We start from the raw sequence: 113,502 nt of genomic DNA on the forward strand, positions 1-113,502 counted from the left end.
GACTGGTTTAGATCAGACTACTTTTTCGTCTAATCATAAAGGATGGAGTTTACTTCGTTCTCGTCGAGGTAATCTTCGTATTTTTCGTGTGCGGGGTTCACACCGCTGAATTTCCCATCGATATCGGCCGTCAAGAAGTTTTCAATTTCTTCCGCAGCACTTACTAATTCATCGGAATTGAAAAACATATCCTCATAATCCTTTTCTGTGTCATAAAAGTCTGACGGACTTTCGGAGGATCCATATTTAGCAACGCGCTGCCAGGAATCCTCCGCATCAAAAATGGTGGATTCTTCTTCCTCCACTTCTGTCTCCATCTCATTGACACTTGGATGGAAAACATCTTCTTCTGCCGGCCGGTCGTTGGAAATGTCATCCTCGGCGTGTTTCAGGCACCTTGTGGTGGTCGGCATCGCTTCCAGTCGTTCAAACGGAATGTCATTGCTGCACACTTCACAAACACCATACTGCCCACTTTGTATCACGTTCAAGGCATGGTTGATATCTTTCATTTCCTGTTCTGCATGATCATTCAAGGCTATATCCTTTTCCCGTTCATAAAGCTCTGATCCATGGTCGCCGGGATGGTTATCATAATTCGATAACTCTCCCATTGATTCCTTGATCAATTCATACTGCGTTCCATAATGATCTTCAAGATGATCGGCCAGGTGACGCTTGCGTTCTGTTAACATCTTTTCACACTTTTGCAGCTGTTGTTGCGTTAGCACATTATCGCCTCCTGCTATGAAAGACCATGCAGAACATTCTTAGTATATCCGAAAACAATCCGCCAACCAGTTAAGATTTTGGAAATTCAGTGGGGACTGTCCCCCACTGCGCTACCGTTTTACTTTGGTAAAGTGGTGAACAGCATATCGACATGAGGGATATCGTCATCGAGATAGACATCGGATATCTCTTTGAAGCCAAAGGAGGCATAAAAGTGCCGTAGGTATTCCTGTCCTTGGATTTTTATTGTTGTTTCCTGCCACTGTTCAGTTATTTGGAAAATTGCTTTTTGTAAGAGCTCTCTGGCTAAACCTTGCCCGCGGTATTGCTTATGTACCAGCACCCTTCCGATGGAAGCTTGTTCATACACTGTTCCTTTCGGAAGCAAGCGTGCGTATGCCACTATCTTTTTTCCATCCTTGCAGAATAAATGAACAGCACGATAATCATGCCCGTCGAGCTCATGGTAGGGACATTGCTGTTCAACGACAAAAACATCGATTCTTGTTTGAATGATGGTATATAGTTCTTTTGTATCCAACTCATCAAATGACTTGCAAATCCAGTCCATCAAAAAACCTCCTTGTTTAACATGTTGCAAGATAGCAAAGTATATGTGTACAGTTATTACTTTCCTCAATGCAGAGAACTTTGTAAAGCACGAGGATCGAAAAAAAATCCCTCACTGATGTTCAGCAAGGGATTTTCCTCCTATTACAAATCGTCAAAACCGTTGTCGGTGTAATTTACTTTGGTGTACTGGCGGGATTTCTGTTCAAAGAAATCCGACTTGCCCAAATCCACTTCTTCATATGCTTTAATCCAGCGCAGCGGATTTTTGGTAATTTCCGGATACGGTTTTTCATAGCCAAGCTGTTTACAGCGTGTATTGGCATAGAATTTAATATAATTCTCCACATCATCCAACAGAATACCATCGATTTTGTTGCCGATTATGTGGCGGGCCCATTCTGTCTCCAAGTGTACCGCTTGCTTAAATGTGTCCTGTACAAATGATTCCAGTTCTTTTGTATTATATTCCGGATGCTCCGTTAACACTTCTTTGAAAATCCGTACAAACAAATCGACATGCAGCTGTTCATCACGGTTGATGTAATTGATCATCGTAGAGGTGGCGACCATCTTTTGATTCCTTGCCAAGTGATAGAAAAAGGCAAAACCTGAATAAAAGAACAGCCCCTCTAATATTACATCGTAGACAACAGATTTCAGCAAGTTATCTACCGTCGGTTCTTCGGCAAATGCCCGATAACCATCTGTAATGAAATCATTACGCTTTTCCAAAATGGGTTCCGTCCGCCAAAATTCGAATACCTCATCCTGCTCCTGTTTGGATACAAGACTGGATAAGACATAGGAATAAGAGTGATTGTGAATGACTTCCTGCTGGGCAAGAATGATCATGAGCGCATTCAGACTCGAATCGGTTAAGTAATCGGCAACCTTCCCAGCATAATCGGTTTGGATGCTATCGAGCAAAGCCAATAACCCGATGATTTTCAAAAAGGCGTCCCTTTCCTCGTCAGATAACCCCGGAAACTGACGCATATCCTGCGACATGTTGATTTCAAAAGGTGTCCAAAAGTTCGAAAGCATCTTTTTATATTTGGGATATGCCCAGGCGAAGCGGACATCATCCCAATTGAGTATATTGGAGCTTTTTCCGTTGATAATACTGGTAGAATTGTTCGGTGCAGTCTTGTCCATTATATTCCGTTTATTCAGTGATACAACCATCGTCGATCTCCTCTCCTTAGCTGGAACATGATTCACAGTCGATCAATTCTGATGAGGTCGACCGCAAATAATAGGTGGTTTTAAGCCCTGATTCCCATGCATCCAGGTGAAGGCTCAGCAATTCTTTGGCCTGGATGGTGTTAGGTACATATATGTTGAAGGAAACACTCTGGTCGATATGCTTCTGTCTGGCTGCATTCTGTTTGATACTCCAGTGCTGATCAATAAAATAAGCCGATTTGTAATACCAGGTGGTATCCGTGTTCAAATCAGGAGCAGTCACCGGAATCTTGTAATCCTTTTTCTCCTCGGCGTAAAACTTTTGGAAAATCGGATCTATACTGGCAGTACTACCTGCAATCAAAGATGTCGAGGAATTCGGCGCAACTGCCATTAAATAGCTGTTGCGAATTCCGTGTTCCTGAACATGCCACTGCAAATCGGACCAATCATAGTCCGAATCCGTTTCAGCAGTATAACCCTTATTCTCGAAGTATTTGCCGGTTTGCCAGTCTGAACCTTGAAATGCGGCACAAGCACCTTTCTCTTTAGCCAGTTCCATGCTGGACTGGATTGTCAGAAAAGCGATTTTTTCGTACAGCTTGTCCGCATAGGCCACCGCTTCTTCGCTTTCCCAGCGGATTCCTTTCAATGCCAGAAGATGGTGCCATCCAAACGTACCAAGACCGACTGCACGGTATTTTTGATTGGTAAGCTGTGCTTGTAAAACCGGAATCGTGTACAAATCGATTACGTTATCCAGCATTCTCATCTGGATAGGAACCAATCGTTCCAAAACGCCTTCTGTCACTGCCCTGCCCAAATGGATAGAGGACAAGTTACAGACAACAAAGTCACCAGGTTGTTTATTCACGACGATTTTTCCATCTACGGTCTGCTGTTCTTCTACCACAGTCGGGCTTTGATTTTGCGTGATTTCCGTGCAAAGATTGCTTGAGTAAATCATGCCGAGGTGGCTGTTCGGATTATGCCGATTGACTTCATCCCGATAAAACATGAAAGGGCCGCCAGTTTCGAGCTGGCTTTTCAGAATCCGTTTCATCAGATCAATAGCAGGGATTTCTTGTTTACTAAGATTGGGGTTTTGAACACATTCCCAATACTTTTCCCGGAAGCTTCCATTGCCCTTCGATTCGTCAAAATAATCTTCAAGCGAATACCCCATTACCGTCCGGACCTCATGAGGATCGAACAAGTACCAGTTCTCTCTAGCTTCTACCTGCTCCATGAAAAGATCCGGAAGAGATACTCCTGTAAACAAATCGTGTGTCCGGAGCCGCTCATCCCCATTGTTCAATTTCGCATCCAGAAAAGAAGATATATCTTTATGCCAAATATCCAGATAAACACAGATAGCGCCTTTGCGCTGGCCAAGTTGATCGACACTAACTGCTGTGTTGTTCAACTGTTTCATCCATGGCAACACACCGGATGATGCACCGCTAAATCCTTTGATCGCACTGCCGCGGCTGCGGATTTTTCCCAAATAAACGCCGATTCCTCCGCCGTTCTTAGACAGATTGGCGATATCGGTATTGCTGTCGAAAATCCCCTGCAAACTGTCGTCTACTGTATCGATAAAGCAGCTGGATAACTGACCATAGCTTTTTCCTGCATTGGAAAGCGTCGGAGTAGCCACAGTCATGTACAGGTTACTCAACGCCCAATATGCCTCTTTAATCAACTCAATTCTTTTTTCTGCTGGCTCATTTTTCATCAACGTCATACAAATGATCATAAATCGTTCCTGTGGCAGTTCATAAACCTTGCCTTGGTAATCCTTGGCAATGTAACGGTCTGCCAATGTCCGGAGACCGATGTATGTGAACATGTTGTCTTTGTCTGGATCGATCGCCTGTTCCAGTTCCTGTATTTCCTGCTCACTATAAGTATCAAGTAAGAAGCGGTCATAGATGCCGATTTCCGTAAGATGACGGATGACGTGCCCAAACGGACCATATTTCCTGCCTGGATCATAGCCCCTGTTCTCGGCTGCTTCTTGATAGAGCTGTTGTAAGTATAAAGCCGCTGCTGCATAGGTCCAATCTGGTGCATTTTCGTCCAGGTTGGCCAGAGCCTCCAAGATTAACTGGTGAATCCACTCATCATCTTGGAGCCATGGTTTTTGCTCCAATACTTTTTCACCGTGCTCAAATAATGCTTGAATATCCAAATCCGGAAAACGACCGGTCAAAACCTTCGGCATTTCGCTCTTCCAATCATTTCGTTTAACTTCTGTTTCGATCATTATTTTACTCCTCCTTTTGTCCAAGTGAACACAGGTTTAAGGACTGGGCACCTGAAACGGAATAATGGCTATCCAGATGATGTGTTTTTATCTAACGATGTTATGTATCCCATTCATCTGACAAGGCACTTTTAAGTGCAACAAAAAATCCGCCCATGAGACATGGACGGATTGAAAACGACAGACAGCAAACATGGCACAAACGACCACTTTTCCCCTATCGTTTTCACTCCCCAGTCCCCGAAGAAATGAAACGCTACAAGAAAAGGCAGGTCTCCTGACTCGTGCTTCTGCCTACTAGAGACCTTCCCAAACCGGTGCCGTGAAGCAAAGCGGTTTAGTGGAACTTCTCGTTCGTCCACACTTACAGTTGCGGGGACAGTTCCGGTTTTTCACCGGATTCCCTTTTAAGACAAAGGTGTCACCTTTCCTTGCATAGAATCAATATATAGTATTCACTTCAAACAATTAAACAATATATTGTGTTAATTATGACTTTATCACAATCATTTTTTTCTTGCAATCCAAATAATCCCCTGATTTTTCTTTCACTGGGAGTAAAGCCTGACGCCGCGCGGCAAATGCCGGATTAAAAAATTTTTTGTCGAACTATCGCGATTTTACAGAAAGGAATTTTTGCTTTTTTATCGAACTATGTTTAAGCATAGAGAGACAGAAAGGAAGGATGAATGATGTCCCTGGCAAAAGATACAGTCATAGGCTTTATCGGCAGTGGTGTTATGGGAAAAAGCATGGCTGCCAACCTGATGGAAGCCGGATTCCCCTTGAATGTATATACAAGAACCAAAACAAAGGCAGATGAACTCTTGGAGGCTGGAGCTGTCTGGAAGGAAAGCGCAGCTGATCTTGCAGCAGAATCAGATGTGATCATTACTATCGTCGGTTACCCCTCTGATGTAGAAGAAGTATACTTCGGTGACAACGGTATCCTGGCTCACGCAAGGTCCGGAAGCTTCGTCATCGATATGACCACTTCCAAACCCAAGCTTGCCGAAAGAATCAGTAAAGAAGCGTCAAAGAAAGGAATCGAAGCAATGGATGCACCAGTCTCGGGTGGCGACATCGGGGCAAAAAACGGAACGCTTGCCATAATGGCCGGCGGGTCTGAAACTGCTTTTCACGAGCTAAGACCGATATTCGATGTAATGGGCAGCAATATTGTCCATCAAGGGCCTGCCGGCTCCGGACAGCACACAAAGATGAGTAACCAGATTGCGATTGCTTCGAATATGATCGGGGTCTGTGAAGCAATAACGTATGCAGAAAAGGCAGGTCTTGATCCCGATCGTGTGTTAAGCAGCATCTCTACCGGAGCTGCAGGTAGCTGGTCGCTTAGTAATTTGGCCCCCAGGATGATTGCTGGCGACTATGATCCAGGATTTTATGTCAAACACTTTATTAAAGACATGAAGATTGCTCTGGAATCTGCCCAGGAAATGGAACTTCTCACTCCAGGACTGGAGCTTTCCTTGTCGCTGTATCAAAGACTGGCTGAATCTGGTGGAGAAGATTATGGAACCCATGCCTTATTTAAAATGTTCAGAGCTTAATTTATATGAAATGCACAAACACCTTGGTCACCACCTATCAGCATAAAACCAATTTCAGGGTGGTGTTTTTGCCACAAGGTGGACCTAAGAACTCGAGGGGGTAGGACTCCACCCTATCTAGAGAAAAAAACGTCCGCCGCTTGTGCGGTGGACAGTTTTTAATCTTTTTCCTGCTTGTTCCGATTTTCTACTTCCCGATTGACGATGAAAGCCAGGTCATCATTCTCGAACAACTGCAACACATTCAGTACGGTAGTATCCGGAATAGGTTCAGATTCCTCCTTCGACACGGTCAATTCCAGCGTTTTTTCCAGCTCTTTATTACTCCCCTGATCAGGATAGGCTTCATGATAGAGTTCTTCCGGCTTAAGGCCATTATTTACACACCATTGGGCAAAAACAAGAATCATCATGTTTTCGTCCTGACGATACTGTTCGATAATTTTTTCTTCCATCTCTTTTTTATCCATACCCGTCACCTCATTCCTTTTGAAACAAAAACAGCCACATAAAGCTCACTGCCTGTTTCAATTCTTCCGGTAAAGCGGCTATCTCTTTTTCCGTAACATCCTTTTTGTAGACAGCTTTTCCACCGATCGTCTTCCAGCCGATCTCCTCTTCAACCAGCCTTTTTAACTCCCAGGGCATCATCGTGTTACAGATCACCTTTTCACCGTATAGCCTTGGAAAACTGTTGTTCCGCGGCCCTGCTGTCGGTCCCAATAGCCCGATACATGCGCTTCCTTCCGACTTCAAAACCCTGTCCAGCTCCTGCAGCGCCTTCAGTGGATCCTCTGTCCATTCCAAAACGTTGATTCCCATGATGGCATCAAAGCTTTCTTCCGCAAACGAGAGATGAATGATATCTTCCCTTCGGAAGGTTATGACTTCTCCGGCCAAGCGCTTTGCCTTCGCGATCATTTCTTCTGATAAATCCATACCTGTCACTTTATAGCCTGCCTGGCTCAGCTTGTACGAACCATAACCATCTCCGCAGCCGACGTCCAACACGGTAGCACCCGGATACAAATAGTGATTCAGAAACGGGATAATCTCTTTTCTGCTGCCGGTATCCCACATACTTTTGCTGTTTTGATTCCAAAATGATGCCCTTTCGTCCCACTGTTTCCCAGCCTCTTGATGCCAGTCAAACGTTTTGTCATCCACTGTGCTTCCTCCTCCGTGTTTTAGCGCTCATACTGACCTATCGAATGTAGTCAGTTACTATTTTATCGTTTTTCATTCAACAAAAAAAGCGCATCAAGCAGATGCGCTTTTTTGTAATGGGCAATTATAGTGGTTGCACATTAGACGCCTGCGGACCACGATCCCCTTCGACAATATCGAATTCGACATCCTGTCCTTCTTCAAGCGTTTTAAAACCTTCAGTCTGGATAGCTGAGAAGTGAACAAATACATCGTCGCCATCTTCTCTTTCAATAAACCCAAACCCTTTATCGGCGTTAAACCATTTGACTTTCCCTGTCATGAAAAAACCTCCTTCTTACAAAAAATACGGGTAACGGATTAAGGCTATTCCCTTACATCCCTTTATTGTGAAAGAAATGGGAACGAAATATTCAACTCCCATTTTCTTTCCTTTATTTTCATTTCCACTTTGGCCATCATCTAAACCGGATAATCATGATGATTACCTTTAAATACAAGTTGATTTTTTTCTTTCAACTCTGTTAAAATATATGCTTGCAAGAGACAATGTTATATTGATCCCACCCTACATTTATATCTTGCAAATATGAATTGATAGGTGGTAATAAAATGGAAAATAAAGAAAAGTATCAAGTGTTGTTGTATTATAATTATGTTCCGATCGAGGATCCGGAGACTTATGCAGCCGAGCATCTTAAGTATTGTAAAGAACTTGGCTTGAAGGGTCGCATTCTGGTTGCCGAAGAAGGTATCAACGGCACCGTCTCTGGAACAGTGGAACAAACCAATAAATATATGGACGACATGCACGCTGATCCACGTTTTGCCGACATGGTGTTCAAAGTGGATGAGGCTGACGGCCACGCATTCAAAAAGATGCATGTACGTCCACGGCCCGAGCTTGTTACACTCCGCCTGGAGGATGACATTGATCCGAATGAAACAACCGGCCAATATCTAAGTCCCCAAGAATTTTATGAAGCTATGCGGGATGAAAATACGGTTGTTTTGGATGCACGGAATGATTATGAGTATGATCTTGGCCACTTCCGCGGCGCCATTCGTCCCGACATTGAAACATTCCGGGAACTTCCTGAATGGGTCGAAGAAAACAAAGACAAATTGGAAGGTAAAAAGGTCCTTACCTACTGTACTGGCGGTATCCGTTGTGAGAAATTTTCGGGATGGCTGGTAAAGGAAGGATTTGAAGATGTCGGCCAATTACATGGTGGAATCGTCACCTACGGAAAAGATCCGGAAGTACAAGGCGAGTTATGGGATGGACAGCTTTACGTATTTGATGAACGTATCTCTGTACCGGTCAATCGCAAAGAACATGTAGTAGTAGGAAAAGACTTCTTTGATGGGAAGCCTTGTGAACGTTATGTAAACTGTGCAAACCCTGAATGTAACCGCCAGTTCCTTTGCTCAGAAGAGAATGAGCATAAGTACATGCGCGGATGTACGCATGAATGCCGTGTCTCGCCACGCAACATGTATGTGGAAGAGCACAATTTATCTGAGGAAGAAATCCAAGCAAGATTGGAAAGAATCGAACGGGAAGATGGGGTAGCCCATCAATAAGCCTGCTCCCTTTTTTTGGTGCTGATCGAGCACTAGAGGAGGTTCCTCCTATGTAAAAGACGGCCGTTTGGTCGTCTTTTTTTTATGCGAAATTCTGATTACATACTGAATGTGGTGGTGCCTCGTCGTTTATAAAGGTACTGAGCATCCTTTGTATAATCTGTTGCTTGTTTATGCTATCCTGCAATAAAGGAGGCGTTTTGCATGAACATATACGATTTTTCTGCCACTTCGATTTCAGGCGAAGAGGTTCCGCTTCAGAAGTATAAAGGAAAAGCGATGTTGATCGTCAATACGGCCAGCAAATGTGGATTTACACCTCAGTATCAAGGCTTGCAGCAGTTGTATGATAAATTTCACGATGAAGGGTTAGTGGTGCTGGGCTTTCCTAGCAATCAGTTTATGAATCAGGAGCCTGGTTCAGAAGAAACAATCCAGACCTTCTGCCAAACAAATTATGGGGTAACCTTTCCATTGTTCAGCAAAATCGACGTCAAAGGAAAAAACGCCCATCCGCTTTTTGCTTATTTAAGCGAGCAAGCCCCCGGCGTCCTTTCCGGACAGATCAAGTGGAATTTCACCAAGTTTTTAGTCGATAAGAACGGACATGTCGTTAAACGATATGCTCCATCGACCAAACCAGAAAGCATGGAAGCGGACATCCAACAGCTTCTTTCCTCATAAAAAGCTGCGGCCTCCCCCGAAGGGAGAAGCCGCAGCTTTTGAATTATTGGTCTTTTTCCTTTTCTTCATCGGTTTCAATATCTTTATAAGAAGTCGTTTTCTTTCTGTCCGCTTTTTCATCTTTTTCTACTTGATCAATCGGGAAATCCTCCTGTGGTTCAGCAAACGTATCACGTTTGTCCTGTTTTTCTTTGGACTCCTTGAATTTGATTTCATCCTTTTGATCAGGGAGCAAGCTGCCGCGCTCGCGTTCTGACTTGTCCATACTACCACCCTCCACTGTGTTAGAAGTATTTCAATACTGTTCCCTTCATGGGCAGGAGGACAAACCTGTTTTCTGTGACTTCTTCGTTCACTGGCCACAGACACCAGCAGCAAATGTGATTTCCTTTGTCTCCGTAAGTCGCTTTATATTAATATGCCTTGGCCCAGTAAACTAGTTCTTTTGCTTGTTTTTGGCAGCAGACACAAGTATCGGCGACTTTTTCCTGTTCAAAGGGAATGCAGCGGGAGGTTGCGGTGGTTTCTTCTTTTATTTGATCCTCGCATTGTTGATCTCCGCACCACATTGCTTTGATAAAGCCGGGATTTTGCTCCAAACTATTTTTAAATTCCTCCATGGTTGTCGCAACACTGGTTTTTTCTTCGCGATGCTTCATGGCTTTTTCAAACAAGCTTCGCTGGATATCCTCCAACAACTCCGGAATGGCCGTTTCCAGTTCATCGATCGGTGTGAACAATTTCTCGCCGGTATCTCTGCGGACCAATACAGCTTGCCCTTTTTCTATATCCTTCGGCCCGATCTCCAATCGGATCGGAACACCTTTCATCTCATATTCATTGAATTTCCAACCAGGCATTTTGTCACTTGCATCGATATCGACCCGGGCGATGCTGCCAAGCTGTTCTTTCAATTGATACGCCTTGTCGAGCACCCCTTCTTTATGCTGGGCGACCGGTACAATCATTACTTGCTTGGCAGCGATTTTCGGAGGGACTACCAGGCCGCAGTTATCCCCGTGAACCATAATCATGGCTCCGATCGATCTTGTTGTGAACCCCCAGGACGTTTGATGAACGGGCTGTAATTCACCGGCTTCATTGCTAAAGCGAATATCGAATGCTTCGGCAAACCCGGTCCCCAAATGGTGTGACGTTCCTGCCTGCAGTGCTTTTCCATCATGCATCAAGCTCTCGATCGTCAAGGTATAGGAGGCACCGGCAAACTTTTCTTTTTCTGTTTTCTTTCCTTTGAGAACCGGTATCGCCATGTAATCCTCGAATACACTCGCATACACATCGAGCATTTGCCGTGTTTCCTTCGCTGCATCCTCTTCAGTTGCATGGCATGTGTGGCCTTCCTGCCACAGGAACTCAAGGGAGCGTAGGAATGGTCTGGTCGTTTTTTCCCAGCGCACAACGTTGCTCCACTGATTGTAGAGCTTTGGAAGGTCACGATAGGAGTGAATGATCTTTGCATAATGCTCGGCAAAAAGCACCTCGGAAGTCGGACGGACAACCAGTCGCTCCTGTAACGCTTCATCCCCGCCATGGGTCACCCAGGCAACCTCCGGGGCAAATCCCTCGATATGATCTTTTTCTTTCTGCAGCATACTTTCCGGGATGAACAGTGGAAAATACATGTTTTCATGGCCGGTTTCTTTGATCTTTGCATCGAGAATGTCCCGGATGTTCTCCCAAATCGCGTATCCTTCTGGCCGAATGATCATCGACCCTCTTACAGGACCATAGTCGACCAAATCAGCCTGTTTTACGACGTCCGTGTACCATTGAGCAAAATCGTCTTCCATTGCGGTGACCTTTTCTACGAATTGCTTGTTCTTTTTGGCCATTTTCAACCACCTTTTCTTTTCCTATTTTCCGTTAATATTACGATAAGCAAAAAACCCCGATCCCTAAAAAAGGGACCGAGGTCTGGTGGTACCACCCTTGTTCACAGTTACCTGCGCACTCTTTTGATAACGGATATCTCCGCTTGTATCTTATCGATACTGAGCTCCAAGGCAGGTTCCTGAATAGCTGTACGGAAATTTTCACCAACCATTTCCTCTCTGCGGCACTGCTACTTCCAGTACTAATCCTTGTCATTGCTTTTCGTAAATTCAAATGTATAAATACTATATGAATTAACCGGCTCCTTGTCAAGTTGTCCAGACCACACGGTAAAGGTCAGGCTCCTTGTGGCATATTCAGCACAACGACACCAATGACAATAGCGGCCACTCCAACAAATGTTTGAATTGAAAATTGTTCCTTCCAAAAAACAATACCAATCATCACGGTCATCACGGTGCCGATGCCGGCCCACAACGCATAGGTGAGCCCCATTGGCAGTTCCTTCAATGCTAATGCCAGGAAATAAAAGGATGCACCATAACTCATGATCGCCATTACGCCCGGAATCAGCTTTGTGAACCCTGCAGACATCTTCAGCATGGAACTCCCGACAATCTCGCTTATAATTGCTCCTGCCAATAGTAAATATGCCATCTTGAATACCTCCCTGCTTCCATTTTCTGATTTTCCCTTTCCCGTATTTCCGGTTAAAAAACCAATAAACTATAAACGTTTTTATCGTTTATCTATACAAAAACCAAAGAATAAAAGTGTCTTATCTTTTATTCTCTGGTATCAATCCATACAAAAGGATATCGACAATTTGGGACAAAGCTTCTGCTACAGTTATGTTGTTTTTATTGAAAAAGTGCTGGTCTAACGTCGTATTGATTGCCTCAATCAGTACCTTCATGATGACAGGAATCGAGTAGTTGGAAACAATTTCACCCGTTTCGATACCCTGTTCGATCAATTGCTGTAAATCATCCCAATCCTCTTCTAGTGCATCTTCCATCTTCACCCATTGATCGGGATAATACCGTTTCATTTCATCAAGTATCGGGCGATCATAGATTTGGTGATATTCCGGAAGCACTTGCATCAATTGCTTGATTTTGTCGATAAATGAAATAGAATCATCGGCCATCAATTGATTCGTCTTCTGATCTGTCTCTTCTAAAATATTATCTACGATGGTTTCGATTATCTCTTCCTTCGAGGAAAAATGCTCATAAACGGTTTTTTTACTAATCCCTAGTTGGTTGGTAATATCATCTACCGTGAAACGCATCCCGCTTTGCTGGATTTCCTCGACAACCTGCTTGATAATTCTTTCTTTCACGCTATGACCCCTTCTAGATCATCTCCATGAATAAAATAAATCACGGAAACTCATTCAGTTTTTCTAGTTCCCATTCTATATGGAATCCTTCTATTTGTCAATTCCTTCGGTTTTTTGGAATACTGCTGCTACCCTACCCGGCCACCATATCTCTCGGTAAGCTCATCGGCAAACTCGGCTATTAGCTTTGTGTTCCATTCTGCCTTTCGGTTATCCGCTATTTCCAGCCACAGCCTTCCCTGTTTTGGCCAATAGGTGACTTCGAGTACCCCCTTTTGTCTTTCTTTTTTTGTGTGCCAATGGTAACAGCCCTTTTTTGTACTTAAAGTGGTTCTCTGGGTGATGGTCAAACCAAATTGTCCGATTAGTTCTTCGATCTCATCCAAAATGAACTGTTCGTCCATAGGTTTTACATTGCCTAAATTACTGTCAAAAATCTCATACGTAATCACCGAATCCCTCCTATTACGGTTATCTTACCATAACAGCCAATTTTCATTGAATAAAATCTGTGTTTCCTTAACGTAAACACAACGTTTTTGGAAATTTTCCAATACTGCCGTAAAAAAACCGCACAACCCCTCCATTTAGGGCTGCCCGGTTTTCTTCATCTATAATGCTTCAAGAGATATTTTTTAACAAGTTGGCCATTTCAATGGCTGAAACGGCAGCTTCTGCTCCTTTATTGCCGGCTTTTGTTCCGGCCCTTTCAATCGCTTGTTCAATCGTATCTGTCGTCAACACTCCAAATATAACCGGCAGATCCTCCTGCATAGATACATTGGCTACTCCTTTTGAAACTTCACTGCTTACATAATCAAAATGTGGAGTAGACCCTCTGATAACTGTACCTAGTGCAATCACTGCATCATATTTTTTAGAAGCAGCCATCTTTTTCGTAACCAACGGGATTTCGAACGCGCCAGGAACCCAGGCAACTGATACATCGTCTTCCGACACTCCATGCCGCCTCAATGCATCCTGGGCACCGCTTAGTAATTTGTTGGTTATGAACTCATTGAATCTTCCAACTACGATTCCGATCTTTAAATCTGTACCTACCAAGTTTCCTTCATAAACATTTGTCATTTTTGTCATCCTCCTTAAAATCTATTGCTGCTACGAAAATCAAATAAATGGTCAAGCTTTGCTTTTTTTGTTTGCAAGTATCTTTCATTGTTTTTGTTGGCCGGTATTTGAATTGCTTTTCTTTCCGTCACTTCCAACCCATAATCGCTCAAACCGGAAATTTTACGAGGATTATTGGTCAAAAGCTGCAACTTCCGGACGCCAAGATCCTTCAGCATTTGGGCACTCACAGCATAGTCCCGCAGATCCGCAGGAAAACCTAGCTGATGGTTTGCTTCGACAGTGTCAAAACCCTGCTCCTGCAATTTATACGCCTTCAGTTTATTCAGCAAGCCAATCCCTCTGCCTTCTTGGCGCATGTATATCAGTACGCCTTTTCCCGCTGCCTCGATCTGTTGCAAGGCCTGTTCGAGCTGGGGCCCGCAATCACAGCGATGGGAACCAAAAACATCTCCGGTCAAACATTCGGAGTGAATCCGCACTAGGACAGGATCCTCCGGTCTTATATCTCCCTTAAAAAGGGCGAGGTGCTCCTTGCCTGTGAATTTTTCCGTGTAAGCAGTAAGATTAAATTCCCCATAGGCTGTCGGCAGCTTGATCGTTATTTCTTTATTGATCAAAACATCATTCACTTTACGGTAGGCAACTAAGTCTTGGATGGTGATCAACGATAAGTCAAACCGCTCTGCCATTTTCTCCAACTCCGGCAGCCTTGCCATTGTACCATCACCGTTCATAATTTCGCAGATCACGCCTGCGGGCTTAGAACCTGCAAGTTTCGCCAGATCGACTGCAGCCTCCGTATGACCCATACGCTCCAGGACACCGGCCTGTTTGGCTACTAAAGGGAACACGTGACCAGGCCGTTTAAAAGCAGTAGCTTCTGTCTTCTCCTCAATCAATTTTTGGATGGTCAGCGCCCGGTCATATGCACTGATTCCTGTGTCGGTTTCCTCATGGTCGATGCTGATAGTAAACGCCGTTCCGTAATTATCGCTGTTATCTTCCACCATGGCGGGCAAACGCAATTTATCGGCTAGCTCCTTATCCATCGGGGCACATATGAGTCCCCTTCCTTCCTTGGCCATGAAGTTGATCGATTCAGGAGTGGCATGCTCTGCAAGCATAACCAAATCTCCTTCGTTTTCCCTATCTTCGTCGTCAACGACGATCACCATTTTTCCAGCCCGCAAGTCTTGTAATGCCTTGTCTATCGTTTGGAACATAGCTAGTCCTCCTAATCTAAAAAGCCAAATTGCTGTAGTTTTTCCGCGGTTATTTTTCCGGCCGTTCCTTCTGCAGCAGACTGATATTTTGCCGAGAGAAGACGATCGATGTATTTTGCCAGCACGTCATATTCAATGTTAACCGTTTCTCCGGTCTGCTTGTCAGCGAGGATAGTTGCCCGCTGTGTCTCTGGAATAAGGGATATCGTAAAAGCAGATGGATGGACGGAAAATACAGTCAAGGAAGTTCCATCAACTGCGACCGAGCCCTTTTCCGAAAGATATGGAATCCCCCCAGACGGGACTTCGATGGTTATATAAACGGCATTTGCCTCTTTCCATTTCTTGATGATGATACCCACAGCATCTACATGACCGGACACAAAGTGACCCCCGAATCGATCTTGAGCACGCATGGCCCGTTCCAAATTAACGTCCATTCCAGGAGTGACACCGGACAGCGAGGAGGTACGGAATGTTTCGGGAATGATGTCCACCGTAAAGTCGGTCTCTTGAAAAGACGTGACGGTCAGACAAACACCATTCACCGATATACTGTCGCCTACTCTTACATCGCTTGTCACCGTTTCAGCCGCTATGTTCATCGTCAACGACTCCTGCTTGCGTTTGATGGATGTTACGTTTCCTTTTTCTTCAACGATTCCAGTAAACAATCACTCCGCCTCCTTTTTTGGAACAGCAATGATTTTGAGGTCACCGCTGATTTTTTCGACTGATTTAATCTCCAGCTGTCTTGCTTGCCTGATATATTCAGGCGAAACACCACCACCTACCACAGTTATGGCATCACTGCCACCGAGCAGTAGCGGTGCTATATACCAATGACACTCATCAAACAGGCCTGTTTCTACAAAAGCGCCATGAATTGAACTTCCACCTTCTACATAGACAGATTGAACGCGCTGTTCTGCCAGCAGATTTAATACAGCCTCCAGTTCCACCTTCTTTGTATCAAGCTTGAATACTTTCACATGCGGCTTTATCAGCTTTGCTTGCTCCACGTCTGCAGATGAGCCGCATATCAGCCACGTAGGCGCTTCGGGCCTAGTCAGCAGTTTGCTGTCAGCAGGAATACGCAAATCGCTGTCCAAAACGATGCGGATCGGTTGTTTTCCGCCTTCGGGGAGCCTTACAGTCAGGCGAGGGTCGTCTGCCATTACTGTTCCAATACCAACAAGAACCGCGTCATGAAGATCACGCTGCCGATGGACATCCTCCCTTGCCGCTTCCGACGTAATCCAACGGCTATCACCCGTGCTGGCCGCCGCTTTTCCATCCAAGGTCATTGCAGCTTTCAAGGTAACGAAAGGGAGCTTCTCCCTTATTTGTTTGAAGAACCGACGATTCAATTCAATCGCTCTTTCTTGTCTTAACCCGACTTCGACTTCGATACCTGCCTGGCGGAGTTTTTCCGCTCCCCTTCCGGCCACTTCAGGGTTGGGGTCCAAACATGCAATATAAACCTTTGCTAGTTGATGCTCCACAATTAAGTCGGCACATGGCGGAGTTTTGCCATGATGGGAGCACGGTTCCAAAGTGACATACATCACCGCGCCTGCTGCGGCTTCTCCTGCTTGTCTTAATGCATGTACTTCCGCGTGTGCACTCCCTGCCTGCAAGTGGCTGCCCATGCCGATCACGCTGCCGTCTTTTACGACCACTGCACCGACAGAAGGGTTAGGGCTTGTTTGTCCAATGGTTACTTCTGCTAATGCCAACGCTGTATCCATATAGGTTTCTTTTGATGCCAAATCCTTCATCCTCTCATTCCCGGAGCAAAGAGTTTCCATTTTTCATTGTGAACGTAAAAAAGCCCCGGTAGATGCCGGGGCCTTAAAAATCGGTAAAGTTAAGCTGAGACGATCCTTTCGGGAAAACGGCAAAGAATGCAGAAGGCATGCTGATGCCCACAGCTTTTTTCCGTATCCTGAATAAAACGTCACTACTGTAATGTTTCGCTTCCTTTTCCCATCCAGACTTTAACTGTCGGCTTTGGAATTACACCAAATCCACCGCTGCTTACGCAAGCGGGTCACGGACTGAGGACATCAACTTGTCCATCACCGCCGGTCGGGATTTACACCCTGCCCCAAAGGAATTCTGTATTTAGTTAAAAATATCATAGCATTCTTTTTAACAAAATGCATCCAAGTGAGCTTATCCAAAAAAAACCATCTGATTTTCTTTGTCTTGTAAGTATTTACGGAGCATGGTAAGATGCAGTTAAATAAATTTGACCGAGTGGTTTTTTTTGAAAGGGGGGAAATTAGTGAAGCAATTGATGATATTGGAAACCTATGAACAATTAAAATCTTTGAGTGATCCTTTCCGGAGTCAGCTAATGATGCGGCTGATCGAACAGCCATACACCGGGCAGCAATTAGCCGCTCAATTCAACCTCTCCAGGGCAAAAATTCATTATCACCTGCGAGAGTTGGCAAAAAACGGATTGGTGGAAATAGTGAGAACAGAAGAAAAGAATGGAATCGTCCAAAAATTCTACCAATCCACCGCAAGAGGATTTACACCTTCGGAGGAACTGCTTCCGTATAAAGAAGAGTTAAGTGAATCAATCCGCCAAATGTACACCCGCATGCTGGAAAGGACAAAAATGAGGGTGATTACCGCTCCTGAGGATGCCTTTAAGCAAGAAACCGCAATATCTAATCCGGCAGAATGGTCACATCTGGGCTCAACATGGGAAATTTCAGCAACCAAGGAGAATTTCAAGCAATGGATCAAAAAGTTTTTTGATCTGATGGAAGAATTAAGGGCCCTAAGCGCTGAAACGGAAGGCCATCCCGAACAAAAACTGTTCAGCATTACGGCCTTTGGATTCGAAATCGATGAATCGTTATTTCAAAAACGGGAAATGAAAAATCAATCAAAAAAGGAATCAGAATAGGTTCTTTTTTTGCACTGACAGTCAATTTTTTTTGACCGTGTAATCTTTTTGATACTGGGAGGCGGAAAATGAACTTACTATGGACCAATCGAAATTTTCTCTTGTTGTTTATTGGCAGAATTGTTACCAATATCGGAGATAGCATTTATTATGTAGCCGCCATGTGGCTAGTTTACGATTTAGGCGGCAGTGCATTCTACTCTGGTTTGGCGGGGTTTTTAACGTTACTTCCGGCAGCACTACAGTTTTTTACGGGACCGTTTGTCGATAAATGGCCGATTAAAAAGGTACTCGTACTTACCCAGCTGCTGCAATGCATCCTGATTTTAATCATTCCGTTGGCTCACTGGATCGGCTTTTTAACCGTTCATCTCATCCTGACCATCATGCCAGTGGTTGCCTTTATTGAACAGTTTACCTACCCTTCCCAAACAAAGGCGCTCGTCTCTATTCTTTCCAAACAACAGCTTGTAAAGGGAAACTCCCTGTTCGCCTTTGCCTATCAGGGGATTGATTTGCTATTCAATGCGGTTTCCGGAATCCTCGTTGCCATTGTCGGAGCTGTCACTCTCTATCTTGCAGATTCCATGACATTTGCATTGGCAGCCATCTTGTTCACCATTTGCAAGTTTCTTCCTGGCGAAGAAAAGAACAATGAAAAAGCATCAATTAAACAGACATTCCTGGACTATAAATCGGAATTGAAGCAGGGATTTTCGATTGTTTTCCGCTCATTGCTGGCGAGTTTTTTAATTGGATCGGTCGCCTGCAACTTTGCAATCGGCGCAGGATTGGCCGTCCTTCCCGGTTTGGGGGCGGAGCTTGGGGGAGCGGAAATATACGGATTTTATTTGGCAGCTATGTCTACCGGTTCTCTGCTTGGAGCATTGACCAGTACTTTTTTCGGCCGGTTTCCTGTGGGAAAGCTTTCGATTCTGACGTTTTTTTTCGGGTCTTGTTGCTGGGTTGCCAGTACATTTCTCTCACCTGTTCTATTAGGAGCGGTATTTTTCGGGTTGGCTTGGGTACCAGTTGGTGCGACCAATGTTTTGTTTGCTGCCGTCATGCAATCCGTTGTCCCGATCCATTTATTAGGTCGTGTCAATACCGTTTCGCGCAGTATGAGTGCATCAGCTATGCCGATCGGGTCGCTGGCTGGCGGATACCTTGCTTCTACATTCTCCCCCTCCCTAATCTTCAGCTGTGCCGGAGCGGGCTTGTTGATTGTGGCCATCGTATGGATCTGTCACCCCAGACTTCGGCAGCTGCCTAAAACGGATGGAATGACTGCAGAAACCTTCGATTTACCCATTACTATTCCAAAGAGAAGTCTGGAAGGGCCTAGTTCTTAGTTGCTCGTTCAGGATCGATTTAATTTATACCTGGATTAAATAGGATAAGGTTAGGTTATATCTTAAATCTATTGGCAAAAGCAAAACGTTAAGAAGTATGAAAAGAACTTCTTATGAAGTTTGATTACTAATTCTAGTAAAATCAAAAGGTTGTTTTGTAAACATTTTTTGTAAATTCTACTATTACCTTAAAATGGATAAGGTGTATTTACTGCGAGTTTTATCGGGGCATTCGCATCAAGCGTTTCAACGCAGCCAATAAAGATAATTGGCAAATAACGAACTCCTACATCTGGCCAACGTTCCATTCTCAAAAAGAAATACCGGGCGGGTTCGAATGTCTAAAACGAATCATCGCTCGGTTTTGCTTTTGTACCAGCCATTTTTCAATTTTGCTTCACTGATTTAACCGTTTCCGCATCGGCATCTTCTCCGATGATTTTCACTTCTCTTTCCAGGAACACACCGAACTTATCCTTGACTGTCTTTTGTACCAGCTCAATAACGGAGATATATTCGGTTGCTGTCGCATTGTTTTTGTTGACAATGAAACCAGCATGCTTGGTGGAGACTTCCGCGCCCCCGATTCCTTTACCTTGCAATTCGCTGTCCTGGATTAACTTGCCGGCAAAATAACCCGGCGGGCGCTTAAAGACACTGCCGCATGATGGATATTCGAGCGGCTGCTTGGACTCCCGTTTATACGTCAAGTCGTCCATAATTACTTTGATATCCTCATATTTTCCTGGTTGGAGTTTGAATTTCGCTTCTAAAACGATGTATCCTTTGTCGGGGATATTGCTGGTCCTGTATTCAAGATCGAGGTCTTCTGCAGGAAGAGTCAATAATGTCCCCTCCCGATCGACGACCACCGCCTCTTCTAACACATCTTTGATTTCCCCGCCGTAAGCCCCGGCATTCATAAACAGGGCGCCTCCCACTGTTCCTGGAATTCCGCAGGCAAATTCCAATCCGGTCAGTCTCTCCTTTAATGCCCGGCGAGAAACGTCGATAATGGCTGCACCGCTTTGGGCGAATATCGTACCGGACTCGACCCGGATATTCTGAAATTGCTTTTGACTCATGACAATGCCGCGAATTCCGCCATCCTTCACAATCATATTGGAACCATTGCCAAGAAGCGTGAACGGGATATTTTCCCGCCTTGCAAGCTTCACCAACTCCTGAACTTCAGAAAACGTTTCCGGTGTGACAAGAATATCCGCCTTTCCGCCAAGACGGGTGTACGTATGGTTTTTCAACAGCTCATCCAGCATAATGTTTTTCTCAGCTGTTATATGTGTTATTTCCTGATAAACATGTTCGATATTTATCAAATTAAATCATTCCTTTGGATTGTCCTCTTCGTTGATGGTTAAAAGCGACACAGAAATCCCTTTTCCCATAACCTTGATTATAACAGGTGGACGTAACAGCGCCAACTCCAATTTTGCCAACCTTTATCCAGCTCATTAAAAGGTTATGTCTTCTCAGAGGAATTCGTGCCTAATCTGTTTCCCCCTATCACCTACCCGCTGGCCGGCCAGTCAAACATTCTCTTGGTTCAAATTGATTGTAAAAATGCAAAGAGACCGGGACAAAAGCATGACCACTAGAGCAGAAGCCGATCTAAATGCTGATTTAATTCGTTCGGTTTTTACTTTGGTCACGAGGCTTTTGTTCCAGTTTCTTTCTATTATGCTTCAATGCCTTTCAAAATGAAATCAATGAGGTGCTCCACTTCTTGCGCCTCATCCCACTCGGCATCAGGATTCAGGAGAAAACGGGTGACAATGAACCCCAGTATGGGAGAGACAATACACCGGACCATCGTCTTAATCGGCATTTCTTTAAGCAGTCCCGCTTCCTGGAACCCTATAACTGTCTGCTTGATCCTCGGATACACCTGTTCAAGGAACGATTCCTCAATGATCATCTTGATTTCCGGGTGGAAGGCAAACTCCTGGAGCACTATCCGCAAAATCGCAACATTCTGTCTGGCAAAATCCAACCGATTATAAATGAATGTTCTTAACAGCTCGTCAATACCATGAAATTCCCGATTAAAAATATTTTCGACCATATTGCTGGCAAACACAGGCACAGCGAGCTTGAGCACTCCAGGCTTCACAATAGCCAATAACAAATCCTTTTTTGCCGGGTAATGACGAAAAATAGTCCCTTCCGCTACCCCGGCACGCTTTGCGATTTCACTTGTGGCTGTTGCCGCATACCCTTTCTCGGCAAATATTTCTATTGCAGCTGCAAGTATGTTTGCTTGCTTTTCCGTCAATCGGATCTCTTGTTCATCCACTTTCAATAGTTCTCTTAAATAGGACTCCTGCATACTGACCCTCACCTTATCATTATTTTCGGTATGCCTTAAGTGTACCAAGATTCAAAAGATAAAATAACAGTGAAAACCCAAGGACAACATAGAGGTCGACCTGTATATCCGCCAATCCGTTCCCTTTGATCATGATTTCCTTGAGGGCATCAGCACCATAGGAAATCGGCATAATGTATTCTATATACACCAACCAGTCAGCACCATTATCCAGACTGAACATCCCCGAAAAAAACGCCTGGGGAACGATTACGAGCGGAATAAACTGCATGAGTTGAAATTCATTCCTGGCAAAAGAGGATAGCAGGATGCCAAGTGTGAGTGCACTCAATGAAAGTAACATGGTGACCAGGATGACAAGCCATAAGGATCCATTAAGTGGAATTCCCAACACGTAAACAGCATACAACGCGACGATAAACGACTGAATCACTGCGAACAATCCAAAACCGCCGATATACCCAAGGATGATTTCCCATCCTTTCAGCGGCATGGCAAACAGCCTCTCCATTGTACCTTGCGACCTTTCTCGCAAGAAGGAAATACCTCCTACTAAAAACACGATGAAGAATGCGAAAAAACCAATCAGGACCGGCCCTGTATAATCGAAGGTGGTCTCTGCATTATCTTCATATAAATACTCGATGGAAATGTCTGGAGGCTGCCTATCTGATTGAGACGCCAATGCCTCCTGCAATCCCATTTTCACAGCCTCGCTTTGATTGGGTTTGCTGTTGTCTACAGTAACATGGATGCGTTGTCCATTTGCTTCAAGAATGGCGTCGATTTCCGAATCAGCAAGCGCCCGCACGGGATCATCGACGTCAACGATGTCCAGCATGCTATCCTGCACTGCTGCTTCAAGCGGGGCAGGAGCCCCCTCGACCGCTAGCTTTGGTTGATATGCCTCCTGGTCCAACACCAGCCAGGTCAACGTCAAAATCAATAAAGGAGCAACGATCATCAGGGCAAGGGACCGTTTATCGCGTATAAATTGACGCAGAATCCGAACAACAATCGCCTGTATCTTCATGCTTTTTCCCTCCCATACGTTAGAAATGCCTGCTCAATCGAGTCAGTACCGGTTTCCTGCTTTAACGCAGCAGGAGATCCATGGGCAATGATCTTCCCATCCCTTAACAGTCCTAACGTGTCACATCGTTCTGCTTCATCCATCACATGGGTGGTGACGATGATTGTTGTCCCGCCTCTCTTCAAATCAGCAAACCTGCCCCAAATTTTGTTACGCAATAACGGATCGATTCCAACCGTTGGTTCATCCAGAATTAATAGTTTTGGCTGATGGATCAACGCAGCTGCTAAAGATAACCGCCGCTTCATACCACCGGAATATTCACGAACGATTTTATGCTTGCTGTCCTGCAATCCAACATCCTCCAACACTTGATCGATACGCAAGGCCGTCTGCTTTTTCGGCACTCCGTAAATCGCTGCAAAAAATGCGAGGTTTTCCTTGGCAGTCAGCTCATGATAAAGGGCATCCGCCTGTGCCATATAACCAATGGATCCCATCGTTTGTAATGACGGCATCCTTGTTTTCAAGACAACCACTGCTCCTTCTGTAGGTGTTAGCGTGCCAACGATCGTCTTTACAAGCGTCGTTTTTCCGGACCCTGATGGACCGAGCAAAACAAATATTCCACCAGCACTGATTGTCAGGCTAATATCCTGCAAAACCCTCTGCCTATCGAATGAATGCGATACATGCCGAAGTTCCACTATTTCCATCTCGGACCCTCCTTTTGTGAGTGATTACTCACTTATCATTTTATCTGCATTGCTAGGGAATGACAACAATTTTTTCCAAAGGGCCTTCGGGGTACCCTATTAATTTTAATCGTACAGGGATTTTGATATAATGTTACCACCTTTAGAATGTTAAGTAGCAATTGAAATAGAAGCAGTCGTTTTATCTTATAAATCCTATTTTTAAGGAAAGGAACGTGAAGAATCTTGGATTGGTATTACGAAGAAGGGATGAGTGTCAAAGATTTTCTCATCCAAAACAGAAAACCTTTTGAAGAAAGACTATTAAATGAAGCAGTAAATGTCCGGGATAAAATTGAAGAAATACGTGTTATAGGCAATATCAATTTATTGGAGAACGCGCTTAAGATTGTCCTCTATGTCGTGGAGGGTCAAAAAGATGAAGTGGTGGCTTTTGCCAAAAAAGAAGGAATTGCATGGGCCAATTTCTCCCTGACACTTGCATTTAAATTAGAGTGGGTACAGGCGATCCGCAGAACCTTATGGGTTGCTTTACACGACTATGAATTGTTGTCCGGAATGGATGTAGACAGAGAGCGATTCTACAAAACCGAGAGCAATATCAATGCTTTAATCGACGAATTTCTCAACGGATTTTTTATTAGTTATTCCAAATACAAAGATGAATTGATCGAAGCACAGCGGGAGATGGTTGAAAATCTCTCCGTCCCGATTATACCAGTTACACCGAGTGTGTGTATTCTCCCCTTGATTGGTGAAATCGACGCTTCCCGCGTCACCACGATCGAAGAAAAAGTGTTAATGGAAATTGGCAGGTTGCGCATCCGCACCTTGATTATGGATTTGTCCGGTATTCTGGAAATGGAGTCCAATATCGCCACAAACTTTTTGAAACTGTTGGACGGGATTGGCATGATGGGCTGTACCCCAGTGATTACAGGATTACGTCCGGAAACTGTTCGAAATATGATGGCTCAGGACCTTATTTTCGACAACAAAGCGGAAATAAAAGGAACTTTGCAGCAGGCCCTCGATGAGTACTTAGTTAATCAACGATTGGAGCAAAACAACAGTGCAAGCGCCTTAAACTTAAACAAAAGCGTATAAGTATTGTAGAAAAAGGGGGTGTCCGATGGTTTTGGACAACCCCCTTTTTTTGGCTTCATCTGGTGTTGCTTACTAACCGGCATGCTTGCGACTGCAAGCTAAGATAAATGCTAATTCAGCGGTACGAAAAAACCAGATTCGCTCCCTTAAGTCGAGGAAGCCCAAATATTTTCACTAGAACGATGAGACGCAGTTTAAATGATATGCACCTAAACATCCAGCTATCAGAAAACAGTCTTTTCATTTTCAGGTGGCTGTCTCCACTTCGTTAATCGACTGAATATGCCAGTTGGTCTCCATGTTCCTTATCCCATCAGAGCTGTCATCAAGGCTTTCTGGGCATGGAGTCTGTTCTCCGCCTGTTGGAAGACAACTGATTTTTCCCCATCGATCACGTCTGCCGTTACTTCTTCCCCACGGTGGGCGGGCAGGCAGTGCATAAACATAGCATTTGGTTGAGCCAGTTCAAGTAACCTCTTGTTCACCTGAAAACCGATAAATGCCTGCTCACGCACTGATTGTTCGCTTTCCTGCCCCATACTGGCCCATACATCCGTATAAACCACGTCTGCTTGGTCGACCGCAGCGTGAACATCAGAAGTCACCTCCACCTTCCTTCCATTCAGCGCCGCAAGCGACTGGGCCTGCTTGGTGATAGCCTCTTCCGGTTGATATCCTCCAGGAGCTGCTATACTGACATCCAGACCCATGATGGCCCCGCCAAGCAGCAAGGAATGGGCCATGTTATTGCCGTCACCGATATATGCAAGTTTGACTCCGGACAATCCACCCTTCACTTCTTCAATCGTTTGCAGGTCTGCCAGCACCTGACATGGATGATAACTGTCCGTCAACCCGTTGATAACCGGAATTGTCGCATAATCAGCCAACTCCTTTACGACTTGCTGTGAGAAGGTCCGAATCATAATCCCATCCAAGTAACCGGAAAGTACTTTGGCTGTATCGGAGATTGGTTCCCCTCTGCCGATTTGGATATCATCCGAGCTTAGAAACAATCCTGTGCCCCCCAATTGATAAATCCCAACTTCAAAAGAAACGCGTGTACGGGTCGACGATTTTTCAAATATCATTCCCAGGGTCTTGCCCTGCAAGGGCTGCTCCACTATCCCCTTCAGGCGTTGTTTTTTCAGATAAGCAGCCAGATCCAGTAAATAGGCGATTTCAGGTTTGCTGAAATCGGCAAGCGTCAAAAAATCCTTTCCTGCCAGCTGCTGCCCCATACTAACTTCTTTCGTCAATCCCATCTTCACACACGCTCCTTCGCTTTGTTTAACCCTTCGCTCATCAACAAATATTGATTCATTGCATAGGGTTGTTCTTTTATTTGAGTAGATGCTTTCAAGTAAGCCATTAACGTTTCCACTGAAGTAATACATAATGTATCAGTTTTCAAGGCATCTTCTCTAAGTTGCATGTGGCCATCCGTTACAGAGCCATGCTGTAGATCACCCACCAGTGCAAAGGCATTGTCCAGACATCTTTGGCCAGCCTCCGCAAGTGATAAAACCTGACTAACAGCGATGTCCCAGCTCTCGAGAGCGTCAGCTGTAGCTTGATCAGCCCAGATTTCGACCGGCAGCTTCTCTAGCAAGGCAACGAACTCAGCAGGCAATTTCTCGAAATCATCTCCCAAGGACAAATAAACTTGCTGATCGCAATCAAGTTTCAACAGGTTGTTTTCTTTCCATCCGAAGGCCTTGGCCATTGCCGACTCCACTGTCAAACCCAGTCCTATCGCTTCCCCAGTGGATTTCATCTCCGGACCGAGAAACGGATCAACACCTGGAAGCTTGTTGGTCGAGAAAACGGGGACCTTTACAGCATAATAGCCGACGGGCTCATGAAGACCGGTGTTCCATTCTGTCTCTGCTAGGGATTCTCCCATTTGCACCCGAGTAGCCAAATCAATAAGCGGGACACCAGTAACCTTGCTGGCAATCGGTACTGTCCGGGAAGCCCGGGGATTAACCTCCAGTACATAAAGGTCCTGTCTGTCCTCGCTGATGACAAATTGAATGTTGATGATTCCCTTTAAAGCCAGTTCTGTCGAAATCTGTTTTGTGTATTGCGCAATCGTATTCCGCTGTTGGTCCGTCAGTCCTGGTGCCGGAAATACGGCCGTACTGTCTCCTGAATGGACACCGGCCTTTTCGATGTGTTCAAAAATCCCCGGAATCAGAACATCTTCTCCGTCACATACCGCATCCACTTCCACTTCATAACCGGAGATGAAACGATCGATTAATAACGGGAATATCCGCGAATCGGAGGCTTCCTGTTTCAGGTTGTCCATGTAGCTGACCATCTGCTCTTGATTCTGGATGACAGCCATTCCGCGGCCACCTATCACGTAAGAAGGACGAAGCAAAACCGGATAACCGATTCGTTCTGCAATCTCTTCTGCATCCTTCCTATCCATTACTGTTTCACCCGGAATGTGGGGAATCGCCAGCCGCTTTAATAAACGGTAAAATTGGTCGCGATTTTCAACGGCTTCAATGGCCGCTAGTGAAGTGCCGCATATCGGCATGCCTGCTTTGCTTAGTCCTTCTGCCAAGTTAACGGCAGTCTGGCCGCCAAATTGTACAAGCACTCCGTCTGCCTCTTCTTTTTCCAGGACATGTAGAACATCTTCCTCTGTCAATGGTTCAAAATATAGGTGGTCTGCTGTATTAAAGTCGGTGCTGACAGTTTCCGGGTTGTTATTGATGACGATTGCCTTGATGTCCTGTGCCTGTAGTGACATGGCGGCATGAACCGAGCAATAATCGAATTCCACTCCCTGTCCGATACGGATCGGACCAGAACCAAGTACCGCAATTTTCTTATCGCCTTTAATTGGTTCTACTTCATCGTTTTCTTTCCAAGAGCTATAAAAGTAAGGCGTCTCAGCCGAAAATTCCGCAGCACATGTATCGACCATTTTATAAGCCGGGGTTAATCCGAGTTCCTTGCAACGTAGATGAACCTCCTGCTGGCTGATTTCATAAATATCCGCCAACATCCGATCAGAATATCCATAATATTTAAGCCTGCTCAATTCCTGCTTATCAAGGGATGACCAGGTTTTACTGCGAAGCTCGTTCTCAGTCTCGATCATCACTGCCATTTCACTTAAAAAGTATTTATTGATTTCCGTTAATTGATGTATTTTTTCTACAGAGTATCCGCGGCGAAAAGCCTCCGCTATGATAAACAGGCGTTCATCTGTTGCATGGACAAGCGCTTGCTCGATTGCCGCGTCATCCAATTCGGCATGCGCCGGCCAGTTCAGGTACTCCGTTCCGATTTCAAGCGAGCGGACGGCTTTGTTCAAAGCAGCGGGAAAATTGCGGGCAAGTGCCATGACTTCCCCTGTCGCTTTCATCTGCGTACCAAGCAGCCGGTCTGCACCTGTAAACTTATCAAACGGCCAGCGTGGAATTTTAACGGCAATATAGTCGATTGCAGGTTCAAAACTTGCATAAGTATGGCCAGTGATCGGGTTGATCACTTCATCCAGTTGATAACCCAGTGCCAGCTTGGCAGCAATACGGGCAATCGGATAACCAGTTGCTTTTGAAGCAAGGGCACTGGAGCGGCTGACTCGCGGATTCACCTCGATGATGACGTACTCGTCACTCTCGGGGTTGAGGGCAAACTGGATGTTGCAGCCCCCGACGACCCCTAATTCCCGGATTACTTTGCATGAAGTGGAACGAAGCAGCTGATACTGCCGGTCATTAAGCGTTTGAGAAGGTGCCACAACGATGCTGTCGCCAGTATGAACACCGACTGGGTCGATATTCTCCATATTACAGACAATAATGCATGTATCATTGGCGTCGCGCATCACCTCATACTCGACTTCCTTCCAGCCTTTCACACTTTGATCGACTTGAACCTGACTGATCGGGCTTGCATGGAGACCATTACGCACGATTGCCTTAAGCTCTGTTTCATTGTTGGCAATTCCACCGCCTCCCCCACCCAACGTATAGGCGGGCCGGATGATCATCGGGTAACCGGCAGTACTTGCGAAACGAACTGCCTCTTCCACGGAACTGGTGGTAATACTTTCCGGCACAGGTTCATCAATAGATTTCATCATCGATTTGAAGATTTCCCGATCTTCTCCCTTTTGGATGGTATCGAGCGGCGTTCCCAGCAATTCGACCTCGTATTTTTCCAGTGCTCCTGATTCGGATAAAGCGACTGCCAGATTAAGCCCGGTCTGTCCGCCCAGTGTCGGCAAAATACCGTCCGGTCTTTCCTTTTCGATAATTGCCGTCAAGGAATCACAAGTCAGCGGTTCTAAATATACCTGGTCTGCAATATTATGATCCGTCATGATCGTGGCAGGGTTGTTGTTGACCAGCACCACTTCGATTCCTTCCTCTTTTAATGCGAGACAAGCCTGTGTACCTGCATAATCAAACTCTGCAGCCTGGCCGATAACAATCGGACCCGAACCGATGACCAAAACTTTATGGATGTGTGAAAACTTAGGCATGCTGCTTCTCTCCCTTGCTCGGTAACATCTGTAAAAATTCTCGGAAAATCGAATACGTATCAACCGGCCCTGGATGTGCTTCCGGATGGAATTGGACGGTCAGGACAGGCTTGTGACGATGAATCAATCCTTCAACCGATCGATCATTGACATTGATATGGGATACTTCCCATTCCGCCAATGAAATCGAGTTTTCATCCACTACGTACCCGTGATTTTGCGAAGTGATGAATACCTTGCCTGTCAGCAAATCCTTCACAGGGTGATTGCTCCCCCGATGCCCATATGGCAGACGTTCTGTCTTTCCTCCGTATGCGAGGGCCACGAGCTGGTGACCTAAGCAAATGCCCAAGGTTGGATAGCTCTCAGTGATTTGTTTGATGTTTTTGCTTAATCCAGCCAAGTCCTCGGGATCTCCAGGTCCGTTGGATAAGACAACTCCGTCGGGCTGCAGGTTGTGCAATACTGCCGGGTCAGTGTCATAGGGCACCACCGTCACGTTACAGCCAAGCTCCGTCAAGGTACTTGTGATGGAGTGTTTATAACCGTAATCATACAAAACAACATGTTTGGTTTTCTGACCGGAGAAAGCGGGCATTGATTTTGCCGAGATCTCAATCAAACTGCTGACGGAAACCTGTTTGACAATCTCCGGATCTACTTTGCGATTTTCCGGCTCATCCTCCGGTTGCGTTGTGATTTTTCCATAGACTTCCCCATTTTCACGGACAATCCTTGTCAAAGCCCGGGTGTCAATATCATACAAAGTCGGAACTTTATACTGCTCCACCATTTCTTTTACCGTGTACTTTGCCTGATAATGTTCAGGTGTACGGCAGGCACTAGAAATAATCAGTCCTGCCAGTGCCGGCTTGATGCTTTCATGATCTATATCATTTACTCCATAATTGCCAATCAGCGGATACGTCATTGTAACAATCTGGCCGGCATAGGATGGGTCCGTCATTACTTCCTGATAACCCGTCATTGCCGTGTTAAATACTAATTCCCCTTCAACAGCAATTTCTGTTCCCAACCATTTTCCTTCCAACACGTCTCCAGTGCTCAGTACAAGATAGCCTGGTGTTTCAATCATTGTTCCACTCCTCTCGCGGTTCATTGATATTTATTCGTAAAAAAGTATATTTATACATTCAAAATGGAAAATGCGGCCTGCCGCCATCTTCTCTGGAGCAAGCCGTGACCTCAAACCTTTATGAAAGAAGCTATTGGTAGCGGATCAGCTGTTTATGCAGCTCAATCCATTCCGAACTCATTTGAAATAGTTGTTTTGCAGAAGCAATCTGTTCCTCCACCCTGTTTTGCGCAGTACCTCCAGCTACATTCCGTGCGTCTACAACAGCCTTCGGTGCCAGCACTTCATAGATATCTTTTTCAATCAAAGAAGAAAACCGCTGGAATTCGTCCAAGGACAAATCCAATAAAAATTTCTGTTGATTAATAGCATACAGAACTGCCTGCCCGACAACAGCATGGGATTCCCGGAAGGCCATCCCTTTTCCCACTAAATAATCCGCCAGGTCTGTCGCATTGGAATAATCTTTTGCAACCGCTTCGTACATATTGTCTGCCTTAACTTCCATGGTTTCGATCATTGGGGCGAACAGCGCTAGTGCCCCTTTCAAGGTTTCCACCGTGTCGAACATTCCTTCCTTGTCTTCCTGCATATCCTTGTTATAAGCAAGCGGCAGTCCTTTCAAGGTTGTCAGCATTCCCATCAAGTGTCCATAGACTCGACCCGTTTTGCCCCGGACAAGCTCGGCAACATCTGGATTTTTCTTTTGCGGCATCATGCTGCTTCCAGTACAAAATGCATCATCCAGCTCGATAAAGTTGAACTCAGCACTAGACCATTGGACAAGCTCCTCACAAAGTCTGGACAAATGCGTGGAAACCAGGGAGGCATTAGCCAAAAACTCGACGACAAAATCCCGGTCACTTACCGCATCGAGGCTGTTTTCGCAAATCCCTTCAAATCGCAGTTTGTCGGCTACATATTGCCGGTCGATCGGAAATGTTGTCCCGGCCAGCGCTCCTGCACCAAGCGGCGACTGATTAACTCGTTTCCAGCTGTCGGATAGCCGTTCGATGTCCCGTTGGAACATGTAAACATACGCCATCATATGATGGGCGAACAAAACAGGTTGGGCACGCTGCAAATGCGTGTATCCGGGAAGCACTGTTTCCAAATTGGCCTCGGCCTGTTTGTGCAGTGCCTTTTGCAAATCCAACAGTAACTGGCTGATTGTCACCAAGGCTTCCCGCAAATACAACCGCATATCCAAGGCAACTTGGTCATTCCGGCTCCGGCCGGTATGGAGTTTTCCACCGACAGAGCCTATCTCATCGATCAACAACTTTTCTATATTCATATGAATATCTTCGTTTTCTTCACTGAGGACTGCCTCACCCGCTGCTATTTTATCCCCTACGACCCTCAATCCAGCTGTAATGACGTCTGCATCTTCTTCCGACACGATGCCGCAAACCTTCAGCATTTCCACATGGGCAAGGCTCCCTTGTATATCATAGACTGCCAGCTTTTGATCAAAATGAATAGATGCTGTATATTCATCGACTAATTCATTTGTCGGCTTGGTGAACCGTCCGCCCCATAGTTTCATTGTTTAACAGCTTCCTTTACATCGACGACAACATTTTCAATCGCCTCATCTGTTACAGTATTGGTCTGATTGACTGCGGCATGAACCTTTGTAGGAAGTCCCCATAGCTTGATAAAGCCAAGTGCAGCTTCATGGTCAAAAGAATCCTCTGGTTTATAGGTTGCCAAATCAAAATCATAAAGCGATTGTGCCGACTCCCGGCCGATGACTTGCGCATGACCTTTATACAGTTTGACCTTGACCGTTCCCGACACATGGGTCTGTGTTTGTTCAATAAACGCCTGTAAAGCTTTTGTCAATGGTGAATACCACAAACCATCATACACGGTTTGAGCCAGCTTCTGTTCGACTGTCGGCTTGAATTGAGCCACCTCACGAGGAAGTGTCAATGCTTCCAGTTCCTGATGTGCCGCGATCAATGTCAAGGCAGCTGGCGCCTCATAAATTTCCCGTGATTTAATACCGACCAAACGATTTTCCACATGGTCGATCCGTCCGACACCATGCTTCCCGGCGATTTGATTCAATGTCAAAATAAGCTGGGAAAACTCCATTGCCTCTCCATCAAGTGAAACAGGCTTTCCTTGCTCGAAGGTGATTTGGACGACCTGAGGCTTGTCGGGCGCATCGAGCGGATCTGTTGTTAAATCATAAGCTCCCTTGGGTGCTTCCACCCAAGGATCTTCCAAAATGCCGCACTCATTGCTTCTTCCCCATAAATTCTGATCAACACTGTACGGATTATCGATATCGACTGGAACAGGAATCCCATTTTCTTCAGCATAAGCAATTTCCTCATCCCTAGACATTGCCCATTCACGTACTGGTGCTACAATTTTCAAATCCGGGTTCAAGGCAGTAAATGCCACATCGAATCTTACTTGGTCGTTACCCTTACCCGTACAGCCATGCGCTACAGCCACAGCGCCTTCCTTTTTCGCAATCCCGACAAGAACTTTGGCGATCAAAGGTCTGGACAAAGCTGAAATCAAGGGGTATTTGCTTTCATACAACAGGTTGGCTTGCAATGCCGGAAGTACGTATTCATCTGCAAAGAGTGATTTAGCGTCCACCACATATGATTTGATCGCTCCTACATCAAGCGCCTTGTTCTTAACAAATTCCAGGTCTTTTCCTTCTCCAACATCCAAAGCCACTGCAATTACATCAAAATTATATTTATCCTGTAGCCATTTGATAGCGACAGAAGTATCAAGACCACCTGAATATGCCAAAACAATCTTTTCTTTTTTCATTTGATTAACGCTCCCCTTCAGCTTGTTATCTATTAATAGATTGAACATGTTCTGTTTGTATGAATTATTATGCACTATTAGGTATATTAATTCAACCATAAACGCTCATTTTTTTTAAGAAATGTGAATAATTCTGGAAATCTATTAATAATACACCTTCTTTTCGGCGCATTCTTCTCTGCTGCCTATTTATAATGTAATGTATGATGGGCGGACACAGTTGTGATTCTTGCCCACTGCCCATTTTCCATCACAACGGTCGAAACACTACTGTCAATTGTGTTCTGTTCCCTCCTCGTCCTCACTCCTCTTTAAATGCATGAATTTATACATATTCATTCATATCCATGCAAAAAAGGAAATTAGTTGTAACCTTCACGGCTCACCGACGTCTACCTAAAAAACAAAAGGGTGGTCAAAACATGAAAAAACGGTATTTCTGTTTATTCGCAGCCAGCTTACTCTTGTTGTTGACAGCTTGCAGCAATGACTCCAAGGAAAGTGCCGACATGCCCATGGAGATGGACAGCGCTAAAACAGAAAACAGTCAAGACAGTGCAGCTTTAAGCAACGAAATGACGGGAGAAAACGGAAAAGAGGAGGTTCAACAGGAAGAGGAAAAAGCAGTCGAGAAAGCAAATCAAACCAACCGGAAAGTGATTTACCACGCAAATTTGCGGATTGAAGTAAGAGATTACCAGCAGACTATAGAAGACATTCAATCACAAGTGACAGAAACCGGAGGTTATGTGGTTGAATCGAGTACCTACCAAACCCCTGAAGATGACCGTACCGAAGGACATATCACCGCAAGGATTCCTCAGGAACAATTCCAGCCGTTCATCGATTTTGTCAAAGAGGGCAGCAGCAAAGTGTTGGAAAACAATGTTTCCGGACAGGATGTCACCGAAGAATACGTCGACCTGGAATCTCGGCTCAAGTCCAAGCGGGCTGTCGAAAAAAGGTTGATGGCTTTTATGGAAGATGCAAAGAAAACCGAGGATTTGCTTAAAATATCCGAAGACTTAGCCGGTGTTCAAGAAGAGATTGAGACAATCACTGGAAGAATCAACTATCTGGAAAATAAAACGGATCTGGCTACTGTTGATATTAGCCTTGAGGAGAATGACGTGCGGATTTCCGGGAGCAATGGAGAATCCTCTACCTGGCAAAAAACAAAGGAACAGTTTGTCAAAAGTATCGATCTTCTCCTATCCTTCTTTTCGGGATTAATCGTGTTTCTACTTGGTAACCTGCCGATTCTGCTGTTGCTGGCTGTTCTGGTGTTTTTAGGATTTTTCACCGCACGAAAAGTAGTCCAAAAAACGAAGCGTCGCGATAAAACGGAAAACTAGCTCTTGAAAAAATCAGCAGGCTGTGGCAAGGTTATAGTGTAATCAAGACAATATAATGAATCACTTTCATGTAGGGGGACCAGTTGCTGCTGGTTGAGATTGTATCCGTCAAGATACTGACCCTTGGAACCTGATCTGGCTGACACCAGCGTAGGGAACATATTTGAACGGTAGTATGCGATAATATGCACCCTGGGTATGGCCTATGGTGCATTTTTTTTATTGCCCTTAAACGGCTAACCTTCAACAGAACCGTATGCAATCTTCATGGCAGTTCGCGCGGTTCCTGTTCCCTATTTCAGTCCTGCATCGTATAAGTGTTTCATCATTAACCGCTAGGAGGAAATAGGATGAAAAAGTTACTAATCATGCTTGTCGCCCTGCTGCTGTTGGCAACTGGCTGCAGCAGCGAAGAGAACTCCGGTTCACAGGAAAAGGAAGCATTAAAGAAAGTGTCCCTCGTGCTGGATTGGACGCCTAATACAAATCACACTGGCATATATGCTGCTCAGGAAAAGGGATATTTCGAAGAAGAAGGGCTCGATGTGGAAATTCTCATGCCCGGAGAGGCTGGGGCAGATCAATTAGTTGCATCCGGGAAAGCGGATTTTGGAATAGGGGCCCAGGAAGCCTTAACGGAAGCCCGTGTACAAGATATACCCATTGTTTCGATTGCTGCCATAATTCAGCATAATACTTCCGGTTTTGCTTCACCAAAAGAAAAAGGAATCACTTCGCCCAAAGATTTTGAAGGAAAAACCTACGGCGGTTGGGGAGCACCCGTAGAGAAAGCAGTGATCGATTCCCTAATGAAACAGGAAAATGCCGACGTAGAAAAAGTCAATATTGTCAATATGGGGGATACTGACTTCTTTACGGCAGTTGAGCGTGATATTGACTTCGCCTGGATATATTATGGCTGGACAGGTGTTGAAGCAGAGCTTCGCGGGAAAGAGTTGAACATGCAGTACCTGACCGACTACTCCAAAAAACTGGACTACTATACACCTGTACTCACGACAAGTGAACAGAAAATTGCCGATGACCCAGAGACGGTCGAAGCCTTTGTAGCTGCAGTTTCCAAAGGTTATCAGTTTGCAGCAGAACAGCCAGATAAAGCCGCTGACATTCTCATTGATGCTGTACCGGATTTGGACGCCGAACTGGTTAAAGCGAGCCAGCAATGGTTGTCTCCGAAATATCAGGATGATGCACCTCGATGGGGCGAACAACAACAGCAAGTCTGGGAAAACTATGCCGACTGGATGTATGACAATGGCCTCCTCGACCATGAGTTAGAAGCCGAGAAAGCTTTCACCAACAAATTTTTACCGGACGGGGGAGAAGAGAACAATGAGTGATTCGCTGATAAGTATTCAAATTATCCCAAAAACCAAAAACGGCGAAGATGTTATTCCTTATGTAGATGAAGCAATCGCGATAATCGAGGAATCCGGGGTACGTTATCAGGTAAACCCGCTGGAAACGACGATGGAGGGAGATTTAACCGAGTTGTTTGCTGTTATCGAAAAAATGAACAAACGGATGATCGAGCTTGGCAGCACCAACGTCATTTCCCAAGTTAAAATTCTTTACCAGCCAGACGGCGCCTCGATGGATAAATTGACGGAGAAATACCGCAAATGAAACAAATAAAGACAGGATGGCGTCCGGTTGCAGCCATCCTGCTTTTATTGGTGACTTGGGAGGCGGCCGGCAGAGCCGCTGACATCCCCTCCTGGCTGCTGCCGACACCTTCACAAATCTGGCTGGAGGCAATGGCAGGATGGGTGGATTACAAGCTGCATTTGTTTTCGACTATCAAGCTGACCCTGATTGGATTTCTCCTTGGTTCCAGTATCGGGATTACAGCTGCTGTCTGTCTGCATCTACTGCCTAAACTGAGAGAAACCGTTTATCCGTTGATGATTCTCTCGCAAAACATTCCTATTATCGTCCTTGCCCCGTTGCTAGTTATCTGGTTTGGATTCGGCATTCTTCCAAAGTTGATCATCATTACGTTGGTCTGCTTTTTTCCGATCGCCGTTGCTACATTGGATGGTTTCCGTCAAACAAGCCCGGAGCTGCTCCATTACTTAAAGATGGCCGGGGCAGACAAACGGCAAATATTTTGGAAACTGGAATGGCCTACCGCCCTTCCAGCGCTGTTTTCCGGCCTGAAGATTTCCGCTACTTACAGTGTAATGGGAGCTGTGATATCCGAGTGGCTCGGTGCACAACGAGGAATTGGAGTGTACATGACTTTAGCATCTTCATCGTTCAGGACCGATAGGGTTTTTGTCGCAATCTTCTTTATCATGGTGTTGTGCCTTCTTTTTTTTGTCATCATTATCACCATAGAAAAACGGGTCATCCGCTGGAAAAAGAAAGGGGCTGAACAGCATGGCTGAATTATCACTCATCGATATTTCCAAATCATTCGGCGGCAGACAAGTATTAGAGAACGTTTCTTTTTCTGTTTCTGATGCCGAATTTGTCTCGATTGTCGGTCCTTCTGGAAGCGGCAAAAGCACCTTGTTCCATTTGATTGGCGGATTGCTGGAACCGGATAACGGCGATATTTACTTGGATGACAAGCGGGTGAATGGAAAAAGAGGGGCAATCAGTTACATGCCGCAGTCCCCATCTTTGCTACCCTGGCGCACTGTCTTGGAGAATGTCATGCTCGGCGGAGAAATCATAGGTGATAAAAATCCGAGCGAAGCGATCAACATGATGGCAAAAGCTGGGCTGGCTGGATACGAAGATGCTTATCCTGATCAACTGTCAGGCGGGATGAAGCAGCGTGCTGCCTTTATACGGAGCATGTTGAGCCCTCAGCCGCTAATGTGTCTCGATGAGCCATTTTCGGCATTGGATGAGTTTACCCGATTGGACATGCAGCAATGGCTGCTATCTATGTGGGAGGAACACAGACGCTCCATCCTGTTTGTCACCCATAATATTGAAGAGGCGCTATTCCTCTCAGACCGGGTAATTGTCTTATCCAGTGGTCCTGCCCTTGTAAAAGCGGATTACACGATTCCTTTTACCCGTCCACGTAAAGAATCCATGGTTTTATCGCATGATTTTTTAGAATGGAAAAAAACCATTTATCAGGAACTTCGGGTGATGACATGATGCAAGTGATCGATGCCCATATACACCTTGATATGTATACAAACGCACAACAACAGCAGTTATTGCAGGAGCTGGACGAACACCATACAGAAGCATTGGTTGCAGTATCCAACCACCTTTCTTCGGCTAAACAGACATGGAAGCTTGCCCAAGTCGATAAGCGTATCCGCCCCGCTTTTGGGTACCACCCGGAACAGCAGCTTCCGACAACTGAGGAACTAAATGAACTGTTACGCTTTATGGAACAGCATCACACTGATATGAACGCGGTAGGCGAAGTCGGCTTGCCTTACTACATGCGCAAAGAGGATCCGACAATAAGCATCGAACCGTATATGGAACTGTTAGAAACAATGTTCATCCATGCAGTAAACTGGAATAAACCAGTGGTCTTACACGCTATATATGAGGATGCCCCGGTTGTATGTGAATTATTGGAAAAGCATTCGATACGCCAAGCCCATTTTCACTGGTTTAAAGGGGACGAAAGCACCGTCCAATGGATAGTTGGAAACGGATATATGCTTTCCGTGACGCCAGACTGTTTGTATGAATCGGAAATACAGCGGTTGATTCAGCAAGTTCCACTCACTTCACTGATGGTGGAAACGGATGGGCCCTGGCCATTTGAAGGGCCTTTCCATGGCATGATGACGCACCCGAGGATGATCCATGCCAGCGTTGCCAAAATCGCTGAATTGAAACGACTCCCAATTGATTCGGTCTATCACCATCTTTTTGCTAACACAAAAGATTTTTATCAGCTATGATAGTCATTTTCGACTTCTCCTGATTTCTTACTAAATTGGATTCTATACCCTTGCTGCGGAAATACACTACGCTGAAAGGCTGATTTTCCAGAAAATCTATGGACATTTTCCCGCGATAGTGGATGGGAGTTCATCCTATAAGCTGAAAGCTCCGTCATTTTTACAGCGACCCTTGAGCTGGGCCCTTTTATTGAATTTCTAGAAAAGCTATCCGACAGGATGGCTTTTTTCGTTTCTTTACAACCAGTCGAGGGTACTTGCATATATATTATCAACTAGAATCACAGTTTGTTATACTGGTTGAAAAAAGGAGGAAAAATCAGAATATGGATCCATTGACTGTACAAGAACTTGCCAGTCGTGTGTTACATCACGAGGATATTTTTATTTTGGATATCCGCAGGCAGGAAGATTACCAGGATTGGAAAATCGAAGGCAGGAACGTGGAAAGCATCAACATACCACTGGCAGAAATAAAGACAGCTCCAGCTGAAACTAAGCAGTGGCTCCCTCAGCATCGTCCAGTCTATATCGTTTGCTATAGAGGCATATCCGCCCAGACAGCTACTGCTCTTCTGCAAAGAGAAGGCATGCGTAACGTTACATACTTGATTGGCGGCATTACCGGCTGGGGAGAACATTTAGAACCAGTAAAGGCAGGAGCACTTACAGGTGGAGGAAGCATTTATCAATTCATCCGGCTAGGAAAAGGCTGTCTGTCGTATATGATAGTTAACGATAATGAGGCCATAGTAATTGATCCGAGCCGATTTACGGAAGTATATCAAACCTTTGCAGACAAACATGGATGGACAATTAAACATGTGGCTGACACCCATCTTCACGCAGATCATCTTTCAGGGGGAAGGAAACTGGCTGAATCCGCCGGGGCTGTATATTGGTTCCCGCCAGAAGATGATGAAGGGGCTTCGTTTGCTTATAATCCGCTTGAGGACGGCATGAGCATCGCTTTGGGAGACAATCAGCAAGCTGTTACCATCTTAGCTTCCCCAGGCCATACATTGGGGAGTACAAGCTTCCTGGTGGACGATGAGTATCTGCTGACGGGCGATACGCTATTTGTCCAATCGATCGGCCGACCGGATTTAGCGGGAAAGGCAGACGAGTGGGCGAAATATTTGCATAAAACGTTGTATGATCGCTTTCCTTCTCTGCCTCAAGAATTGGTGGTACTGCCGACTCACTTTAGCAGCAGTGAAGAATTGACGGATAAGGGCAAGGTTCAGAGTACATTACAAGCGTTATACACAAATAACCAACGATTGAATGTTTCCCCACAAGAACGGTTCATTCAATTGGTTACAGAAAACCTACCCCCACAACCAAACAGCTATCAGGAAATCAGGCAAGCGAATTTAGGGCTCGTCCAACCGGAACCACAGCAGCAGCAGGAGATGGAGGCCGGCCCTAACCGCTGTGCCGTCAGTGGATGAAGTATAGAAAAATTCGAGATGCCACTGAGGAGCCTTGGTGACAAGCAAGAGTCATTTTTGAAGTTTACCTCTATCAAAGTAGTAGGTATAAACCAATTCCAGTGAAAGAAAGTCTGCGTACAATAAAAGTCATTTGAACCACTGTTGTTACAAGCGTCAATCTATCCTATTCTGTCACAGCAGTGTATAAGAAGCTGACTCACCGGATGCATTAGCTATCTGGATGAGTCAGCTTTTGACTAATCGCCCTTTACTTCGATAGTGGCTGTCAGAGAAACTTCGCCTTCCCAGCGCTGGCCTGGAAAGCCAAAGTAAGGAGTTCCATCTTTTTTCCAGAATAATTCTTGCACACGGGTATGCCTGTTATGATCATATAGTGGATTACCCTCAATTTTCTTATACGACCGGGAATGGTAGACTAAAAGATCTGTCTTTCCGTCCTCTGAGACTGAAAAACTGTTGTGACCGGGTCCATATTCTTCAGTTTCTTCATCACTTACGAAGACCGGTTCCCTTATTTTCGTCCATGAATTTTTATCAAGTAAATCACTTGTATCATCTGCTGAAAGAAGCCCCATTGCGTACCGATCATCAGTGGCGCTAGCAGAAAAGGCGATAAATACCTTCCCATTACGCTTCAACACTGCGGGGCCTTCATTCACATAAAAACCTTGCTGTTCCCATTCAAACTCCGGTGTAGATAGCATGCGCTGCCCACCTGTAATGGTCCATGGATTGCTCATTTCTGCAATATATAAGTTTGAAATTGTTTCCCTATCAACTTTTTGAGCCCAAATCAAATAACGTTTACCATCATGTTCAAAAGTGGTAGCATCCAAAGAAAAACTTTGAAAGTCTGTATTTATTTGGCCCTTTTCCACCCATTCTCCTATCAGCGGATTTTCATCCTCACACTCCAGAACATATGGGCGAATTGCCCAAACGTCATCTTTATCCCCAGCTGCGTAGTAAATATACCATTTCCCCCCGATATAATGAATTTCCGGGGCCCATATATGCTCGGACATAATTCCCGAAAGATGTCGTTTCCAGATCACCCGTTCTTCTGCTTCTCTCAATCCTTCGATGGTTTTTGCCCGGCGTAATACAATACGGTCATATTCGGGGAAAGATCCTGTAAAATAATAATATCCGTCCGAATGCTTATATAAAAAAGGATCAGCGCGCTGTTCAATCAACGGATTGGTAAATGTCTTTAAATTTACTTTTCCTTTCACTTCAAAAGATCCTTCTTTCTGTACCTTCTCATTGTCAAATTCTTCCCATGTTGCGTGGACGAGGATATTTTCTCCGCTTTCCAATTCAACTTCTACCTTCGCAGGCAAATTTGGCCACCCACCTTTTTTAACCAAAAGTGTTGGATGCTTTATAGACTTAATTCTCATTTTCTCTTCCTCCAATCTCGGCAACGATTTTCGACATTCTCAAAATACGAAGATAAATAAGAAATTCAAACTAGGACTCCAAATTCTATTGAAGTTGTTTACACAAACTCTTTTTTCTTCGGTTGCCTTGGATATATGCTTTTCGTTTTGATAAAACGCCTAACTCCGACATTCCCTTATTTCTGTCCTAACGTAGTTACGAAACAGTACTATATCGGTTATGTACTTCTCACCCTGGTTGACCGTTCCTCACTCCTCAATATTTTAGAGAATGAAACTCATGATCTCCAGATTTGTAGTGTTGCGGATCAGAGCTTTTCATCCTCTCTCTTATTTTCTTTTTTAACTACCTAACTCTCCCTTACTCAGATCTTGTCTATTTTTTTGAAAACTTGAAATGAAGACCACATCCAGCCAGCTGCCAGTAGACTGGCAGAGAAAAAAGGAAAAATTCCCGGATACTCTAAAGAAAAGTAACTTACAAGAAAAAAAAACGTACCTGTTAGCAACGTATAATGAATATTCGTCAATCCAAGTACAATAGCGTTCTTCAAATAATGAAACCATGAAGTCTTGTAATGAACAAGTAACGGTAAACACCAAAACAACAGAAGAGCATAAAAAAACAAAACAACATAAAAAGCAAAAGGAACAAAAAACCAAAAATCCTGTTCGCTGGTTAAAATTATCTGATAATTCAGGTAGAGGATGGCACCGATACCTGCAATAGTCCATCCAATTATATTCGCCTGAAAAAATTCTTTTTGGTACATCTCCTTATAGGCGCGCCATATTGAAAAGTCTTGTTCACCCAATAACCACCTTCTGATGATTCCCAAGGCCGCTGTTGTAGAAGGGAATATCCCTAGCAGCAATAAACCTGCAAATGTAAAGAAAATCCAGAGTATATTAATACATACGAGGCGAGTCACCCACCGAAACATCATGTCGAGAGCAGAAACTACTTCTTTTCCATTCATTCTTCAACCATCCTTAAAATATTTCCTATTTTCCTTAACCTTTTACCCCTCCTACTGTGAGACCGGATACGAAATACTTTTGAAAGAAAAGGAACAGAATAACAATTGGAATGATGGTCATAACTGATCCGGCAATTAAAACATCATAGTTATTTCCATATGGAGTGAGCAATGTCGCCAAACCAATAGGCAAAGTAAACATATCATTTGAACGTAAAACAAGGAGTGGCCATAAGAAGTTATTCCAGCTGTTCAACCCTTGTAAAATTGCCATTGCTGCAAAAGAGGGGAGCATTAAGGGCATCATTATTTTAAAAAATACTCCGTATTCAGTACACCCATCAATTCTGGCTGCATCCATAAGAGCCTTGGGTAATCCAAGTGCATATTGTCTGAAGAAGAACACAGCAATCGGAGCTACAATCAATGGCATCATCACTCCAAAATACGTATCAATTAATTGAATATTGATCATGAGTTGATACAAAGGAAGCATCAGAATTTCAAATGGCACCATTATAATAAAGAGTACCAGCACAAATAAAACATTTCTTCCTTTGAACTCATATAAAGCTAATGCGTAACCAACCATTGAAGAAAAAAACAACGACAAAACAATTGTTAACGTCGAGATAATCAAGCTATTTCCATACCAATTCCAGTACTCCGAAGCCTGGGTGAAGATATATGAATAGTTATTGATATTTAATTCGCTTAAATTAAACGTTAAACTCATTCCATTTCTCATCAATTCTGACGATGAACGGAAAGACGAAATAATCAATCCTAGAATAGGGAATAACGCTATAAAGGAGATTAACGCAAAAGCAAGAGTTGCCAACCATTTATAAAGAGAAGCACTTTTCCTTTCCATTACTCATCGCTCCTTTTAAAGGCTCCGGTTAGTAAAAGCTGAATGATGCTGATTACAAAAATGATAAGCATTAATACTACTCCGATTGCGGCACCAAATCCCAGGTCATTCTGTTGAATTCCCTGTTGATAAATATATCCGACGACAGTTGTTCCTATATTACCTGGTGAACTAGTTTCCCAATATACGAAGCTCTCTTCGAACATTCTAAAACCGTTAATGATGGAAATTGTAATAACGAAAATCGTAATAGGCTTTAAAAACGGCAAAGTAACATAATAGAATTTTTGAAAAACATTTGCTCCATCTATTTCCGCTGCCTCATATAATTCCTTTGGAATATTTTGCAAGCCTGCTAAAAAATAGAGCATATTGACTCCCATCCACCTCCAGCAGCAGAGAACCACCATCAGAAACATTGCAGACCATGAATTATAACGCCATTCTATTGGTTCCATCCCAAAGATACCTATAATCTGATTCGCAGCGGAAGCATCTGATTCTCCAAAAATCAACCGAAAAATAGTGCCCGCCACAATGACAGAGGTCAAAGAGGGAATAAACAAGGAAGCTCTGAACAATGTTTTAAATTTTACTAACTTAGAGTCTAAAATAACAGAAAGCACAATCGGCACGACAACCAAGATAACAACTGTAAGCACTACGTATATGGTGGTATTTTGCAACGCCTTGTAAAACGTCGGATTAAAAATCCTTTCATAATTATTCCAACCGATAAAATGGCTTTGACCTGGCAGGACTCTTTGAAAACTCATGGTAAAAGCCTTAATAGTCGGGTATAAAGTTAACAATAGAAAAGAAACAATAAATGGGGTAATAAATACATAGGGTGCCACTTTTTGAGAGTTCAAAAACCTGATTACCCGGTTTTGTTTCTTGTCTCCTTTTGGATTAGGGTTCGGAGAATACTGTCCCTTATTAGTATTTGGTACCCTTACCCTTGATTCATCATTGGTAGGTGACTGAAGCATCTGTTAACCTCCTTGTCTTCTGTTTGATAGGGAAAGGATAGCACCAGCTATCCTTTCCCTACATTAATCAGTTACTCTCCTGCTTCCATTTTTCCTCTAATTGATTCTTCAGCTTGCTTCAGGGCCTCCTTAGGAGTTTGTGATTTTTCTCTAATAACACTGTGCATAACATTTGATTGAAGCTCCGTAATAACATCAGCTGTGTAAGGAGTCAGTTTAATTCCGCTAACTTCAGCACTCATTTCGCTTACCATATCCCAGATATAATCCCCAAAGTAATCAAAGTATTCATTATCTTCTTGTAGTTCTGGTGAATCCCAAACATCGGTCCTTACAGGAGTAAATCCAAGTTGCTTCCATAACGCTATACTTCCTTCTTCAGACAGTTTTGCATAAGCAAGAAATTCTTTAGCTAAGTCTACGTTATCAGAGGTTTTAGTAACGACCGTACCTGTTCCACCCATGCCGGCCGTCTTAGCATCAGATCCTTCCCACAGAGGCATTGGTTTCATAACCATTTTCCCTTTCAAATCGGGCATATAATCAATAAAGCGACCCATATACCACATAGGCATCATCAAAGAGGCTGCTCCTCCATCATTCATAAATCCGTAGTACTCTTCAGAATGGTGAAAACCCCCGGGAGCCGTCACGGCTATTTCCGATTCATAAACCATGTCTTGCAAGAATTGAAGGGTCTTCACGTTTTTTTCGTTACTCAAAATTAACTCACCATTTTCATCGAAGAAATCGGATCCGCTTTGACTGACCAGCGGCCAATAGCTCCAATGCTCGTCTGTTTCAACTGTGGTCATAGGAACTCCTGTCTTCTCGACTACTTGTTTACCTGCTTCTACATAATCATCCCAAGTTTTAATAGAATCAATATCCACGCCTGCCTCATCCATTATTTCTTGATTATAATAAACCACAGTAGCTCCCAAGTGAGTAGGAACACCATAATAATTACCATCTTTACTGTACATATCGATTCGTGAAGGTATTAATACGTCTTTCAGGGGCTCCATGTACTCATTCATTGGTTCCAACTGAATATCCCCTTGCAAGAAGTTCGAGAACCTTCCCACTTCTATATCGGCTATATCCGGTCCGCCCGACCCCGATTGCATGGCCATTAGTAAATTATTATGATGCTGATCATAAGGATAAGTTTCTGCCACCAGTTTGATTGGACGGTCTGGATATTCTTCATTCCATCTTTCGGCTGCACTTTTGAAAATTTTCATGTGTTGTTCTTGATAGGTCCAGAAGGTTAATTCTGTTGCACCCTCAATATCTTCTCCCACTGTTTCTGAGGCATTAGCTTCCCCACCCCCTCCTGAAGACTTATTATTTCCTCCACAAGCCGTTAGTAATATTGAAAATGCCACTGCAAGAATAAAAAGTAAATATTTTTTCATTATTAGTATCCCCCTTCATTTTAAGCGCTTTCAAATGTTTGTCGTTTACCCAACCTAATGACATTCCAGGAAGTTTTTGATAAATTAACACTCAATGTACCATCTTTTAATGAGGCATCTCCCCTTGCATGTGGAATCACTGTTTGCTGCTCTGCTGTGTTAACAGCTTTTAAATCATCATTTTCCAGCACTATATGCTCCAACACCCGATATTCCTTAAAGCTTCTAAAATCCGCTGTTAAAGAAATCGATTCCGACAAGTGTTTGTTTACCAGAAAGACTGACAACTCCTCGGCTTCTTCGTTTAATACAGCGGCACAATCTATATACGGTACATCTGTAAATTCCTTACTATCATATTTTGGAGAAGAAAGTATGGGCTGTAAGGATACACCTCGCCCAAAAACAGATACATGAAGATACGGATAGTAGATGGTCTGTTTCCACGCTCTTCCTCCATTTTCTGTCATGATAGGTGCAATAACATTGACCAATTGAGCAAGACAAGCCATTTTTACTCTGTCAGCATGTTGTAAAAAAGTTATCAACATACTTCCCACCAACAATGCATCCTCGAAATTGTAGTGATCCTCCAACTGAGGTGGTGCAATTGTCCATGGTTCCAGTTTCTTGTCATGTTCGCCCGAATGATACCAGACATTCCATTCATCAAAACTTAAATTAAGCGTCTTCTTGCTACGGTGTTTTGCTTTAATGTAATCACAAATTGAAATTACCGTTTTAATAAAATGATCCATATCCATATTCTTCGCTAAGTAATTTGCTGAATCATTTTCATGGTTCCCGTAGTATTGATGAAGAGATACATAATCCACTTGTTCATATGTGTGATCTAATATGGTCGCTTCCCATTCTGCAAAAGTGGGCATATCGGTATTTGAACTACCGCATGCAACCAATTCGATGTTCGGGTCAACAAGCCGCATCGCCTTGGCTGTTTCGGAAGCCAACCGGCCATATTCATAAGCTGTTTTCTGCCCAACCTGCCATGGTCCGTCCATCTCATTTCCCAAACACCATGTCTTGATATTATGGGGATTTTCGTAACCATGAGACCTTCGAAGATCACTCCAATATGTACCGCCAGGATGATTCGTATATTCAATTAAATTTCTCGCTGCATCGATTCCCCGGGTACCTAGATTAACTGCCATCATAACTTCTGAACCAACTTTTCGAGCCCAATCGGCAAATTCATTTGTTCCAACCTGGTTTGTCTCTATTGTTCTCCAGGCCAGTTCCAATCTCTGTGGTCTTTCTTCTTTCGGCCCCACTCCATCTTCCCAGTTATAGGCAGAAACCATATTCCCTCCAGGGTACCTTACGATTGGGACTCTTAACGCTCGAACCAGTTCCATAACATCTTTTCGGAACCCATGTTCGTCCGCCTTGGGATGACCTGGCTCGTATATCCCGCCGTATACAGCTCTGCCAAGATGCTCAATGAAAGAGCCGTAAATTCGTTCATCCACTTTGCCAATTTGATAGTTTTTGTCCAAATTTAGTTCCGCTTTAAGTTCACTTGACATTTTTTCACCTCAATACAGTTATTTGCTAACGCTTTCACAAAACGCTTTCTCTTCTTTGCAATTTGTACGTATAAGTTATATAAACAAATTATAAAGTTGTCAGTAATTTTTTGCAAGCGCTGTTATAAATTTTGTTTATATTTTATTATGTTCTTTTCTTTCGAACACTCGCAGTCTTTTACTGAAGGATTACTATTATAACGAAAATACCCCCCGGCACTTCCAGTGATTAAATGACAGGGGGGTAAATTTGTATGCTGATACATTGGAGATTCATCCGCATATTTGTACGTACATGAAAAGGACTGGTTTTAAAGAAACCAGTCCTTTTTTGCTTCTACTTATCAAATAGCCCCAATGCCGCTATCCTATCTGCCGCTTCCTCCAAGCGTTCTTCCTTGTCCAGCAAACCGACACGTATATAGCCTTCGCCGTTCTCCCCGAATCCGTTGCCGGGCGCTACAGCCACGTGTGCTTTTTCCAGCAACAAATCGGCAAAAGATTCAGAGTTAAAACCGTCCGGCACTGGCAGCCAGGCGAAGAAGGTACCCTTCGGCTTTTCAACCTTCCAACCGATTGCATTTAAACGATCAATAAATCGATCTCTTCTATTTTGATAGGTTTGCACCAGCTTGGAGACTTCTGTCTGATTGCCAGTAAGTGCCTTGGCAGCAGCGTGCTGAATTCCACCGAACAAACTGACATACATATGGTCCTGCAACAGGTTGATGCTTTCAATTACTGAGCGGTTTCCGACTGCAAAGGCCACTCTCCATCCTGCCATGTTATAGGTTTTGGAAAGCGTATAGATTTCCACACCGACTTCCTTGGCACCTTCAGATTGGAGAAAGCTTTGCGGCCTCTCTCCATCAAATCCCAATGCGCCGTACGCGAAATCGTGGATGACACAAACGTTGTGCTTATTTGCCATCGCAATCGTTTCATCAAAGAAAGACCTGTCCGCTACAGCAGAAGTCGGGTTATTAGGGTAATTCAAAAACAACAGTTTGGCCTTTTCCCACTTTTCATGATTAATGGATTGATAGTCTGGCAAAAATGCATTGCTTTCCAATAATGGCATCAAGTGCGTTTCAGCGTTGGCCAAAGCGATACCGGACATGTAATCCGGGTAGCCCGGGTCAGGGAGCAATGCGAGGTCCCCAGGATTAAGCAGACATTGACTCAATTCCACGAGTCCTGTTTTCGCACCGAATAAAACAGCAACCTCCGATTCTGGATCAAGATCCACTTGGTATTCCCGTTTGTAAAAATCTGCTGCTGCCCGCTTTAAAAACGAAAACCCACGAAATGGCGAGTATTTATGATAAGCTGGATTTGCTGCCGCAACCTGCAATTCTTTTACCACGGCATCAGGTGTCGGCAAATCCGGATTTCCCTGCCCCAAATTAATGACATCGTGTCCTTTTTCAACCAAGCCTTTCACTTTTGCTACCAGATTGGCAAAAAACTGATCAGGCAATCTATTCAATAAATCCGATCGTTCAAAATTTTTCACACTCTGTCACTCCCGATTGATCGATAAAATTATAGTATCTAATCATAGCTACTAACCTGATATTTGTAAAGCGGTCCATTCAGATAAGGTTTCTTGACAGGAGATACTAGTGGTGGGATAATGCAAGCAACTATAAAGAATCTTATACTCTTATCAAGAGAAGGCGGAGGGAATGGCCCTGCGAAGCCCGGCAACCGGTGAACAGACTCATACGGTGCTAAATCCTGCAGCACTGCTGCAAGATAAGAGGAAGAGCCGACACGCAACCTCTTCCTTTTGTGGAAGAGGTTTTTTATATGGAAATGGATAATTGTTATATTAATAGAAACCGAGGTGCTTACATTGAGTTCAATCCAAGTACAAGGCGCTCCTGCTATCTATCATTGTTATCAAGGGGTATTGGAATTACTTCCTGAAAAAATTGCGGAACAGCAATTTTCCTGTGGACTGCTTTTGCATGGCGAAAAATCATGGAAAGCGGCGAAGCGTCACTTTGTCGATCCAGGAGTGCCCCTGACCTACCTATCTTATCGTCACGAATGTACCCATGAAGAGGCCGGCCGGATTGGCAAAACAGCTCTAAAAGAAAACTCCGAGTTCATTATCGGATTAGGCGGGGGTAAAGTCTTGGATTTGGCAAAAGCAGCCGGAAATCAAACTGGACTGCCGGTGATTTTGATTCCGACCTTGGCCTCGAACTGTGCAGCCTGGACACCGCTTAGTGTATTTTATGATCAGGAGGGGAACTTTGAAGAATACGTTATTTTTCCCCGAAGCACCTGGATGGTGCTTGTAGAACCGAACATACTGATCGAATCGCCGTCTTCCTTTTTACGCGCAGGAATCGGGGATACTATCGCAAAGTGGTATGAAGCTGACGTACTGACACGCGGTCTTCCGACAAAAGCAATTCCCTTAGAAATCGCGTTGCATGCTGCCCGCCTTTGCAGAGATACCTTGCTAGCAGAGGGATCAGAAGCACTGGAAGCCATTAAAGCCGGTTCGGTCACTGAGTCATTTAATCGGACTGTTGAAACGATTATTATGGCCGGAGGAATGGTGGGAGGTTTTGGTGATCATTACGGGCGCATCTCCGGAGCCCATTCCATTCACAATGGATTAACCCACTTACCGGAGACTCATTCGATTTTGCACGGAGACAAGGTTGCCTATGGTATTTTGGTTCAATTAGCGTTAGAAGGACGACCGGATGAAATCAAAAGACTGCTTCCGCATTATCGGGAGCTAGGATTGCCAACAAGCTTATCCGATTTAGGAATTAATCCGAAGCGGAAGGATTTAATAGAGTCGATTGCCGCTGCGGCGACAGCGCCGGGAGAGTCGATTCATTTGATGAATATAACGGAAAGAGACCAGGTGACAACCGGTATTCAACAGCTGGAACAGTGGCTGGAACATGCAACTCCGTAATCGGCAATAGAGGAAGGGGACCAATCATGAAGCAAACCTACGCACTAATCCAAATGGACATCGCTTTCGGCGAGCCACAAACCAATTTCAGGCATGCGGAAGAACTAATTAGAGAAGCGGTGGAGAAAAAAGCACCGGATACTATTCTGCTCCCGGAGCTTTGGACCACTGGATATGACTTGACACGCCTCGATGAAATTGCGGATGAAGAAGCCAATGTGACAATTGCCTTTCTGAGCAGATTGGCAAAGGAACTGGATATAAATATGATAGCAGGCTCAGTAGCCAATCGAGTGGAGGAAGCAACAAGCAACACCTTGCTAGTAGTTGCCCGGACGGGGGATGTTATCAAGCAATATAGCAAAGCGCATCTGTTCCGATTGATGGACGAGGAAAAATATTTAATAGAAGGAAACAGTGACGGAACTTTTGTATTGGAAAACCAAAAGAGTGCAGCGGTTATTTGCTATGATATCCGTTTCCCGGAATGGATTCGGACGCACATGCTGGATGACACAAAGGTTCTCTATGTCGTCGCAGAGTGGCCGAAGCAGCGCATCGACCATTGGCGTGCTCTCCTGATCAGCCGGGCAATCGAAAATCAATGCTTTGTGGTTGCCTGTAATCGCGCCGGTTCTGATCCGAATAACGAGTTTGGCGGAAATTCGATGATTATCGGTCCATGGGGAGAACTCCTTGCAGAGGCCGGGCTGGAGGAAACGATCTTGACGGGAACCATTGATTTGAAGGAAGTAGAGAAAATCAGAGCGACCATTCCGATATACAGCGACCGCCGGACTGACTTATACAAACTGAAATAAGTGAATCTCAAGCAGAAACAAAGCCTGGATACTTGATCCAGGCTTTGTCGTACTAACACTCCATTAGGCTGTTATCGGTGTTTTAGGCTTCCTTACCAAGGCCATAATACCAGCGATTAAGTATAACACTGCCGGAATCAGACTCATCCCCATAAACAAGACGAAAGACAAAACGGCGGTGATAATCAAAATAATTCCTGCTGCTTTAGGCTTTTTATTTCCCTTCAAGAATACGATGGCTACAATTCCCAGAATAATGGCCACCAGCGAAACTATGATCAAGTACCAGCTTCCGCCGGAAATCATCTCAGAGATGCTTCCCATATTCTCCATTCCCTGCTCTGCAAACGCATTTTCCATTTCCTGAATAAATTCATCGTTACCTTTCAATGTCATCAGTACGATTCCAAAAAATGTGAAAAGAGCATACAGGATAGCTCCGATAACCCCAAGTACAATTTCTGCTGTTCGTTTCATTTTCCGGTTCCTCCCTTTAAATACTTTAGTGGCCCGCTACGTCCCGTTTTGTAAAAAACAACCAGGATAGGACCATGAAAATAATATAGTAAACGATCAGAACTCCGATCGAAAATGACAGAGACATTCCTTCAATCAAAGGTGTACCTCTATAATACTGTTCCAAGTTTGTGTTTGCGAACAAAATATATTTGGCCCAATCGTACTCCATGAAAAAACCAATGATGGAATTCCCGGCCATCATCAGGAAAATCGCAAACCCAATCGCTAAACCGCTGTTTCGGAAAATCGAAGAAATCATGAATGCAAAAGTAGCCATCATCACCAGGTTGACCAGGCGTAAACCATAGGAGCGGCCCATTTCTGCCCAAGCAGCTATTTGTGTATAATCATTTTGGCTTTGAATCACAAGCAAAGGGTTCGCACCATTGATCCCGAAAAATATCGCCCCGGTAATCCAGGAAAATACAAGCAAAAACACAAGCGATGTAAGGGCAAACAACAAAACGGATGTATATTTAGCAAACAAGATTTTTGTCCGGGCAACCGGCCGGATCAACAACAGTTTGACCGTTCCCCATCGGAACTCGTGGGCAATGATACCCGCTGCTACAATGATAGTGAATAGACTCAGCAGAGAGGACAACATCGCATTATCCACCACAAACTGCCATGCATCGTACTCTAAAGGTTTAATGTCATTGTCGAGATAATAGTTATTTTCCTCTATCCCCCAATGGTTGGCGACCTCCTCCTCGCTGCTTCCCTCGGCAATTTCGGCATTTTCCTGTTCCAATTGCTGACGCCAGTCATCGCCATACTGGTCTTCGTCAAAATTTCCGACCGTTTTACCAAAAATGGCTACGCCCAAGATGATAGCCGCAAGGATTCCGAACATGATCCAGGTAGATTTCCTGGCATAAAGCTTCACTTGCTCGTTAAAGACGAGCCTGAAAAAATTACTCAATCGCATTCTCCCCAATCACATCTAAAAATTTGTCTTCAAGTGTCGAGCGTTGGACTTGTACTCCAAACACATCTACTTGCCCTTCTACCAGACATTTTACAATGCTTGGAATTTCCTCCCGTTTCGCTGTCAGCTTGATATTTTCTCCTTCCATGGTTGGTTCGAGCTGTAACGTCTGGCGCAAAAGCTCGTTTGCTCGATCAAGCGGCACAGCTTCAATATGTATCCTATCCTCTTCTGTTTTTGTCAGCGCTTTGACCGTCTCAATTGCGACAAGTTCCCCGTTTTTTATAATGCCGATACGGTCGCACATCATTTCTATTTCGGAAAGAAGGTGACTGGAGACAATGACAGCCACATTTTCTTTCTCCGCTAAAGTTCGGATATATTGACGAATTTCTCTAATGCCATGCGGGTCGAGTCCGTTGGTTGGTTCATCCAAAATCAAAACCGACGGTCGATGCAACAAGGCTTGGGCGATACCCAACCGTTGTCGCATTCCAAGAGAATATCTACCGGCTTTTTCGTGGATCGCTTTCTCTAATCCAACCAGGGAAACAACCTCCTTGATCCGCTCCTCGGTTATACCAGGCATCATTCTTGCATAATGGAGAAGGTTCTTCCAACCACTCATGAAGGGATACATTTCCGGGTTTTCCACGATTGCTCCTACGTGTTGAATAGCATTCTTGTAGTCAGACTTGATACTGCTGCCTTTGATCAACACATCCCCTTCGCTGATTTTCATCAATCCGACCATCATCCGGATTGTCGTTGTTTTTCCAGCCCCATTGGGCCCAAGAAAACCGAATACCTCGCCTGGGTTGATCTCAAACGTCAGCCCTTTGATTATTTGCTTTTTCCCGATATCTTTCTTTAAATCAATTAACTTCATTGCCGGCTCTTTTGCCACTTACTGGACACCTCCATTAGTAATGCGTTCCTCTTTCATGTACGTATCCACCTTACCTGAGGTTTCAATAAAAATGACTATTGTCTTCCACTGAAAGGAAAAATAACTAGATTCCAAGATTGTGGCTCAAACGTTTGTTTAAGGAAGATAGAATTGGGAGCACTTCTACGTAGTATCCTTTTCATAAAAAATGCTAGGAAGGATTCCTCGAAAATCAAAACTGATTTCCTTCATGCGATATAGCGCAATTGCGATTTTTCATCTCTCATCAACTGTTTATCCCCCGGTGCATAAAAAGCCACAACGAACCGCCAGCGGAAAACGAAATGGATTCCTGGAGCGTTTGATTGCCCCATCTAATGAACTTTTGAGACTGTTGCAGAGCACTTCTATCATTCATTAAACCAAAAATAATTTCAATCAACACATTGCTTCTTATTAGCGAGGCTGATGTTTTCGGTATGCTGCATGATAAGTTGAACCGATTCCTTTACCAAAATCGAGGGCATGCTCAATCGCCGCAGTAACATAGGCCTTGGATGTGTTCACCGCCTGCTCTATCGTTGCTTCATTAGCCAGCTCAGCGGCAATCGCTGCCGAAAAACTACAGCCTGCCCCACTTGTGTGAATCGTATCGATACGCGGATGCTTCCACTCCTTAAAGCCGCTCCCGTCATACATTATGTCGACGGCGTCCTCCTTTAGAGCACCGCCTTTGATAATGACAAAATCCGAGCCAAAACGGTGTAGCGCCCGTGCAGCATGCTTCATCTCTTTTTTATTGGTAATCGGCCCGCTTTCCAATATTCTTTCTGCTTCATGCAAGTTAGGAGTGATAACGGTAGCAAGCGGAAACAACCTTTTCCTCATTTCATCAATGGCGTCATCTTTTAAGAGCTGCGACCCCATTTTTCCGATCATGACAGGGTCCACAACCAAACTTGCGGGTGGATATTCCTCCAGAAGACGAGCAACCAGGTTGATAATGTCTTTCGTAAACAACATGCCGGTTTTGACAGCATCCACTCCGACATTTTTTATTGCTGTATAATACTGTGCTTCTATCGCTTCCAACGAATTGGTGAACATTCCCTTACTAGTGACCGGGTTATTGGCGACAATAGCGGTAATCGCGGCCATGCCATAGACGTCCCGTTCTTGAAATGTTTTTAAGTCGGCCTGGATACCTGCACTGCCTTGCGCCGCAGATCCAGCAATCGTCAACACTCTTGCAATCATATTGATACTCCTTTCTATTTTTTAATTCCCTTTTTCGTCACGCATCAGTACGTTCACTATAGCACCTGCACCAATAGCGAAAACTGTCGCGAAAAAGTAGTTAAAAACCTTTCCATATAGATACTGTTCCACCACGACGAACAATAGATAAACAATCCCGGCTGTCAGTAATGTTACAGCCGTCCGATATCTCGGCATCCCTTTTCTTATGTATCTTAACTCGACTAAAAATACAATCATGCCTATCAACAGGATAATAAGTGCACCCACCGCCAATTCCGTGGTCAGATAGCTAGTGACACCAAAAACAATTAAGAAGGTCGGCAGGATCAACGGCAATATATTTTTCAACACATTCTCTCCTCTGTTTTAATAATTTATGCAGAACATTTGGCAATCTATAGTTTAGCATCCTTTTATCTATTATACTAAAGAAGAAAAAATGTTTGGAATGGAGGTAGCTAATGTTGAACTCCCCAATTCGACTGTTCCGGATATTCGGCATGATTGAAGGAACTTCTCTTGTCGTCCTTCTATTTATCGCCATGCCATTGAAATACATAGCAGGCTTTCCCGAAGTGGTCACCCTGGTGGGTTCCCTTCACGGATTTTTCTTTGTCGTTTACCTGCTGGTGATCGCTTATACGACATTTAAAATTCGTTGGGCGTTCAGGTGGCTGTTCGGCTCCTTGCTGGTAGCCTTCATCCCTTTCGGCAACTATGTATTGGATTATCGACTGCAAAAATCCCGTTATGTCTAAAAAATGTGGGGAGATACTCTTATCGCCTCGACAAGCTTAGGCCAAGCCCCGGAGTGGAGCTTTTTTCAAACAGCCTTCTGAGGGGGACAGAATTCACCCATGATAAAAGGCAGCCTTCCCGCCCATCCGGCGATGGAAGGCTGCCTTTTATCAGACAGAAAAGAAAAACCAAATAACCATAACTAACTGGATGACGACTTTAGCTACAGCTCCTCCGAGAAACCCCAGCAATGAACCAAGTGAAGCCCTCCATGCCTGCTCGGTGGTTTTCTGTTGGAGGATTTCCGTCAAGAACACAGCGACAAACGGGACGATGATGATTCCGAATGGTGGAATAATAAAGGAACCAACAATCACTCCAACAGCAGCAATTCTTTCTCCCCACTTGGAACCGCCATATTTTTTCACGAAATAACTATTGGCAATGATATCAGAGCCTATCAGAATAATTGTAAGTACCACCATGGCAATCCAAAATAGCATCGATAAGTCGCCGTCTAAGAAGAAAAAACACAACAAAAAACCAATCCAAAGCATTAACGGAGCCGGAATCCACGGGAAAATGATGCCGGCAAAACTCAGAAGAAAACAAGCTGCAATCAAAATCCAAATGATGATATCCATGACGTTACCCCCCTTCTTTATGCCGATTTCATCCATAGAAAAAGGCTTGGCTTCAAACACGAAAAAAGAGACTGTACAAAACATGTACAGCCAGCTTTCTATCAGGAATCGGCAAGTAAATCAGCAAACTCCTTCATATATGGAGGCAAATCCGGCGGACGGCGGCTAGATACGATATGGCCATCTACTACTACCGGTAAGTCCTGCCAATTGCCGCCTGCATTCATCATATCATCCTTGATACCAGGCGTACTGGTGACGTTTCTTCCCCTGACAATATCTGCGGAAATTAATACCCAGCCAGCATGGCAAATCTGACCGATCGGTTTTTCATAATGATCCATATGCCGAAGCATTTCCAATACTTCAGGGAAGCGACGGATTTTGTCTGGCGCCCAGCCTCCCGGAACGAGAATTGCATCATAATCCTCTGCTTTTACATCAGCATAGGCATAATCAGACACCGCGGGTACTCCATATTTTCCAATGTATTTTTCGCCGGCTTTTTCCCCGACTAAATGCACGGTCGCCCCTTCTTCCTGAAGACGAAGAATCGGATACCACAGTTCCAAATCCTCGAAGTCATGGGCAACGAGTGCAATGACCTTTTTGTCCTGCAAGCGCATTTTTGCACCCTCCTTCACTACATTCTGCCCTTTGGGCAACTTTACTAACCTACAGTTTATCATCAAACGTCAAATTACGAAATGAATAACCCTGCTTCTGAAAAACAGGAAAAAGCAGCCTGTTTCATGTGAAATCAGACTGCCTTAACAAACAGACGTTAATTTACAATTGTCCGAAGTTTTAACTGCTGTGCTGCTGTCAATGCATTTTCCGACGCACTGATGGCTGAGATGACCGATATACCGTCTGCCCCGGCTTTGATCACCTCTGCTGCATTTTTTTCCTGAATACCGCCGATTGCCACAAGGGGGGTGTTGCCGATCAACCTTCTTATCTCTGCTAAACCTTCTAGCCCGATCGGTGTCTTAGCGTCGTGCTTGGTAGCAGTAGCAAAAACAGGTCCGGCTCCAATATAGTCAGCTCCTGCGGAGTCGGCTTCGACCGCCTCATGGACATTGGTTGCCGACACTCCAACAATAAAATGTTCTGGACAGCGGCGGCGAACAGAATCAATCGGTTCATCTTCCTGCCCAACATGTATTCCGTCCGCCCCTACCTTGATGGCTAAATCCACATCATCATTTACAAGAAAAGGGACATGGTAACGACGGCACAGTTCTTTCATTTGCAATGCAAGCTTTTGCTTATCTGTTCCCGTTTTAGCACCTCTACCCTTTTCTCTGAACTGGAACATGGTTATGCCGCCAGCCAGTGCCTGCTCCAAAACGTAAAGCGGATTATCGATACAATTATTACTCCCCATTATAAAGTAAACTTGCAAAGAGTGACGTATAGTCATCGGTTATCCGTCCACCCGTTTTAGTTGCATTTTTTTTCGCCAACCTTCCTCTTCCACCTGATATAAGGCATCAAGAAATGCTGATTGAAAACCGCCGGGACCATCACTCGCTGAGGCAGCGAATTCGGCAGCTGTTCCATAATAGCTGACAGCAGCTGCTGCCGCTGACAGTTTATCTCCTCCCACCGCTAAAAATGCTGCAGTCACCGAACTGAGCAGGCAGCCCGCCCCGGTAATCTTCGTTTGCAGTTGGTGACCATTACCGCACAAGTATAGAGAATTCCCGTCCGTGATAACATCTTCTTCTCCAGTAAGCACTACAGCTGTCTCCAACTGTTTCGCGGCTTCAACCGCTATCCTTCGCCCATCTCCTTGGAAAGCGGAGTCGACGCCTTTCATCTCTGCATCCGCTCCGGCTAGGAAAGCAATTTCCCCGGCGTTACCACGGATCAAAGATACGTCGATTTCCTCCAGAATTCTCAAGGCAACCATGTTTCGAAATGAGGTTGCTCCGACTCCAACCGGATCAAACACAACAGGTACGCCCTTTTGGTTAGCTGCCTGTCCTGCCTTTAGCATCGCATTAACCTGCGGTGTCGTCAGCGTACCGATATTCAATACTAGCGCATCCGCTACAGCTGCCATGTCAGCCGCTTCCTCTTCCGCATTAGCCATGACGGGAGAAGCCCCCATGGCCAGCAGCCCGTTTGCCGTGAAATTAGTGACAACTTGGTTGGTAATGTTGTGGATTAACGGTTGTCTATCTCTCACACTCGTTAGTAAACTGGCAATCTCATTCACTAGAATCCACCCCTTTCTGCTTGCCGGGCAGTCCGTTCATCCGGTATCCCCAGTGGTTGGTCGGACCGTTTCCCTTGCCGATTCCCAATGTATGTTGAATAGCAGCGGTTATGAATTCCTTGCCTATAGCAACCGCTTCCGGTACTGTTTTTCCTTTTGCCAGTTCAGAAGTAATGACTGCAGAAAATGTACAGCCAGTTCCATGCGTATGTTTGGTTTCCAGTCTTGGCGATTGAAACAAGTGATATCCCTGTTTGTCATATAAAACGTCAACAGCCTCTCCTGCTAGGTGTCCGCCTTTTACGATGGCCGCTCCAGCTCCGAGATCTTCTACAATCAGTTTGGCTGCCCGTTTGGCATCTGATAGATTCTTTATCGGAAAGTCGACTAGTATTTCCGCTTCAGGGATATTCGGCGTGGCAATAGTTGCCAAGGGAATCAGTTTATCTCTAACTGTTTGTTTTGATTTTTCTTCCATCAACTCATGACCGCTTTTTGCCACCATGACAGGGTCGATTACATAAGGGGATTGTTGTTTTCCGAGTTTACTGGCAATCAGCTCCATCATTTCACTGGTAGCAATCATTCCCGTTTTTACCGCAGCAGGCATAATATCTTGGAATACTGCATCCAGCTGTTTTTCGATAAAATCGACTGGCAAGTGGTGGACATCCTTCACTCCCATTGTGTTTTGGGCAACTACAGAGGTGACCACACTCATCCCGTACACTTCTCTTTCCTGGAAACTTTTTAAATCAGCCTGAATACCAGCTCCGCCAGTAGGATCGGTTCCGGCAATAGTCAAAGCACTTGCAATCATGCTGCTTCCCCCTCTCTGTTTTTTAATGCAACGGCTGAATCTGTTGATCGGCCGGTAACGAATATGGCCACTCTTCCTGGGTATAGGCCATGTCCCAAAAACGATATTCCAGCTGGCAGCTTTTTATAAAGGCCAGGGTCGCTTTTTGCTTATCCTTTTCACTGGCGTCGGCTGCCCAACGATCGATTTTCCTGCATAGCTCATGGGTGACTTCTCCGATTTCTCCATTTGCATAAAATGAAATCCATTCATAGAACGGATGGGAAGTATCCGGCTGTTTTTCTTCCAATATGGCCCGGCCGATTTCCAGATAGGTCCATGGACATGGAAGCAATGCAGCCAGAATTTCGCCTATCGTTCCGCTGTATGCAGCTTTGCTCATATGAGCGACATAGTGATCAGCAGTAGGTGGCAGCGGACTTCCTTGCAACTCGCTGTAGTCGACGCCCGCCACCCGGCAGAAATTCTCATGTGGATGAATTTCACTGTTGAGGACAAATCCGATTTGTTCCTGAAAAAATCCCATGTCGGACCGGTCCTCGCACTTCGAAATCGCCAATCCGTATATTCGGTTGAAAGCAGACAAATACTCATAATCTGCTTTTACATAGTGAATCAATGCCTGCTTGGGTACATTCCCTTCAGCTATCCCCCGGATAAAAGGATGCTGTAGAATTCCCTCAAAGACTTCATCTGCCTCTTTTCTTAATTGTTCGGAAAATGTCATGATAAAAACTCCTCCTTTGTTTTGGAGGAAGCCCAGAACCTCTGGGAAATGGAGGGGAAATAATATCGGAGAAAAGTTCATTTGATTGGTAAGCCGAACTCAGATCCCGGAACGCAAAAAACCGCTCCAGGAAACTGGAGCGGTTTATTCAATCTTGGTAAGGTTTATCCAAAGATAGACGAATCCCGTCTCCACTTTCCTACGCTGGTACTAACCAGTTCAGGTTCAAAGGGACCAAGGTTATTCCTTATCTCAGCCATACAGGCGCCCCTAGTGGACTTCCAAAATATTTAACTACTTTTACTAAAACATGAATGGATCGTAATGTCAAATAAGCGATTATCATGTGAAATATTCAATTGTTGCCTTTGGAAACAGCTTGTGGATGGTCGATTTCAATACATCCTTCATTTCTTCTTGTTCCTCATCTTTATAGACGTACTTGCCAATACCATATCTTCCCCATTTCCATTTCCGCTTCGATTCATCCAGTTCCAGTTTTGTCATCGGGTAATTTTTTTCAATGACCCGTTTAGCTGGCTGCGTAAATCGATGTTGGATCAGTTCGAATGTCAAATCTTTTTTTGCGGAAGACGGCAGCGCATCCGCCAGCCTTTCCAGCATTTCCGAATAGCCTTCCTGCCACCCTTCATGCAAGTAAATCGGTGCGACAATAAAACCGAGTGGATATCCGGCTTCCGCTACTTTGGTTGCTGCACCTATCCGTTCGGCAAGCTTGGAAGTCCCCGGTTCAAAATACTTAATCACATAATCATCGTTGATACTGAACCGGAACCTTGTTCTGCCATTATGCTCAGCATCAAGCAGGTGATCGACATGGGCAAATTTCGTCACAAATCGGAGTTTCCCGTAGGTTGACCTTCCAAAATATTCGATCGCCTGTTTCAATGTATGGGTCAAGTGATCAATCCCGACAATATCCGAAGTACAGGAAGCCTCGAATCGCGTGAATTCCGGCGCCCGGTCACGCATGTACTTTTCCGCTGCGTCAAAAATTTCATCGGTGTTGACATAAGTCCGGATGTACGGCTTGCTGCCCATCGTTGTTTGCAAGTAACAATAATGACAATGCCCCATGCACCCTGTCGCAAATGGTATCGCATATTCGGCAGACGGCTTGGATGTATCAAACTTCAGTGTTTTTCTTATCCCTACAACGAGCGTGGATTTTGCATTACGGTATTTCTGAAAGTCGTTATCCCCGGGCAAATTACGGACTTGATTATGGGAAGTCGTTTCCCTGATTTCGATTCCCATCCCCTTAAATTTATCGATAAGCTCGCGACCAAGTGGATACTCCATGGCCTTCGGCTCTACATATACCAGCTGCGGCACAAACGGTTTAACCATGCAACCCCTCCGAACCCTCTGTACCAAATGCAGCCTGATAGGCATGTTCTGCTTCTTGCTCCGAGCGATATACCGCCACTTCTTCCGTTAATGGATAGTATGTATCGTACAGAAACAACGCCAGTTCATTTCCATTGTCCGGATCGGCCACCACTGCAGCCTCCTGCACATTGGCCACCCCTTGCACATGCGGATTCCGAATGATCACATAAACTACCTCACCCGGCATATAACCCTGGTTATATTCCATCATCTCACCCAACTCTCCATCAAGATAACCTTATTATCCCAATCCCCCCAAAAATTATTATAAAAAACCGGATTAAAAACGGGGTCAGTCCTCAACAACAATCCGGAAGTCCTAGTGACTGGATACGGGGACTGACCCTCCTGTACGCATCTTTTATATAGCGTTCACAATATACAGACTTAAACAGCCCAACCAAAACAATATGCTGAGAAATCCACTCGTGAGGGACTGACCCCATATGAACTATTTTTATAGCCTCCCTCTTATGATCCGTTTTTGGGGGACTGACCCCGTTAGACCCAGCAGAAAGGGGGCGGTTCCATAAGTCGGTGAAAGACTTATGGAACCGCCCCCTTGGTTTTACTCGGGTATGCCGATGGCTTCCAAGGGCCATATTCTCAATTTTACATCGCCGATGACACTGTCGTCTTCGATGAAACCAAAATACCTGCTGTCCTTACTGACCAGGCGGTTGTCTCCCAGAACAAAAAGACAGCCTTCCGGCACGGTGCTTTTGCCGGCAACTTCTTTCAGCGTAAAATTGTTTGTGAGATACTGGCTTTGCGATAAACTTTTTTTGTATTCTTCCAAGTAAGGCTCTTCCACTTGCTTGTCATTGATATAAAGGATATCTTCCTTCACTTCGATTTTGTCGCCTGGCAGGCCGATAACCCTTTTCACATAAGCATCGTCAGAGTCTGGTGCCTGAAAAGCAATCTCATCGAAACGCTCAATTTTACCTATTTTACTGAGGATGATACGGTCACCGTCATGCAAAGTCGGCATCATCGACTCGCCCTCGACAATGGACGGCGTTATCAGATAATGACGGCAGACGATGACAATCATTAATGCCACTAAAATGGTTTTCAGCCAGGATAGCACTTCATGCTTCAAGCTATTGTTATTCATTTATCTCCCCAACCTTTTCGAGAGGAAGCGCATCGCGTAATATAAAGCGAAATTCTTCCTACCTTTTACTTTGACTTAGCAAAAGAACCTTACCTAGTCGAATTCAGCACGAGTTGCAAAACCACAGGTCGTTCTTCTTAAACATTTTATATTTAAAGTTTTTATATTGAAAGATAGAAACTTTCGACACAATTTTTGTAGACTAATCTCGATTTATTTCGTCTTTATTCACGGAGGTAATTTAAATGAAAGCATTTACGTACACACTCATTTTTGTTTTTCTGTTACTGATTGCCAGCTTTATTGCAATCTCATTTTACAGCGGAAGCCCGAATGAACGAGAAGAAGAGAAATCGACAAAAGTCATATACCAGGACTCCTCTCTCCATGTGGAGGAGGAAATCCTTCTTCCGGACCTTCAACTTAAAGCGGAAGCTGCCATATTGGTAAATGCAGATACCCATCAAATATTATATGAAAAACAGATTAATCAATCGCTTCCGGTAGCAAGCATGTCAAAAATGATGACCGAATACCTCGTCTTGGAAGCAATCGACCAAGGAACACTAACCTGGGATCAACAAATTCCTATTAGTGATTATGCTTACACAATTTCTAATACACCCGGTTACTCTTCGATACTGTTAAGAAAAGACCTTACCTATTCTGTAGAAGAACTATTCCATGCCACAGCCATTCATTCCGCAAATGGAGCTGCTATTGCACTTGCTGAGGCTGTAGCCGGCAACGAACGGGATTTTGTCAACAGAATGAACGAAACCGCTAAAACCCTCGGAATGAATGACACCATTTTCGTCAATAGTACGGGATTGAACAATCAAGATTTAGGTACCTACCGCTACGAAAATTTAGAGCATACAGATAATGCAATGTCGGTAAAAGATGTAGCGACGTTAGGGTTGGCGCTACTGGACAGGCACCCGGAAATCCTGGAAACAACTTCGCTAGCCGTTGACACTGTTTCCCACGGCGACCAGGACACTACTACTTATTATAACACCAATGCCATGCTTCCTGAAATGAATGCAGAAAAAATCAGCTATCCAGGTGTCGATGGCTTGAAAACAGGTTATACAGATGCTGCGGGGTACTGTTTTACCGGAACAATAAAACGCGGGAAGGTCCGATACCTATCCGTTATCATGGGTACAGAAAACGAAAACGCCCGCTTTTTGGAAACAAAAAAACTTTATGAAGCCCTCCCAAACAAGGAACAGTAAATCAAGCAGGCCAGTCATTTTTCTTTGATGAACGTTCTTACTTCTTCTATACTTTTATACGTATGTTCAAACAGTCAAAAAGAAAACATTCGTATGAAAAAGGCCATAAAATAGAAGGAGATCGATTTGCCATATGAATACAAAATCCCTACATACGACAAAACCAACAGGCCGCTTCCTGCTAATCGCGGGGATTATTCTGATAGCCTTTAACTTAAGGCCGGCCATCACTTCTGTCGGACCGTTGCTCGGAACAATCCGTGATGATATCGGACTCGCCAACTGGGAAGCTGGGATGATTACCAGCCTGCCGCTTCTTGCGTTTGCGATAATGTCCCCAATCGCTCCTCGGCTCAGCAACCGTATCGGCAGCGGACGCGCTTTACAATTTGGACTCCTTTTATTGATTATCGGGATTATTAGCCGTTCGATTGCTTATACACCAACCCTTTATATCGGGACCACTCTGGTAGGATTGGGAATAGCAGTTTGTAACGTCCTGTTGCCCGGGCTGATTAAAGAAAAATTCCCCGAAAAGGTGGGACTTATGACTAGTGTCTATTCCACCTGTATGGCTTCCTTTGCGGCACTTGCTTCCGGTTTGAGCATTCCGTTGGCTGCCAACCTGCAGCTGGGGTGGCAGCTCTCACTTGTCAGCTGGGTGATCCTTGCCTTCATCGGCATTGGTGTTTGGTCGGTTTATTTACACAAGCAAAAAAACGAGCGGCCGAAACAACAATTTTTCGAACCAACGGCGGCACGTCTGACAAAATCACCACTCGCATGGCAGGTAACCCTGTTTATGGGCATGCAATCGTTTCTTTTTTATGTGACCATTTCCTGGCTACCTGAAATCCTCCATGACTATGGATTGACGATCGGAACTGCCGGCTGGCTGCTATCCTATATGCAGTTTATCAGTCTTCCGGCTACATTCATTGCTCCGATTTTAGCAGATAAGTTTAAAAACCAGCAGGGAATCATTTTACTAATTGGGTTGTTTGCAGTCACCGGGTATGGCGGTTTATTGGCCGGCGGATCTTTTTGGCTGTTGATTGTTTGGATCACATCTATCGGTTTCGCTCTCGGTGCCAGCATTAGTCTTGCACTCGCCTTATTAAGCATGCGTGCTGCAGATGCAAAACAAGCTGCCGAACTTTCAGGAATGGCCCAATCCTTTGGTTATTTGCTGGCTGCTGCTGGTCCCTTTTTTATCGGACTGCTCGTCGATGCCACAGGGAAATGGAGCCTTCCGATTGGCGCTATCCTTGCTGTTTCATTGCTTATGGTCATGGCAGGAATGGGTGCAACGCGCAATAAACTGGTCTAAGCTAACCAGTACGTAGCTTGATGGAAATGTTTACATGATGATTATATAAAAAAGCGGCAGTATCCTGGCACTTGCGTCCGACAATACTGTCGCTTTTTTCTTCACTTATTCAATTCCTTATACATAACAACCTTCATCGCATCCAATTCTTCGGGGGACAGCTTTCCCTCGATTTTTTCAAGCAAAACCATTTGTTCTTCCTGTGTCATCCCATTGTTTACCGTCTCACTTATCTCCTGTATTTCACCGACGCTGAACTTCTTGATCAGATTTTTCACTGCCCCTTCCTTGGTCGTGAACGGTAATTGACTTTGGTCAATTTGTGGAGCATCTGCCAGGAACTCCTGTAACTCAGGGTTATTGTCGATCGATTGTTTTATCGTCTCCTCATCTGTACTGGAATAAATCTCCTGTTCGACCTGGTCGACCACCTTATCTGCGATCACCCCGGCGGCGATATGGTAAATGCCATATCCGACTCCCGCTAATATAACACCAACGATAATCACATTCCGTAAAAATTTCATTCCCTTCCTCCTTTCTTTTCCAAATATATATCATCCTTATCAACACTTAATGACAGTGATCGTTCCTATTGGCTTCTATACGGTACATTATAACAAAACCCTTTGCTACCGGCATCATGCCATTTATCCTCCACCAATAACCATTGCCATTTTTTATTTTTAGGAGATTTGTTAGATGTTAAAAACGCAGAAACAGAAGCTGACAAAATTAATGAGCCAGCTTCCGGAAACGCTTAAGGATGTCTCCGGCTTTGACCTCAAAGGAATGCTCGACAACGTGGCTTCCAGCAGTGAAACCAAAATAAAGGAAAATCTTACTCCTTCCCAGAAACCATCTCCAACAAACGAAAGCTGAGAAAAAAGACCCGGGCGTGTTGACGCCTGGGTCTTCTTGTTCCTTCTAATTATTTAATTAATTAATGATCCTGCCTGCTTTTTTCCCGACAAGCTATAATTGCTTGCTGCATGAGCTGATCGATATGATGGTCGTCCAATAGATTTAAACCTGCAGCAGTTGATCCTCCGGGAGTCGCAACCTGATTTGCCAATTCAGCCGGGTCTTCACCAGTCTTTAGCATTTCGGCAGAACCTGCAATCATCTGGGCAACCAGCTTACGTGCCTGCTGTTCAGAAATACCGACAGCCGCAGCCTGGTTTTTCAAGGACTCGGCGATACGGTAAATGAAGGCTGGCGCACTTCCGGTGATCGCAGTCAATTCATAAAGCTGCTCCTCCGTAACCTTTTCAAATGCCCCAATGCCTTGCAAAATTTCTTCCAAAAGCTGCTTATGATACTGGTCGACATGTTTCCCTGTAGCATACAGCGTGCTTGATTCACCCAGCTTTGCTGCTGTATTCGGCATGATCCAGGCAGCAGGTGTTCCCACTGGGAGCACCTCTTCCAAGTAAGATGGAGAAATACCCGCAGCTACTGTTATTACCAGCTGCTTGTCGATCAAATCTGCCAAGTCTTCTAATAACAGGGGATGGTTCTCGGGCGGCATGGCCAGCAGAATAATATCAGTATGACTTACTTCTTGCCGCCAATCGGCAGAAACGGAAACTCCGTAGGCGCCTTCCACATATTCAAGCCGTCCTTGATTGCCATTATTGGAAACAGTAATGGCAAACCGTTGGTTCTCTGCTAAGCCGCCGATGATAGCCTGCGCCATTCTGCCGGCCCCAATAAATAAAATCCTGGTTGTCTCTTGTGTCATTTCATTCTCCTTCCAGACTGCTGACCGGAAAAACCATCGTTCTCGTTTTTGGAATCAGTTCCAGTCTTTCTTCGTAATAATCGATCATCTCCAGATCATCTTCCCAAAACTCCAGCTCAATCTCTGTAGCCTTGATGCTGGAAGCAAACTTCTTGATTTTTTCAAACAAATATTGGTCGATCCCTTTGTATTTCTGGTCTTGTTTAATGTATAACTCTTCAACCTTAATAACCCGGCGTTCCTTATATAAAGCTGTTTCCTCTTGCTTTTCGCCCTTAAAAATAGTAAAGGCCTGTATGGCTCCGGCTCTTTCTACAACATATAACCGTTTCCGTTCATCAGCAATTAATTTCGAAAAGTCTTGTTCGTTAATTGGCTCTTGGTTTGGTTTAAAGTACTCCGGCCTCGCAACAGCCCTTTGCTGTTGAAGCTCTTTGTATATCTCGAGAAGCTCTTCAAAATCCTCCGGACTGCCTTGTCTTATTTTGAACATCTGTATTCCTCCTGTTAGTGCTCCACAACCGCTTGAAGCCATGTTTTCGCCATCAGCATATTGCCCAGGGATGTCATATGAACCCCATCTGTAGTCAGCCTTTCTTTATGATTACCGATTAAAAATGCTGTAAACTTCTGATGGGTTGGAACAAGGAACCCGTCATACTGGACCGCTAGTTGACGGGTAATTTCCACATACGGCTTTAGCTTCTGGTTTCCGAGAGAACCGGGATGCTCTTCTATGATGGTCGGCTCCATTAAAATCGGTATAACTGCGGAAGACTTTAACAAATCAAGCAGTTGCCGATAGATTTCATGGAATCTATCCGGATAAACCTGCTCCATTTCCGGTTGATCTAATTGCCGCCATACATCGTTTATCCCGATGGAAATAGAGACAAAATCCGGTTCTTGTTCGATGACATCCCGCTTCCACCTTGCAGCCAAATCAGTGATCCGGTTTCCGTTCGTTCCCATATTAATAATTTCAGGGGAAGAATCGTGAAACTCCGTCAACAAATAATCACGGAGAAGTCTTACATACCCATATCCTATTCCTTGCCTGTCCTCTCTCCTCCCTGTGTCTGTGGTACTATCTCCAATAAATACGATTTTGCTTTTCTCCAACACCGGCACCACTTCCCTTCTACAGGCTGTACTGTACTTAAGTTAACTACATACCAAAGGTGACAGTCAAACATCCAATAAAAGAAAGTGTTCTTTATATGAACGATGTGATTGGAGCCATTTAATAAGTGTTATACAAAAAAATAACTTAAAATGAATGCCAATGGCTCTCCTCTATCCTGGATGATAAGCGAGCTAATCGATGCCGGAAAAATACCCTTGGCTATTAACAGCTTCGTGTTTAACAACTGTTTATCAGAAAACCGAACCAGTATATGGGTGAACGCATACACTAAAAAGACATATTTAAACAGACAGGGGAGTTGTGAACATTGGATAATACGTTAGCCTGGCATGAATCACTTGAATTGCACGAAATTACTGCCTTTAATTCTATTGGACTGATGAAATTGAAGACTACTCTGCCCAAAATCAAAAACCCGGAATTAAAAGGATTGTATCAGCAAGCGATCAAGCTAATGGAAGCCAGTATAAAGGAACTACTTGCATTTTATCCCCATACACCAAGGGAGGAAGACGAAGAAAGAAAACAAGTGGACGAAACGCTGTTTCAAGGAGACTTACTAGTTTTGACTAAAACTGCTGTGCGCAACTATGGTATCGCCATTACCGAAACGGCGACGCCAGCTTTAAAAAAGGTGCTGGTCAATCAACTGAATAAGATGATTCAAATGCATGATGATGTTTTCCAATTCATGTATAAACAAGGAAATTATCCAGCTTATGATTTAAAGAAATTGTTTAAGCATGACATGCAGCTAGCGAAAAAAGCACTAAGCCTCTAACGTCTTCCAAACGAAAAACAGGAAGCCCATGCTCAACAGCTTGGACTTCCTGTTTTTTCTATTAATTGATTTTAAACAGCTTTTGTATTCAATTTTACTTCAATGTTTCCCCGGGTTGCCTTCGAATATGGGCATACTTGGTGAGCTTGCTCAACCAGTTTTTCAGCTTCTTCCTGAGATAATCCTTTAATCTCAGCATTGAGGGTCACCCCGATTTTAAAGCCGTTATCTTCTGAATCCTTTAGAAAATCAACATCTGCAGTAATGGTGGAATCGATATCTTTCTTTTGCTTGCTTGCTACTAAATTCAGCGCCCCATCGAAGCATGCAGAGTAACCGGCAGCAAATAACTGCTCGGGATTTGATCCTTTTGAATTGGGATCGTCGGCTGGATTGACTAGATCCAAATCAATGATTCCATCATCGGATTTTACATGACCGTTTCTTCCGCCTTTTGCCGTTGCATGGGAAGTGAATAATACATCACTCATTAGTAAATCATCCTCCTCGTATTTTTATGTTCCTTTTTAATTTTCCTTTTTTTCGATAGTTTTAAACAACCTCTCCATTTTTCCCCTTCGTATAAATTCATCGATGCAGTAAAACCTATTAGAGAGATTCCAAAGAGGTGATACAGTTGAAACAACCAGAAGATAATGTAGAAACCATCTCCATAGAGGATGAAGCGGGTAACCAGAAGGATTATGAGGTCGATGCAGTCATTGAAATGGATAACAAAGAATACGTGCTGTATTCTTCTGGAACAGAACTTAAAATGAAACGGATTCTACATGAAGACGATGATGAATTTTTGCTCGACGTCTCCGAAGATGAAATGGCTAAATTAATCGACGCTTATGATGAAGCAATTGCTGAGGAAACGAAGGAAGTCCATTGACAGCAGAGGTGATGAGCTTGAAGAAAGAAGATATCCCGTTGGAGGCTGCAATGACAGCGATCAAACGGGCTCAGCAATGGACAGAGCTTGCCCAGACTGATCCTGCCAAGTTTACGGAGTCGCAAAACCACCTGACATATGCTCAAGAACAATTGGCCTTGGCCCACCAGAGTTTAAACTGGTTAAACGAAGAAGAGAAAAAGCAGCTTCAACGAGCAGATGATTTATTACGTCTCCTCAAGCAGACACAGCAATCGATCATTCGCTGAAAGGTAAATAGTCCGGCCAATATACCGGCCGGGCTATTTGATGTTTTCCTTGTCTTTATATATCCCATACTTCCAAGAGGTCGTACATATACTAAGCATTCCTACCCGTCTGCTTTGGGGTCGTAAGCAAGGCAAGCAGCACGGCACTGCCGCCACCGATCAGTTTTCCAGCTACAACGGCAAACACGACATTCTGATTGATTCCAGCGACAAATCCAAGATGCCCTCCAAACGTAAATGCCCCACTTACAGCAAAAGCTACACTAAGGACCTTCCCTCTCGGTTCCATGAATTTCAGGGTGGCCAGCATGGGGATAATATGGGCCAATGAGGCCAATAAACCTGTTGTAGTCGCCTCATCGATTCCAACTCTATTTCCTATACTTCGCAGCGGTTTTCCACATACTCTCCGAATAAAAGCCAGCATGGGGAAAGCACCTGCCAAAAATAACGCAACTGCTCCGACAATCTGAATCCCTTCATTGATCGGTGTCATCCCCGGAATAATCACCAATCCTGTAAGAGTTTCCGTCCCTATCGCGCCAAGTCCTACAATAGCCACAAGCTGTACTCCTTTCCCAAATAGAGAAAAAATGAACAGCATTCTCTCTTTCTGTTTCCACAGTCCGATGGAAATGAAAATAGCCAGTAGAACAGGAATAATTAAGTTACGCATAATCATCAGAAAATCAAGACCAGCAATCAAGCCGCCAGTGAGACAACCTATAGGAACGGTAATAATACCGAGTAAAATTCCTTTGGCAAAATAAGGATAGTCCTGCCTTTCAAGCATCCCTAACGAAACTGGAATCGTAAAAGCAATAGTCGGTCCAAGCATGGTACCCAGGAATACCCAGGAGAATAGTTCAGCCTGTTCCGTTTGTGACATTGCTTCAGCCAGGGAATAACCTCCCATATCCAAGGCCAAAATCGTATTGGCGAAAGAAGCCGGATCAGCACCTATCAGACTATAGACCGGGAGCACCAAAGGGGTAAGTAATTTGGCAAGCACAGGCGCCAATGAAATGATGCCAACCATCGCCAAGGCAATGGTGCCCATGGCCTGAAAACCCTCACCGAATCGTTCCCCGAATCCGAACTTATTGCCAATGCATTGATCGACAGCCCCCAATACAAAGAACACAGCTACTAGGTAAATGATTAGTTCGTTTATCATGTATGTCACCAGCTTTTTTACATTTATCCATTCATTTTATCAACAGTTCGTCCCTTACTTCCAGTCACGACTGTCTTATTTGAAATTTTACTGTGCTAACTCTTCTATCAGCTGAATAAACTGTACAAGCTATCCATAAGGGAGAGAGATAAAGTGGGGATTTTTTTTAGCTATGTATTTTTGGGGCTTTCTCTAGCTGCTCCGATTGGACCCATCAACGCTGCTCAATTGGACAAGGGGATCAAAAGTGGTTTTTTCCACGCCTGGTTGATAGGACTCGGTTCCTTGGCAGCAGATGTGTTGTACATGTTGACTGTTTATTTCGGAATCGTTCATTTTTTGGAAACTCCGTTCATGAAAACGTTCCTTTGGTCTTTCGGCTGTTTTGTCTTATTATATACAGGCTTTGAAAGCCTCCTGAATGCGTATAAACTTTCTGGCGGACAAGACCGAAACAACGAAAATGCTGCTTCAAAAACTTTTTTCACCGGCTTCTTCTTAGCGTTATCCAATCCATTGACCATTTTGTTCTGGCTCGGTATCTATGGGTCGGTATTGGCAAAAACAGCGGCACAATATGATACTTCCCATCTAGTCCTATACAGCAGTGCCGTTATCCTTGGCTTGATTATCTGGGATATTACGATGGCCCTTATAGCCAGCAGCTTCCGTCGCCTCCTGACCGATCGGGTTTTAATCATCATCTCCGTGCTGTCCGGACTTTCCCTGATTTGTTTCGGAATTTATTTCGGTTGGCAAGCGGCAGCATTGCTGTTTCCTCTTCAATAACCAGATGACAGTCACCCATTTCCGCATTTGATAATAAATTATCAAGGAAAGGGTGACGAACATGACGCTTTATACAAGCGAGGAACTATTCAGGAAACCAGAAGATATTAGCCATTCTCACTTTTCCAACTATCTAGCATTCCTTGAAAAATTGGCTGACAAACAACACCGGTTCCCTTGTATACCTGCCGTACAGGGGGCTTCTTTGAAGCATTTTCGATTCGGCTTCCTACCTCGACCCAGTAGTGGGTATGCCGTGGAAATGTTGGCAGACTTGCTTGCACAATACAGTCATTCCTATAAAGCAATTGGCCGTTACACATCCCTCATCCTATTCTTTGAAAATGATAAGGAACGTTCAGTGGCCGACTATGAATACTTATTTTGGAAACTGTTGAACGATCTCCATGACAGCGATTCCTTCGATTGGCCAGCCGAAATTCCTGTTCATCCATCTGATCCTCTATGGGAATTTTGCTTTCATGGAGAACGGTATTTCATTTACACGGCTACGCCTGGTCATCAAAATCGGAAAAGCCGCAGTTTTCCTTGCTTTCTTCTTGCCTTCACACCGAGATGGGCATTCGAGCGATTCACGAACCAGCCGCACGCCTTGTCCATAAAAGAAAAAATAAGGCAGCGATTAACTGCCTATGATGAGGTACCTCCCCATCCAGATTTGAGCACTTATGGCCAGGGGGATAATTTTGAAGCGAAGCAATATTTTTTAAGGGAAGATCAAACATCCAGTCAAAGCTGTCCATTCCATCCAAAGCAACATTAGTCCTTATTGGATTCAATTAGCTTTACCAGGTTATTCACTGCTTTTTCCAATGCTTTGATTCGTTTTTCAAACCGATGGAGCAGATAGACAGTGATTGCGATGGGGAATCCCAGATTACTAATCAACTGGATAAATGTCAGATTATCAAACATAGCAGTCACTCAACCCCTTCCTGGTTTACACCATAAGTGGCATAGCCATATCCTTGATACCGCTATACTACGTTATATGAAGGGAATTCGCATCACGTAAAGGACAACCACCATTCTGTAATAAAAAATCCACACTTGCTAAAGAAAAATGCAGGCACAGGACCTCTGTTAAATGAATGAAAAAACCGGCCTGCTTTTCAGGCCGATTTTTGTTTCCATTTCTTTTTCATGGATAAGGTGATCAAACCGATCAGGAGTAAAAACCCCAAGCTGATAAAAAGTCCAGGTCTACTGGATTTATCAAACAATGTTCCCGATACGGCCAGAAGAATCAGCAGTAACCCAATATATCTTTTCACCAGCTGCAACCCTGAAGGCTTCATTACCTTTTTATAAGAAAATAGAATAAACAGCCAGGTATAGAGCAGCATCAAGCCAGCAGCTGTGGTGAAATACTCATAAATTTTTTCAGGCAATAGCAAAGAAACAATAATGGACAAAATCAGCCCGCTGGTCGTCAGACATAAGGCCCGAAGAGGGAGCTCCCTTTTTCCGGTTTTTTTGGTGAAAAGTTTGGGTGCATCGCCGTCTTTCGCCAGGCTGACAATAATGGTGGTAATCGCATATAAAGAGGCGACCATCGTGGAAAAGCCGGCAATAATTAACGCTCCATTGAACACATGGGGAACAAAAGCAATATGGTACTTATCCAATGCCAGAATAAAGGGACTTTCATCCGTGGAGAACTTGTTCCAAGCCACCAGATGAAGAGCCAGCCACAAGGAGGCTATATAAATGACCGTCAAAGATAATAGCATGATTTTGCCCGACTTAGGAGCCTCCTTTGGTTCCTTCAGCTCGTTAGCCATTATTCCCATTACTTCGATTCCCCCAAAAGCATAAAAAGCAAAAATCAAAGCTGTCCAAAACCCAACCAGGCCATTCGGGAACAATTCCTGAAAACCAAATGCGAAAGACGGAGACTCTTTCTGGCCATTTAGCACACCAGAAACCGCCAATATGGCTATAATGATAAACATCACTATCGCTGCGACCTTTACCACAGCAAATATATTTTCAAACCGTTCAAAACCACTGACTCCAGTGAGGATGACAATCAGGCCCAGTACACCGAATACCGAGGCAAGAACCCACAATGGTACCTTTGGAAACCAAAATTGCGAGAAAATGCCAAGTGCTGTCAGCTGGCTTCCCATGATCAGCATTTCCGACGACCAATATACCCAGCCATTGCTGAACCCAGCCCAATGACCATAGGCTGTTTTTGCATAGGAACGAAAGGACCCCTCTGCCGGATGCTTGGCAGTCATTCTGGCAAGTGCGTCAAATACGACATATGTACCTGCCGCTGCTAAAATGAAGGCAAACAATACTGAAGGACCAGTTTGCCTGATGGCAATACTTGATCCTAAAAAATATCCGGTACCGATAATACACCCGATACCAATCATGGAAAGCTGCCACCATCTTATTTTTTTCTGGTTTTCCCCTTGCTTCTTCATCTGTAATCCCTCCAGCTTTATCGAACTTATTGTTACTGAGAAGCAGATGGTTTATACAGGGAAAAGATTGGATGCTTTAGGGTTAGTACTAGGAAAAAAAGGTTCCAGAAACACCAAAAAGCTGCCAGAAACAATAAGTTGCTTCCGACAGCTTTATGAAAGAGCAGGCTCAATACTATATTAATTTACAAGGCTGTCCGACTAACTTCAGGCTTTGCGCCTAACGCCGGCATACCCCTTTTGCAGGGGCATATTTCCTTTATCTCCTGCATATATAGAAAGTTTGGCGAAGTCCGCCGCTTTGCGCGGCAATGCCGAACCACCCCCGTTGCGGGGGCGCACTTCTATCGCCGCTCCCCGGTCGCTTCCGCTTTTCTTTCCTGCTCGGCTCTTTCTTGGGCTGGGGTGGTGCCTTTTATGAAGAAACTGAGCGCTAAGCCTATGACGGATAAGGCGGTGGCTACCCAAAAGGAGACGTTTACGCCGTGGATCAGGTCGCTGGCTGCAGCGTCGGGGCCGCTGTCTAAAGCGGCGCTGGTCATCACGGTAACAAGAATAGCCGTTCCAATTGAAGCGGCCACTTGCCGCATGGTATTATTCATTGCTGTCCCATGAGGAATCAGCTTCAGGGGCAGCTGGTTAAGTCCTGCAGTGGTGACTGGCATCATGACCATGGACATGCCGAGCATGCGGATACCAAATACTACTGTTAAGTAAAGTAGCGATGTCTCTGTCGACAAATTGGTAAACAGGAAGGTGGTAATTGTCATGATGGTCAACCCGGTTATTGCCAGCCAACGGGCGCCGATCCGATCGAAAATTCTACCAGTAATCGGAGACATCGCCCCCATTAATAAAGCCCCCGGCATGATCATGATTCCTGATTCCAGCGCGGTAAAATCAAGCATGTTTTGCATATAGATCGGCAAAATAGTCTCAGAGCCAATCAGACTCATAAACACAATCATCCCGATGATGGTTGTGATGGTAAACGTTTTATACTTAAACACCCTGAATTCCAAGATCGGCTGCACCAGCTTGAATTGCCTGAAAATAAATACCGACAATGCAACTGCACCGACGATAAGGGATGCCACAACTTGTATGCTGTCCCAGCCGCTGTTTCCGGCGCTGCTGAATCCATACAACAATCCGCCGAACCCTAAGGAAGACAAAATAATTGAGAGGATGTCCACTTTTGGACGCGTGAGCTCGTTAACATTTTTCAAGGCAAAATAAGCAATGACAATATCAATGATTGCAATGGGCAGAATGATGAAAAACATGACCCGCCACGGATAGCTTTCCACAATATATCCCGATAAAGTCGGGCCAATGGCAGGCGCAAAGGAAATGACAAGGCCGACATTTCCCATCGCAGCACCACGCTTCTCGATTGGAAAAATGGTCAAGAACACAGTCATCATCAAAGGCAGCATAATCCCCGCCCCTGCAGCCTGCACGACACGTCCTACCATCAGGATGAAATACGAGGGGGCAATGCCGCATATCAAGGTACCCGCAGCAAAGCAGGTCATTGCGGTAATAAATAGCTTTCTCGTTGTAAATGTTTCAATTAAAAATGCAGTGATCGGAATCATAATCCCATTCACAAGCATGAAAATCGTTGTCAGCCATTGGGCGGTGTTCTCCGAAATATGAAAATCACCCATAATATGCGGGATAGCTGTTGCCATCAGTGTCTGGTTCAATATCGCTACAAACGCACCAGCAAGCAAGACCGCTACTATTGGAAACCGATTCTGCACTTGTTCCGGTTGTGTTTCTGCCATGCTGTCATCTCCTTTATTTTAAAATTAGAGCAGTCTCTCCATTTGTGCCAACGTGCTTGTTGCATTCACGTTTTGTTTTAAGTAAGAGAGCAAAGCCTGCAGTAAAAAATCGCGCGGCTTTTCTTCTTTCACTTCCTGTTCCATTAGATCGATTGCATCACACAGTTCGCTTCGCTCTTGCTTCGGTAGTGAAACGAGTTGCTCCTTTAATTGGCCAAACAATTTTTCAAGCTGTTCATTCCGCTCAAATGGCTCTAAATCGAACTGAAATGTTTCGTATTCCCGCATCAATTCATTCGTAAGTACCGCCTGCTTACCGCTGTGCTTTTCGACAGCTGTATCGAGCGTATCAACAATATACTCTGCTATCCGATACAAATTCACCGGTTTTTCTTCTTGAACGGTCAGCTGGACGAACTCCTTTATGATCCCCTGTAGCGTGACGGTAAGGTCCCAGATGATGGGTTCAACCTTATCCTGATAAGCATCCCGTAACAGCTTCCTATGCCAGCTAAGCATGGCTGCTCTTGTCCGTTTGCTTAATGCAAGTAACTCCCTGTTGTTCTCTTTAGGGAGCGACTTATACAATATATTGAAAAAGTCCTTGTTTTCAAACATTCCCTCTAACTCAATCAGAATGGACTGCTTAAATACTTCCCTTGGAACCAGCGTCTTATCCAAGTAGATTGTCCTCGCTTTCTCGAACATTCGCTTATGGTTGGATTCAAAAACCTGGATTAGCAAATCCTCTTTGGAATCGAATAACTTGTAAAGCAGTCCTTTGGATACGCCACAATCATCTGCGATTTCCTGCATCGACGTAGAGAAATACCCTTTCCTGGAAAAACATTTGATTGCTGATTGTATGATTTCCATCCGCTTTTCCGTCAAACCCTCTCACCTCCGTGACCGGCAAGTCACAAAAATACCCGTCGGTTTTTTATACTATGGAGCATTATAGTAAGAAAAAAGGCGGAGTGTCAATTATTTGAACCGGCTGCAAGCCCATCAGGAACCCCACCGGTTTTGGCTGAATAAAGTACTGAAGAATAGACTTTTGACCAGGAGGGGTAAGATGAAAAAAACGTATGTCCCTATCAAGGAAGAAAACGACCAAGCTAAACCGGCATTCCCACCACAGCATCAACCACAGCAACCGGGTATCGAAGGACTGATGATTCCAAGACCTATCGTGGAAGATCCGAATTATTGTGGTTCAGGTAAGCTAGCCGGAAAGGTTGCTGTTATTACCGGTGGAGACAGTGGAATCGGTGCTGCAACTGCCATTGCTTTTGCTAAAGAAGGCGCCGACGTCGCCATCGCTTACTATTCTTCCTATGAAAACGAGGATGCATTCCGAACGAGACGACGCATCGAAAGCCTCGGACAGCGCTGCCTGCTCATGACCGCCGATCTCCGAGAAGAGGAAAACTGTCAAACCGTAATAGCGGAAACGGTGGAGACTTTCGGCCGACTGGACGTACTAGTTAATAACCATGGTGTGCAATTTCCTCAAGATAGTCTTCTGGACATATCCTCCGAGCAATTCGATGATACGTTCAAAACCAACATTTATTCGTTTTTCTATTTAACCAAGGCAGCTCTTCCCTATTTAAAAAAATCGAGTGCCATTATTAATACTGCTTCCGTGGTGGCTTATGAGGGGAATGAAAAATTGATCGACTACTCTGCCACCAAAGGGGCAATCGTGGGGTTCACCCGTGCCTTGTCTCAAAACTTGGCCGACATTCCGATACGGGTAAATGCGGTAGCGCCCGGACCAATTTGGACGCCATTAATCCCATCCAGCTTCTCTGCGGAATATGTGACCACCTTCGGGCAGGATGTCCCCTTCAAGCGAGCCGGTCAGCCTTTTGAGCTTGCGCCAGCATATGTCTATCTTGCTTCGGATGATGCTTCCTATGTTTCAGGACAGGTCATCCACGTCAACGGCGGCACTATGGTAAGCTCCTAATATTTAACAGCCTCCTTGATTGTATATTTCTTTACAACAATTTTTGAATTCGTCATTATTAGAGAAAGGAGGCTGATAATATGGATAACTTTACATATTACAATCCAACCAAACTAATTTTCGGTAAGGGACAGTTGGAAAAATTAAAAGAAGAAGTGCCACAATACGGCAAGAAAGTATTAATGGTCTATGGCGGCGGAAGCATTAAACGGAATGGACTTTACGATGATGTAAAAAACACTCTGGCCGAGATCGGTGCGGAGGTCTTCGAACTATCCGGTGTCGAGCCGAACCCACGTGTATCTACTGCCCGGAAAGGGATTGAAATCTGTAAAAAAGAAGGAATCGACTTCCTTCTGGCTGTTGGTGGCGGAAGTACAATTGACTGTACCAAAGCGATCGCAGCTGGTGCTAAATATGACGGCGATATCTGGGAGATTGTAACCAAGCAAGCGGCGGCTACAGATGCCCTTCCATTCGGAACGGTTCTGACATTGGCAGCTACCGGATCGGAAATGAATGCCGGCTCTGTTATCACCAATTGGGAGACCAATGAAAAATACGGATGGGGAAGCCCTTATACGTTCCCTAAATTCTCGATATTGGACCCTGTTAATACGTTTTCGGTACCACGCGATCAGACCATCTACGGAATTGTGGACATGATGTCCCATGCGCTAGAGCATTACTTCCACAAGGAAAGCAATACCCTGCTGCAGGATCGCATGGTGGAATCGTTGTTGCTCACCGTGATGGAAACAGCCCCAAAGCTGCTTGAAAATCTGGAAAGCTATGAGCATCGGGCAACGATTTTATATAATGGAACAATGGCTCTCAACGGTGTGGTTAATATGGGATACCGTGGTGACTGGGCAACCCACAACCTGGAGCACGCTGTATCGGCCGTACATGATATCCCTCACGGAGGAGGCCTTGCGATCATCTTCCCTAACTGGATGAAGCATACGATTGATGAAGACCCAAGCCGCTTCAAGCAGTTAGCCGTACGAGTATTCGACGTCGATCCGGAAGGAAAATCCGAACGGGAAATTGGACTGGAAGGAATCGAAAAACTGCGTGAATTCTGGAATAGTATTGATGCACCTTCCCGTTTATCCCACTATGATATCAAGGAAGACAGCATCGAACTAATGGCGGAAAAGACCGTAACTGCTAATAGCGAATACGGCAACTTTAAAAAACTCAATAAACAGGATTCCCTGGAAATTCTGAAAGCAAGTTTGTAAGAACATAACCCCGGCAGTACAGCCGGGGTTTATTTATTATTTATTGACTTCCCCAACGGTCTCAAATGGATAAAAGTGAACCTTCTTTCTTTTGGAATAGTGAACAAGCGGACTCGCGGATAAATATTTATTGGGAAGAAACGGAACCAAATCATCCATTTCCAACTCTAGTTCTGCTTCCTGTAACTCCCATGGAGAGTGATTGATCGGACCCTTCAGGACTTTGTCTTCCTTTATATTAAACAAGCAGTAGCGTTCCACCAGCCAATGAGTCAAGGAACCCACTCGTGCATGGGAAGCTTGCGAGATCGGTCGATATCGTGCAAAAAAGCGTGCAGAAGGGGCATCTTTTTGGATACGCTGACTCCGAAAGAGTACTTCCTTTTCTTTTCTATTCCTGTTCATCGACATCTTTGCTTTCATATAAGGGAGAGAAAACACCGTTCTGGCTCCTGCCACCGCGGTATTACTATCTGCATCGAAGGAAAAGAAGTATACGCCGGATTCTCCTTTGTATCGGATATAGGTTCGCACATTAAGCTCCAAAAAAGAGGATATGAACGGAATGACACCCGGCATTCCCCTGAAGCGATTTTTATTACCAAGAAAAGGCACGATACTGATCCATGCGGTACCGTTGAATGTTTCTAGTTCAAATTGCTCTGGTACATGCGGCCGCAATACTTCATAAGGAACAGGCCAGTGAATGAATAATAAATCATCCCAGTGCTGCTCTGCCACCCACGGCCATTTTGCTAGTACCATCATCATTTTCCCCTCCATTCTCTAAAAGTCTTTAACCTTTCCCTATTGTACCGAAACACTTACTCTGCTATTTTATAATAAAAAAAAGACCGCCAGCGTGCTAATTCGAGTTATAAATAATCAGCTGCTTTGACGGTCCAAGGCTTTATTCTAATTTTTATGGCCGGTTGCTTTGTGCATTTACTTCCTTCTTTTGTCCCCGTTCATCCCTTTGTTGTTCTGCCAAGTCATCAGGATGTGGGTCAACTTTATGTTTATATGCATACCCTTTCGAAGTGGTTAGCAATGATAACCCAATGATCAGCGCCACCACAATCACACAAATAATGGATACCATTATCATCATAGTCCGTTTTACCCCTAACATTTAATGGTTTCGAATCACAGTATACCATCGTTTCGATTCTCCGCCTATGTGATCTTCGGAATTAAAGGCAATAATTTGTTTAAGATACTGAAATAATAGGTAACATAACGATACATGTTTAGATGGAAGGAGTGAGGAATGAATGGAACAAAATCAAATTAGAGATAAAGTGGCTAGTATCCTGGATAGTAATTTAATCGGAACGATGGCTACAGTAAAAAAAGATAAACCGTTTTCACGTTATATGACGTTTTTCAATGAGGAATTTACGCTATATACTGCCACCGACAAAGACACCCATAAAGTAGAAGACATTGATAAAAACAACAACGTCCACATCCTGCTTGGATATAAAGGAGAAGGGCTGGAAGATGCCTACTTGGAGATTGAAGGAACAGCGGCAATTAAAGAGTCGAGTGACATCAAGAAAAAATTATGGAACAATAAATTGGAAGCATGGTTCAAAGGACCGGACGATCCAGACTACATTGTGCTTGAAATCAAGCCGACCGAAATCCGGTTGATGAATACCAAGGAAGGCAGTCCGCAAGTATTGGGATTGTAATTTTGTGATCGTTGAATTAATCACCCCTTGTCCTAAATTGGACAGGGGGTGTTTTTTACCTTTCTCTTCCCATAATCTTTCATCTATTGAATTAAAGTAAGAATGTTACGCTTTTTCTTCTATTATAAAAAAAGAAATTTGAGGGTTCGATTGTTCACTTTAAGGTTTCAATACCACTTTGATGTTCCCTTCGGACTTTTCATCAAAGATTCTATAGGCATCAGCTGCTTCCTTCAAGTCCATCCGATGGGTAATAATATCGGTTGGATTCACATAGCCATTTTCGACCATATTGTATAACTCCGGCATTAAATGAATCACCGGAGCTTGTCCCATCTTCAAGGAAACGTTGCGTGAGAAAAAGTCTCCGAGTGGAAAATCATTTGCATTGCTGCCGTACACCCCGGTCAACTGGACTGTACCAAATTTACGGACGGCCTGCGACGCAGTGACGATCGGGCGAATGGTTCCGACTTGATTATCTTGATCAGAGCCAAACGATTCTCCATTCGGAACTGTCCCGTCCATACCCACGCAATCAATCACGACATCGGCGCCGCCCTTGGTTTTTTCATTAAGCAAAGAACCAAGCTCACTGTTGTTGCTGAAGTCATACGTTTCGACGTTGTTGACTCGTTTGGCATGTTCCAAACGATGCGGTATTTGATCTACACCAATGACCCGTTCGGCGCCTTTCAGCCAGGCAAACTTCTGAGTCATCAGTCCGATCGGCCCACATCCCAAAACGACTACCGTGTCACCGGATTTCACTCCGCTGTGTTCCACACTCCAATAAGAAGTCGGAATGACGTCCGATAAAAACAGTACACTTTCATCATCCAATTCACTGTTTTCGGGGACCTTGAAAGAAGTAAAGTCCGCGTATGGCACACGTAAGTATTCAGCCTGGCCGCCCGGATAATTCCCGAACTGTTCCGAGTAACCGAATAATGCGCCAGCGTCACCATGTGGATTGGAATTATCACACTGACTCTCCATCTGATTTTTACAGTAAAAGCACTCACCGCACCCAATATTAAATGGAACAACGACTCGATCGCCCTTTTTTAGGTTTTTTACTTGGGAACCAACTTCCTCCACAATTCCCATCGGTTCATGGCCAATGACATAATCCTCACCTAAAGGGATACTACCCTTCATTAAATGCAAATCAGATCCACAAATACCTGTGGCCGTTATCCGAACGATAATATCCGTATTCTCATGAATCGTTGGATCCTCTACTTGTTTAACTTGGATATTATCCTTTCCCTGAAAGGTTACAGCTTGCATTGATTAAACACTCCCTTTCTATTTACACTACTAATTGCCACACAACCTTTGTTCTAAACCTATACAAGAAAAGAGAGGGGTCAGTCCATCCCGCTGTCGTTTTGTGCTAAATCCCCTCGTGAAATACTCGGGAGGACTGACCCTCATAACATAGTTTCGACAATATCCTACTTTAGTGGGGACTGTCCCTCCACCCTACGAAACCTTGTCATAATAAGGTTTATGCCCGTGTGTAAGTTCTATTTTTGGTGAATTGGGGTCTGACCCCGTCCGAGGGATAAGGAGGGATTTTCTTGTGAAGGGGACTGACCCTATACATGGTTAATTGGAGGTGCGGTGGGGAATTGGTTAGGGGGATACTATTTTTTGAAAGGATGGTTGTTATATGGGTGTATTTGCTTCTAATGCATTGCAAGGAGAGCATGCCTTGATAACTGGGGCTACTGGCGGCATTGGCTATGAGACGGCGCTGGCCGCTGCTGATATGGGCGCCAGCTTGACCATAACGGGAAGAAATGAGGAAAAGCTGGAACAGCTAAAACAAACAATCGCAAATAAATATCCGAGGATTAACGTACTTGCCCACCGGGCGGATATTGGTGATGAACAAGAGCGCACAAATCTTGTAGCATCAGCTGAACAAGAAATCGGAAATATAACCCTGCTGGTCAATTGCGCAGGTATCGGCGGAGGCGGACTCGTCGAGGAACTGGAGCAGGAAGAAATGGAAAAGATTATGCATCTCAATTATACGGTGCCCGTCCTTCTTTCTAAGCAGGTATACAAACAAATGAAATCGAGCGGAAAAGGTGCCATTGTCAACGTTTCCTCCTTATCAGGTTTAAGAGGCACTCACGGAAATACGGCTTACTCAGCTTCGAAGTTTGCTTTAATTGGCTTTACACATTCTTTTTCATTAGAGGCCATTGAACATGGTGTCAGGGTAAACGCAGTCTGTCCGGGCTATGTGGATACTACTATGGGAAGAAACGCAATAAAACGCAAAGGGGAAAAACAAGGCCGCTCTTTTGAAGAGCAGCTTAAGGTTACCGAAGAAGGACTTCCCTCCGGCCGTATCACAAAACCAGAGGAGGTTGCCAACACTATATGCTATCTGTTGACGGATGCCGCACAAAACATCGTTGGAGAATCCGTTAAAATTTCCGCCGGCAGTGTCAGACGCTGATCATTACAGAAAAAAGACATCCCCAGTTCAGTCCGCAGGAGACGGTAATAAATGTAACAATGATAAACTAAATCACAAGAAGCTGACAACTTCCCACATAAAGGTAAAAGAACATTGCAAAAATACGCTTGGATCGGAAGTCCATGCGTATTTTTATATGCTCAACCTGTGAGATTACAACGTGTAAAGTCCATTAACATTAGTCTAGTAATTTTCGGTTGATAAACAAGTATACACCACCTAATAAAACTAACATGACACTTACAAGAACGGCATTTTCATAAGGATAATTAATGAAGCTGCTTACAACCACCAACAAGCCTAACGGAAGGAAAAACAATCCTCCCGCCACTTTCCCTAATAACTCCTTGTTTTTTATCGCTTTTTCATTAAATCCAGCTAATAAGCTCGTTTGTTTTTTCACTGCTACTAAATACGAAACCAGAAGAAGTACTACACCAATAATCAGTAAACCGTAATCCATCCCTTCACCTCCTAATCCAGAATTTATAACCATTACTAAAGTTACGATACGGCATTAAAAAGGTTTCTTTTTTTGACAATTCCTTCAATTATTTCAGATTTCCATTAAACAATTCCCTGTCATTTATCTCTCAAAATTGTAAAAAGACCAGGGCTGCAACGACCTGGTCTTTTCCACTAATAAATGTCCTTTTTACAACTGCTTACTTTTTAGCCAACTCGGCAATATAAGCAAAAAATTGTTCAGCTGCCACATCGTAAACCAATTGGACCGGGCGGCCATGTTCATCCTGCGACGTTCTTCCCTGCTTCGGAAATTCTGTGTGAATTTTACTGTAAACAGTCTTAGCCTGGACTAAGTCCGGATTACCCAAAGAGGCGGTAGTCAACACATCCCACAAGTAATAGGTTGAATTTGTTTCTTCATACACTAACGGTGGAACAGCCGCATATGCCTGCCCAAGAAAGTCGATCCCTTCATATCCACGCTGGGCTGCCCAATCATTCCTTACCTGAGGGGTCAGCGGTACCTGCTTTGTACTTTCCAGAGCCACCATATCGATAGTCAAGCCGCTATCCCAAACTCTGGCCGCTGCTTCCGGATCCCAAAACGCATTCCATTCGGCTGTACCATCATGTTCCGGGTCTTCCACATTCCCTTTGGATTGGAAGGTGCCTCCCATCCATACCAGCTTTTCAATTTTGTCTTCAATATCCGGTGCTTCCTCCAGAGCTCTTGCCAAATCAGTCAGCGGGCCCGTGAACAGTAGCGTCGTTTTTTCTGGATTAGTCCGGATTTTCTCGATCATATGCTGATGGGCCGGTAAATAGCTGACAGGAGCCTTCATCATGCTACCTTCATTCAAGATCGGCAGTGCATCGACATGGAAGGTATGCATCCGCCATTCCTTCGGAAAAGGATGTACTCCTCGAGAATTAGACTTGGCAACTTGAGTAAAACCACCTTTGCCAAACCGGTCAATAATCTTTCTGCTGGCACGCACGCCTGCTTCCAAATAACCATCAGCCGGTATCACGGAAACACCAAGTAACTCGACATCTTCCATTTTTAACAATAAGTATAGGGAGACGAGATCATCGACCCCTGCATCATGATTGAAATAGACTTTTCTGGACATTCCTTACCACTTCCTATCTTCCATTAGGTTACATTCCTCTATATCCTATCATACCACTTGTATGGGTCCAGTCATTCCACCTCTCGCAAGGCCGGCTCCTGATTTTGCTGCCTGGATTTCGCTTGATAAAAGAGAAAAAAGCCGATAACCGCAATTGGAACGACCGCGCAAAGTAAGTAAATGTTCGGAAAATCCATATAGGCTACAAGCACACCTAAGACATAGGAACCGAGAGCAATTCCGGTATCGTATAACGTGAAAAAAGTAGCTGTTGCATGGCCGCTGCGATGATTGGCTGCAGTCTGGACCGCCATGGTTTGAAAGCTTGGAAGCAGCGAACCATATCCAAGGCCGATCAATGCCGCTGAAACTAACAGCATCCATCCTGAATGTGTGATACTTAGCGCCGTAAGTCCTACCGCGAATATCAATAAACAAGGCAAAATCACAAAGCTTGGACCTTTCACGTCAAAAGCCCTCCCCAAATAAGGCCGTGTCAAAATCATCACCATGGCAAACACCACAAAAAAATAACTGGAGACTGCAGAAAGACCGAGCGAGCTTGCATACACGGAAATAAAAGAAATAATACTGGAGTAAGCAAAAGCCACCAGACAGCTAATAATAGCAATCGGCAATGCCTTCACTTCAAATAAATCATGTATGCTCCATTTCTGTTTGCCTGCTGGCTTTATCTTATTTAATTCTTTGGGCACTTGAACAAGATAGGCGATGACTGTACCAGCGGCCATGATTAGGCTAAGTGCCAGGAACAGGTTTAGGAACGAAGTGTACTGCAACATCGTCAGGCCAATAAAGGGGCCAACTACGACAGCTATGTTCATTGACATGGCAAAATAGCCAAGCCCTTCTCCTCTTCGGGCAGGAGGAATCACGTCTGCTGCTATCGCACCCGTGGCAGTGGTAACCACACCAAACGAAAGGCCATGAAAAAAGCGCAGCACTAGCAAACCGGAAAACTGGTCCACCCACATATACAAACAAGTAGTTACAGCAAACAGAAGGACACTGACAAGAAGTATCCGTTTTTTGCCTGCCGCTTCCAACAATTTACCGGAAAAGGGGCGGACGATGATGGCAGAAATCAACATAATCGTCACCAAGAGCCCCCCTTCCGCTTCACTCCCGCCAAGTTCCTCGATTACATACATCGGCAGCGTTGTCAGCAGGGTATAAAAGGCGACAAACACCATAAAATGGGTTAACGATATACTGACAAAACTCCTGGTCCATATTGGTTGTTGCTTATCTGTCATTCGATCATTCACTCCTTGTTTCCGATTAACATCAACAGCTGAAACAGCTCATTTTGTTGTTCTTTTGACAGCCCGTTCAGCATTTCATCTTCGAAGGCTTCTATCATCTCCGCGACTTCAACCACCATGTCAAAAGCATCCTCTGCTATCCCGATAATTTTCTCGCGTTTATCCTGTCCCTGCCTCCGGTACACCCACCCCTTGCTTTCCAGCCGTTTAATTGTTCTTGTCACAGTAGGCGCTTCTACATGCAAATACTGCCAAATCGCCGTCAGCGTCATAGGGCCGTTATGGTATAGGCAGAAAAGGATTGACCACTGAGAATGGAAGAGACCATATTCTCTCAACCTTTCATCCATTTGTTTATTTAAATAACGTACCTTTTGTTTTAACAAGTGAATCGGCTTTCTGTCTTTCTTCAACTGCTAACACCCCTTTTATTTACCTAGGTAAACAATTTCATAGATACTACCTTACGCTTTTTCTCCAATAAAGTAAAGCGGTTAGGATTTAACTTAAAAATGGATTCGGTTGATTTCCATGGAAGAAACACTGAAGAAAGATAGATCATTCATTGATGGAATTCCTTTCATTGTTTTCCACCATTCATTTGAAGAGAAAGTCAGCAAGATTTATTATTTGCCAAGCTAGTAGAAATGCGAAAGCGCCTTGCCCACCCCCGACTAGCTTAAGACAAACCTTGACGTGGCGCCTCTTGCCACACAGAGGATTGGCTTAAGACCTCGAGGGGGTAGGCGCTGAAGTTGGACATAGAAATGCGGAAGCGCCTTGCTCACCCCCGACTAGCTTAAGACAAACCTCGACGTGGCGCCTCTTGCCACACAGAGGATTGGCTTAAGACCTCGAGGGGTAGGCGCTGAAGCTGGACATAGAAATGCGGAAGCGCCTTGCTCACCCCCGACTAGCTTAAGACAAACCTCGACGTGGCGCCTCTTGCCACACAGAGGATTGGCTTAAGACCTCGAGGGGTAGGCGTCGTCCTACGTCAGCATTTTATAAAATGCTGCTATCCCCAAAAAAAAGAACGGGTTCGAAAGCTTAGGCTCTCGAACCTGTTCCACTATGCTGTTTCCCCGGTCACTTTTACTCGGTCAACGCTGCCAATCTCACGTCGTCGGTTCCGGTTTTAGTTTTGGCATCTTCATAATAAGCGAGCACGGCATCGACATACTTAATATCACCATAGCAGGCATTCAACTTTTTTGATTCCTCTCGTATACAACGAAAATCCATGGTCGATTTCAATTTTTTGTACATCCTTTTTGAATAATTAACCGCGAGGTCCTCAGAATACTCTCCGCCACGGTCTTTTACATACCCGATAAAACCCCTGCCGAAGTTATAGGATTGCAGAGCTAGTTTCACATCACCATCTGCCTCTTCTAAAACACCGGCGAAGTAGTTCGTCCCTTTCTTTATCGAGAGCTCCGGATCCTCGATACAGCCTCTTTCACCACAATAGCTCTCCGAAGCCTGCATCGGATCTGTCCCTCTTCCTCCGGATTCTTGCATCATCAATGCTAAAACTACTCCGGTGTATTCTTCTAACTCATGCTGTTTTAAATATTTTTGCACAAGTGGTTTGTATGCTATAACTTCCTCTGACAGCTGCTTTTCTGGATGCTCCGGGTTACTGCCTTCATGCTGTTTTTCATAAAGCGATAACAACACGGCAAAACAAAAGAACATACCAGCAATTACAGCAAGCGTCTTCAGTCCGCTTCTTGCAAAACGGTATGACAGCGAGGATTTACGAAACAGTTTTCTTTTCGGCATCATCTATCATCCTATTTAATATTATCCTTTTTAAGAAGATTATCATTCTAATCTATTATATCAAAAATAGGAAAGAGTTTCGCTGTTTTACGTACCGTTTCACAAACCTTGTTATTCCACTGGCGATTGCAAGGATTCAATCAATTGAATGAATTGGCGTTTATTGGTTTCGATGGCTGCTTCTAATTCCTTTTCCACATCGACTGGCAACCCTTCCGAAACGGAAGATCTCTTCTCACTTCCCCATTCCTCCCTATCGCTCTTCATTTCAATCAACAACTGAAGAATAGACAGATCGATGATTTCCTTGTCCGATATTTCTGCTTCGTTGTCAGCAATGTACCGGCTGATTGCTCCCGATAAAACCGGCCAGAGTTCACGTTTTGCCAAGCCAGCGCCCTCCCCCGAATTAAATTTCACCGCTTATGTTTAGTTGGTTTAAGGCGTTTATCCCATCTGTATCAAGGTTGCAATAAACAAAGCCTTCAACAACCATCGTATAATGGTCGTCAGCTTTCCACTTTAGCTGAAAGTTGGAGAATGTAACGGTTTCGCCCGGTAACAACTCACCCTCCCCCATCCTTTTAAACCAGTAATCTTCCTCGCTTTCCTGTTCCACTCGTTCCCACTCACTCAGCTTGCGAGACGAGGCATTAGAATTAGGAAGATGGTATTTACCCGAAAAATCATAGGGCACCGTTGTCCGGATTCTCAGGCAAATACTAAGATCACGAACTGGCTGGCTGCCTGTATTTTTTATGTGAAAATCGCCGAACAATATATTTTCCCTTTTTTTATGATGGGCTGCATGCAGGGATGAAGTGAAATAACCTGTAAGCCGTGGCAATGGCAGTGTCCGATTTTGTTTTTCTTCTATTAATTGGCCGATTTGATTCAAATACGCAGCCGTCTGTTGATTCCAAGCTGTCAACTTTTCCTTAAATTCCTCATACCCAGCCAATGGTCCTTCCTCCCAACACAGTGTATTGATTGCCTACCATTTTCATCCTATGCAGGGCAGACGCGGAATATTAACAGGGTGCGGATTTTGAAAGGATTCAGCAAAAGGCAAACTGCAGCCCGCTCCAAATCTCGCAATCATTCATATACAAAAAATATAAGGTTTATTTCAGCAATAAAGGAGTATGGCGGATGAACACGCAAGCACTTGGATTGGAAAAACAAAAAGATGGATAACCATTTAAAGACCATCTATCTGCCAGCATATATTGAAAAAAAAATGATCCAGCATACCCGTGAATGCCTTCCCTACGAAACGTGCGGACTTCTAAGCGGAACAACGAACCACATTACCTCTATTTGGGAACTGGAAAGTGAAATCAAGCATCGCTACCGCTACTTCGTTAGTAAAGAGAAGGTGGATAAAACGATGGAGGCTGTTGAATCAAAACGGGAACAAGTATTAGCCATCTACCATTCCCACCCAACAGCACAGCCGGTCCCTTCCAAGGAAGATATTCTCCATCATCCGGAACCGCAAATCTGTATGCTGATTGTTTCTTTGCAGGCAGAGCCAGTTGTCTGGCAAGGATATACCATTGCTGACGGCCAGTATTATCACAGGCCTATCGTTATTGTATAAAGAGGTTAAAAATGCCAAGCAAGGAGTGGATACCATGAAAATCGAATACCTAAATGGAAAAAAAGGGGTCAAGGCAGTACCAGCTCAACAGGTTGCTTCCGGAAATTATGTCGCCAAAAAAACGGGCGGATGCGGATGTAAAAATTACGGAGCCAAGAAAATCCAACGATAATAAAGACCTTCTGTTTTACGCTTCCAAAATTTTTTGCTGCGCCCTTCCCGAAACAAGAAAGCAGCATATAAATTAGTTAAGGCCATCTTTTTTCCAAAAAGAAAGCCACGGAGAATTGTAAGAGACTTTGAAACTTTTCATTTCTCTGGATAATGAAAAAGGAAGGAGTAGTCACTCATGACCGAACAAATCGAACGGAAGAAAACAAATAGAAGGAAGTCACGATCCAGAAGAATGCGAGCTGCAAGCGGAAAAGGATGCGGGTGCGGTAAAAGCATCCGAAAAGTAGCAAATAAAAGATAAAACCATAGAATGGAAGAAGCCCTAGCTGATAACGATGCTAGGGCTTCTTCGTGTTACTACTCCGTCCGGCTTAGAAAAAAGCTGACCAGCACTTCAAGCATCGAAGAAATTGCAGCTACAGCCAGAATGATGATAACCGGCAGAAACAAAACCGGCCACAATACATATCCAGCATACAAACAGGCCGATGACCAGATGCCCGTACACCATTGACAGCTCAACAGCTCTCCGATAAACCTGCGGAGCCCTCTTCCTTTAATGTATAGAACCACTTCGGTCGTACCATCTGCCAACGTTTCTTCCTTTTCCTCATGGAAAGGAGCCCGGATAAATCGAGCGATGTCATCATAGACAAGCAACCTTGTTAATCGGAATGCTGCCAAACCTAAAAGACCCAGCGTAAACCAGGAAATCATCCGCTTCACCTCTGATCATTGTTCTCCTCTATCCTATTCAATGATCGAAAGCAGATATACTCCATAGACGAAAAACAGGCTGGTATCCCTTTAATGGATGGTCTGCAGCATGGTCAGTGAAATTCCCTGTTCAACGGTTATTTCCTTGATTTTGGTGAACCCCCATTTTTCATAAAAGCTAATTGCAGGCAGGTTGGCTGTACCGGTAGTAACTGTGACAGGTTTTGACTCCCGTACTACGTGGTTCAGGAAAAATTGCAGGAGGGATGAAGCAACTCCCTGACGAAAATACGCCGGTCCAACGAACAACCTGGACAAAACATAATGGTCATTTGTTTGCTCATATGCAAGAGCACCAAGCAGTCGTTCATTTTCAAGATGGCCCAAAAACGACTCCCTGCTGCCTTGGATGGTTCTTACTGTATCGTGTAATGGAGGAATCCCATCGAACTTTATAAGCTCTGCTTCCATCCGATAAGCAGGTATTTGCACCTTTAACAGCTTCGCTGCTGTTCCCGGATCGGTGTGATCCAAATGGACAATCATCCCTTCACTTCCTTTTTACGAATTACTTTTACTATAGAATAATAACGGTAAAAAGGATATAACTGAAAATCGCGAGAAGAGAGGGCAACGAATAAGTGAAAGCATTTTTTGTTTTATCCCGTTTCAATAACAGTAATACGGCAAAAGTGAGCAGACAGCCGACAAACGCTGTCCAGATATTCATTGAATCTCCGGATATCCAAATGCTTCCACTCCGATAAAAACCATCCGATACCGTAACTACAAAGATATTAAATAAGTTACTACCAAGTATCGCTCCAATCGCCAAATTGATGTTTGCCTTCCGTAACGCCACATAAACACCGACAGCGTCAGGCAGCGATGTCGCTATGGCAATCAGCAAGCTGCCGACAACCGTCGCGGAAATCCCTGTGGTACTAGCCATCCAATCACCGGAGATACTTAACCCACTTCCGGAGAAAAAAATGATGCCAGCATAGAAAATAAATAAAGCTGCTATTTTTCCTAAGGACATCGAGCTTTCACTTTCCGGAACATCCGCCTCTTTCTTTTTATCTTTCCGCTGTTTCAGTGAAATAAGACTGAGACCTATGAAGTAAACAGCTACGATAATCCAGCTGGTCAACCCTATTCCGAAAGAAGACTGATCAAGCTGGAAATATATCGACAGACCAGCAATCACCACTAACCCCAAGGAAAGCAGCCCGGTATGGAAGTGATTATCTGACACGCGTAAAAATAATCGTTGCTTACGAAAATAAAGATCGAGCAAAAACAATACCAGGAAATTGAAAATAATACTTCCCAGCCCGTTACCTATCGCAATATCAGCGTTGCCGATCACAGCGGCAGAAACAGTAGCCGTAAGTTCCGGAAGCGACGTCGCTACTGCCAACAGCAATGTACCTGCAAGCATACCGCCAAGTCTGGTTTGCTTACTGATCATGTCGGCATAGGTCGATAGTTTAATGGCTGAGAAGACGGATATAATCGCTGTAACAAAGAAGATAATTATCGATAGCAAAACAATTGCCCCTTTAAAACACAAACTGATTTTCTTTGATACCCTTCGAGCTTTATCTGCAAACTAGTGGTGTTTTCTTGGCGAATGCTTTTTATTTACATTTGCCATTTCATGTATTATTATTTGTTTTTACATACTACCCAGAAGGAGGTGAGGAAAATGATGAAAAGAATACAAGTCACCACCATTCTAGTAATCTTTTTATCTACCCTGTCTATCTCCCTTTCTCCTCAAACTAACATCCATCCATCTAAAGGGTTTATTGATGAAACCAGTATCTTCATGCTCGATGGCCACATCGTTCCAGTTAACGAAACAGCCCCTAAGGATACCAAAATTATCAACCTCTCGCTCTTTGCTTTTCTTACAGTCGCATTCGGAGCGGTTCACCCTGCCATCTGGAAACGCACAGCCATTAAGCAGTGGTATCCACATTATGTAACCGTCTTTTATCAATCTTCCTATCTCCGCAACCATCGTTTCGACCTCAGAACCCTTTAAATAAAGGAGGTTGAACAGTGATGTTTGCATTGGTGCGCTTTTTATTAATCGGGGCTTTTTCATTTTCCGCTATATGCCTTTTCACCTATCAGGGGATTGAGATCTTCCAATCCATCCGCTCATTTTTTAAATAAAATTATCTATCAATCGCTGTAAATACAAAGCTCGGGTTCCCACAAGAACTCGCAAGAAAAAAGAGCAGGGCGTCATTGAACGGGCCCTGCTTTTTTTAGTACAAAAAGACTATTTTGACCGCAAGGGAAAATAATTTACGCATCTTTATTGCAAATGATTCTCATTATCATCTATAATAAAGAGGTAATACACTTTCCTATGCTTACTTTTACAGAAGAAAAAGGTACTCTTTTTAACGTGATGGCTTTTGTTACCCCCCAATATAATAATTGTTTCATCCCCTTGGGTACCTTGATCTTCTTCTAAGACTGTCCGTTGACAGTCTTTTTTTTGCCTTACACTCCTGCAACTTTTCCCATCTCTTTTATCAACAGGTTTCCTCAATCGATAATTTTCCATAGATTATGCATAGAAACCGCTTATGAAACGTATCATCTATTAATTAGAATGATTGATTAATTAAAATTATTATAATTAAACATTGATTTTTAGTAGATTTATATTATAATTATAGTTGTACTAAGCTAAGGAGAGGTGTTAAATAGATGGTAAATGAAAAAAGATACTTAACGAATGCTGCTGGAGCTCCAGTCGGAGACAACCAGAACTCCATGACTGCCGGTCACCGCGGTCCAACGCTGATTCAAGATGTACACCTGCTTGAAAAGCTGGCTCACTTCAACCGAGAAAGAGTGCCGGAACGTGTCGTTCACGCAAAAGGTGCCGGAGCTCATGGCTACTTTGAAGTAACCAACGACCTATCTAAATATACAAAAGCTGCTTTCTTACAAGAAGTAGGCAAAAAAACCCCAATGTTCATCCGCTTCTCTACGGTTGCCGGTGAATTGGGATCGGCTGATACGGTTCGTGATCCACGGGGCTTTGCAGTCAAATTTTATACAGAAGAAGGCAATTATGATTTAGTGGGTAACAATACCCCAGTCTTTTTCATCCGCGATGCGATTAAGTTCCCGGACTTCATCCATACACAAAAACGCAATCCGGCAACACACTTGAAAGATCCGAATGCTGTATGGGATTTCTGGTCCTTGTCTCCAGAATCACTGCATCAGGTAACCATTTTGCATTCTGACCGTGGAATTCCAGCCACATATCGCCATATGGATGGTTTCGGAAGCCATACCTTCAAATGGACGAATGCTGAAGGCGAATCTGTTTGGGTAAAATATCACTTTAAGACAAATCAAGGCATTAAAAACCTGGATACTGACCTTGCTGCAAAATTAGCCGGGGAAAACCCTGATTACCATATCGAGGATTTATATAATGCAATCGATAACGGAGACTTCCCTGAATGGACTGTCTACGTTCAAATCATGCCAATCGAAGATGCCAACACCTATCGTTTCGATCCTTTCGATGTGACAAAGGTATGGTCTCACAAAGACTATCCATTAATCGAACTTGGAAAAATGGTATTGAATAAAAATCCAGAAAATTACTTTGCAGAGGTGGAACAGGCAACGTTCTCTCCAGGAACATTAGTACCTGGTATTGAACCATCCCCTGATAAAATGCTGCAAGGCCGTCTGTTTGCCTACGCGGACGCTCATCGTTATCGTGTCGGCGCCAACCATCAGGCGTTACCGATCAACCGTTCCCACGCTGAAGTAAACAACTATCAGCGCGACGGCCAAATGCGCTTTGACGGAAACGGCGGCGGTTCTCTTAACTACGAGCCAAACAGCTATGGCGGACCGCAAGAAGCGCCTGAAACCAAACCTTCAGCTTATGAAGTTACCGGGATGGCAGACAGCGTAGCTTACGATCATAACGATCATTATACACAAGCAGGTGACTTATACCGCTTAATGAGTGAAGACGAGCGTACCCGTCTTGTAAATAATATCGTCGAAGGCATGAAGCCTGTTGAAAAAGATGAAATCAAGCTGCGCCAAATCGAGCATTTCTTCAAAGCTGACCCTGAGTACGGTACTCGTGTAGCTGAAGGTCTTGGTTTGTCTGTACCTGTTAAAGCATAATTAACAATCAATATCTAATCCATTCCACATTGCTTGCCGCCCATTTTTTGGGCGGTTTTTTTTTGAGGTATTAAGGTGCTTGTTGTGACGGGATGTATTGCAGCTTCAGATTTCCCTTTGATGACCATTAGCAAATCGCCGTGTGGAAAAGACCACTACTCCCAGGTTCGATCTAGACTAGTCTGCGTTGCGCAAAGCTTCCGCGTTTATTTTGGCCCCTCCCTGTTTATAGATCCAGGCTGTTGCCCCATACTGAAGTACTGTGTATCATGCAATTAGAGACTTTACCAAGATGAATCCCACCTAGTTAGGAGTTTTAATAAATGAGAACGGAACAGGAAATCTTTTCTCCATTGCCTCTCGATTTTTACAATCAGCCAACCCTGCAGCTTGCCCCCGCCTTATTAGGCTGTCTTTTAGTGAAAGAAACACCCGAAGGCACGGCGTCTGGAATCATTGTAGAAACAGAAGCTTACAAAGGCCCATTTGATCAAGCGGCACACAGTTTCAAAAGCCGGCGCACAAAACGTACGGAAATCATGTTCGGTACCGCTGGTAGTGCTTATACATATGTGATGCATACGCACTGTCTTATGAATGTTGTCAGCGGAGGAGTCGATGTCCCGGAAGCCGTTTTGATCCGGGCTGTCGAACCGTATTCCGGCCTGTCCCTGATCCGATCCCGGCGGCCAAAAGCCAAAAACGAACGCCAACTTACCAATGGACCAGGAAAGCTTTGCAAAGCCTTGGGAATTTCAATGGAGGATTATGGTCATCGGTTGGATCAGCCTTCATTATGGATTGCCCCCGGCCCGGATACAGACAAGTTTGTCACGAAAGCAGGACCGAGAATAGGTATCGACAATACAGGAGAAGCAAAGTTCTATCCGTGGCGTTTCTGGATTCAAGACAACCGATTTGTGTCTAGATAACAAGTAGTGAGGATATCAGATGGAAACAGTGTAGATTGGGGGAGTATCAATCCACACAGAGGCAAAATAAGCAGTCTCCACCAGGAGGAACGCTAGCTGAAGCCGTTCCTGCCGAAGGCGAAGTACCCTGCCGGAGTGAAGGGTTAGAATCCTTACTATCGGCCAATATAAGAAGGATTTATTGATACTTCCTGACCAGTTACGGATTTCAATTTCTTGAAATGAACAAAACGCTTTCTTATAAAGTAGAAAAAACCGAACGAATTCGAATATTTAAATTCCGAATCATCGTTTGGTTTTTCCTTCGTCCATTTCACTGAAATGCATGTGTTCCGTCCAACTTGCATTTTATTTTGAAAAACTAGAAAATTAGCAGCGAATCTTTATTCAGAAAAGCTGTGCCGCTTTTCGACATCTCCATTTTCCTTGTGGATTACAGCCTCTGTTCCTTTGTTTTCAGCAATTTCTTTCGCCCGTTCGACAGCATCCGATTTTTTGTCGAAAACTTTTGAAGGCTTTTTGGCATCCTTTGCTTGTACAGCCCAGCCGTTTTCATGCGCTACGACATGTTCTCCCTCATCCATTAATTCGGGACGCTTATCGTACTGCTCATCTTCTTTGGAACATGATTGAGGATCCCCTTCGTCCTCATACTCCTCAATTTCTTTTTTAGACGCATTGTCATACCAATCTTTCGCCTGATCTGTCGCAATCGGAATAGCCCTTCCCTCATCATATCCCTCATCAAGCATCGCGTTGGCTATATCAATCGCCTTTTTTCGAATCACAGGTTTAAAATTTTTTAATGAAGCAGGGTAATCATCCATCGTCCAAGGCATATTTACCACTCCTTTTTAACCGAATTATTTATAGATAGTTTTCCCTTCCCCTGCTCCCCTAAACCTTTTGATATAAGCACAGTTAAATCTCAATCGTTGCCCGCGGAGATGATGTCAACTAACCGAAAAATTGAACAGATAAATTAAAATTGTTAGAAAAATTAACAATATAAGAGCATTCTTTTGTTTTTGACTAGCTGTTTGCCTCTAAGCATGACTAAGCATTCCTTATTCCATTTAATCAAGTTTATTGATATTTGAGTAAATTTACCAACTCTCCTATGATTATTAATGTGCTTTGTAAAAATGAAAATAACCATTAAAGGAGGCACTTGCTATTAACAGTTCAAGCGTAACTGCGACTGCGGATGCAGCTGATAAACTGGCATTCAGTAAACCAGCTGTTGAAGACGGCGCAGCAATGTGGGAATTGGTAAACAATTCGACGCTCGATCAAAACTCCGTATATAAATATATTATGATGAGTGAGTTTTTTGCTGAGACTTGCGTAGTAGCCAAAGAAAACGATAAATTAGTTGGCTTCGTTACCGCATTTATTCCTCCAGAGCGTCAAGATGTGGTGTTCGTGTGGCAGATTGGCGTTTCCTCTGACCAACGGGGAAGAGGAGTTGCTTCCAGGCTGCTCCAGGAATTGGTCAGTCGCGATGCCTGTCGGGATGTCCGCTTTGTCGAAGCGACAGTCACCCCTTCAAATGACGCGTCTCAATCCTTATTCCGCGGCCTAGCCAAGAAATACGATACAGGCTGCCATGTAGAAGAGTTGTTTCCAGAAGAGCTATTTCCGACGGACGACCATGAAGGGGAATTGAGTTTCAGAATTGGTCCGATTGAAAAGTAAATCAGGCATCCTGAACAAAATTTCGCAACACAATTCTAATCAAGGAGGAATTATAAATGAGCCAAACAAATTTATCGATTTTTGAAAAACTGGAATCTGAGGTAAGAAGCTATGTACGCAGCTTCCCTACTGTTTTCAATAAAGCTAAAGGGGAAAAAATCTGGGATGAAGATGGAAACGAATACTTAGACTTCTTCTCCGGAGCCGGAGCCCTGAATTACGGCCACAATGACAACAAAATGAAGGCCAAGTTAATTGATTATATTATGGATGATGGAATCACCCATTCCTTGGATAAAGCTTCTACAGCAAAAGCTGAATTTCTGACCAAGTTCCATGATGTCATTCTCAAACCGCGCGACTTAGAGTATAAAGTGATGTTCCCCGGACCGACAGGTACAAATACGGTGGAGAGCGCCTTGAAACTGGCAAGAAAAGTTACCGGACGTACAGATGTAATCAGCTTTACAAATGGTTTTCACGGAATGACCATTGGATCGCTATCCGTAACAGGTAATTCCTTCAAACGGAAAGGGGCTGGTGTACCGCTGCAAAACGTGGTGACCATGCCATATGATAATTTTGTCAATGATGATTTAGATTATCTTGAGCGATTCTTGGAGGAAGCAGGCAGCGGAGTTGCCATCCCTGCTGCCATGATCCTGGAAACGGTTCAAGGCGAAGGCGGAATCAATACTGCCCGTTTTGAATGGTTGAAACGCGTGGAAAATATTTGTAAGCGCTGGGACATCCTGCTGATTATTGACGATGTGCAAGCAGGAGTGGGTAGAACCGGAACATTCTTCAGTTTCGAACCAGCAGGCATCAAACCGGATATTGTATGTCTTTCCAAGTCATTGAGCGGTTATGGACTGCCATTCGCCGTCACCCTTATTCGCCCTGACTTAGACATTTGGGAACCTGGCGAGCATAACGGCACTTTCCGAGGTAACAACCATGCCTTTATCACTGCTGCAGCGGCCCTGGAATATTGGGAGGATGCAGACTTCGAAAAGAATATTCAAGTCAAGGCCAAAATGGTCCGGAACTTTCTGGATAAAATGGTCGAGAAGTATCCTGAATTAAAAGGAGAAGTGCGCGGAAGAGGATTGATGACCGGCATTGCTTCTGAAGTGGACGGTCTGGCAAACAAAGTGGCTGCAAAAGCGTTTGAAAATGGCCTGATAATGGAAACTTCCGGTCCGAAAGATGAAGTATTCAAGCTTTTCCCGCCATTGAATATTAAAGAAGAAAATCTGGAAAAAGGCTTTGCCATCATTGAAGAGAGCATTAAAAGCCTCGTGAAAGAACCAGTTGTCAATTAATCGCTAAACTGCTATACAAGCGCTTCATCAATCAAACAACGAAACCGGGAGGAAACCAAAAATGAAAGTTGTAGCTTTAAATGACGTATTAGGAACTGAACATGATGTAGACGGAGGCAATTGGGTAAGCAGACGTCTGATTAAAAAGGACGATGGAATGGGTTACTCTGTCAACGATACAATAATAAAGGCAGGAACAGAAACACACATTTGGTATCAAAACCATCTGGAAGCAGTTTATTGCATCGAAGGGGAAGGCGAAGTCGTTACCCTGAAGGATAATAAAGTATGGCCGATAAAAAAAGATGAACTATATGCCCTGGATGAGCATGACGAGCACCTCCTTCGCGCCAGAACGGATATGCGAATGGTATGTGTGTTCAACCCGCCGCTTTCCGGAAAAGAAGTTCATGACGAAAATGGCGTATATCCAGTCGATGAAGACTAATACGTCAAGAGCGTAAGCCCGGCTTGCACACCAGTCAACCCGTAAAGTGGCTTTTTCTGCCACACAGCGGGCAGGATTATGCCGTGGAATAGAAAAAGCAGGATGCCTTGTTGCATAAGGCGTCCTGCTTTTTGTTATCTATCAAGAAGCATTTCCCTTTGTCGGGATAGGCTGTTGTTGAAAGATGCGGGCAAGATGAATCAGATTATGGCCGGCCATTTGAACATTTGACTGAGTGAATTCGTTTTTATATCCCTCTGCTTCAATAAACGATGGACCTGGTCCGGCTTCTCCGACCCAATAAGCAATTGGATTGGGTGGAATCGCATAACCGATTTGCGATAATCCGAAAATAAGGTCGCCTGCAGCATTTTTCGCTCCATCCTCGTTCCCCGTGACCACTGCGCCGGCCACCTTATTATAATACACTGGCTGGCCTTTTTCATTTTTAACCGTAGAAGAGCCATTAAAGCGTTCCAGCACTTTTTTCGAGACACTGCTTTTTTCACCAAGCCATACAGGAGTACCCATCAATAATATATCTGCTTCCTTAATCTTCTCGAATAATTGTGGCCATTCGTCGCCGTCTCCCATATCTTCCGCTATTCCATAAGCAATATTATAGTCGACTACCCGAATCAGTTCTGCTTCTACCTGCTCCCCTTCAAAAATCTTAATGAATTCATTCAACAACGCATCGGTATTCGAGGCCTCATCCGATTTTTTTAAGGAGCAATTCAAAATCAATGCTTTTAATGGTGCCAATTTTATCCTCCTTTTCATAATGCTCTCTATGTGCTGTTCCCGTTACCTATAAAAGATATGCACCTCGAGGACACATTTCTTCCTTATAAGATGATGTTTTGTATGGCCCGATAAAGGATATTGATTATTATACGTCAGTTCCTACACCTAAAAGGAGGATTAGCTTATGACAACTGTTCGCGAAGTTATGACAGACAATGTAACAAAAGCTAAACCTGGTGACAGTTTAGAAACATTAGCGCAGGAAATGGAAGCGCGCGATGTCGGTTTCCTTCCTATTGTAGATGAAGACAAGCTTGTCGGCGTAGTGACCGACCGTGATATTGTACGCAAAGGACTGGCTAAGGATTTTAAATCGAATGGCGTTTCGGCTGAACAAATCATGACCGATAAAGTCATCACAGCACTTCCGGATATGCAAGTGGAGGAAGCTTCGCGCCTCATGCAAGATCACCAAATTAAACGGCTGATCGTTGCTGAGGACAGAAAAATCAAAGGGGTTGTATCTCTAGGAGATTTAGCTGTCTCTAATAAAGAACAATCTGCCGAAGATGCTTTAGGCGAAATCAAAAAATCAAGCAATGGATAAGTGAGGTGTTCGATATGGCTGAAGATAAAGACAAACTATTCGATAATCATGAAAACAATTCACCAGAACAAGAAAAGAAACGGAAGGATCCCAATAGAGATCCCGATCCTGAACGTGAAGTAGAAAGCAACAATAAAAAGAGTCCAGAAAAAAATCCAGATGATTTTCAACAGTAAACAAGGATGGATGAGCGGTTCACAAACTCTGTATTCGAGAAAATCACCAGCATTGGTAAAAATGCTGGTGATTTTTCTTTCGACTAGTACCTTTCTCTATTTACCCGCTATATGAATAGGATGCCGTTGTCTCTTCCATATTATGAAGGAAGAGGAAGATTCCTGATCCCTTTTCAGAAAGGATGGTAGGTAATGGACGAAAATAAACAAGCCAGGAAAGCACTAAAGAATATCGAGAAAACAGAAGAGATCGAATTTTCCTATGAGCTCGCTGATTCAGAAGACATGGAAGCAATGGAAAGAATGAAAAAAGCGAATAAACGCCAGGAACGAAATAAATCGAAAAAGTAAAAGACAAGCCCGCTTACAGGAGGCTTACTTTCTTCTCCTTCCGATTACAGGGAAAGTATCCTATAGCTAAACTTGAAAGAAATTTATTTATAGCTAGCAGATAGAAAACGAGTGCTATGTCTAAATAGCACTCGTTTTGATTGACTATTTCACACGAATCCATAGCCTCGTCTTATCGTTTGTCTCTTCTTTCATAAGATCAGATCCACAATGCCCACACCGGACTGCCTGGATTGGAATAGACATGCGACAGTAAGCACATTCTTTCTTCTGCATTGCCACCCCTGGATGCTGATCCGGTTTTTTCCAACGATTCATTTGCCTTATGACCAGAAACAAAGCGAAAAAAATAATCAGAAACCGTATCAGTGAAGTTAGAAACAGTCCATAATTGATTGTGGCAGCTCCTGCTGCCTTAGCTTCTGCCAATGTTTCATAACGGCCACTCCCCAAAACAATATACAAGTTGGAAAATTCATTTGGGAAAGCAGCAATCCGATTGGAGGCAGCAGGACATCTGTCACCAGTGAATCGACTATACTGCTAAATGCAGCTCCAAGAACCATGCCGATCCCCATGTCGGCAGCATTTCCCCGCAGGATGAATTGTCGAAATTCTTTAAATATCGTCGATTGCTTTCCCCTCCTTTTTGGGATATCTATATGCATCATTGGGACAATCTATGAAGAGAGCACACTGCCAAAGTCCTCTTCATCATACTTTATAAGCAGCCTCCACCGTTTTATAATAGATAGATGGACAGGATTGGATCATTCATGAAGAGGAGCATCATGATGAGTAAAGAAAATATGGACAATTATCTAGAAGAAGGAATGTACGGCGCAAAGCAGACAAAACCTTCCGAGCGAAAACGTTATTTAGGTACATTAAGGGAAAGGATTCTGCTTGCACTAAAAAAATCTCAGGTCATGCAACAAAAAGGGCTGGAGGAATTAGCGGCTGAGATGGAAACTAATCCGGATGCAAGGTTATTGCTGAACGGAAAAATCAGTTCCCGTTTCTTTAAAGAATACAAAAAACTGGCACGTCAGCATAACATCCACTATACGGCGGTTACAAACAAGCAGGCTGAGACAGATATCGGGCTTATCTTAACGAGTAAGACTGCAGTAGACCGTAAAACGATTTTTATCGAGAAGGAGGAAGAAACTCCAGCTTCCACAGCAGGAGACGATAGCTCCAAGGGGCTGGGCTCGAGGCTTAAAAAGTGGCTTGGCTTATCAGAACGATGACTATTCGAACTTCTTCTTCATTACATTTACGTAACATTCAGCCAAAAAAGTTTATCTCAACTCCAATGGTGAAATAGTTTAGTGTACATGAAAAGCAGGACAAGCTTTTCAAAAACTTCAATGGAGGTGTAGAGAATGGCTGAAAACCGTTTGAAAACTGGAGAAAACGTACCAGAGTCAGGCACGTATAAAGTAGACGGATTTGTCAATGAAGACGACGCTTCCCAAAAAGACGATACAGAAATTAACGTCGAGGAAGGGGAACAGTTTCCACCATCCCCAACCTCCCACAAAGCAGTGTACTGGAAAAAAACTTCTTAAAATGATTTATGGACTATCTAAACGAAAACACTGTACGAGGACGCCTTACTCTCCGTACAGTGTTTTTTATTCCCTCTTGCTAGTAAACGCTTTACAGCAATCGTATTTGCAGGCGCTCGGCTATACGATGCCGGAATTCATCCAATTCACTTACTCCTTTAAAATTTGCCAGCAAACCCTGGATTAAAAACTTTTTAGGTTCGGCTTTTCTCATTTCTGAAGACAAATAGTCGATCACACCTTGGAGTTCTGTCGCCTTAGCAGAGTCGAGATCCAATTGATTGACGACCTCCTGCATCTCCATTAAGTCTTTTTCTATCTTCTGTTTAACAGAATCCGGCGGGAGTTTCATAAGTTGAGCGGATTCCAGAAGTTGCTCCTTTGTAATCAACGGCTCTTCCCCACTGTCAAAAATCCCTTCGACGATGTCATCCAAACGCCGGACAAGGAAGACGGCCATTTTATGGAAGTCAAGTTCGACACCGTATTTGATGCTCAATTGCATATAATTCGACAGCATCCCCTCGACAATAACACCCAGGTCGACAACATACGCTTCTGCTCGATCCCCGTACATATTTATCAAATTTTGCTCATACCAACGCTTGATTTCGATATCTTTCTGTCTTATAAACTCAAATAATTCTTCATTGAGGGATATGGTCTGTTCTCGAAACTGAGTAATGATGAAATCTTTATGTTTTATAATTTCTTCCAATTGGATGCGGATTTGTTTGATAAAACTTTCTTTTGGCGGCAGATTTTCCTGCCTGACTTCTTCCACTTTGCTATTCATCAAATCGTAATAGTATTCGAATATACGGAGCATTAATTCGTCCTTGGAGCGAAAGTGGAGATAAAAAGATCCCTTGGATAAATTGCTTTTATCGACAATTTCCTGAACGGAGGTCGCATAAAACCCCTTTTCAGCAAAAAGCGCAATGGAAGCCTCGATTATGTTTCTCTTCTTTTCGTTCATTACCATCACTTCCTAGGCTTTACAAAACTTTTTACTTGTTCTATCTTTTATTGTGTCGTTTAACCTGCAATCAGTCAAGCAGAAGTCTGTTGTTCGTTGTAGTTCACTTTACTTACGAAAGCCAGCCGTATAAAAAAACATCCAATCCGTACACGGACTGGATGGTACATTTATGGGTTGAGGATCCGCTGTAAGAATTGCTGTGTTCTTTTCTCCTTCGGTTCTTTCAATACCTGTTTAGGAGGTCCCTGTTCAATAATGTAGCCACCGTCCATGAACAGTACTTCATCGGAAACCTGTTCCGCGAATTGGACCTCGTGGGTGACAATAACCATTGTCCAGCCTTCATTGGCCAGCTCTTTTATAACTCCCAGTACTTCTCCAATTAATTCTGGATCGAGAGCGGAAGTGGGTTCATCGAACAGCATCAGTTCCGGTTCGATGGCTAAAGCACGGGCAATCCCGACCCGCTGTTGCTGTCCGCCGGAAAGTTGGTGTGGATACAAATGCATTTTATCTCTTAAGCCGACTTTGGCAAGCAGCCGTTCTGCCATCTCCTGAACCTGTTTTTTTTCACGCTTTTGAACAATGATCGGCCCTTCTGTCACATTTTCCAAAGCCGTTTTGTGCGGGAACAAATTGTATGACTGAAAAACCATACCTGATTTCCTTCTTAACCGCAGCCAGTCTTGTTTACTCACTTTCTTATCAAAATCAAGACTGAATCCATCCTCAAAGGTGAAAACACCGCCGCTCGGCTCCTCCAAGGCGTTCAAACAGCGAAGCAGTGTCGTTTTCCCGGAACCGGATGGTCCCATGATCGTCAATACCTTGCCTTTTTCCACATTTACCTCAATATCCTTCAGTACCTCCAACTCGCCAAAGGATTTTGATAGCCCCTTTATTGATAAATACATTGCTCAACCTTCCTCTCTACCTTGCCGTGTAACGTGAAAGTCGTCTTTCGATTGCTTCCTGGACGAGTGACAGCAAGAAACAGATCACCCAATACAAAATCGCGGCTTCCACATATATCAGCATGAAGTCGTACGTCCTTGCCGCAATTTCCTGTGCCCGGCGAAACAGCTCGGTTACCAGAATCAACGAGGCTAGCGACGTATCTTTGACCAGGCTGATAAACGTGTTGGACAGCGGTGGAATGGAGACTCTTGCCGCCTGTGGAAGAATGATCCGCTTTAAGGTAGTAGAATGGGACATGCCGACTGTATAGCCTGCTTCCCATTGGCCTTTTGGAATCGATAAAATAGATGCACGGATAATTTCAGATGCATAGGCCCCTACATTCAAAGAAAAAGCGATAATCGCACTCGGAAACGGGTCGATCGTTATATTTAAGCTAGGCATCCCATAAAACACGATGAACAGCTGCACCAGCATAGGTGTCCCTCTGATTGCGGACACATAAGCAACGGCAGGCGCCCTTAGAAACCGGGAATTGGACAGACGCATCATCGCGGTCAACAAAGCCAGCACTATTCCTACCGCAAAGGAAATCAGCGTAAGAGGGATGGTATATTTAATCCCCCCGGTGATCATCGGGAGCAGGGAGTTTTTAAAAAGCTCCCAGCCCCCCATATCTGCTGTAATGGTAAGCAAAACATTATTGAGAAGAGACATCTTCACCAAACCATTCTTTGGAGATTTCCGCTAAGGTTCCGTCTTCTCTCATGGCTTCCAATTGTTCGTTGACAGCTTCCACTAATTCTTCGTTTCCTTTGTTGAATGCGAAAGCAGATTCTGAAGCGTCACCCTGCTCCGCGGCGATTTTGATGCTCTCATCCCCTTGCTGGTTGATATAATCCAGTACCGCCAGCTTATCGTTCACCGTGACATCTGCTCTGCCTTGCTTGATCAATTCGATGGACTGTGCCAGACCTTCGACGCTGACAAGTTCCGCACCATTTTCCTCTGCAATTTCACCGAAATTACTGGTTAAAGACTGTGCGGATTGCTTGCCCTCTAAGTCTTCGAAAGAAGTGATACTGTTGTTATCCTTTGGTACGACTACGACCGCAGAAGAATACGTATATGGATTGGAGAAATCATAGTTTTGTTTACGTTCTTCATCGATGCCGACCTGGTTGGCAATCACGTCAAAGCGTTCGGCATTCAAGCCGGCAAACATGGAGTCCCATTGTGTTTCTTCAAATTCCACATCGACTCCCATCCGGTCAGCCACTTCCCGGATAATTTCTACATCATAACCAGTTAACTCACCTTCATCATTATGGAAGGTAAAGGGCGCATACGTACCTTCCGTTCCAACCGTAATAACCCCTTCTTCCATGATTTGATCATAAAGGGACGCAGACGACTCAGAGCCACTGTCCGAGCTGCCATTATTTTCGTCGGCACCGGAATCTCCCTCTGAATTACCTCCACATGCTGCCAAAACAGCAACCAGGCCGATGATAACCAGCCATGCACTTATTTTTTTCATATTGAAACCCCCAGTATGTTTATCGGAATTGTTGTCCAGACGTGATTATACCCCAGTGAAGATCGCTTTGTAAAACAATTAAACCTTTCCTCTGAAGTATTCCCTAACCCTGTTAAAAATATTGTTATGCCATAAAAGAAGAGGACTCGTTCCTGTGCAAGACGCACATAGCAACTCGTCCCCATTTTCAAGGTTAGTATTACCTTCCCCTCCTGGCAATTCTCCAATTTCATTCTTTTGGAGTTGATGCCCAAAGAGGGGAAGTCATTATATTGATTCACCAAGACCTATCCACTTCCCTTTCATTTTACAAGGTCATCCTTCTCGTTCAGAGACCTTCGCAGTCTTTTAAGCGCTTTTTTATGACTTTTGGACACAGCTTGTTGGGATTTTTTTAGTACGACAGCTATTTCCGTGTCACTCAGCTCGTGCACATAGGCCAAGTTGAGAATCTTTTTCTGGTTCTCTGTCAAATTGGTGATAGCCTGATACAGTCTTTCATCAACAACCAGATCTTCAAGTGTATAATCCTGTCCAGTGGAAAATACTGCTTCCAGGCTGGACTCCTGCCGTTTGTCTTCGATTACGTCTTTTAACGTGTATTCGGAATCATCTGTTAGAGGGGAGTCAAGAATGAGCTGATTGCGCATTTTCACATTTTTGTATTTTTTATCATAATTTATGGCATTGAAATGTAGGGTATTAGAGAGAAAAGTGGTCAGCCTGATATTAAAGTAGTAGGCGCGGAATTTATCATCTAGCTTTTTCGTGTTTGCATTGGAAGGGTAACAAATGGTCTGGACAAACAACTGGTAGTTATCCTTCTCTTTCAAAAAGGCGGAGACAATCGTGTTGTTAAGGAACTCCTGATGTTCGTCAATATATTTCTTTACCTCGGACACACAGGGATCTTCACGTTCTTTCACCAACTAATCCCCCCTTCTTGTTTTCCTGAAAACGGGATGGGCATCTCTACTTCTGGGATAGCTTGGTCGAGAGCTCGTAAATCACAGTCTCCAGATTTTCAATTTTTCGTTCAAATCGAAAGAACAAATAAACAGTGACTGCGATAGGAAAGCCGAAATTCCCCAACAAAGTGACCCAAAGCGGAAAGTCAAAAGAATTCATTAACATCGCCTCCCTGTCATTAAATTTTTCAAACAATGTTACTCTCTACCTGAACTTGAAAATCGAAAAATCCGGGAACCGTGGAAATATCATAACTGGTAACGGCTTCTACCATTTTCAACTGTAAATCCTGGTACATATCTTCCCTGTTTCTCTCTTCTGTCTGATAAAGGGATTTTTTGACTTTTGGCTCGAATGCGTCGAGAATGGCTATCAAGGCGGACGGGTTACTCTTAGACTCTGTCGTTAACTGATACAGTGACTTTTCCTCCATTCAGATAACCCCCCTAATGATATGACTTGACTTGCTTACTCTATAAAGAAGCTCTCCTCTCCCATCTAACAACCTTTGTCTATAAAAATTCTTATTTACTTTATTTTACAGAAAGAACGAACGTTTGGGTATTGGGACTTTCCCCTGGCATTCCGGGCAGTTAGCAGCAGTGTGGCATTCCATCTTTCCTCTTAAAAGCATAACTAGTTAATAAGTCCGGGGGGAGCTATGGCGGACTATGATGATATTTGGCTGTTGACCATATGGATGCCTGGTATTCCAGCGTGTTTCTTTTGCAGTGGGAATTTGTCTGATATATTTTAAAGGACACAGAATAAACGTAAGGATGATAGAATGAAAAAATTCATTATAGTCGGGGCCGGCATACTCGGGGCTTCCACCGCCTACCGGCTCGCAAAAGCTGGAGCGGAAGTAATAGTCGTTGACCGACAGGATACCGGACAAGCTACAGACGCTGCTGCTGGAATTATTTGTCCCTGGTTGTCCCAACGGAGAAATAAGGCCTGGTATCAGCTTGCAAAAGGTGGTGCCCGTTATTACCCTGAATTGATAAAAGAATTAACATCCGATGGGGAAAAAAACACTGGATACACCAAATCAGGCGCCATCAGTCTTCACCGGGATCCAAAAAAGTTGGACGCAATGGAGGAACGAGCACTAAAACGTAGCGAGCATGCACCGGAGATGGGAGAAATCAGCCAACTTTCAGCAAATCAGGCTAAAGCTTTATTCCCGCCGCTTTCAGGTGAGATGGGGGCTGTCCATGTCAGCGGGGCCGCTCGTGTCGATGGCCGTTTACTGCGGAACGCTTTATTGCGTGCAGCAGCAAAACATGGAGCCGAAAGAATAAACGGTAGTGCCTCCCTCGCGGTCAAAGGAAACAGGGCGTATGGCGTTAGGGTTGACAAGGAAATCTTTTATGCAGATAAGGTGATTGTAACAGCAGGTGCCTGGGCACGGGAACTATTCAACCAAGCAGGCATCCCGTTCCACGTCAGGTTTCAAAAAGCCCAAATTCTCCATTTGGCACTCCCTGATACACAAACCACTGATTGGCCGGTCGTGATGCCGCCCAGCAGCCATTACTTACTTGCCTCTGATCCAAACCGCATTGTAGTTGGCACTACACATGAGGATACCGAGCAATACGACACTCGGGTTACTGCCGGTGGTGTAAAGGAAATCCTCGACAAGAGCTTGCAAACTGCTCCGGGATTATCGGAAAGTACGCTACTGGAAGCAAGGGTAGGGTTTCGGCCGTTCACCCCCGGCTTTCTGCCAGTCATCGGTGCTATTCCGGGTGTTGATAATCTGTTGACTGCGAATGGGCTAGGAGCGTCTGGACTTACCATGGGTCCATATATCGGTTCCGAACTTGCTAAGCTGGCGTTGGAGGAAGAGACAGGGATTGATTTAAGCCTTTATGATGTATCGGGTGCATTAACATGATGCACCCTTCTATTCAGCTAATAGTGTAAAGCAAACTTTACGTAAAGTAACCTTTACAACAAAATGGATACGACAGCGAAAGGAGAAGGAAGCGTTGAAAAATGACCTACCGGCATACAGAAAAATACATGGGATCTCCCAGGATGGTTTAGCAGCAAAGCTGGGTGTTTCCAGACAAACCATCATTTCGATCGAGAAAGGCAGATACAACCCTTCACTTCCTTTAGCTTTGCAGATTGCCCGGTTATTCAATACCTATGTGGAAAATATCTTTTTTTTAGATGAATAGTTGCTACACGAAAAGGAGGACCCTGATGAAATATTCACGGCTCGCGTTTTTGGTTATCGGTATTGTCAACCTGATATTATTCGTCTTTTTGGCTGTCGTCGCCATCCTAGCCGGAGATACAGGATTAGTGTCGCAAAACCTGCCATGTCTTGCTATGGCTGTCATGGCATTTTGTTTAAGCTATTTATTTCCTCAGTTCATTCAAAAAGACGAGCGGATGAAGCTTATCCGGCACAAGGGCATCTTTTTTTCCTTTTTTGCTTTTTTAACTTACTCAATTGTATTGACTACTCTCTTACAAACTAATGTAATCCAGTTGCCTGGTTCTGAGGCCGTTAGCATCCTCACTACTTTAATGATCTGTACCGTTTTTATTTCTTGGGTTGTTTTATCAAAAATCTACTAAACCTGCACCTTTTGGGGGTGTAGCTATGCAAGAGTGGTTTTTCCTCTTTCTTTTATTATCGGATTTCCCCTGTTATATCTATTGATTCGAAAGGATGTCAACAAGGATAAGGCGTTGACCAAAAGAGGTTTTATCAAACTGGGATCATTTTTTCTCATTATCTTTATGGTCGCTTTATTCCTTGGACTGCTGGCAAGATGAGGGTATAGGGGCATTGTCTGTGGGAATTGCAGATTGACACTTGTTATTCTTTACCGGTATTTTAAAGAAATGTTCCTGAGACATGTTTTATTATCAGAAAGGGGCATTATATTGCACATGTGGACAAGGCTTGGCGCAATTATTCCTGGTGCTTAATACATTTTATCATTTTTGATGGTAGTTTCGTTTTCCTTAAAGAGTTAAAATGTAAAGTTAAAGGATACAATTCAGGAGGGGAGTAACATCAATAAAGAGATTCTACCACTTATTAACTTAATAATATTGACGCTCCTCTGTAGTGGATGTGCTTTTGCGGAATCAGATAATTTAATTCCTGATTATAATTATACTCAATTATTTGTAGAAAAAAGACTTAGTTCACACATAGGAGATGTCGAATATAAAAAAGTTTGGGATAAGGATGAGATAAAAGAAATCAAGGATTTACTTAATTCTGTTCCAGTAGAATCACCCGGAGATCAACAGAAAGAGAAAATTAAATCCCAATTAAATGAAAAAGGAACATATATTTTCTCATTCTATACGCAAAAGGATTTAGACAATAGAACGACGGAATCAGTTTTTTATTTAGCATTGTTACAAAGCGGACAGATCGTTTATTCCGACCCCAAGGATCATGAAATGAGCATTCGTTTAGTATCCGCCGAAAATAAACCTGAATTAGTAAAAAAAATTATCGAAAAGATTTACTAATCTAATAGAAACCTAAATACCTCTTGTTGATTAACTGGTACCTATATAACTATTCGGATAAGAATTTCGGTTCCCCCTCTATCCTAAAAAGAGCCTTGCCAGCTAGGCAAAGGCTCTTGCTTCTTTATAACCGCTTTTCCACAAACCGTCCGATTCGTTCTATTGCTGTTTGCAATGCCTCCATCGATGCAGCGTAAGAGCAGCGTACATGCCCTTCTCCGCCTGCGCCAAATACAGAACCGGGAACGACTGCCACTCTTTCTTCTTGCAGTAACTGTTCGGCGAACTGTTCCGACGTCAAGCCCGTGTCCCTAATGGACGGAAAAGCGTAAAATGCTCCACCTGGCATATGGCAAGGCAGGCCGATCCGATTACTCGCCTTCACAAAATAATTTCTGCGCCTGCGGTAGCTGGCCACCATTTTATCAACGTCCTCGCGTCCATTCCTTAATGCCTCCAATGCACCATGCTGGGCAATTGTAGGGGCGCACATCATCGTATATTGGTGGATTTTCAACATCGCCTGCAACAGTGACGCTGGCCCGGCTAAGTATCCGAGCCGCCAGCCTGTCATAGCGAACGCTTTGGAAAAACCGGAAATCACCACGGTTCGCTCCGCCATTTCCGGAAGTGCCGCTATACTGCAATGGGATTGGTCGTAGCTCAACTCGGCATATATTTCGTCAGAAAGCACCAATAAATCATGCCTTCGGATGACCGCTGCCAGCTTATCCAACTCTTCTCTTTTCAACGTAGCACCAGTAGGATTGTTAGGAAAGCAAAGCAGAACTAGCTTCGTTTTTTCATTAACATAGCTATCCAGCTGCTCTGCCGTCAGTTTAAAATGGTTATCCGCCGTAGTCGGCACCGGAACTGGAATGCCTCCCGCCAGCTGCACAATCGGAGCATAGGCTACAAAACCAGGTTCTGCTATTAATACTTCGTCTCCTGGATCAACCAGTGCCCGGAAGGCAAGATCAATCGCCTGGCTAGCCCCGGTGGTGACGATGATTTCTTTCTCCGCATCGTATTCCAGCTGAAACTGCTGTTGTAAATAAGCCGATATTTCCTGCCGGAGCTCCAAGAGCCCTGCATTCGCCGAATAGGAAGTATATCCACTTTCCATCGAAGCATAGGCTGCCTCACAAATGTTCCAGCTGGTCACAAAGTCCGGTTCTCCTACACCGAGGGAAATCACTCCCTCCATTTCATTCGCCAAATCAAAAAATCTTCGGATTCCCGATGGTTTTATGCTTCTTGCTGTTTCCGAAAGGTAATTTTTAGGTGAAAGCTGTTTCATGGCGATACCACTGCCCGTTTATCTTTCTGTTCCGGTTCAAAAATGACGCCATCGTGTTTATACTTCTTCAGAAGAAAATGGGTGGTCGTAGATAGTACGGAATCCAGTGTCGACAATTTCTTTGAAACAAAGAAAGCTACTTCCTTCATGGTTTTTCCTTCAATTTGGACCGACAGATCATAGGCACCAGACATCAGATAGACCGCTTTCACTTCCGGAAAGCGATAAATCCGTTCAGCTACTCCATCAAAACCGATTTCCCTTTTTGGTGCAACTTTTACGTCAATCATGGCCGTTACACCATCATTTGATGGAACATGATCCCAATTGATCACAGCCTGGTAATTTAGAATGATATCTCGTTCTTCCAGAGATTTGATAATCGTTTCTACTTCCTGCTTTTCCAAATCAATCATATCCGCAATGGTTTCCAGCGGCGTCCGAGCATTTCCTTCAAGGATCTCCAAAATTTCCAATTCTTTTTCATTCATGTTATGCCCTCCATCTTTGTCGTTCTTTATCGAACATTGTTTCGTCACTAATTTTTCGTTTACCCCAACAGCCAGATAAGTAAAAGTCTTCTCTTTTCAACAAAATTAGTCAAAAGATTTGGCAGTCTATTCAAAAGTTATTGTTACCTTACGACTTCTCTCTTTATATAGAAAGCTAAGAAAAAACGGGCGATTCATCGACCATTTCTCCATCACCAGCCGTCCGTAGAAACCGCAATGTATTAACTATTTTTAAACATTCCACATAAAAGGAGCCAAAGATTTAAGCTACATTATATCACAAACCCAAGCTGAAATTGCATGGGATTTTTACAGGAAAGAAATGCAGAATGATGGAAGGTTGGTTGTGTCAGTACACATCTTGACGGGTATAGAAAAATAGCGTAATAAAAGAGGAGGAACGGACATTGACCATACTTGATAATATTCGTTTATACAGACCGGGAGAAAAAGGGAACCCCAATGATATCTATCACATGAAAATCGAAGAGGACTATATAGAAGGGATTTACAAAGGAGTTGCTACAGAACGAAACGAGCATATCATAGATGGCAGACAACTAGTTGCTGCCCCAGCTTTTATCGATTCTCACTTACATTTATTACGGTACGGTTTAATGAAAAAAGAATTGGATCTTCGAAAGATTACAAGCTGGACTGACATGAAACAAATCATACAAAACCATTTTATAGAGGAAGAAATGGAAGAAAACGATTGGGTGATCGGAAGGGGTGTTATTGACAGCCAGTTCACCGATCTCGACCACCTGCTGACTGCTGATGACTTGGACGAACTGGAATACAATAAACCAATGTTTTTGCTTCATGACGATGGGCACGAATGCATCGTCAATCATAAAGCGTTATCTATCATTCAACAGAAAGATGGTTTGGCTGAAGGACATGATCCGTTTATTGAAAAAGACGACGATGGCCGCTGGACTGGACGCTTTAAGGACTCCGCTGTCCATTTTATCAAATTCCATTTTCGCCAGAAGAGCAAACAGGAGATTTATGAAGCAGTTCAAGATGCCATTCCCCATCTTTCAAAAACGGGAATCACTTCCGTCCATACAGACGACCTTAACTATGCAGGAGACTATCAAAGGTTATGGAATGCCTATACCCAACTGGAAAAGGAAGGGAAGCTGGACATCGATGTGCAGCTTCATCATTATGTTTACAAGCTAGCTGACATTCAAGCCTATTTAGAAACAAACAACAGAAGAACCGGCGACGGAACCCAGCAAGTGAAGGTAGGCGCATTCAAGATTTTTCTGGATGGTACCCAACGCTTGCACACAGCCGCCTTGCGCCAGCCTTATCA

General features: G+C 44.1%; 126 protein-coding genes, 1 pseudogene, 5 riboswitches and 1 other annotated feature (1 of these 133 only partly in view). Of the genes and pseudogenes, 46 read left to right on the top strand and 81 right to left on the bottom strand.

Annotated elements, in window-relative coordinates; genetic code table 11:
• Window positions 1-29 precede the first annotated feature (29 nt).
• The 4 genes from BLR82_RS16950 to BLR82_RS16965 all read right to left on the bottom strand — a co-directional run bounded on the left by BLR82_RS16950 (window position 30) and on the right by BLR82_RS16965 (window position 4,759).
• Window positions 30-731 (bottom strand): TraR/DksA C4-type zinc finger protein, encoded by a 702-nt coding sequence (locus BLR82_RS16950; protein WP_074600640.1) that lies wholly within the window; start codon window positions 729-731, stop codon window positions 30-32.
• Between the two features lie 119 nt (window positions 732-850).
• Window positions 851-1,303, bottom strand: coding sequence for a GNAT family N-acetyltransferase (locus BLR82_RS16955; RefSeq protein ID WP_074600641.1), 453 nt, complete (start codon window positions 1,301-1,303; stop codon window positions 851-853).
• A 143-nt stretch (window positions 1,304-1,446) separates the two neighbouring features.
• Window positions 1,447-2,490, bottom strand: a complete 1,044-nt coding sequence (locus tag BLR82_RS16960) for a ribonucleotide-diphosphate reductase subunit beta (protein WP_074600642.1) — start codon at window positions 2,488-2,490, stop codon at window positions 1,447-1,449.
• Window positions 2,491-2,506: 16 nt separating this feature from the next.
• Window positions 2,507-4,759, bottom strand: coding sequence for a ribonucleoside-diphosphate reductase subunit alpha (locus BLR82_RS16965; RefSeq protein ID WP_074600643.1), 2,253 nt, complete (start codon window positions 4,757-4,759; stop codon window positions 2,507-2,509).
• Between the two features lie 250 nt (window positions 4,760-5,009).
• Window positions 5,010-5,203: riboswitch (cobalamin riboswitch) on the bottom strand.
• Between the two features lie 248 nt (window positions 5,204-5,451).
• On the opposite strand from BLR82_RS16965, the gene BLR82_RS16970 reads away from it, so the two are divergent.
• Window positions 5,452-6,330: an NAD(P)-dependent oxidoreductase gene (locus BLR82_RS16970; protein WP_175486843.1), complete on the top strand. Its 879-nt coding sequence runs from the start codon at window positions 5,452-5,454 to the stop codon at window positions 6,328-6,330.
• A gap of 158 nt (window positions 6,331-6,488) precedes the next feature.
• Here BLR82_RS16970 and BLR82_RS16975 read toward each other — a convergent pair whose 3' ends face one another.
• The 3 genes from BLR82_RS16975 to BLR82_RS16985 form a co-directional block, all read right to left on the bottom strand.
• Entirely contained in the window at window positions 6,489-6,800 is a 312-nt protein-coding gene (locus tag BLR82_RS16975) for a hypothetical protein (protein ID WP_074600645.1), read from the bottom strand.
• A gap of 10 nt (window positions 6,801-6,810) precedes the next feature.
• The gene (locus tag BLR82_RS16980; RefSeq protein WP_074600646.1) at window positions 6,811-7,497 is read right to left on the bottom strand and encodes a class I SAM-dependent methyltransferase; all 687 of its coding nucleotides are present in this window, start codon (window positions 7,495-7,497) and stop codon (window positions 6,811-6,813) included.
• A gap of 124 nt (window positions 7,498-7,621) precedes the next feature.
• Entirely contained in the window at window positions 7,622-7,819 is a 198-nt protein-coding gene (locus tag BLR82_RS16985; RefSeq protein WP_074600647.1) for a cold shock domain-containing protein, read from the bottom strand.
• A 290-nt stretch (window positions 7,820-8,109) separates the two neighbouring features.
• Here BLR82_RS16985 and trhO point away from each other — a divergent pair, with 290 nt between their 5' ends.
• Together trhO and BLR82_RS16995 are read left to right on the top strand one after the other, a co-directional pair.
• A complete protein-coding gene (gene trhO / locus BLR82_RS16990) occupies window positions 8,110-9,084 on the top strand; it encodes an oxygen-dependent tRNA uridine(34) hydroxylase TrhO (RefSeq protein ID WP_074600648.1) in 975 nt (324 codons plus the stop codon).
• A gap of 204 nt (window positions 9,085-9,288) precedes the next feature.
• A complete protein-coding gene (locus BLR82_RS16995; protein ID WP_074600649.1) occupies window positions 9,289-9,768 on the top strand; it encodes a glutathione peroxidase in 480 nt (159 codons plus the stop codon).
• 43 nt (window positions 9,769-9,811) lie between these two features.
• Here the strand turns inward: BLR82_RS16995 and BLR82_RS17000 are convergent, their stop codons facing one another.
• The 9 genes from BLR82_RS17000 to ribD form a co-directional block, all read right to left on the bottom strand.
• Window positions 9,812-10,033 carry a hypothetical protein gene (locus tag BLR82_RS17000; RefSeq protein WP_074600650.1) on the bottom strand — a complete coding sequence of 74 codons (222 nt, stop codon included), beginning with the start codon at window positions 10,031-10,033 and terminating at the stop codon, window positions 9,812-9,814.
• Between the two features lie 148 nt (window positions 10,034-10,181).
• Window positions 10,182-11,621: a proline--tRNA ligase gene (proS, locus tag BLR82_RS17005; RefSeq protein ID WP_074600651.1), complete on the bottom strand. Its 1,440-nt coding sequence runs from the start codon at window positions 11,619-11,621 to the stop codon at window positions 10,182-10,184.
• 67 nt (window positions 11,622-11,688) lie between these two features.
• Window positions 11,689-11,886 (bottom strand) — a binding site (T-box leader).
• Window positions 11,887-11,958: 72 nt separating this feature from the next.
• Entirely contained in the window at window positions 11,959-12,279 is a 321-nt protein-coding gene (locus BLR82_RS17010) for a DMT family transporter (RefSeq protein WP_074600652.1), read from the bottom strand.
• A 121-nt stretch (window positions 12,280-12,400) separates the two neighbouring features.
• Window positions 12,401-12,967, bottom strand: coding sequence for a TetR/AcrR family transcriptional regulator (locus tag BLR82_RS17015; RefSeq protein ID WP_074600653.1), 567 nt, complete (start codon window positions 12,965-12,967; stop codon window positions 12,401-12,403).
• Window positions 12,968-13,095: 128 nt separating this feature from the next.
• Entirely contained in the window at window positions 13,096-13,419 is a 324-nt protein-coding gene (locus BLR82_RS17020; RefSeq protein WP_074600654.1) for a hypothetical protein, read from the bottom strand.
• A gap of 169 nt (window positions 13,420-13,588) precedes the next feature.
• Entirely contained in the window at window positions 13,589-14,056 is a 468-nt protein-coding gene (gene ribH / locus BLR82_RS17025; RefSeq protein WP_074600655.1) for a 6,7-dimethyl-8-ribityllumazine synthase, read from the bottom strand.
• Window positions 14,057-14,070: 14 nt separating this feature from the next.
• The gene (locus BLR82_RS17030; protein ID WP_074600656.1) at window positions 14,071-15,282 is read right to left on the bottom strand and encodes a bifunctional 3,4-dihydroxy-2-butanone-4-phosphate synthase/GTP cyclohydrolase II; all 1,212 of its coding nucleotides are present in this window, start codon (window positions 15,280-15,282) and stop codon (window positions 14,071-14,073) included.
• Window positions 15,283-15,293: 11 nt separating this feature from the next.
• A complete protein-coding gene (locus BLR82_RS17035) occupies window positions 15,294-15,956 on the bottom strand; it encodes a riboflavin synthase (protein WP_074600657.1) in 663 nt (220 codons plus the stop codon).
• Window positions 15,957-17,063, bottom strand: coding sequence for a bifunctional diaminohydroxyphosphoribosylaminopyrimidine deaminase/5-amino-6-(5-phosphoribosylamino)uracil reductase RibD (gene ribD, locus BLR82_RS17040; RefSeq protein ID WP_342721723.1), 1,107 nt, complete (start codon window positions 17,061-17,063; stop codon window positions 15,957-15,959). It lies immediately after the preceding gene.
• A 196-nt stretch (window positions 17,064-17,259) separates the two neighbouring features.
• Window positions 17,260-17,404, bottom strand: a riboswitch (FMN riboswitch).
• Window positions 17,405-17,572: 168 nt separating this feature from the next.
• Here ribD and BLR82_RS17045 point away from each other — a divergent pair.
• On the top strand, window positions 17,573-18,208 hold the full coding sequence (locus BLR82_RS17045; protein ID WP_074600658.1) for an ArsR/SmtB family transcription factor: 636 nt from the start codon (window positions 17,573-17,575) through the stop codon (window positions 18,206-18,208).
• Between the two features lie 68 nt (window positions 18,209-18,276).
• On the top strand, window positions 18,277-19,560 hold the full coding sequence (locus tag BLR82_RS17050; RefSeq protein ID WP_074600659.1) for an MFS transporter: 1,284 nt from the start codon (window positions 18,277-18,279) through the stop codon (window positions 19,558-19,560).
• A gap of 386 nt (window positions 19,561-19,946) precedes the next feature.
• Here BLR82_RS17050 and murB read toward each other — a convergent pair whose 3' ends face one another.
• The 4 genes from murB to BLR82_RS17070 form a co-directional block, all read right to left on the bottom strand.
• Complete coding sequence (gene murB / locus BLR82_RS17055) at window positions 19,947-20,888, bottom strand: UDP-N-acetylmuramate dehydrogenase (protein ID WP_425440912.1); 942 nt, start codon at window positions 20,886-20,888, stop codon at window positions 19,947-19,949.
• 368 nt (window positions 20,889-21,256) lie between these two features.
• Entirely contained in the window at window positions 21,257-21,907 is a 651-nt protein-coding gene (locus BLR82_RS17060) for a TetR/AcrR family transcriptional regulator (RefSeq protein WP_074600661.1), read from the bottom strand.
• A 19-nt stretch (window positions 21,908-21,926) separates the two neighbouring features.
• Window positions 21,927-22,940, bottom strand: a complete 1,014-nt coding sequence (locus tag BLR82_RS17065) for an ABC transporter permease (protein WP_074600662.1) — start codon at window positions 22,938-22,940, stop codon at window positions 21,927-21,929.
• Window positions 22,937-23,656, bottom strand: a complete 720-nt coding sequence (locus BLR82_RS17070; RefSeq protein WP_074600663.1) for an ABC transporter ATP-binding protein — start codon at window positions 23,654-23,656, stop codon at window positions 22,937-22,939. Before BLR82_RS17070 ends, BLR82_RS17065 begins: the two co-directional genes overlap by 4 nt.
• A gap of 249 nt (window positions 23,657-23,905) precedes the next feature.
• Between BLR82_RS17070 and BLR82_RS17075 the strand changes: the two genes are divergently transcribed.
• Window positions 23,906-24,763: an STAS domain-containing protein gene (locus BLR82_RS17075; RefSeq protein ID WP_083334930.1), complete on the top strand. Its 858-nt coding sequence runs from the start codon at window positions 23,906-23,908 to the stop codon at window positions 24,761-24,763.
• A gap of 305 nt (window positions 24,764-25,068) precedes the next feature.
• Here the strand turns inward: BLR82_RS17075 and argF are convergent, their stop codons facing one another.
• From argF to BLR82_RS17100, 5 genes are all read right to left on the bottom strand, one after another.
• Complete coding sequence (argF, locus tag BLR82_RS17080) at window positions 25,069-26,028, bottom strand: ornithine carbamoyltransferase (RefSeq protein ID WP_074600665.1); 960 nt, start codon at window positions 26,026-26,028, stop codon at window positions 25,069-25,071.
• 2 nt (window positions 26,029-26,030) lie between these two features.
• A complete protein-coding gene (gene carB / locus BLR82_RS17085) occupies window positions 26,031-29,276 on the bottom strand; it encodes a carbamoyl-phosphate synthase (glutamine-hydrolyzing) large subunit (RefSeq protein ID WP_074600666.1) in 3,246 nt (1,081 codons plus the stop codon).
• Window positions 29,269-30,372: a carbamoyl phosphate synthase small subunit gene (locus BLR82_RS17090; RefSeq protein WP_245693863.1), complete on the bottom strand. Its 1,104-nt coding sequence runs from the start codon at window positions 30,370-30,372 to the stop codon at window positions 29,269-29,271. Before BLR82_RS17090 ends, carB begins: the two co-directional genes overlap by 8 nt.
• 130 nt (window positions 30,373-30,502) lie before the next feature.
• Window positions 30,503-31,921 carry an argininosuccinate lyase gene (argH, locus tag BLR82_RS17095; RefSeq protein WP_074600668.1) on the bottom strand — a complete coding sequence of 473 codons (1,419 nt, stop codon included), beginning with the start codon at window positions 31,919-31,921 and terminating at the stop codon, window positions 30,503-30,505.
• Complete coding sequence (locus tag BLR82_RS17100; RefSeq protein ID WP_074600669.1) at window positions 31,918-33,177, bottom strand: argininosuccinate synthase; 1,260 nt, start codon at window positions 33,175-33,177, stop codon at window positions 31,918-31,920. The genes argH and BLR82_RS17100 overlap by 4 nt, the downstream gene beginning before the upstream one ends.
• Before the next feature lie 422 nt (window positions 33,178-33,599).
• On the opposite strand from BLR82_RS17100, the gene BLR82_RS17105 reads away from it, so the two are divergent.
• The 7 genes from BLR82_RS17105 to BLR82_RS17135 all read left to right on the top strand — a co-directional run bounded on the left by BLR82_RS17105 (window position 33,600) and on the right by BLR82_RS17135 (window position 39,897).
• Window positions 33,600-34,532, top strand: a complete 933-nt coding sequence (locus tag BLR82_RS17105) for a DUF4349 domain-containing protein (RefSeq protein ID WP_074600670.1) — start codon at window positions 33,600-33,602, stop codon at window positions 34,530-34,532.
• A gap of 62 nt (window positions 34,533-34,594) precedes the next feature.
• A riboswitch (TPP riboswitch) is annotated at window positions 34,595-34,706 on the top strand.
• 176 nt (window positions 34,707-34,882) lie between these two features.
• Complete coding sequence (locus tag BLR82_RS17110) at window positions 34,883-35,893, top strand: ABC transporter substrate-binding protein (RefSeq protein ID WP_074600671.1); 1,011 nt, start codon at window positions 34,883-34,885, stop codon at window positions 35,891-35,893.
• Window positions 35,886-36,179, top strand: coding sequence for a thiamine-binding protein (locus tag BLR82_RS17115; protein ID WP_074600672.1), 294 nt, complete (start codon window positions 35,886-35,888; stop codon window positions 36,177-36,179). The genes BLR82_RS17110 and BLR82_RS17115 overlap by 8 nt, the downstream gene beginning before the upstream one ends.
• Window positions 36,176-36,943: an ABC transporter permease gene (locus BLR82_RS17120; protein WP_074600673.1), complete on the top strand. Its 768-nt coding sequence runs from the start codon at window positions 36,176-36,178 to the stop codon at window positions 36,941-36,943. The genes BLR82_RS17115 and BLR82_RS17120 overlap by 4 nt, the downstream gene beginning before the upstream one ends.
• Window positions 36,936-37,673, top strand: coding sequence for an ABC transporter ATP-binding protein (locus BLR82_RS17125; RefSeq protein ID WP_074600674.1), 738 nt, complete (start codon window positions 36,936-36,938; stop codon window positions 37,671-37,673). The genes BLR82_RS17120 and BLR82_RS17125 overlap by 8 nt, the downstream gene beginning before the upstream one ends.
• Window positions 37,631-38,443: a TatD family hydrolase gene (locus BLR82_RS17130; protein WP_245693865.1), complete on the top strand. Its 813-nt coding sequence runs from the start codon at window positions 37,631-37,633 to the stop codon at window positions 38,441-38,443. Before BLR82_RS17125 ends, BLR82_RS17130 begins: the two co-directional genes overlap by 43 nt.
• A 326-nt stretch (window positions 38,444-38,769) precedes the next feature.
• Window positions 38,770-39,897, top strand: a complete 1,128-nt coding sequence (locus tag BLR82_RS17135; protein ID WP_074600676.1) for an MBL fold metallo-hydrolase — start codon at window positions 38,770-38,772, stop codon at window positions 39,895-39,897.
• Window positions 39,898-40,136: 239 nt separating this feature from the next.
• Here BLR82_RS17135 and BLR82_RS17140 read toward each other — a convergent pair whose 3' ends face one another.
• From BLR82_RS17140 to BLR82_RS17170, 7 genes are all read right to left on the bottom strand, one after another.
• Window positions 40,137-41,303 carry a family 43 glycosylhydrolase gene (locus tag BLR82_RS17140; protein WP_074600677.1) on the bottom strand — a complete coding sequence of 389 codons (1,167 nt, stop codon included), beginning with the start codon at window positions 41,301-41,303 and terminating at the stop codon, window positions 40,137-40,139.
• A 365-nt stretch (window positions 41,304-41,668) separates the two neighbouring features.
• The gene (locus BLR82_RS17145; protein ID WP_074600678.1) at window positions 41,669-42,283 is read right to left on the bottom strand and encodes a YesL family protein; all 615 of its coding nucleotides are present in this window, start codon (window positions 42,281-42,283) and stop codon (window positions 41,669-41,671) included.
• A gap of 34 nt (window positions 42,284-42,317) precedes the next feature.
• Entirely contained in the window at window positions 42,318-43,157 is an 840-nt protein-coding gene (locus BLR82_RS17150; RefSeq protein WP_074600679.1) for a carbohydrate ABC transporter permease, read from the bottom strand.
• Window positions 43,157-44,149 (bottom strand): carbohydrate ABC transporter permease, encoded by a 993-nt coding sequence (locus tag BLR82_RS17155; protein ID WP_083334919.1) that lies wholly within the window; start codon window positions 44,147-44,149, stop codon window positions 43,157-43,159. The genes BLR82_RS17150 and BLR82_RS17155 overlap by 1 nt, the downstream gene beginning before the upstream one ends.
• 71 nt (window positions 44,150-44,220) lie before the next feature.
• Window positions 44,221-45,570, bottom strand: a complete 1,350-nt coding sequence (locus BLR82_RS17160; protein WP_074600680.1) for an ABC transporter substrate-binding protein — start codon at window positions 45,568-45,570, stop codon at window positions 44,221-44,223.
• Between the two features lie 20 nt (window positions 45,571-45,590).
• Window positions 45,591-47,120, bottom strand: a complete 1,530-nt coding sequence (gene arfA / locus BLR82_RS17165) for an arabinosylfuranosidase ArfA (RefSeq protein WP_074600681.1) — start codon at window positions 47,118-47,120, stop codon at window positions 45,591-45,593.
• 337 nt (window positions 47,121-47,457) lie between these two features.
• A complete protein-coding gene (locus tag BLR82_RS17170) occupies window positions 47,458-48,636 on the bottom strand; it encodes a pyridoxal phosphate-dependent aminotransferase (protein ID WP_074600682.1) in 1,179 nt (392 codons plus the stop codon).
• A gap of 147 nt (window positions 48,637-48,783) precedes the next feature.
• A riboswitch (SAM riboswitch) is annotated at window positions 48,784-48,885 on the top strand.
• A gap of 84 nt (window positions 48,886-48,969) precedes the next feature.
• Between BLR82_RS17170 and BLR82_RS17175 the strand changes: the two genes are divergently transcribed.
• Both BLR82_RS17175 and BLR82_RS17180 read left to right on the top strand, forming a co-directional pair.
• Entirely contained in the window at window positions 48,970-50,067 is a 1,098-nt protein-coding gene (locus BLR82_RS17175) for an iron-containing alcohol dehydrogenase family protein (protein WP_425440910.1), read from the top strand.
• Window positions 50,068-50,093: 26 nt separating this feature from the next.
• Window positions 50,094-50,888: a carbon-nitrogen family hydrolase gene (locus BLR82_RS17180; RefSeq protein WP_074600683.1), complete on the top strand. Its 795-nt coding sequence runs from the start codon at window positions 50,094-50,096 to the stop codon at window positions 50,886-50,888.
• Between the two features lie 63 nt (window positions 50,889-50,951).
• Here the strand turns inward: BLR82_RS17180 and BLR82_RS17185 are convergent, their stop codons facing one another.
• The 5 genes from BLR82_RS17185 to BLR82_RS17205 form a co-directional block, all read right to left on the bottom strand.
• On the bottom strand, window positions 50,952-51,365 hold the full coding sequence (locus BLR82_RS17185) for a DUF4064 domain-containing protein (protein ID WP_074600684.1): 414 nt from the start codon (window positions 51,363-51,365) through the stop codon (window positions 50,952-50,954).
• 25 nt (window positions 51,366-51,390) lie between these two features.
• Complete coding sequence (locus BLR82_RS17190; RefSeq protein WP_074600685.1) at window positions 51,391-52,332, bottom strand: ABC transporter permease; 942 nt, start codon at window positions 52,330-52,332, stop codon at window positions 51,391-51,393.
• The gene (locus tag BLR82_RS17195) at window positions 52,325-53,227 is read right to left on the bottom strand and encodes an ABC transporter ATP-binding protein (protein ID WP_074600807.1); all 903 of its coding nucleotides are present in this window, start codon (window positions 53,225-53,227) and stop codon (window positions 52,325-52,327) included. The genes BLR82_RS17190 and BLR82_RS17195 overlap by 8 nt, the downstream gene beginning before the upstream one ends.
• A 456-nt stretch (window positions 53,228-53,683) precedes the next feature.
• Window positions 53,684-54,484 carry a bifunctional hydroxymethylpyrimidine kinase/phosphomethylpyrimidine kinase gene (gene thiD, locus BLR82_RS17200; protein ID WP_074600686.1) on the bottom strand — a complete coding sequence of 267 codons (801 nt, stop codon included), beginning with the start codon at window positions 54,482-54,484 and terminating at the stop codon, window positions 53,684-53,686.
• 21 nt (window positions 54,485-54,505) lie between these two features.
• The gene (locus BLR82_RS17205) at window positions 54,506-54,835 is read right to left on the bottom strand and encodes a hypothetical protein (RefSeq protein ID WP_074600687.1); all 330 of its coding nucleotides are present in this window, start codon (window positions 54,833-54,835) and stop codon (window positions 54,506-54,508) included.
• Window positions 54,836-54,948: 113 nt separating this feature from the next.
• On the opposite strand from BLR82_RS17205, the gene BLR82_RS17210 reads away from it, so the two are divergent.
• Window positions 54,949-55,245, top strand: a complete 297-nt coding sequence (locus tag BLR82_RS17210; protein ID WP_074600688.1) for a DUF3817 domain-containing protein — start codon at window positions 54,949-54,951, stop codon at window positions 55,243-55,245.
• A gap of 150 nt (window positions 55,246-55,395) precedes the next feature.
• Here the strand turns inward: BLR82_RS17210 and BLR82_RS17215 are convergent, their stop codons facing one another.
• From BLR82_RS17215 to lepB, 9 genes are all read right to left on the bottom strand, one after another.
• Window positions 55,396-55,869, bottom strand: a complete 474-nt coding sequence (locus BLR82_RS17215) for a DUF456 domain-containing protein (protein WP_074600689.1) — start codon at window positions 55,867-55,869, stop codon at window positions 55,396-55,398.
• 101 nt (window positions 55,870-55,970) lie between these two features.
• On the bottom strand, window positions 55,971-56,495 hold the full coding sequence (locus BLR82_RS17220; protein ID WP_074600690.1) for a type 1 glutamine amidotransferase domain-containing protein: 525 nt from the start codon (window positions 56,493-56,495) through the stop codon (window positions 55,971-55,973).
• A 158-nt stretch (window positions 56,496-56,653) separates the two neighbouring features.
• On the bottom strand, window positions 56,654-57,295 hold the full coding sequence (thiE, locus tag BLR82_RS17225) for a thiamine phosphate synthase (protein WP_074600691.1): 642 nt from the start codon (window positions 57,293-57,295) through the stop codon (window positions 56,654-56,656).
• A 3-nt stretch (window positions 57,296-57,298) separates the two neighbouring features.
• Window positions 57,299-58,102: a hydroxyethylthiazole kinase gene (gene thiM, locus BLR82_RS17230; RefSeq protein ID WP_074600692.1), complete on the bottom strand. Its 804-nt coding sequence runs from the start codon at window positions 58,100-58,102 to the stop codon at window positions 57,299-57,301.
• On the bottom strand, window positions 58,089-58,916 hold the full coding sequence (thiD, locus tag BLR82_RS17235) for a bifunctional hydroxymethylpyrimidine kinase/phosphomethylpyrimidine kinase (RefSeq protein ID WP_074600693.1): 828 nt from the start codon (window positions 58,914-58,916) through the stop codon (window positions 58,089-58,091). The genes thiM and thiD (BLR82_RS17235) overlap by 14 nt, the downstream gene beginning before the upstream one ends.
• Before the next feature lie 22 nt (window positions 58,917-58,938).
• Window positions 58,939-59,643, bottom strand: a complete 705-nt coding sequence (tenA, locus tag BLR82_RS17240) for a thiaminase II (RefSeq protein ID WP_074600694.1) — start codon at window positions 59,641-59,643, stop codon at window positions 58,939-58,941.
• A gap of 179 nt (window positions 59,644-59,822) precedes the next feature.
• Window positions 59,823-59,925: riboswitch (TPP riboswitch) on the bottom strand.
• Between the two features lie 60 nt (window positions 59,926-59,985).
• Window positions 59,986-61,014 carry a spore photoproduct lyase gene (gene splB / locus BLR82_RS17245; protein ID WP_074600695.1) on the bottom strand — a complete coding sequence of 343 codons (1,029 nt, stop codon included), beginning with the start codon at window positions 61,012-61,014 and terminating at the stop codon, window positions 59,986-59,988.
• The gene (locus tag BLR82_RS17250; RefSeq protein ID WP_074600808.1) at window positions 61,007-61,264 is read right to left on the bottom strand and encodes a transcriptional regulator SplA domain-containing protein; all 258 of its coding nucleotides are present in this window, start codon (window positions 61,262-61,264) and stop codon (window positions 61,007-61,009) included. The genes splB and BLR82_RS17250 overlap by 8 nt, the downstream gene beginning before the upstream one ends.
• 360 nt (window positions 61,265-61,624) lie before the next feature.
• Window positions 61,625-62,176 carry a signal peptidase I gene (gene lepB / locus BLR82_RS17255; RefSeq protein WP_074600696.1) on the bottom strand — a complete coding sequence of 184 codons (552 nt, stop codon included), beginning with the start codon at window positions 62,174-62,176 and terminating at the stop codon, window positions 61,625-61,627.
• A 245-nt stretch (window positions 62,177-62,421) separates the two neighbouring features.
• Here lepB and BLR82_RS17260 point away from each other — a divergent pair, with 245 nt between their 5' ends.
• Window positions 62,422-63,417, top strand: a complete 996-nt coding sequence (locus tag BLR82_RS17260) for a D-alanyl-D-alanine carboxypeptidase family protein (protein WP_074600697.1) — start codon at window positions 62,422-62,424, stop codon at window positions 63,415-63,417.
• Between the two features lie 133 nt (window positions 63,418-63,550).
• Window positions 63,551-64,747, top strand: a complete 1,197-nt coding sequence (locus BLR82_RS17265; RefSeq protein WP_074600698.1) for a CynX/NimT family MFS transporter — start codon at window positions 63,551-63,553, stop codon at window positions 64,745-64,747.
• A gap of 101 nt (window positions 64,748-64,848) precedes the next feature.
• Here the strand turns inward: BLR82_RS17265 and BLR82_RS17270 are convergent, their stop codons facing one another.
• Window positions 64,849-65,274, bottom strand: coding sequence for a hypothetical protein (locus tag BLR82_RS17270; RefSeq protein ID WP_074600699.1), 426 nt, complete (start codon window positions 65,272-65,274; stop codon window positions 64,849-64,851).
• 175 nt (window positions 65,275-65,449) lie between these two features.
• Between BLR82_RS17270 and BLR82_RS17275 the strand changes: the two genes are divergently transcribed.
• Window positions 65,450-65,629 carry a hypothetical protein gene (locus BLR82_RS17275; protein WP_074600700.1) on the top strand — a complete coding sequence of 60 codons (180 nt, stop codon included), beginning with the start codon at window positions 65,450-65,452 and terminating at the stop codon, window positions 65,627-65,629.
• A 61-nt stretch (window positions 65,630-65,690) separates the two neighbouring features.
• On the opposite strand, the gene proC is transcribed toward BLR82_RS17275, so the two are convergent.
• The 3 genes from proC to BLR82_RS17290 are packed head-to-tail and all read right to left on the bottom strand — an operon-like array spanning window position 65,691 to window position 67,622.
• The gene (proC, locus tag BLR82_RS17280) at window positions 65,691-66,491 is read right to left on the bottom strand and encodes a pyrroline-5-carboxylate reductase (RefSeq protein WP_074600701.1); all 801 of its coding nucleotides are present in this window, start codon (window positions 66,489-66,491) and stop codon (window positions 65,691-65,693) included.
• A 1-nt stretch (window position 66,492) separates the two neighbouring features.
• Complete coding sequence (locus BLR82_RS17285) at window positions 66,493-66,984, bottom strand: GNAT family N-acetyltransferase (protein WP_074600702.1); 492 nt, start codon at window positions 66,982-66,984, stop codon at window positions 66,493-66,495.
• A 14-nt stretch (window positions 66,985-66,998) separates the two neighbouring features.
• Window positions 66,999-67,622 carry an SGNH/GDSL hydrolase family protein gene (locus BLR82_RS17290; RefSeq protein ID WP_074600703.1) on the bottom strand — a complete coding sequence of 208 codons (624 nt, stop codon included), beginning with the start codon at window positions 67,620-67,622 and terminating at the stop codon, window positions 66,999-67,001.
• 323 nt (window positions 67,623-67,945) lie between these two features.
• Here BLR82_RS17290 and BLR82_RS17295 point away from each other — a divergent pair, with 323 nt between their 5' ends.
• Window positions 67,946-68,419, top strand: coding sequence for a spore coat protein (locus BLR82_RS17295; RefSeq protein WP_074600704.1), 474 nt, complete (start codon window positions 67,946-67,948; stop codon window positions 68,417-68,419).
• Window positions 68,420-68,490: 71 nt separating this feature from the next.
• Here BLR82_RS17295 and BLR82_RS17300 read toward each other — a convergent pair whose 3' ends face one another.
• Complete coding sequence (locus BLR82_RS17300; protein ID WP_074600705.1) at window positions 68,491-68,910, bottom strand: organic hydroperoxide resistance protein; 420 nt, start codon at window positions 68,908-68,910, stop codon at window positions 68,491-68,493.
• Between the two features lie 146 nt (window positions 68,911-69,056).
• On the opposite strand from BLR82_RS17300, the gene BLR82_RS17305 reads away from it, so the two are divergent.
• Window positions 69,057-69,317 (top strand): hypothetical protein, encoded by a 261-nt coding sequence (locus tag BLR82_RS17305; protein WP_074600706.1) that lies wholly within the window; start codon window positions 69,057-69,059, stop codon window positions 69,315-69,317.
• Window positions 69,314-69,586, top strand: coding sequence for a hypothetical protein (locus tag BLR82_RS17310; RefSeq protein WP_074600707.1), 273 nt, complete (start codon window positions 69,314-69,316; stop codon window positions 69,584-69,586). Before BLR82_RS17305 ends, BLR82_RS17310 begins: the two co-directional genes overlap by 4 nt.
• A gap of 91 nt (window positions 69,587-69,677) precedes the next feature.
• On the opposite strand, the gene eutH is transcribed toward BLR82_RS17310, so the two are convergent.
• On the bottom strand, window positions 69,678-70,763 hold the full coding sequence (gene eutH, locus BLR82_RS17315) for an ethanolamine utilization protein EutH (protein WP_074600708.1): 1,086 nt from the start codon (window positions 70,761-70,763) through the stop codon (window positions 69,678-69,680).
• A 153-nt stretch (window positions 70,764-70,916) separates the two neighbouring features.
• Here eutH and BLR82_RS17320 point away from each other — a divergent pair, with 153 nt between their 5' ends.
• Window positions 70,917-71,552 carry a LysE family transporter gene (locus BLR82_RS17320; protein ID WP_074600709.1) on the top strand — a complete coding sequence of 212 codons (636 nt, stop codon included), beginning with the start codon at window positions 70,917-70,919 and terminating at the stop codon, window positions 71,550-71,552.
• Window positions 71,553-71,613: 61 nt separating this feature from the next.
• Window positions 71,614-72,336: a YqcI/YcgG family protein gene (locus BLR82_RS17325; protein ID WP_074600710.1), complete on the top strand. Its 723-nt coding sequence runs from the start codon at window positions 71,614-71,616 to the stop codon at window positions 72,334-72,336.
• On the opposite strand, the gene BLR82_RS17330 is transcribed toward BLR82_RS17325, so the two are convergent.
• The 4 genes from BLR82_RS17330 to BLR82_RS17345 all read right to left on the bottom strand — a co-directional run bounded on the left by BLR82_RS17330 (window position 72,333) and on the right by BLR82_RS17345 (window position 76,695).
• Window positions 72,333-72,488, bottom strand: coding sequence for a YvrJ family protein (locus BLR82_RS17330; RefSeq protein WP_074600809.1), 156 nt, complete (start codon window positions 72,486-72,488; stop codon window positions 72,333-72,335). The two genes, BLR82_RS17325 and BLR82_RS17330, sit on opposite strands and share 4 nt — an antisense overlap.
• A 197-nt stretch (window positions 72,489-72,685) precedes the next feature.
• Entirely contained in the window at window positions 72,686-74,011 is a 1,326-nt protein-coding gene (locus tag BLR82_RS17335) for an amino acid permease (protein ID WP_074600711.1), read from the bottom strand.
• Between the two features lie 344 nt (window positions 74,012-74,355).
• Window positions 74,356-75,804, bottom strand: coding sequence for an MDR family MFS transporter (locus BLR82_RS17340; RefSeq protein WP_074600712.1), 1,449 nt, complete (start codon window positions 75,802-75,804; stop codon window positions 74,356-74,358).
• A 24-nt stretch (window positions 75,805-75,828) separates the two neighbouring features.
• Entirely contained in the window at window positions 75,829-76,695 is an 867-nt protein-coding gene (locus BLR82_RS17345; RefSeq protein ID WP_074600713.1) for a TetR/AcrR family transcriptional regulator, read from the bottom strand.
• A 184-nt stretch (window positions 76,696-76,879) separates the two neighbouring features.
• Here BLR82_RS17345 and BLR82_RS17350 point away from each other — a divergent pair, with 184 nt between their 5' ends.
• Both BLR82_RS17350 and BLR82_RS17355 read left to right on the top strand, forming a co-directional pair.
• Complete coding sequence (locus BLR82_RS17350) at window positions 76,880-77,779, top strand: SDR family oxidoreductase (RefSeq protein WP_074600714.1); 900 nt, start codon at window positions 76,880-76,882, stop codon at window positions 77,777-77,779.
• 80 nt (window positions 77,780-77,859) lie between these two features.
• Window positions 77,860-79,026 carry an iron-containing alcohol dehydrogenase gene (locus tag BLR82_RS17355; RefSeq protein WP_074600715.1) on the top strand — a complete coding sequence of 389 codons (1,167 nt, stop codon included), beginning with the start codon at window positions 77,860-77,862 and terminating at the stop codon, window positions 79,024-79,026.
• 36 nt (window positions 79,027-79,062) lie between these two features.
• Here the strand turns inward: BLR82_RS17355 and BLR82_RS17360 are convergent, their stop codons facing one another.
• Together BLR82_RS17360 and ytzI are read right to left on the bottom strand one after the other, a co-directional pair.
• A complete protein-coding gene (locus BLR82_RS17360; RefSeq protein WP_175486844.1) occupies window positions 79,063-79,794 on the bottom strand; it encodes a YqjF family protein in 732 nt (243 codons plus the stop codon).
• A gap of 154 nt (window positions 79,795-79,948) precedes the next feature.
• Window positions 79,949-80,137: a YtzI protein gene (gene ytzI, locus BLR82_RS17365; RefSeq protein WP_074600717.1), complete on the bottom strand. Its 189-nt coding sequence runs from the start codon at window positions 80,135-80,137 to the stop codon at window positions 79,949-79,951.
• A gap of 163 nt (window positions 80,138-80,300) precedes the next feature.
• On the opposite strand from ytzI, the gene BLR82_RS17370 reads away from it, so the two are divergent.
• On the top strand, window positions 80,301-80,723 hold the full coding sequence (locus BLR82_RS17370; protein WP_074600718.1) for a pyridoxamine 5'-phosphate oxidase family protein: 423 nt from the start codon (window positions 80,301-80,303) through the stop codon (window positions 80,721-80,723).
• Between the two features lie 159 nt (window positions 80,724-80,882).
• Here BLR82_RS17370 and BLR82_RS17375 read toward each other — a convergent pair whose 3' ends face one another.
• The gene (locus BLR82_RS17375; RefSeq protein WP_074600719.1) at window positions 80,883-82,016 is read right to left on the bottom strand and encodes a zinc-dependent alcohol dehydrogenase; all 1,134 of its coding nucleotides are present in this window, start codon (window positions 82,014-82,016) and stop codon (window positions 80,883-80,885) included.
• Window positions 82,017-82,401: 385 nt separating this feature from the next.
• On the opposite strand from BLR82_RS17375, the gene BLR82_RS17380 reads away from it, so the two are divergent.
• A complete protein-coding gene (locus BLR82_RS17380) occupies window positions 82,402-83,202 on the top strand; it encodes an SDR family NAD(P)-dependent oxidoreductase (protein ID WP_074600720.1) in 801 nt (266 codons plus the stop codon).
• Window positions 83,203-83,401: 199 nt separating this feature from the next.
• On the opposite strand, the gene BLR82_RS17385 is transcribed toward BLR82_RS17380, so the two are convergent.
• The 7 genes from BLR82_RS17385 to BLR82_RS17415 all read right to left on the bottom strand — a co-directional run bounded on the left by BLR82_RS17385 (window position 83,402) and on the right by BLR82_RS17415 (window position 88,859).
• On the bottom strand, window positions 83,402-83,686 hold the full coding sequence (locus BLR82_RS17385; RefSeq protein WP_074600721.1) for a DUF3784 domain-containing protein: 285 nt from the start codon (window positions 83,684-83,686) through the stop codon (window positions 83,402-83,404).
• Window positions 83,687-83,888: 202 nt separating this feature from the next.
• A complete protein-coding gene (locus tag BLR82_RS17390; RefSeq protein WP_074600722.1) occupies window positions 83,889-84,824 on the bottom strand; it encodes a nucleoside hydrolase in 936 nt (311 codons plus the stop codon).
• Between the two features lie 71 nt (window positions 84,825-84,895).
• Complete coding sequence (locus tag BLR82_RS17395) at window positions 84,896-86,101, bottom strand: MFS transporter (RefSeq protein ID WP_074600723.1); 1,206 nt, start codon at window positions 86,099-86,101, stop codon at window positions 84,896-84,898.
• Between the two features lie 8 nt (window positions 86,102-86,109).
• Window positions 86,110-86,523, bottom strand: a complete 414-nt coding sequence (locus BLR82_RS17400; RefSeq protein ID WP_245693867.1) for a MarR family winged helix-turn-helix transcriptional regulator — start codon at window positions 86,521-86,523, stop codon at window positions 86,110-86,112.
• Window positions 86,524-87,205: 682 nt separating this feature from the next.
• Window positions 87,206-87,898 (bottom strand): lysozyme family protein, encoded by a 693-nt coding sequence (locus BLR82_RS17405; protein ID WP_074600724.1) that lies wholly within the window; start codon window positions 87,896-87,898, stop codon window positions 87,206-87,208.
• 111 nt (window positions 87,899-88,009) lie between these two features.
• Window positions 88,010-88,288: a hypothetical protein gene (locus BLR82_RS17410; RefSeq protein WP_074600725.1), complete on the bottom strand. Its 279-nt coding sequence runs from the start codon at window positions 88,286-88,288 to the stop codon at window positions 88,010-88,012.
• Between the two features lie 19 nt (window positions 88,289-88,307).
• The gene (locus BLR82_RS17415; protein WP_074600726.1) at window positions 88,308-88,859 is read right to left on the bottom strand and encodes a hypothetical protein; all 552 of its coding nucleotides are present in this window, start codon (window positions 88,857-88,859) and stop codon (window positions 88,308-88,310) included.
• 228 nt (window positions 88,860-89,087) lie between these two features.
• Here BLR82_RS17415 and BLR82_RS17420 point away from each other — a divergent pair, with 228 nt between their 5' ends.
• The gene (locus tag BLR82_RS17420; RefSeq protein WP_139186997.1) at window positions 89,088-89,501 is read left to right on the top strand and encodes a M67 family metallopeptidase; all 414 of its coding nucleotides are present in this window, start codon (window positions 89,088-89,090) and stop codon (window positions 89,499-89,501) included.
• A gap of 34 nt (window positions 89,502-89,535) precedes the next feature.
• Window positions 89,536-89,673 carry a hypothetical protein gene (locus BLR82_RS21175; protein WP_175486845.1) on the top strand — a complete coding sequence of 46 codons (138 nt, stop codon included), beginning with the start codon at window positions 89,536-89,538 and terminating at the stop codon, window positions 89,671-89,673.
• Between the two features lie 359 nt (window positions 89,674-90,032).
• Here BLR82_RS21175 and BLR82_RS17425 read toward each other — a convergent pair whose 3' ends face one another.
• The 3 genes from BLR82_RS17425 to BLR82_RS17435 form a co-directional block, all read right to left on the bottom strand.
• On the bottom strand, window positions 90,033-90,392 hold the full coding sequence (locus BLR82_RS17425) for a DUF1360 domain-containing protein (RefSeq protein WP_074600811.1): 360 nt from the start codon (window positions 90,390-90,392) through the stop codon (window positions 90,033-90,035).
• Between the two features lie 90 nt (window positions 90,393-90,482).
• Window positions 90,483-90,938: a GNAT family N-acetyltransferase gene (locus tag BLR82_RS17430; RefSeq protein WP_074600728.1), complete on the bottom strand. Its 456-nt coding sequence runs from the start codon at window positions 90,936-90,938 to the stop codon at window positions 90,483-90,485.
• Between the two features lie 31 nt (window positions 90,939-90,969).
• Complete coding sequence (locus BLR82_RS17435; protein WP_175486846.1) at window positions 90,970-91,944, bottom strand: sodium:calcium antiporter; 975 nt, start codon at window positions 91,942-91,944, stop codon at window positions 90,970-90,972.
• Window positions 91,945-92,103: 159 nt separating this feature from the next.
• Between BLR82_RS17435 and BLR82_RS17440 the strand changes: the two genes are divergently transcribed.
• From BLR82_RS17440 to BLR82_RS17455, 3 genes are all read left to right on the top strand, one after another.
• Entirely contained in the window at window positions 92,104-92,445 is a 342-nt protein-coding gene (locus BLR82_RS17440; RefSeq protein WP_074600729.1) for a hypothetical protein, read from the top strand.
• Between the two features lie 680 nt (window positions 92,446-93,125).
• On the top strand, window positions 93,126-94,583 hold the full coding sequence (gene katA, locus BLR82_RS17450) for a catalase KatA (RefSeq protein ID WP_074600731.1): 1,458 nt from the start codon (window positions 93,126-93,128) through the stop codon (window positions 94,581-94,583).
• Window positions 94,584-94,906: 323 nt separating this feature from the next.
• The gene (locus BLR82_RS17455; protein ID WP_074600732.1) at window positions 94,907-95,515 is read left to right on the top strand and encodes a DNA-3-methyladenine glycosylase; all 609 of its coding nucleotides are present in this window, start codon (window positions 94,907-94,909) and stop codon (window positions 95,513-95,515) included.
• Window positions 95,516-95,898: 383 nt separating this feature from the next.
• Here BLR82_RS17455 and BLR82_RS17460 read toward each other — a convergent pair whose 3' ends face one another.
• Window positions 95,899-96,354, bottom strand: a complete 456-nt coding sequence (locus BLR82_RS17460; protein WP_074600733.1) for a DUF2188 domain-containing protein — start codon at window positions 96,352-96,354, stop codon at window positions 95,899-95,901.
• Between the two features lie 382 nt (window positions 96,355-96,736).
• On the opposite strand from BLR82_RS17460, the gene ectA reads away from it, so the two are divergent.
• The 3 genes from ectA (at window position 96,737) to BLR82_RS17475 (ending at window position 98,986) form a co-directional block, all read left to right on the top strand.
• Entirely contained in the window at window positions 96,737-97,213 is a 477-nt protein-coding gene (gene ectA, locus BLR82_RS17465; RefSeq protein WP_281242235.1) for a diaminobutyrate acetyltransferase, read from the top strand.
• Window positions 97,214-97,269: 56 nt separating this feature from the next.
• Window positions 97,270-98,538: a diaminobutyrate--2-oxoglutarate transaminase gene (ectB, locus tag BLR82_RS17470; protein ID WP_074600735.1), complete on the top strand. Its 1,269-nt coding sequence runs from the start codon at window positions 97,270-97,272 to the stop codon at window positions 98,536-98,538.
• Window positions 98,539-98,599: 61 nt separating this feature from the next.
• Window positions 98,600-98,986: an ectoine synthase gene (locus BLR82_RS17475; protein WP_026571490.1), complete on the top strand. Its 387-nt coding sequence runs from the start codon at window positions 98,600-98,602 to the stop codon at window positions 98,984-98,986.
• Window positions 98,987-99,127: 141 nt separating this feature from the next.
• Here the strand turns inward: BLR82_RS17475 and BLR82_RS17480 are convergent, their stop codons facing one another.
• Window positions 99,128-99,751 (bottom strand): flavodoxin family protein, encoded by a 624-nt coding sequence (locus BLR82_RS17480; RefSeq protein WP_281242233.1) that lies wholly within the window; start codon window positions 99,749-99,751, stop codon window positions 99,128-99,130.
• 166 nt (window positions 99,752-99,917) lie between these two features.
• Between BLR82_RS17480 and BLR82_RS17485 the strand changes: the two genes are divergently transcribed.
• The 3 genes from BLR82_RS17485 (at window position 99,918) to BLR82_RS20650 (ending at window position 100,867) form a co-directional block, all read left to right on the top strand.
• Window positions 99,918-100,340, top strand: coding sequence for a CBS domain-containing protein (locus BLR82_RS17485; protein WP_074600737.1), 423 nt, complete (start codon window positions 99,918-99,920; stop codon window positions 100,338-100,340).
• Between the two features lie 14 nt (window positions 100,341-100,354).
• On the top strand, window positions 100,355-100,516 hold the full coding sequence (locus BLR82_RS21180; RefSeq protein ID WP_175486847.1) for a hypothetical protein: 162 nt from the start codon (window positions 100,355-100,357) through the stop codon (window positions 100,514-100,516).
• Between the two features lie 192 nt (window positions 100,517-100,708).
• Window positions 100,709-100,867 carry a YfhD family protein gene (locus BLR82_RS20650; RefSeq protein ID WP_083334922.1) on the top strand — a complete coding sequence of 53 codons (159 nt, stop codon included), beginning with the start codon at window positions 100,709-100,711 and terminating at the stop codon, window positions 100,865-100,867.
• Window positions 100,868-101,011: 144 nt separating this feature from the next.
• Here the strand turns inward: BLR82_RS20650 and mscL are convergent.
• A pseudogene (gene mscL / locus BLR82_RS17495) lies at window positions 101,012-101,538 on the bottom strand (large conductance mechanosensitive channel protein MscL).
• 123 nt (window positions 101,539-101,661) lie between these two features.
• On the opposite strand from mscL, the gene BLR82_RS17500 reads away from it, so the two are divergent.
• Both BLR82_RS17500 and BLR82_RS17505 read left to right on the top strand, forming a co-directional pair.
• Complete coding sequence (locus BLR82_RS17500) at window positions 101,662-102,120, top strand: YueI family protein (RefSeq protein WP_074600813.1); 459 nt, start codon at window positions 101,662-101,664, stop codon at window positions 102,118-102,120.
• Between the two features lie 135 nt (window positions 102,121-102,255).
• Window positions 102,256-102,441, top strand: a complete 186-nt coding sequence (locus BLR82_RS17505) for a YjzC family protein (RefSeq protein WP_074600738.1) — start codon at window positions 102,256-102,258, stop codon at window positions 102,439-102,441.
• A gap of 91 nt (window positions 102,442-102,532) precedes the next feature.
• Here BLR82_RS17505 and BLR82_RS17510 read toward each other — a convergent pair whose 3' ends face one another.
• From BLR82_RS17510 to BLR82_RS17540, 7 genes are all read right to left on the bottom strand, one after another.
• Window positions 102,533-103,420, bottom strand: coding sequence for a TetR/AcrR family transcriptional regulator (locus tag BLR82_RS17510; RefSeq protein WP_074600739.1), 888 nt, complete (start codon window positions 103,418-103,420; stop codon window positions 102,533-102,535).
• 170 nt (window positions 103,421-103,590) lie between these two features.
• Window positions 103,591-104,337 carry an amino acid ABC transporter ATP-binding protein gene (locus BLR82_RS17515; protein ID WP_074600740.1) on the bottom strand — a complete coding sequence of 249 codons (747 nt, stop codon included), beginning with the start codon at window positions 104,335-104,337 and terminating at the stop codon, window positions 103,591-103,593.
• 16 nt (window positions 104,338-104,353) lie between these two features.
• A complete protein-coding gene (locus tag BLR82_RS17520) occupies window positions 104,354-105,058 on the bottom strand; it encodes an amino acid ABC transporter permease (RefSeq protein WP_074600741.1) in 705 nt (234 codons plus the stop codon).
• Entirely contained in the window at window positions 105,042-105,881 is an 840-nt protein-coding gene (locus tag BLR82_RS17525; RefSeq protein WP_074600742.1) for an amino acid ABC transporter substrate-binding protein, read from the bottom strand. Before BLR82_RS17525 ends, BLR82_RS17520 begins: the two co-directional genes overlap by 17 nt.
• A gap of 302 nt (window positions 105,882-106,183) precedes the next feature.
• The gene (locus BLR82_RS17530; protein WP_074600814.1) at window positions 106,184-106,807 is read right to left on the bottom strand and encodes a sigma-70 family RNA polymerase sigma factor; all 624 of its coding nucleotides are present in this window, start codon (window positions 106,805-106,807) and stop codon (window positions 106,184-106,186) included.
• Window positions 106,808-106,853: 46 nt separating this feature from the next.
• Entirely contained in the window at window positions 106,854-107,009 is a 156-nt protein-coding gene (locus tag BLR82_RS17535; protein WP_074600743.1) for a YvrJ family protein, read from the bottom strand.
• A gap of 28 nt (window positions 107,010-107,037) precedes the next feature.
• The gene (locus tag BLR82_RS17540; protein ID WP_074600744.1) at window positions 107,038-107,283 is read right to left on the bottom strand and encodes a helix-turn-helix domain-containing protein; all 246 of its coding nucleotides are present in this window, start codon (window positions 107,281-107,283) and stop codon (window positions 107,038-107,040) included.
• Window positions 107,284-107,637: 354 nt separating this feature from the next.
• On the opposite strand from BLR82_RS17540, the gene BLR82_RS17545 reads away from it, so the two are divergent.
• The 4 genes from BLR82_RS17545 to BLR82_RS17560 all read left to right on the top strand — a co-directional run bounded on the left by BLR82_RS17545 (window position 107,638) and on the right by BLR82_RS17560 (window position 110,363).
• On the top strand, window positions 107,638-108,753 hold the full coding sequence (locus BLR82_RS17545) for an NAD(P)/FAD-dependent oxidoreductase (RefSeq protein ID WP_074600745.1): 1,116 nt from the start codon (window positions 107,638-107,640) through the stop codon (window positions 108,751-108,753).
• A gap of 94 nt (window positions 108,754-108,847) precedes the next feature.
• The gene (locus BLR82_RS17550; protein ID WP_074600746.1) at window positions 108,848-109,042 is read left to right on the top strand and encodes a helix-turn-helix transcriptional regulator; all 195 of its coding nucleotides are present in this window, start codon (window positions 108,848-108,850) and stop codon (window positions 109,040-109,042) included.
• Between the two features lie 25 nt (window positions 109,043-109,067).
• Window positions 109,068-109,448: a hypothetical protein gene (locus tag BLR82_RS17555; protein WP_074600747.1), complete on the top strand. Its 381-nt coding sequence runs from the start codon at window positions 109,068-109,070 to the stop codon at window positions 109,446-109,448.
• Window positions 109,449-109,931: 483 nt separating this feature from the next.
• Complete coding sequence (locus BLR82_RS17560; protein ID WP_074600748.1) at window positions 109,932-110,363, top strand: hypothetical protein; 432 nt, start codon at window positions 109,932-109,934, stop codon at window positions 110,361-110,363.
• A 124-nt stretch (window positions 110,364-110,487) separates the two neighbouring features.
• Here the strand turns inward: BLR82_RS17560 and BLR82_RS17565 are convergent, their stop codons facing one another.
• Both BLR82_RS17565 and BLR82_RS17570 read right to left on the bottom strand, forming a co-directional pair.
• On the bottom strand, window positions 110,488-111,663 hold the full coding sequence (locus tag BLR82_RS17565) for an aminotransferase (protein WP_074600749.1): 1,176 nt from the start codon (window positions 111,661-111,663) through the stop codon (window positions 110,488-110,490).
• Entirely contained in the window at window positions 111,660-112,154 is a 495-nt protein-coding gene (locus tag BLR82_RS17570) for an Lrp/AsnC family transcriptional regulator (RefSeq protein ID WP_074600750.1), read from the bottom strand. Before BLR82_RS17570 ends, BLR82_RS17565 begins: the two co-directional genes overlap by 4 nt.
• Window positions 112,155-112,582: 428 nt before the next feature.
• Between BLR82_RS17570 and BLR82_RS17575 the strand changes: the two genes are divergently transcribed.
• Window positions 112,583-113,502 carry the 5' portion of an amidohydrolase gene (locus BLR82_RS17575; RefSeq protein WP_074600751.1) on the top strand. It continues 685 nt past the right edge of the window, so 920 of the gene's 1,605 nt are visible here — the first part of the coding sequence; it begins with the start codon at window positions 112,583-112,585; its stop codon lies off the right edge, out of view.

Origin of the sequence: Sediminibacillus halophilus (assembly GCF_900103695.1) — a bacterium.
Lineage (GTDB): Bacteria > Bacillota > Bacilli > Bacillales > Amphibacillaceae > Sediminibacillus > Sediminibacillus halophilus.

Bases quoted from the DNA above. Each gene is read 5' to 3' on its own strand.
- thiD (WP_074600686.1), bottom strand. From the start codon at position 54,484: ATGATTGCAAGAGTGTTGACGATTGCTGGATCTGCGGCGCAAGGCAGT.
- ectB (WP_074600735.1), top strand. From the start codon at position 97,270: ATGAGCCAAACAAATTTATCGATTTTTGAAAAACTGGAATCTGAGGTA.
- BLR82_RS16955 (WP_074600641.1), bottom strand. From the start codon at position 1,303: ATGGACTGGATTTGCAAGTCATTTGATGAGTTGGATACAAAAGAACTA.
- BLR82_RS17145 (WP_074600678.1), bottom strand. From the start codon at position 42,283: ATGAATGGAAAAGAAGTAGTTTCTGCTCTCGACATGATGTTTCGGTGG.
- BLR82_RS17215 (WP_074600689.1), bottom strand. From the start codon at position 55,869: ATGGATATCATCATTTGGATTTTGATTGCAGCTTGTTTTCTTCTGAGT.
- BLR82_RS17570 (WP_074600750.1), bottom strand. From the start codon at position 112,154: ATGAATGAAAAAGAATTGGAAATTTTGGAGATCCTTGAAGGAAATGCT.
- BLR82_RS17000 (WP_074600650.1), bottom strand. From the start codon at position 10,033: ATGGACAAGTCAGAACGCGAGCGCGGCAGCTTGCTCCCTGATCAAAAG.
- BLR82_RS17075 (WP_083334930.1), top strand. From the start codon at position 23,906: ATGAGTGTCAAAGATTTTCTCATCCAAAACAGAAAACCTTTTGAAGAA.
- splB (WP_074600695.1), bottom strand. From the start codon at position 61,014: ATGGTTAAACCGTTTGTGCCGCAGCTGGTATATGTAGAGCCGAAGGCC.
- BLR82_RS17460 (WP_074600733.1), bottom strand. From the start codon at position 96,354: ATGCCTTGGACGATGGATGATTACCCTGCTTCATTAAAAAATTTTAAA.
- BLR82_RS17510 (WP_074600739.1), bottom strand. From the start codon at position 103,420: ATGAACGAAAAGAAGAGAAACATAATCGAGGCTTCCATTGCGCTTTTT.
- BLR82_RS17285 (WP_074600702.1), bottom strand. From the start codon at position 66,984: ATGTTCAAAATAAGACAAGGCAGTCCGGAGGATTTTGAAGAGCTTCTC.
- BLR82_RS17120 (WP_074600673.1), top strand. From the start codon at position 36,176: ATGAAACAAATAAAGACAGGATGGCGTCCGGTTGCAGCCATCCTGCTT.
- BLR82_RS17070 (WP_074600663.1), bottom strand. From the start codon at position 23,656: ATGGAAATAGTGGAACTTCGGCATGTATCGCATTCATTCGATAGGCAG.
- BLR82_RS16960 (WP_074600642.1), bottom strand. From the start codon at position 2,490: ATGGTTGTATCACTGAATAAACGGAATATAATGGACAAGACTGCACCG.
- BLR82_RS20650 (WP_083334922.1), top strand. From the start codon at position 100,709: ATGGACGAAAATAAACAAGCCAGGAAAGCACTAAAGAATATCGAGAAA.
- argH (WP_074600668.1), bottom strand. From the start codon at position 31,921: ATGAAACTATGGGGCGGACGGTTCACCAAGCCGACAAATGAATTAGTC.
- BLR82_RS17390 (WP_074600722.1), bottom strand. From the start codon at position 84,824: ATGTCCAGAAAAGTCTATTTCAATCATGATGCAGGGGTCGATGATCTC.
- BLR82_RS17300 (WP_074600705.1), bottom strand. From the start codon at position 68,910: ATGAGTGATGTATTATTCACTTCCCATGCAACGGCAAAAGGCGGAAGA.
- BLR82_RS17100 (WP_074600669.1), bottom strand. From the start codon at position 33,177: ATGAAAAAAGAAAAGATTGTTTTGGCATATTCAGGTGGTCTTGATACT.
- BLR82_RS17135 (WP_074600676.1), top strand. From the start codon at position 38,770: ATGGATCCATTGACTGTACAAGAACTTGCCAGTCGTGTGTTACATCAC.
- BLR82_RS16965 (WP_074600643.1), bottom strand. From the start codon at position 4,759: ATGATCGAAACAGAAGTTAAACGAAATGATTGGAAGAGCGAAATGCCG.
- BLR82_RS17380 (WP_074600720.1), top strand. From the start codon at position 82,402: ATGGGTGTATTTGCTTCTAATGCATTGCAAGGAGAGCATGCCTTGATA.
- BLR82_RS17260 (WP_074600697.1), top strand. From the start codon at position 62,422: ATGAAAGCATTTACGTACACACTCATTTTTGTTTTTCTGTTACTGATT.
- BLR82_RS17210 (WP_074600688.1), top strand. From the start codon at position 54,949: ATGTTGAACTCCCCAATTCGACTGTTCCGGATATTCGGCATGATTGAA.
- BLR82_RS17195 (WP_074600807.1), bottom strand. From the start codon at position 53,227: ATGAAGTTAATTGATTTAAAGAAAGATATCGGGAAAAAGCAAATAATC.
- BLR82_RS17350 (WP_074600714.1), top strand. From the start codon at position 76,880: ATGAAAAAAACGTATGTCCCTATCAAGGAAGAAAACGACCAAGCTAAA.
- proC (WP_074600701.1), bottom strand. From the start codon at position 66,491: ATGACACAAGAGACAACCAGGATTTTATTTATTGGGGCCGGCAGAATG.
- BLR82_RS17360 (WP_175486844.1), bottom strand. From the start codon at position 79,794: ATGATGGTACTAGCAAAATGGCCGTGGGTGGCAGAGCAGCACTGGGAT.
- BLR82_RS17250 (WP_074600808.1), bottom strand. From the start codon at position 61,264: ATGGAATATAACCAGGGTTATATGCCGGGTGAGGTAGTTTATGTGATC.
- carB (WP_074600666.1), bottom strand. From the start codon at position 29,276: ATGCCTAAGTTTTCACACATCCATAAAGTTTTGGTCATCGGTTCGGGT.
- BLR82_RS17180 (WP_074600683.1), top strand. From the start codon at position 50,094: ATGAAGCAAACCTACGCACTAATCCAAATGGACATCGCTTTCGGCGAG.
- BLR82_RS17500 (WP_074600813.1), top strand. From the start codon at position 101,662: ATGAGTAAAGAAAATATGGACAATTATCTAGAAGAAGGAATGTACGGC.
- BLR82_RS17060 (WP_074600661.1), bottom strand. From the start codon at position 21,907: ATGCAGGAGTCCTATTTAAGAGAACTATTGAAAGTGGATGAACAAGAG.
- BLR82_RS17030 (WP_074600656.1), bottom strand. From the start codon at position 15,282: ATGTTCCAAACGATAGACAAGGCATTACAAGACTTGCGGGCTGGAAAA.
- BLR82_RS17385 (WP_074600721.1), bottom strand. From the start codon at position 83,686: ATGGATTACGGTTTACTGATTATTGGTGTAGTACTTCTTCTGGTTTCG.
- BLR82_RS17355 (WP_074600715.1), top strand. From the start codon at position 77,860: ATGGATAACTTTACATATTACAATCCAACCAAACTAATTTTCGGTAAG.
- BLR82_RS17110 (WP_074600671.1), top strand. From the start codon at position 34,883: ATGAAAAAGTTACTAATCATGCTTGTCGCCCTGCTGCTGTTGGCAACT.
- BLR82_RS17395 (WP_074600723.1), bottom strand. From the start codon at position 86,101: ATGACAGATAAGCAACAACCAATATGGACCAGGAGTTTTGTCAGTATA.
- BLR82_RS17265 (WP_074600698.1), top strand. From the start codon at position 63,551: ATGAATACAAAATCCCTACATACGACAAAACCAACAGGCCGCTTCCTG.
- eutH (WP_074600708.1), bottom strand. From the start codon at position 70,763: ATGATAAACGAACTAATCATTTACCTAGTAGCTGTGTTCTTTGTATTG.
- BLR82_RS17155 (WP_083334919.1), bottom strand. From the start codon at position 44,149: ATGCTTCAGTCACCTACCAATGATGAATCAAGGGTAAGGGTACCAAAT.
- BLR82_RS17370 (WP_074600718.1), top strand. From the start codon at position 80,301: ATGGAACAAAATCAAATTAGAGATAAAGTGGCTAGTATCCTGGATAGT.
- BLR82_RS17540 (WP_074600744.1), bottom strand. From the start codon at position 107,283: ATGGAGGAAAAGTCACTGTATCAGTTAACGACAGAGTCTAAGAGTAAC.
- BLR82_RS17440 (WP_074600729.1), top strand. From the start codon at position 92,104: ATGATGAAAAGAATACAAGTCACCACCATTCTAGTAATCTTTTTATCT.
- tenA (WP_074600694.1), bottom strand. From the start codon at position 59,643: ATGACATTTTCCGAACAATTAAGAAAAGAGGCAGATGAAGTCTTTGAG.
- BLR82_RS17485 (WP_074600737.1), top strand. From the start codon at position 99,918: ATGACAACTGTTCGCGAAGTTATGACAGACAATGTAACAAAAGCTAAA.
- proS (WP_074600651.1), bottom strand. From the start codon at position 11,621: ATGGCCAAAAAGAACAAGCAATTCGTAGAAAAGGTCACCGCAATGGAA.
- BLR82_RS17525 (WP_074600742.1), bottom strand. From the start codon at position 105,881: ATGAAAAAAATAAGTGCATGGCTGGTTATCATCGGCCTGGTTGCTGTT.
- BLR82_RS17065 (WP_074600662.1), bottom strand. From the start codon at position 22,940: ATGAAGATACAGGCGATTGTTGTTCGGATTCTGCGTCAATTTATACGC.
- BLR82_RS16995 (WP_074600649.1), top strand. From the start codon at position 9,289: ATGAACATATACGATTTTTCTGCCACTTCGATTTCAGGCGAAGAGGTT.
- BLR82_RS21175 (WP_175486845.1), top strand. From the start codon at position 89,536: ATGAAAATCGAATACCTAAATGGAAAAAAAGGGGTCAAGGCAGTACCA.
- ribD (WP_342721723.1), bottom strand. From the start codon at position 17,063: ATGAAGGATTTGGCATCAAAAGAAACCTATATGGATACAGCGTTGGCA.
- BLR82_RS17010 (WP_074600652.1), bottom strand. From the start codon at position 12,279: ATGGCATATTTACTATTGGCAGGAGCAATTATAAGCGAGATTGTCGGG.
- BLR82_RS17425 (WP_074600811.1), bottom strand. From the start codon at position 90,392: ATGATTTCCTGGTTTACGCTGGGTCTTTTAGGTTTGGCAGCATTCCGA.
- BLR82_RS16985 (WP_074600647.1), bottom strand. From the start codon at position 7,819: ATGACAGGGAAAGTCAAATGGTTTAACGCCGATAAAGGGTTTGGGTTT.
- BLR82_RS17565 (WP_074600749.1), bottom strand. From the start codon at position 111,663: ATGAAACAGCTTTCACCTAAAAATTACCTTTCGGAAACAGCAAGAAGC.
- BLR82_RS17275 (WP_074600700.1), top strand. From the start codon at position 65,450: ATGTTAAAAACGCAGAAACAGAAGCTGACAAAATTAATGAGCCAGCTT.
- argF (WP_074600665.1), bottom strand. From the start codon at position 26,028: ATGGGATTGACGAAAGAAGTTAGTATGGGGCAGCAGCTGGCAGGAAAG.
- BLR82_RS17335 (WP_074600711.1), bottom strand. From the start codon at position 74,011: ATGAAGAAGCAAGGGGAAAACCAGAAAAAAATAAGATGGTGGCAGCTT.
- BLR82_RS17475 (WP_026571490.1), top strand. From the start codon at position 98,600: ATGAAAGTTGTAGCTTTAAATGACGTATTAGGAACTGAACATGATGTA.
- BLR82_RS16970 (WP_175486843.1), top strand. From the start codon at position 5,452: ATGTCCCTGGCAAAAGATACAGTCATAGGCTTTATCGGCAGTGGTGTT.
- BLR82_RS17325 (WP_074600710.1), top strand. From the start codon at position 71,614: ATGACGCTTTATACAAGCGAGGAACTATTCAGGAAACCAGAAGATATT.
- thiD (WP_074600693.1), bottom strand. From the start codon at position 58,916: ATGATTGCAAGTGCTTTGACTATTGCCGGAACCGATCCTACTGGCGGA.
- BLR82_RS17555 (WP_074600747.1), top strand. From the start codon at position 109,068: ATGAAATATTCACGGCTCGCGTTTTTGGTTATCGGTATTGTCAACCTG.
- BLR82_RS17405 (WP_074600724.1), bottom strand. From the start codon at position 87,898: ATGCCGAAAAGAAAACTGTTTCGTAAATCCTCGCTGTCATACCGTTTT.
- BLR82_RS17185 (WP_074600684.1), bottom strand. From the start codon at position 51,365: ATGAAACGAACAGCAGAAATTGTACTTGGGGTTATCGGAGCTATCCTG.
- BLR82_RS17340 (WP_074600712.1), bottom strand. From the start codon at position 75,804: ATGGCAGAAACACAACCGGAACAAGTGCAGAATCGGTTTCCAATAGTA.
- BLR82_RS17330 (WP_074600809.1), bottom strand. From the start codon at position 72,488: ATGTTTGATAATCTGACATTTATCCAGTTGATTAGTAATCTGGGATTC.
- BLR82_RS17270 (WP_074600699.1), bottom strand. From the start codon at position 65,274: ATGAAATTTTTACGGAATGTGATTATCGTTGGTGTTATATTAGCGGGA.
- ribH (WP_074600655.1), bottom strand. From the start codon at position 14,056: ATGACAAATGTTTATGAAGGAAACTTGGTAGGTACAGATTTAAAGATC.
- BLR82_RS17220 (WP_074600690.1), bottom strand. From the start codon at position 56,495: ATGCGCTTGCAGGACAAAAAGGTCATTGCACTCGTTGCCCATGACTTC.
- thiE (WP_074600691.1), bottom strand. From the start codon at position 57,295: ATGACTATACGTCACTCTTTGCAAGTTTACTTTATAATGGGGAGTAAT.
- lepB (WP_074600696.1), bottom strand. From the start codon at position 62,176: ATGAATAACAATAGCTTGAAGCATGAAGTGCTATCCTGGCTGAAAACC.
- ytzI (WP_074600717.1), bottom strand. From the start codon at position 80,137: ATGATGATAATGGTATCCATTATTTGTGTGATTGTGGTGGCGCTGATC.
- BLR82_RS21180 (WP_175486847.1), top strand. From the start codon at position 100,355: ATGGCTGAAGATAAAGACAAACTATTCGATAATCATGAAAACAATTCA.
- BLR82_RS17050 (WP_074600659.1), top strand. From the start codon at position 18,277: ATGAACTTACTATGGACCAATCGAAATTTTCTCTTGTTGTTTATTGGC.
- BLR82_RS17130 (WP_245693865.1), top strand. From the start codon at position 37,631: ATGGAAAAAAACCATTTATCAGGAACTTCGGGTGATGACATGATGCAA.
- BLR82_RS17375 (WP_074600719.1), bottom strand. From the start codon at position 82,016: ATGCAAGCTGTAACCTTTCAGGGAAAGGATAATATCCAAGTTAAACAA.
- BLR82_RS17150 (WP_074600679.1), bottom strand. From the start codon at position 43,157: ATGGAAAGGAAAAGTGCTTCTCTTTATAAATGGTTGGCAACTCTTGCT.
- BLR82_RS17090 (WP_245693863.1), bottom strand. From the start codon at position 30,372: ATGATTGAAACACCAGGCTATCTTGTACTGAGCACTGGAGACGTGTTG.
- BLR82_RS17515 (WP_074600740.1), bottom strand. From the start codon at position 104,337: ATGTATTTATCAATAAAGGGGCTATCAAAATCCTTTGGCGAGTTGGAG.
- BLR82_RS17505 (WP_074600738.1), top strand. From the start codon at position 102,256: ATGGCTGAAAACCGTTTGAAAACTGGAGAAAACGTACCAGAGTCAGGC.
- katA (WP_074600731.1), top strand. From the start codon at position 93,126: ATGGTAAATGAAAAAAGATACTTAACGAATGCTGCTGGAGCTCCAGTC.
- BLR82_RS17140 (WP_074600677.1), bottom strand. From the start codon at position 41,303: ATGAGAATTAAGTCTATAAAGCATCCAACACTTTTGGTTAAAAAAGGT.
- BLR82_RS17545 (WP_074600745.1), top strand. From the start codon at position 107,638: ATGAAAAAATTCATTATAGTCGGGGCCGGCATACTCGGGGCTTCCACC.
- BLR82_RS17420 (WP_139186997.1), top strand. From the start codon at position 89,088: ATGGATAACCATTTAAAGACCATCTATCTGCCAGCATATATTGAAAAA.
- BLR82_RS17115 (WP_074600672.1), top strand. From the start codon at position 35,886: ATGAGTGATTCGCTGATAAGTATTCAAATTATCCCAAAAACCAAAAAC.
- BLR82_RS17455 (WP_074600732.1), top strand. From the start codon at position 94,907: ATGAGAACGGAACAGGAAATCTTTTCTCCATTGCCTCTCGATTTTTAC.
- BLR82_RS17105 (WP_074600670.1), top strand. From the start codon at position 33,600: ATGAAAAAACGGTATTTCTGTTTATTCGCAGCCAGCTTACTCTTGTTG.
- arfA (WP_074600681.1), bottom strand. From the start codon at position 47,120: ATGTCAAGTGAACTTAAAGCGGAACTAAATTTGGACAAAAACTATCAA.
- BLR82_RS16975 (WP_074600645.1), bottom strand. From the start codon at position 6,800: ATGGATAAAAAAGAGATGGAAGAAAAAATTATCGAACAGTATCGTCAG.
- BLR82_RS17535 (WP_074600743.1), bottom strand. From the start codon at position 107,009: ATGAATTCTTTTGACTTTCCGCTTTGGGTCACTTTGTTGGGGAATTTC.
- BLR82_RS17430 (WP_074600728.1), bottom strand. From the start codon at position 90,938: ATGATTGTCCATTTGGATCACACCGATCCGGGAACAGCAGCGAAGCTG.
- BLR82_RS17125 (WP_074600674.1), top strand. From the start codon at position 36,936: ATGGCTGAATTATCACTCATCGATATTTCCAAATCATTCGGCGGCAGA.
- BLR82_RS17520 (WP_074600741.1), bottom strand. From the start codon at position 105,058: ATGTCTCTTCTCAATAATGTTTTGCTTACCATTACAGCAGATATGGGG.
- trhO (WP_074600648.1), top strand. From the start codon at position 8,110: ATGGAAAATAAAGAAAAGTATCAAGTGTTGTTGTATTATAATTATGTT.
- BLR82_RS17160 (WP_074600680.1), bottom strand. From the start codon at position 45,570: ATGAAAAAATATTTACTTTTTATTCTTGCAGTGGCATTTTCAATATTA.